The 111,599-nt window shown below is 54.2% G+C and carries 120 protein-coding genes, 1 tRNA gene, 1 pseudogene and 1 other annotated feature (2 of these 123 running past the window's edge); of the genes and pseudogenes, 75 read left to right on the forward strand and 47 right to left on the reverse strand.

Annotated features, from left to right (window positions below; all coding sequences use genetic code 11):
• The 4 genes from ykgO to EBC_RS06865 form a co-directional block, all read right to left on the reverse strand.
• Nucleotides 1–48, reverse strand: partial view of a type B 50S ribosomal protein L36 gene (gene ykgO, locus EBC_RS06850; protein WP_013201062.1) — the start only. The gene continues 93 nt to the left of window position 1, outside the view; only the first 48 of its 141 coding nucleotides appear in the window; its start codon is at nt 46–48; its stop codon lies off the left edge, out of view.
• 9 nt (nt 49–57) lie between these two features.
• Nucleotides 58–321, reverse strand: a complete 264-nt coding sequence (locus tag EBC_RS06855; RefSeq protein ID WP_013201063.1) for a type B 50S ribosomal protein L31 — start codon at nt 319–321, stop codon at nt 58–60.
• 148 nt (nt 322–469) lie between these two features.
• Complete coding sequence (locus EBC_RS06860; RefSeq protein ID WP_013201064.1) at nt 470–3,622, reverse strand: multidrug efflux RND transporter permease subunit AcrB; 3,153 nt, start codon at nt 3,620–3,622, stop codon at nt 470–472.
• A gap of 17 nt (nt 3,623–3,639) precedes the next feature.
• Nucleotides 3,640–4,824, reverse strand: a complete 1,185-nt coding sequence (locus EBC_RS06865) for an efflux RND transporter periplasmic adaptor subunit (RefSeq protein WP_013201065.1) — start codon at nt 4,822–4,824, stop codon at nt 3,640–3,642.
• Between the two features lie 140 nt (nt 4,825–4,964).
• Between EBC_RS06865 and acrR the strand changes: the two genes are divergently transcribed.
• Nucleotides 4,965–5,606: a multidrug efflux transporter transcriptional repressor AcrR gene (gene acrR, locus EBC_RS06870; RefSeq protein ID WP_013201066.1), complete on the forward strand. Its 642-nt coding sequence runs from the start codon at nt 4,965–4,967 to the stop codon at nt 5,604–5,606.
• On the opposite strand, the gene rsmS is transcribed toward acrR, so the two are convergent.
• The 3 genes from rsmS to priC are packed head-to-tail and all read right to left on the reverse strand — an operon-like array spanning nt 5,603 to nt 6,610.
• Nucleotides 5,603–5,767, reverse strand: a complete 165-nt coding sequence (gene rsmS, locus EBC_RS24795; RefSeq protein ID WP_013201067.1) for a pleiotropic regulatory protein RsmS — start codon at nt 5,765–5,767, stop codon at nt 5,603–5,605. The two genes, acrR and rsmS, sit on opposite strands and share 4 nt — an antisense overlap.
• Before the next feature lie 30 nt (nt 5,768–5,797).
• Nucleotides 5,798–6,043, reverse strand: coding sequence for a GlsB/YeaQ/YmgE family stress response membrane protein (locus tag EBC_RS06875; RefSeq protein ID WP_013201068.1), 246 nt, complete (start codon nt 6,041–6,043; stop codon nt 5,798–5,800).
• A 36-nt stretch (nt 6,044–6,079) separates the two neighbouring features.
• Complete coding sequence (gene priC / locus EBC_RS06880; protein ID WP_013201069.1) at nt 6,080–6,610, reverse strand: primosomal replication protein PriC; 531 nt, start codon at nt 6,608–6,610, stop codon at nt 6,080–6,082.
• A gap of 66 nt (nt 6,611–6,676) precedes the next feature.
• On the opposite strand from priC, the gene EBC_RS06885 reads away from it, so the two are divergent.
• The 6 genes from EBC_RS06885 to htpG all read left to right on the forward strand — a co-directional run bounded on the left by EBC_RS06885 (nt 6,677) and on the right by htpG (nt 12,737).
• On the forward strand, nt 6,677–7,054 hold the full coding sequence (locus EBC_RS06885) for a DUF454 family protein (protein WP_013201070.1): 378 nt from the start codon (nt 6,677–6,679) through the stop codon (nt 7,052–7,054).
• A 154-nt stretch (nt 7,055–7,208) separates the two neighbouring features.
• Complete coding sequence (apt, locus tag EBC_RS06890; protein ID WP_013201071.1) at nt 7,209–7,760, forward strand: adenine phosphoribosyltransferase; 552 nt, start codon at nt 7,209–7,211, stop codon at nt 7,758–7,760.
• An 81-nt stretch (nt 7,761–7,841) separates the two neighbouring features.
• The gene (dnaX, locus tag EBC_RS06895) at nt 7,842–9,776 is read left to right on the forward strand and encodes a DNA polymerase III subunit gamma/tau (protein ID WP_013201072.1); all 1,935 of its coding nucleotides are present in this window, start codon (nt 7,842–7,844) and stop codon (nt 9,774–9,776) included.
• Nucleotides 9,118–9,179, forward strand: a sequence feature (DnaX frameshifting element). Its footprint overlaps the gene before it by 62 nt.
• A 53-nt stretch (nt 9,777–9,829) precedes the next feature.
• Nucleotides 9,830–10,159, forward strand: coding sequence for a YbaB/EbfC family nucleoid-associated protein (locus EBC_RS06900; RefSeq protein WP_013201073.1), 330 nt, complete (start codon nt 9,830–9,832; stop codon nt 10,157–10,159).
• A complete protein-coding gene (recR, locus tag EBC_RS06905; RefSeq protein ID WP_013201074.1) occupies nt 10,159–10,764 on the forward strand; it encodes a recombination mediator RecR in 606 nt (201 codons plus the stop codon). Before EBC_RS06900 ends, recR begins: the two co-directional genes overlap by 1 nt.
• 98 nt (nt 10,765–10,862) lie before the next feature.
• The gene (gene htpG / locus EBC_RS06910; RefSeq protein ID WP_013201075.1) at nt 10,863–12,737 is read left to right on the forward strand and encodes a molecular chaperone HtpG; all 1,875 of its coding nucleotides are present in this window, start codon (nt 10,863–10,865) and stop codon (nt 12,735–12,737) included.
• A 66-nt stretch (nt 12,738–12,803) separates the two neighbouring features.
• Here htpG and EBC_RS06915 read toward each other — a convergent pair whose 3' ends face one another.
• On the reverse strand, nt 12,804–13,679 hold the full coding sequence (locus tag EBC_RS06915) for a LysR substrate-binding domain-containing protein (RefSeq protein ID WP_013201076.1): 876 nt from the start codon (nt 13,677–13,679) through the stop codon (nt 12,804–12,806).
• A 203-nt stretch (nt 13,680–13,882) separates the two neighbouring features.
• Here EBC_RS06915 and EBC_RS06920 point away from each other — a divergent pair, with 203 nt between their 5' ends.
• The 7 genes from EBC_RS06920 (at nt 13,883) to EBC_RS06950 (ending at nt 19,949) form a co-directional block, all read left to right on the forward strand.
• Nucleotides 13,883–14,593 carry a hypothetical protein gene (locus EBC_RS06920; protein WP_041691927.1) on the forward strand — a complete coding sequence of 237 codons (711 nt, stop codon included), beginning with the start codon at nt 13,883–13,885 and terminating at the stop codon, nt 14,591–14,593.
• A 55-nt stretch (nt 14,594–14,648) separates the two neighbouring features.
• On the forward strand, nt 14,649–15,047 hold the full coding sequence (locus EBC_RS06925) for an NUDIX hydrolase (protein WP_013201078.1): 399 nt from the start codon (nt 14,649–14,651) through the stop codon (nt 15,045–15,047).
• On the forward strand, nt 15,047–15,922 hold the full coding sequence (locus EBC_RS06930; protein ID WP_013201079.1) for a DUF6024 family protein: 876 nt from the start codon (nt 15,047–15,049) through the stop codon (nt 15,920–15,922). Before EBC_RS06925 ends, EBC_RS06930 begins: the two co-directional genes overlap by 1 nt.
• A complete protein-coding gene (locus EBC_RS06935; RefSeq protein ID WP_013201080.1) occupies nt 15,923–16,825 on the forward strand; it encodes a DMT family transporter in 903 nt (300 codons plus the stop codon).
• Nucleotides 16,826–16,918: 93 nt separating this feature from the next.
• Complete coding sequence (adk, locus tag EBC_RS06940; RefSeq protein WP_013201081.1) at nt 16,919–17,563, forward strand: adenylate kinase; 645 nt, start codon at nt 16,919–16,921, stop codon at nt 17,561–17,563.
• Nucleotides 17,564–17,680: 117 nt separating this feature from the next.
• Nucleotides 17,681–18,640, forward strand: a complete 960-nt coding sequence (gene hemH / locus EBC_RS06945) for a ferrochelatase (RefSeq protein ID WP_013201082.1) — start codon at nt 17,681–17,683, stop codon at nt 18,638–18,640.
• Nucleotides 18,641–18,644: 4 nt separating this feature from the next.
• Nucleotides 18,645–19,949, forward strand: coding sequence for an inosine/guanosine kinase (locus EBC_RS06950; protein WP_013201083.1), 1,305 nt, complete (start codon nt 18,645–18,647; stop codon nt 19,947–19,949).
• Nucleotides 19,950–19,990: 41 nt separating this feature from the next.
• On the opposite strand, the gene ybaL is transcribed toward EBC_RS06950, so the two are convergent.
• Nucleotides 19,991–21,673 (reverse strand): YbaL family putative K(+) efflux transporter, encoded by a 1,683-nt coding sequence (gene ybaL, locus EBC_RS06955; protein ID WP_013201084.1) that lies wholly within the window; start codon nt 21,671–21,673, stop codon nt 19,991–19,993.
• 214 nt (nt 21,674–21,887) lie between these two features.
• On the reverse strand, nt 21,888–23,090 hold the full coding sequence (locus EBC_RS06960; protein WP_013201085.1) for an MFS transporter: 1,203 nt from the start codon (nt 23,088–23,090) through the stop codon (nt 21,888–21,890).
• 223 nt (nt 23,091–23,313) lie between these two features.
• Between EBC_RS06960 and ushA the strand changes: the two genes are divergently transcribed.
• Nucleotides 23,314–25,017, forward strand: a complete 1,704-nt coding sequence (gene ushA / locus EBC_RS06965) for a bifunctional UDP-sugar hydrolase/5'-nucleotidase UshA (protein WP_013201086.1) — start codon at nt 23,314–23,316, stop codon at nt 25,015–25,017.
• Between the two features lie 51 nt (nt 25,018–25,068).
• Here the strand turns inward: ushA and EBC_RS06970 are convergent, their stop codons facing one another.
• Complete coding sequence (locus EBC_RS06970; protein ID WP_013201087.1) at nt 25,069–25,500, reverse strand: multidrug/biocide efflux PACE transporter; 432 nt, start codon at nt 25,498–25,500, stop codon at nt 25,069–25,071.
• An 88-nt stretch (nt 25,501–25,588) separates the two neighbouring features.
• Here EBC_RS06970 and EBC_RS06975 point away from each other — a divergent pair, with 88 nt between their 5' ends.
• Nucleotides 25,589–26,458, forward strand: coding sequence for a LysR family transcriptional regulator (locus EBC_RS06975; RefSeq protein WP_013201088.1), 870 nt, complete (start codon nt 25,589–25,591; stop codon nt 26,456–26,458).
• Between the two features lie 7 nt (nt 26,459–26,465).
• Here the strand turns inward: EBC_RS06975 and ybaK are convergent, their stop codons facing one another.
• The 3 genes from ybaK to copA form a co-directional block, all read right to left on the reverse strand.
• A complete protein-coding gene (gene ybaK / locus EBC_RS06980; RefSeq protein ID WP_013201089.1) occupies nt 26,466–26,945 on the reverse strand; it encodes a Cys-tRNA(Pro)/Cys-tRNA(Cys) deacylase YbaK in 480 nt (159 codons plus the stop codon).
• Between the two features lie 173 nt (nt 26,946–27,118).
• Nucleotides 27,119–27,919, reverse strand: a complete 801-nt coding sequence (locus EBC_RS06985) for a TraB/GumN family protein (RefSeq protein ID WP_013201090.1) — start codon at nt 27,917–27,919, stop codon at nt 27,119–27,121.
• 91 nt (nt 27,920–28,010) lie between these two features.
• The gene (copA, locus tag EBC_RS06990; protein ID WP_013201091.1) at nt 28,011–30,584 is read right to left on the reverse strand and encodes a copper-exporting P-type ATPase CopA; all 2,574 of its coding nucleotides are present in this window, start codon (nt 30,582–30,584) and stop codon (nt 28,011–28,013) included.
• 96 nt (nt 30,585–30,680) lie between these two features.
• On the opposite strand from copA, the gene cueR reads away from it, so the two are divergent.
• Nucleotides 30,681–31,091: a Cu(I)-responsive transcriptional regulator gene (gene cueR / locus EBC_RS06995; RefSeq protein ID WP_013201092.1), complete on the forward strand. Its 411-nt coding sequence runs from the start codon at nt 30,681–30,683 to the stop codon at nt 31,089–31,091.
• 15 nt (nt 31,092–31,106) lie between these two features.
• Here cueR and EBC_RS07000 read toward each other — a convergent pair whose 3' ends face one another.
• On the reverse strand, nt 31,107–32,114 hold the full coding sequence (locus EBC_RS07000) for a GntR family transcriptional regulator (protein WP_013201093.1): 1,008 nt from the start codon (nt 32,112–32,114) through the stop codon (nt 31,107–31,109).
• 381 nt (nt 32,115–32,495) lie between these two features.
• Here EBC_RS07000 and EBC_RS07005 point away from each other — a divergent pair, with 381 nt between their 5' ends.
• From EBC_RS07005 to EBC_RS07035, 7 genes are read left to right on the forward strand one after another with little or no spacing between them, the layout of a single operon-like run.
• Nucleotides 32,496–33,377: a polysaccharide deacetylase family protein gene (locus tag EBC_RS07005; protein ID WP_013201094.1), complete on the forward strand. Its 882-nt coding sequence runs from the start codon at nt 32,496–32,498 to the stop codon at nt 33,375–33,377.
• Between the two features lie 30 nt (nt 33,378–33,407).
• A complete protein-coding gene (locus EBC_RS07010; RefSeq protein WP_013201095.1) occupies nt 33,408–34,790 on the forward strand; it encodes an MFS transporter in 1,383 nt (460 codons plus the stop codon).
• Nucleotides 34,791–34,793: 3 nt separating this feature from the next.
• Nucleotides 34,794–35,567 (forward strand): SDR family NAD(P)-dependent oxidoreductase, encoded by a 774-nt coding sequence (locus tag EBC_RS07015; RefSeq protein ID WP_013201096.1) that lies wholly within the window; start codon nt 34,794–34,796, stop codon nt 35,565–35,567.
• 11 nt (nt 35,568–35,578) lie between these two features.
• Nucleotides 35,579–36,325 carry an SDR family NAD(P)-dependent oxidoreductase gene (locus EBC_RS07020; protein WP_013201097.1) on the forward strand — a complete coding sequence of 249 codons (747 nt, stop codon included), beginning with the start codon at nt 35,579–35,581 and terminating at the stop codon, nt 36,323–36,325.
• Between the two features lie 15 nt (nt 36,326–36,340).
• The gene (locus tag EBC_RS07025) at nt 36,341–36,637 is read left to right on the forward strand and encodes a hypothetical protein (RefSeq protein WP_013201098.1); all 297 of its coding nucleotides are present in this window, start codon (nt 36,341–36,343) and stop codon (nt 36,635–36,637) included.
• A gap of 3 nt (nt 36,638–36,640) precedes the next feature.
• Nucleotides 36,641–37,720, forward strand: a complete 1,080-nt coding sequence (locus tag EBC_RS07030) for a CobW family GTP-binding protein (RefSeq protein WP_013201099.1) — start codon at nt 36,641–36,643, stop codon at nt 37,718–37,720.
• The gene (locus EBC_RS07035; RefSeq protein ID WP_013201100.1) at nt 37,720–38,913 is read left to right on the forward strand and encodes an ABC transporter substrate-binding protein; all 1,194 of its coding nucleotides are present in this window, start codon (nt 37,720–37,722) and stop codon (nt 38,911–38,913) included. Before EBC_RS07030 ends, EBC_RS07035 begins: the two co-directional genes overlap by 1 nt.
• On the opposite strand, the gene EBC_RS07040 is transcribed toward EBC_RS07035, so the two are convergent.
• The 6 genes from EBC_RS07040 to EBC_RS07065 form a co-directional block, all read right to left on the reverse strand.
• Nucleotides 38,882–39,349 (reverse strand): NfeD family protein, encoded by a 468-nt coding sequence (locus EBC_RS07040; protein WP_013201101.1) that lies wholly within the window; start codon nt 39,347–39,349, stop codon nt 38,882–38,884. The genes EBC_RS07035 and EBC_RS07040 overlap by 32 nt on opposite strands.
• Nucleotides 39,346–40,263, reverse strand: a complete 918-nt coding sequence (locus EBC_RS07045; RefSeq protein ID WP_013201102.1) for an SPFH domain-containing protein — start codon at nt 40,261–40,263, stop codon at nt 39,346–39,348. Before EBC_RS07045 ends, EBC_RS07040 begins: the two co-directional genes overlap by 4 nt.
• Nucleotides 40,264–40,360: 97 nt before the next feature.
• The gene (locus EBC_RS07050) at nt 40,361–41,218 is read right to left on the reverse strand and encodes a co-chaperone YbbN (protein WP_013201103.1); all 858 of its coding nucleotides are present in this window, start codon (nt 41,216–41,218) and stop codon (nt 40,361–40,363) included.
• A gap of 77 nt (nt 41,219–41,295) precedes the next feature.
• Entirely contained in the window at nt 41,296–42,069 is a 774-nt protein-coding gene (locus EBC_RS07055; protein WP_013201104.1) for an SDR family oxidoreductase, read from the reverse strand.
• A gap of 115 nt (nt 42,070–42,184) precedes the next feature.
• On the reverse strand, nt 42,185–43,225 hold the full coding sequence (locus EBC_RS07060) for a phage integrase (protein WP_013201105.1): 1,041 nt from the start codon (nt 43,223–43,225) through the stop codon (nt 42,185–42,187).
• Nucleotides 43,226–43,233: 8 nt separating this feature from the next.
• A complete protein-coding gene (locus EBC_RS07065; RefSeq protein ID WP_013201106.1) occupies nt 43,234–43,830 on the reverse strand; it encodes a phage repressor protein CI in 597 nt (198 codons plus the stop codon).
• Between the two features lie 95 nt (nt 43,831–43,925).
• Between EBC_RS07065 and EBC_RS07070 the strand changes: the two genes are divergently transcribed.
• The 12 genes from EBC_RS07070 (at nt 43,926) to EBC_RS07120 (ending at nt 51,141) form a co-directional block, all read left to right on the forward strand.
• Nucleotides 43,926–44,180 (forward strand): MerR family transcriptional regulator, encoded by a 255-nt coding sequence (locus EBC_RS07070; protein ID WP_013201107.1) that lies wholly within the window; start codon nt 43,926–43,928, stop codon nt 44,178–44,180.
• Nucleotides 44,181–44,192: 12 nt separating this feature from the next.
• The gene (locus EBC_RS07075; RefSeq protein WP_013201108.1) at nt 44,193–44,702 is read left to right on the forward strand and encodes a phage regulatory CII family protein; all 510 of its coding nucleotides are present in this window, start codon (nt 44,193–44,195) and stop codon (nt 44,700–44,702) included.
• 7 nt (nt 44,703–44,709) lie between these two features.
• Nucleotides 44,710–44,901, forward strand: a complete 192-nt coding sequence (locus tag EBC_RS25015) for a phage filamentation protein Fil family protein (protein ID WP_071822100.1) — start codon at nt 44,710–44,712, stop codon at nt 44,899–44,901.
• On the forward strand, nt 44,865–45,206 hold the full coding sequence (locus EBC_RS07080) for a DUF5347 domain-containing protein (RefSeq protein WP_013201109.1): 342 nt from the start codon (nt 44,865–44,867) through the stop codon (nt 45,204–45,206). The genes EBC_RS25015 and EBC_RS07080 overlap by 37 nt, the downstream gene beginning before the upstream one ends.
• A gap of 67 nt (nt 45,207–45,273) precedes the next feature.
• A complete protein-coding gene (locus EBC_RS07085; RefSeq protein WP_013201110.1) occupies nt 45,274–45,501 on the forward strand; it encodes a DUF2732 family protein in 228 nt (75 codons plus the stop codon).
• Nucleotides 45,501–45,728, forward strand: a complete 228-nt coding sequence (locus EBC_RS07090; protein ID WP_013201111.1) for a TraR/DksA C4-type zinc finger protein — start codon at nt 45,501–45,503, stop codon at nt 45,726–45,728. Before EBC_RS07085 ends, EBC_RS07090 begins: the two co-directional genes overlap by 1 nt.
• A complete protein-coding gene (locus EBC_RS07095) occupies nt 45,725–46,579 on the forward strand; it encodes a DNA adenine methylase (protein WP_013201112.1) in 855 nt (284 codons plus the stop codon). The genes EBC_RS07090 and EBC_RS07095 overlap by 4 nt, the downstream gene beginning before the upstream one ends.
• Nucleotides 46,576–47,328, forward strand: coding sequence for a hypothetical protein (locus EBC_RS07100; protein WP_013201113.1), 753 nt, complete (start codon nt 46,576–46,578; stop codon nt 47,326–47,328). The genes EBC_RS07095 and EBC_RS07100 overlap by 4 nt, the downstream gene beginning before the upstream one ends.
• The gene (locus tag EBC_RS07105; RefSeq protein WP_013201114.1) at nt 47,325–49,586 is read left to right on the forward strand and encodes a replication endonuclease; all 2,262 of its coding nucleotides are present in this window, start codon (nt 47,325–47,327) and stop codon (nt 49,584–49,586) included. Before EBC_RS07100 ends, EBC_RS07105 begins: the two co-directional genes overlap by 4 nt.
• Before the next feature lie 104 nt (nt 49,587–49,690).
• Entirely contained in the window at nt 49,691–49,882 is a 192-nt protein-coding gene (locus EBC_RS07110; protein WP_013201115.1) for a hypothetical protein, read from the forward strand.
• A gap of 48 nt (nt 49,883–49,930) precedes the next feature.
• Complete coding sequence (locus EBC_RS07115; RefSeq protein WP_041691929.1) at nt 49,931–50,188, forward strand: hypothetical protein; 258 nt, start codon at nt 49,931–49,933, stop codon at nt 50,186–50,188.
• 221 nt (nt 50,189–50,409) lie between these two features.
• Nucleotides 50,410–51,141, forward strand: coding sequence for a hypothetical protein (locus tag EBC_RS07120; RefSeq protein WP_013201116.1), 732 nt, complete (start codon nt 50,410–50,412; stop codon nt 51,139–51,141).
• 42 nt (nt 51,142–51,183) lie between these two features.
• Here EBC_RS07120 and EBC_RS07125 read toward each other — a convergent pair whose 3' ends face one another.
• A complete protein-coding gene (locus EBC_RS07125; RefSeq protein WP_013201117.1) occupies nt 51,184–52,221 on the reverse strand; it encodes a phage portal protein in 1,038 nt (345 codons plus the stop codon).
• Nucleotides 52,221–53,987 carry a terminase ATPase subunit family protein gene (locus tag EBC_RS07130; RefSeq protein WP_013201118.1) on the reverse strand — a complete coding sequence of 589 codons (1,767 nt, stop codon included), beginning with the start codon at nt 53,985–53,987 and terminating at the stop codon, nt 52,221–52,223. The genes EBC_RS07125 and EBC_RS07130 overlap by 1 nt, the downstream gene beginning before the upstream one ends.
• A 143-nt stretch (nt 53,988–54,130) precedes the next feature.
• On the opposite strand from EBC_RS07130, the gene EBC_RS07135 reads away from it, so the two are divergent.
• The 11 genes from EBC_RS07135 (at nt 54,131) to EBC_RS07180 (ending at nt 59,606) form a co-directional block, all read left to right on the forward strand.
• Complete coding sequence (locus EBC_RS07135) at nt 54,131–54,985, forward strand: GPO family capsid scaffolding protein (RefSeq protein WP_013201119.1); 855 nt, start codon at nt 54,131–54,133, stop codon at nt 54,983–54,985.
• A gap of 16 nt (nt 54,986–55,001) precedes the next feature.
• Nucleotides 55,002–56,063, forward strand: a complete 1,062-nt coding sequence (locus EBC_RS07140; RefSeq protein ID WP_013201120.1) for a phage major capsid protein, P2 family — start codon at nt 55,002–55,004, stop codon at nt 56,061–56,063.
• Between the two features lie 3 nt (nt 56,064–56,066).
• Nucleotides 56,067–56,717: a phage terminase small subunit gene (gpM, locus tag EBC_RS07145; RefSeq protein WP_013201121.1), complete on the forward strand. Its 651-nt coding sequence runs from the start codon at nt 56,067–56,069 to the stop codon at nt 56,715–56,717.
• Nucleotides 56,718–56,823: 106 nt separating this feature from the next.
• Nucleotides 56,824–57,288, forward strand: coding sequence for a head completion/stabilization protein (locus EBC_RS07150; RefSeq protein WP_041692225.1), 465 nt, complete (start codon nt 56,824–56,826; stop codon nt 57,286–57,288).
• Complete coding sequence (locus EBC_RS07155; RefSeq protein ID WP_013201123.1) at nt 57,288–57,491, forward strand: tail protein X; 204 nt, start codon at nt 57,288–57,290, stop codon at nt 57,489–57,491. Before EBC_RS07150 ends, EBC_RS07155 begins: the two co-directional genes overlap by 1 nt.
• A 3-nt stretch (nt 57,492–57,494) precedes the next feature.
• Complete coding sequence (locus EBC_RS07160) at nt 57,495–57,707, forward strand: HP1 family phage holin (protein ID WP_081461027.1); 213 nt, start codon at nt 57,495–57,497, stop codon at nt 57,705–57,707.
• Nucleotides 57,688–58,203 (forward strand): lysozyme, encoded by a 516-nt coding sequence (locus tag EBC_RS07165; protein ID WP_041691931.1) that lies wholly within the window; start codon nt 57,688–57,690, stop codon nt 58,201–58,203. The genes EBC_RS07160 and EBC_RS07165 overlap by 20 nt, the downstream gene beginning before the upstream one ends.
• Nucleotides 58,200–58,628, forward strand: a complete 429-nt coding sequence (gene lysB, locus EBC_RS07170; RefSeq protein ID WP_157868008.1) for an Rz-like lysis system protein LysB — start codon at nt 58,200–58,202, stop codon at nt 58,626–58,628. Before EBC_RS07165 ends, lysB begins: the two co-directional genes overlap by 4 nt.
• Nucleotides 58,516–58,761, forward strand: a complete 246-nt coding sequence (gene lysC, locus EBC_RS26105) for an Rz1-like lysis system protein LysC (protein ID WP_231853679.1) — start codon at nt 58,516–58,518, stop codon at nt 58,759–58,761. Before lysB ends, lysC begins: the two co-directional genes overlap by 113 nt.
• Entirely contained in the window at nt 58,724–59,158 is a 435-nt protein-coding gene (locus EBC_RS07175) for a phage tail protein (RefSeq protein ID WP_013201127.1), read from the forward strand. Before lysC ends, EBC_RS07175 begins: the two co-directional genes overlap by 38 nt.
• A complete protein-coding gene (locus EBC_RS07180) occupies nt 59,151–59,606 on the forward strand; it encodes a phage virion morphogenesis protein (protein ID WP_013201128.1) in 456 nt (151 codons plus the stop codon). Before EBC_RS07175 ends, EBC_RS07180 begins: the two co-directional genes overlap by 8 nt.
• A gap of 357 nt (nt 59,607–59,963) precedes the next feature.
• On the opposite strand, the gene EBC_RS07185 is transcribed toward EBC_RS07180, so the two are convergent.
• On the reverse strand, nt 59,964–60,956 hold the full coding sequence (locus tag EBC_RS07185; RefSeq protein WP_013201129.1) for a DUF4435 domain-containing protein: 993 nt from the start codon (nt 60,954–60,956) through the stop codon (nt 59,964–59,966).
• Nucleotides 60,949–62,004 (reverse strand): AAA family ATPase, encoded by a 1,056-nt coding sequence (locus tag EBC_RS07190; RefSeq protein WP_013201130.1) that lies wholly within the window; start codon nt 62,002–62,004, stop codon nt 60,949–60,951. Before EBC_RS07190 ends, EBC_RS07185 begins: the two co-directional genes overlap by 8 nt.
• Nucleotides 62,005–62,410: 406 nt before the next feature.
• Here EBC_RS07190 and EBC_RS07195 point away from each other — a divergent pair, with 406 nt between their 5' ends.
• The 14 genes from EBC_RS07195 (at nt 62,411) to EBC_RS25030 (ending at nt 73,407) form a co-directional block, all read left to right on the forward strand.
• A complete protein-coding gene (locus EBC_RS07195) occupies nt 62,411–62,989 on the forward strand; it encodes a phage baseplate assembly protein V (protein WP_013201131.1) in 579 nt (192 codons plus the stop codon).
• Entirely contained in the window at nt 62,986–63,345 is a 360-nt protein-coding gene (locus EBC_RS07200) for a GPW/gp25 family protein (protein WP_041691933.1), read from the forward strand. The genes EBC_RS07195 and EBC_RS07200 overlap by 4 nt, the downstream gene beginning before the upstream one ends.
• A complete protein-coding gene (locus EBC_RS07205) occupies nt 63,332–64,246 on the forward strand; it encodes a baseplate J/gp47 family protein (protein WP_013201133.1) in 915 nt (304 codons plus the stop codon). Before EBC_RS07200 ends, EBC_RS07205 begins: the two co-directional genes overlap by 14 nt.
• Nucleotides 64,243–64,857, forward strand: a complete 615-nt coding sequence (locus tag EBC_RS07210; RefSeq protein ID WP_013201134.1) for a phage tail protein I — start codon at nt 64,243–64,245, stop codon at nt 64,855–64,857. The genes EBC_RS07205 and EBC_RS07210 overlap by 4 nt, the downstream gene beginning before the upstream one ends.
• Complete coding sequence (locus EBC_RS07215; protein WP_013201135.1) at nt 64,854–65,969, forward strand: phage tail protein; 1,116 nt, start codon at nt 64,854–64,856, stop codon at nt 65,967–65,969. Before EBC_RS07210 ends, EBC_RS07215 begins: the two co-directional genes overlap by 4 nt.
• Complete coding sequence (locus EBC_RS07220) at nt 65,969–66,559, forward strand: tail fiber assembly protein (RefSeq protein WP_013201136.1); 591 nt, start codon at nt 65,969–65,971, stop codon at nt 66,557–66,559. The genes EBC_RS07215 and EBC_RS07220 overlap by 1 nt, the downstream gene beginning before the upstream one ends.
• 119 nt (nt 66,560–66,678) lie before the next feature.
• Entirely contained in the window at nt 66,679–67,851 is a 1,173-nt protein-coding gene (locus tag EBC_RS07225; RefSeq protein ID WP_013201137.1) for a phage tail sheath protein, read from the forward strand.
• 12 nt (nt 67,852–67,863) lie between these two features.
• Complete coding sequence (locus tag EBC_RS07230) at nt 67,864–68,379, forward strand: phage major tail tube protein (RefSeq protein WP_013201138.1); 516 nt, start codon at nt 67,864–67,866, stop codon at nt 68,377–68,379.
• Nucleotides 68,380–68,437: 58 nt separating this feature from the next.
• The gene (locus EBC_RS07235) at nt 68,438–68,761 is read left to right on the forward strand and encodes a phage tail assembly protein (RefSeq protein WP_013201139.1); all 324 of its coding nucleotides are present in this window, start codon (nt 68,438–68,440) and stop codon (nt 68,759–68,761) included.
• Between the two features lie 14 nt (nt 68,762–68,775).
• Complete coding sequence (locus tag EBC_RS25025; protein ID WP_071822138.1) at nt 68,776–68,898, forward strand: GpE family phage tail protein; 123 nt, start codon at nt 68,776–68,778, stop codon at nt 68,896–68,898.
• The gene (locus tag EBC_RS07240) at nt 68,891–71,536 is read left to right on the forward strand and encodes a phage tail tape measure protein (RefSeq protein WP_013201140.1); all 2,646 of its coding nucleotides are present in this window, start codon (nt 68,891–68,893) and stop codon (nt 71,534–71,536) included. Before EBC_RS25025 ends, EBC_RS07240 begins: the two co-directional genes overlap by 8 nt.
• On the forward strand, nt 71,533–72,018 hold the full coding sequence (locus EBC_RS07245) for a phage tail protein (protein ID WP_013201141.1): 486 nt from the start codon (nt 71,533–71,535) through the stop codon (nt 72,016–72,018). Before EBC_RS07240 ends, EBC_RS07245 begins: the two co-directional genes overlap by 4 nt.
• Nucleotides 72,015–73,109, forward strand: a complete 1,095-nt coding sequence (locus tag EBC_RS07250) for a phage late control D family protein (RefSeq protein ID WP_013201142.1) — start codon at nt 72,015–72,017, stop codon at nt 73,107–73,109. The genes EBC_RS07245 and EBC_RS07250 overlap by 4 nt, the downstream gene beginning before the upstream one ends.
• 79 nt (nt 73,110–73,188) lie before the next feature.
• Nucleotides 73,189–73,407, forward strand: coding sequence for an ogr/Delta-like zinc finger family protein (locus EBC_RS25030; RefSeq protein ID WP_013201143.1), 219 nt, complete (start codon nt 73,189–73,191; stop codon nt 73,405–73,407).
• 265 nt (nt 73,408–73,672) lie between these two features.
• On the opposite strand, the gene tesA is transcribed toward EBC_RS25030, so the two are convergent.
• Complete coding sequence (tesA, locus tag EBC_RS07255) at nt 73,673–74,296, reverse strand: multifunctional acyl-CoA thioesterase I/protease I/lysophospholipase L1 (protein WP_013201144.1); 624 nt, start codon at nt 74,294–74,296, stop codon at nt 73,673–73,675.
• Here tesA and ybbA point away from each other — a divergent pair.
• The 3 genes from ybbA to EBC_RS07270 all read left to right on the forward strand — a co-directional run bounded on the left by ybbA (nt 74,267) and on the right by EBC_RS07270 (nt 78,177).
• On the forward strand, nt 74,267–74,953 hold the full coding sequence (ybbA, locus tag EBC_RS07260) for a putative ABC transporter ATP-binding protein YbbA (protein WP_013201145.1): 687 nt from the start codon (nt 74,267–74,269) through the stop codon (nt 74,951–74,953). The two genes, tesA and ybbA, sit on opposite strands and share 30 nt — an antisense overlap.
• The gene (gene ybbP / locus EBC_RS07265; RefSeq protein ID WP_013201146.1) at nt 74,950–77,367 is read left to right on the forward strand and encodes a putative ABC transporter permease subunit YbbP; all 2,418 of its coding nucleotides are present in this window, start codon (nt 74,950–74,952) and stop codon (nt 77,365–77,367) included. The genes ybbA and ybbP overlap by 4 nt, the downstream gene beginning before the upstream one ends.
• A 156-nt stretch (nt 77,368–77,523) precedes the next feature.
• Nucleotides 77,524–78,177: an acyl-homoserine-lactone synthase gene (locus EBC_RS07270; RefSeq protein WP_013201147.1), complete on the forward strand. Its 654-nt coding sequence runs from the start codon at nt 77,524–77,526 to the stop codon at nt 78,175–78,177.
• Here the strand turns inward: EBC_RS07270 and EBC_RS07275 are convergent.
• The 5 genes from EBC_RS07275 to ppiB form a co-directional block, all read right to left on the reverse strand.
• Nucleotides 78,145–78,888: a helix-turn-helix transcriptional regulator gene (locus tag EBC_RS07275; protein ID WP_013201148.1), complete on the reverse strand. Its 744-nt coding sequence runs from the start codon at nt 78,886–78,888 to the stop codon at nt 78,145–78,147. The genes EBC_RS07270 and EBC_RS07275 overlap by 33 nt on opposite strands.
• A gap of 453 nt (nt 78,889–79,341) precedes the next feature.
• Nucleotides 79,342–80,412: a 5-(carboxyamino)imidazole ribonucleotide synthase gene (gene purK / locus EBC_RS07280; RefSeq protein ID WP_013201149.1), complete on the reverse strand. Its 1,071-nt coding sequence runs from the start codon at nt 80,410–80,412 to the stop codon at nt 79,342–79,344.
• On the reverse strand, nt 80,409–80,918 hold the full coding sequence (purE, locus tag EBC_RS07285) for a 5-(carboxyamino)imidazole ribonucleotide mutase (protein WP_013201150.1): 510 nt from the start codon (nt 80,916–80,918) through the stop codon (nt 80,409–80,411). Before purE ends, purK begins: the two co-directional genes overlap by 4 nt.
• A 147-nt stretch (nt 80,919–81,065) precedes the next feature.
• Nucleotides 81,066–81,791: a UDP-2,3-diacylglucosamine diphosphatase gene (gene lpxH, locus EBC_RS07290; protein WP_013201151.1), complete on the reverse strand. Its 726-nt coding sequence runs from the start codon at nt 81,789–81,791 to the stop codon at nt 81,066–81,068.
• Nucleotides 81,791–82,285 (reverse strand): peptidylprolyl isomerase B, encoded by a 495-nt coding sequence (gene ppiB / locus EBC_RS07295; protein ID WP_013201152.1) that lies wholly within the window; start codon nt 82,283–82,285, stop codon nt 81,791–81,793. The genes lpxH and ppiB overlap by 1 nt, the downstream gene beginning before the upstream one ends.
• Before the next feature lie 233 nt (nt 82,286–82,518).
• On the opposite strand from ppiB, the gene cysS reads away from it, so the two are divergent.
• Entirely contained in the window at nt 82,519–83,907 is a 1,389-nt protein-coding gene (gene cysS, locus EBC_RS07300) for a cysteine--tRNA ligase (RefSeq protein WP_013201153.1), read from the forward strand.
• A gap of 67 nt (nt 83,908–83,974) precedes the next feature.
• The gene (locus tag EBC_RS07305; RefSeq protein ID WP_013201154.1) at nt 83,975–85,063 is read left to right on the forward strand and encodes an AAA family ATPase; all 1,089 of its coding nucleotides are present in this window, start codon (nt 83,975–83,977) and stop codon (nt 85,061–85,063) included.
• A 37-nt stretch (nt 85,064–85,100) separates the two neighbouring features.
• Here EBC_RS07305 and ybcJ read toward each other — a convergent pair whose 3' ends face one another.
• Both ybcJ and folD read right to left on the reverse strand, forming a co-directional pair.
• Nucleotides 85,101–85,313, reverse strand: coding sequence for a ribosome-associated protein YbcJ (gene ybcJ, locus EBC_RS07310; RefSeq protein ID WP_013201155.1), 213 nt, complete (start codon nt 85,311–85,313; stop codon nt 85,101–85,103).
• Complete coding sequence (folD, locus tag EBC_RS07315; RefSeq protein WP_013201156.1) at nt 85,313–86,179, reverse strand: bifunctional methylenetetrahydrofolate dehydrogenase/methenyltetrahydrofolate cyclohydrolase FolD; 867 nt, start codon at nt 86,177–86,179, stop codon at nt 85,313–85,315. The genes ybcJ and folD overlap by 1 nt, the downstream gene beginning before the upstream one ends.
• Nucleotides 86,180–86,362: 183 nt before the next feature.
• On the opposite strand from folD, the gene EBC_RS07320 reads away from it, so the two are divergent.
• A tRNA-Arg gene (locus EBC_RS07320) sits at nt 86,363–86,439 on the forward strand.
• Between the two features lie 24 nt (nt 86,440–86,463).
• On the opposite strand, the pseudogene EBC_RS07325 reads toward EBC_RS07320, so the two are convergent.
• Nucleotides 86,464–87,183, reverse strand: a pseudogene (locus EBC_RS07325) (site-specific integrase); the annotation flags it as partial.
• Nucleotides 87,184–87,588: 405 nt separating this feature from the next.
• A complete protein-coding gene (locus EBC_RS07330; RefSeq protein ID WP_013201158.1) occupies nt 87,589–87,996 on the reverse strand; it encodes a hypothetical protein in 408 nt (135 codons plus the stop codon).
• Nucleotides 87,997–91,054: 3,058 nt separating this feature from the next.
• On the opposite strand from EBC_RS07330, the gene EBC_RS07335 reads away from it, so the two are divergent.
• The 6 genes from EBC_RS07335 to EBC_RS07360 all read left to right on the forward strand — a co-directional run bounded on the left by EBC_RS07335 (nt 91,055) and on the right by EBC_RS07360 (nt 97,585).
• Nucleotides 91,055–91,651, forward strand: a complete 597-nt coding sequence (locus tag EBC_RS07335; RefSeq protein WP_013201159.1) for a fimbrial protein — start codon at nt 91,055–91,057, stop codon at nt 91,649–91,651.
• Nucleotides 91,652–91,868: 217 nt separating this feature from the next.
• Nucleotides 91,869–92,429, forward strand: coding sequence for a fimbria/pilus periplasmic chaperone (locus EBC_RS07340; RefSeq protein ID WP_013201160.1), 561 nt, complete (start codon nt 91,869–91,871; stop codon nt 92,427–92,429).
• 116 nt (nt 92,430–92,545) lie between these two features.
• Nucleotides 92,546–95,089: a fimbria/pilus outer membrane usher protein gene (locus EBC_RS07345; RefSeq protein WP_231853681.1), complete on the forward strand. Its 2,544-nt coding sequence runs from the start codon at nt 92,546–92,548 to the stop codon at nt 95,087–95,089.
• Nucleotides 95,090–95,157: 68 nt separating this feature from the next.
• Nucleotides 95,158–95,718 (forward strand): fimbrial protein, encoded by a 561-nt coding sequence (locus EBC_RS07350; RefSeq protein WP_013201162.1) that lies wholly within the window; start codon nt 95,158–95,160, stop codon nt 95,716–95,718.
• Nucleotides 95,719–95,835: 117 nt separating this feature from the next.
• The gene (locus tag EBC_RS07355) at nt 95,836–96,738 is read left to right on the forward strand and encodes a hypothetical protein (protein ID WP_013201163.1); all 903 of its coding nucleotides are present in this window, start codon (nt 95,836–95,838) and stop codon (nt 96,736–96,738) included.
• 241 nt (nt 96,739–96,979) lie between these two features.
• Complete coding sequence (locus EBC_RS07360; RefSeq protein WP_013201164.1) at nt 96,980–97,585, forward strand: cyclic nucleotide-binding domain-containing protein; 606 nt, start codon at nt 96,980–96,982, stop codon at nt 97,583–97,585.
• A 336-nt stretch (nt 97,586–97,921) separates the two neighbouring features.
• On the opposite strand, the gene EBC_RS07365 is transcribed toward EBC_RS07360, so the two are convergent.
• The 12 genes from EBC_RS07365 to EBC_RS07420 all read right to left on the reverse strand — a co-directional run bounded on the left by EBC_RS07365 (nt 97,922) and on the right by EBC_RS07420 (nt 110,371).
• Entirely contained in the window at nt 97,922–98,353 is a 432-nt protein-coding gene (locus tag EBC_RS07365) for a PTS sugar transporter subunit IIA (RefSeq protein WP_013201165.1), read from the reverse strand.
• Nucleotides 98,354–98,389: 36 nt separating this feature from the next.
• A complete protein-coding gene (locus tag EBC_RS07370; protein WP_013201166.1) occupies nt 98,390–99,787 on the reverse strand; it encodes a sugar porter family MFS transporter in 1,398 nt (465 codons plus the stop codon).
• Nucleotides 99,788–100,319: 532 nt separating this feature from the next.
• A complete protein-coding gene (locus EBC_RS07375) occupies nt 100,320–100,547 on the reverse strand; it encodes a hypothetical protein (protein WP_013201167.1) in 228 nt (75 codons plus the stop codon).
• Nucleotides 100,548–100,648: 101 nt separating this feature from the next.
• Nucleotides 100,649–102,850, reverse strand: a complete 2,202-nt coding sequence (gene fhuE / locus EBC_RS07380; protein ID WP_081461028.1) for a ferric-rhodotorulic acid/ferric-coprogen receptor FhuE — start codon at nt 102,848–102,850, stop codon at nt 100,649–100,651.
• A 159-nt stretch (nt 102,851–103,009) separates the two neighbouring features.
• Nucleotides 103,010–103,636, reverse strand: a complete 627-nt coding sequence (locus tag EBC_RS07385) for a DUF1109 domain-containing protein (RefSeq protein WP_041691935.1) — start codon at nt 103,634–103,636, stop codon at nt 103,010–103,012.
• Nucleotides 103,623–104,189: a sigma-70 family RNA polymerase sigma factor gene (locus EBC_RS07390; protein WP_013201170.1), complete on the reverse strand. Its 567-nt coding sequence runs from the start codon at nt 104,187–104,189 to the stop codon at nt 103,623–103,625. The genes EBC_RS07385 and EBC_RS07390 overlap by 14 nt, the downstream gene beginning before the upstream one ends.
• Nucleotides 104,190–104,219: 30 nt before the next feature.
• Complete coding sequence (locus EBC_RS07395) at nt 104,220–105,452, reverse strand: protein-disulfide reductase DsbD family protein (RefSeq protein WP_013201171.1); 1,233 nt, start codon at nt 105,450–105,452, stop codon at nt 104,220–104,222.
• Between the two features lie 42 nt (nt 105,453–105,494).
• Nucleotides 105,495–106,058 carry a peroxiredoxin gene (locus tag EBC_RS07400; RefSeq protein ID WP_013201172.1) on the reverse strand — a complete coding sequence of 188 codons (564 nt, stop codon included), beginning with the start codon at nt 106,056–106,058 and terminating at the stop codon, nt 105,495–105,497.
• 175 nt (nt 106,059–106,233) lie between these two features.
• Complete coding sequence (locus tag EBC_RS07405) at nt 106,234–107,553, reverse strand: MFS transporter (protein WP_013201173.1); 1,320 nt, start codon at nt 107,551–107,553, stop codon at nt 106,234–106,236.
• Nucleotides 107,550–108,197, reverse strand: coding sequence for a DUF4286 family protein (locus tag EBC_RS07410; protein WP_013201174.1), 648 nt, complete (start codon nt 108,195–108,197; stop codon nt 107,550–107,552). Before EBC_RS07410 ends, EBC_RS07405 begins: the two co-directional genes overlap by 4 nt.
• Before the next feature lie 59 nt (nt 108,198–108,256).
• Nucleotides 108,257–109,618 carry an amidase gene (locus tag EBC_RS07415; RefSeq protein WP_013201175.1) on the reverse strand — a complete coding sequence of 454 codons (1,362 nt, stop codon included), beginning with the start codon at nt 109,616–109,618 and terminating at the stop codon, nt 108,257–108,259.
• Nucleotides 109,619–109,660: 42 nt separating this feature from the next.
• Nucleotides 109,661–110,371 carry a DUF2848 domain-containing protein gene (locus tag EBC_RS07420; RefSeq protein ID WP_013201176.1) on the reverse strand — a complete coding sequence of 237 codons (711 nt, stop codon included), beginning with the start codon at nt 110,369–110,371 and terminating at the stop codon, nt 109,661–109,663.
• Nucleotides 110,372–110,503: 132 nt separating this feature from the next.
• On the opposite strand from EBC_RS07420, the gene EBC_RS07425 reads away from it, so the two are divergent.
• A complete protein-coding gene (locus EBC_RS07425; protein WP_013201177.1) occupies nt 110,504–111,181 on the forward strand; it encodes a GntR family transcriptional regulator in 678 nt (225 codons plus the stop codon).
• Nucleotides 111,182–111,325: 144 nt separating this feature from the next.
• Nucleotides 111,326–111,599, forward strand: partial view of an anti-adapter protein IraP gene (gene iraP, locus EBC_RS07430; RefSeq protein ID WP_013201178.1) — the 5' portion only. It continues 77 nt past the right edge of the window; only the first 274 of its 351 coding nucleotides appear in the window; its start codon is at nt 111,326–111,328; its stop codon lies beyond the right edge, outside the window.

Below are 111,599 nucleotides of genomic sequence, written 5' to 3' on the forward strand. Positions count from 1 at the left end.
GTCTTTATGGCGTTTCTTGGCCGACGCCAGCGAGCTTAATACCTGCATGATGACGCCTTATTTATCTAAAGATGAAGTAAAGAAGCGACCAAAGCGCTGATTAAAGCGATGCGCGCTGCCTTCTTTGGCAAAGTCTTTCTGCTTACCGGTGTAATAAGCATGAGACGCTGAAGAGACGTCCAGCGGGACGTAAGGCAGCACTTTGCCCTCCAGCTCGATAGTGCGATCGGTTTTGATGGTTGAACCGACCACGAAGTAGGTGTCTGCGCTGGTATCGTGGAACGCCACGGTGCGGTAAGCCGGATGAATACCTTGTTTCATAAATCCTCACTCAAATAAGTAATGTTATAACATAACAATAATTATGCGCGTGCGCTGAGCGAATTGCAACTGGAAAAGAGAGGCAGGGGAGAAGGGCAAAAAAAAGAGGCCGCATTAGCGGCCTCTCAGTACAGCAATCAAATGCTGATTAGTGCGGGTTGTGCTCTACAGGATGACCCTGTTCCAGCTCTTCTTTGTTCTTGCCGAAGCGGCGGCGAACCACCACAAAGAAGACCGGCACGAAGAAGATAGCGAACAGCGTTGCGGTCACCATGCCGCCCATTACCCCGGTACCCACCGCATTCTGCGCACCGGAACCTGCACCGGTACTGATCGTCAGTGGCAATACGCCGAGGATAAAGGCCAGCGAGGTCATCAGGATTGGACGCAGACGCATACGAACGGCTTCAAGCGTCGATTCGACCAGACCTTTGCCTTCCTTCTCCATAAGGTCCTTGGCGAATTCTACGATTAATATCGCATTCTTCGCCGACAGCCCAATGGTTGTCAGCAGGCCTACCACGAAGTAGACGTCATTACTGAGTCCGCGAACGGTGGTAAAGATCAGTGCCCCAATAACCCCAAGCGGGACCACCAGCATCACCGAGAATGGAATCGACCAGCTCTCGTACAAGGCCGCCAGACAGAGGAAGACCACAATTAACGAGATGGCGTACAGAGCCGGTGCCTGGTTACCAGACAAACGTTCCTGATACGACATTCCCGTCCAGTCATAGCCGATCCCTGAAGGGAGCTGAGAAGCGATTTGCTCCATCAGGCCCATCGCTTCACCCGAGCTCTTGCCCGGTGCCGGTTGCCCCAGGATCTCCATTGAAGGCAGACCGTTGTAGCGTTCCAGTCGTGGCGAACCATACTGCCATTTGGCAGATGCGAAGGCGGAGAACGGCACCATGGTTCCACTAGAGTTACGGACGAACCATTTGTTGATGTCGTCCGGTAACATACGGGAATCCGCTTCACCCATTACGTACACTTTCTTCACACGACCGCGGTCGATGAAGTCGTTGACGTAAGATCCACCCCACGATGCACCCAGCGTGGTGTTGATGTCAGAGATTGAGACGCCGAGGGCTTCTGCTTTCTCCTGATCAATCATCAGCTTGTACTGTGGTGTATCTTCCAGTCCGTTCGGGCGCACGCCAACCAACACATCAGGATGCTTGGCAACCATGCCCAACAGCTGATTACGGGCCTGAGTCAGCGCATCGTGACCCAGGTTACCCTGGTCAATCAGTTCAAAGTCGAAGCCGGTGGCGTTACCCAATTCGATAATCGCCGGCAGGTTAAACGGAATAACCATGGCATCTTTGATTTCGCTGAACGCCTTCATGGCACGTCCGGCAATCCCGTCAACTTTGTTCGCTGCACCTGAACGCTCGTCCCACGGTTTAAGGCTGACGAAGGCGATACCGGTGTTCTGACCACGTCCCGCAAAACCAAAGCCGTTAACGGTAAAGACGGATTTAACGTTGTCATTTTCCTTGGTCAGGAAGTAGTCAGTCACCTGGTCGAGAACTTTCTCAGTACGTTCCTGAGTCGCGCCCGCAGGTAACTGTGCCTGTGCCAACAGCAGGCCCTGGTCTTCTTCCGGCAGGAAGGAGGTCGGAAGCTGAATGAACAGGTACGCCATGCCCACCACGATCAGCAGGTAAATCACCAGATAGCGACCCGTGCTACGGATGATATGACCCACGCTGTTGGTATAGTGGTTGGTACTCTTATCGAACATACGGTTGAACCAGCCGAAGAACCCGGTGGTTTTACCGTGGTCGCCTTTCTTAACCGGCTTCAGCATCGTTGCGCACAGCGCTGGCGTCAGCACCAGGGCAACAATTACCGACAGCACCATTGCCGAGACGATAGTGATCGAGAACTGACGGTAGATAACCCCGGTCGAGCCGCCAAAGAAGGCCATCGGGATAAATACCGCAGACAGCACCAGCGCGATACCCACCAGGGCACCCTGGATCTGCTCCATTGACTTCTTGGTGGCTTCTTTCGGCGGTAGGCCCTCTTCAACCATCACGCGTTCGACGTTCTCGACCACGACGATGGCATCATCTACCAACAGGCCTATCGCCAACACCATCCCGAACATCGTTAGGGTGTTTATCGAATAACCGAAAGCACTAATAATGGCGAAAGTTCCCAACAGAACCACCGGAACGGCGATAGTCGGGATCAGCGTGGCACGGAAGTTCTGCAGGAACAGATACATCACGATAAACACCAGCACAATCGCCTCAATCAGGGTTTTCACCACTTCAATGATGGAGATTTTAACAAACGGCGTGGTGTCGTACGGATAGACGGTTTCCATCCCTGACGGGAAGAACGGTTCCAGCTTTTTCAGCTCATCCTTAACGGCTGCCGCGGTGTCCAGGGCGTTAGCGCCGGTCGCCAGTTTGATACCGATACCGGACGCAGGCTTGCCGTTATAGCGCGCAATGATCTCGTAGTTTTCACCGCCGAGCTCAATGCGTGCCACATCTTTCAGCAGAACACGCGAACCATCCGCATTCACTTTCAGCAGGATCTTGCCGAACTCATCGGTCGAGGTCAGACGGGTCTGAGCAATGATCGAGGCGTTCAGCTGCTGGCCTGGCACCGGTGGAGAGCCGCCGAGCTGACCTGCAGCGACCTGGGAGTTCTGTGAGTCAATGGCGCTAATCACATCTACCGGGGTCAGCTGATAGTTATTCAGCTTGTGCGGATCCATCCAGATACGCATCGCATACTGCGCACCGAAGATCTGCGTATCGCCGACACCCAGCGTACGACTGATTGGATCCTTAATGTTAGAGGCCACATAGTCAGAAATATCATTCTGATTCATGCTGCCATCTTTACTCACAAAACCGGCCACCATCAGGAAGCTGCTGGAGGATTTCTGAACCTGGATCCCCTGCTGCTGCACTTCTTGTGGCAGTAATGGTGTCGCCAGCTGCAGTTTGTTCTGCACCTGAACCTGCGCGATATCCGGGTCGGTCCCTGACTGGAAGGTCAGAGTCAACTGCAACGTACCGGAAGAATCACTGTTCGATGACATGTACATCAGGCCATCGATACCATTCATGTTTTGTTCAATAACCTGCGTGACGGAGTCCTGCAGTGTTTTCGCATCGGCACCAGGGTAAACAGCGCGAATCTGAACGGCCGGCGGAGCAACATTAGGATATTGCTCAATCGGCAGTTTTAGAATCGACAGCACGCCCATCAGCATGATGATGATGGCGATTACCCACGCAAAAATGGGGCGATCGATAAAGAACTTAGCCATGTATCAGCGGCTCCTGTTTAAGACTTAGGTTGTTCAGATCCAGCCTGTTTGGCTTCATCTGCAGTGACTTCCTGTGGAGTAACCTGAGCGCCAGGTTTGGCTCTCTGCAATCCAACGGTAATCACCTTATCGCCTTCTTTCAGACCACTGGTCACCAGCCATTTATCGCCGATAGCCTGCTCAGCCGTCAGAGTGCGGACTTCTACTTTATTATCTGCACCAATCACCATCGCCGATGCCTGGCCCGTTGGCGTACGAGTAACCGCCTGCTGAGGCACTAACAGCGCGCTTGGGTTGGTTCCCTCTTCCAGACGGGCACGAACAAACATTCCTGGCAGCAGTGAGTGGTCCGGGTTAGGGAACACGGCACGCAGCGTGATGGAGCCCGTCGTCTCATCAACGGTGACATCAGAGAATTCTAATGTTCCGCCCTGAGCGTATTCGCTACCATTTTGCAGAAGAAGTTTGACCTGAGCCTTGCCGTTAGCCTGCTGGAGCTTGCCGGAGTTCAGTTCATCACGCAGGCGCATAAAGTCTTCACTCGACTGTGTGACGTCCACATAGATAGGATCAAGCTGTTGCACGGTAGCCAGTGCGGTGGTTTGCGCGCTCTGAACCAGTGCACCTTCCGTGACGGAAGATTTACCAATGCGACCACTGATAGGGGAGGTCACTTTGGTGTAGGCCAGATTAATACGCGCGGTTTCAACGTTGGCTTTCGCAGCCTGAACGGCAGCTGCCGTCTGACTTTCGGTGGCTTTCGCCGTGTCATAATCCTGCTGACTGATGTACTTGGTACCCAGCAGCGGCTGATAACGTTTAACGGTCACCGCAGCAATTTGCGCGTTGGCCACAGCCTGCGCTAAATCACCTTTGGCACTGTCATACGCAGCCTGATAGGTTGCGGGATCGATCTGGTAAAGAGATTGTCCTGCCTTAATGTCGCTCCCTTCCACGAAATTACGTTTCAAAATAATGCCCGAAACCTGTGGGCGAACTTCTGCAATACGGAATGATGAGGTGCGACCTGGAAGGTCGGTGGTGATCTGCAATGGCGCGTTTTTAAGCGTTACAACACCCACTTCGGGTGGTTTTTGCTGTCCGGCCTGCTGCGCTTCTTTGTTATCACATCCTGTCAGCATAATGCTGCCTGAAAGCATCAGAACGGCCGCCAGAGGCGTTAACCCTCTGTTTTTGTTCATAAATAAACCTCGAGTATCCGATTTCGATTGTTCAATGGATCACAAACCCATAAACCCATTGCTGCGTTTAAATTATGGTCGTGGTATGTTACATACATTCGCAAATGTATGTAAGTGCACCCTTTTGTAAAAGTCACCCTATGGCACGAAAAACCAAACAACAGGCGTTAGAAACGCGAAATCACATCATTGATGCGGCAATTGGCAGATTTTCCGAGCATGGCGTATCCAAAACATCACTGGCCGATATCGCGACTGCGGCTGGCGTGACGCGTGGTGCAATTTACTGGCATTTCAAAAACAAAGCTGACTTGCTAAATGAAATCTGGGCACAGTCCGAATCAGGACTGGAAGACTTAGAGCTTGAGTATCAATTAAAATACCCTTCCGATCCACTCTCCGTTATGCGTGCAATGATTACCTATGTCCTTGAAGCCACGGCAAGGGACCAGCGCAGACGCTCACTTCTGGAAATTATTTTTCATAAATGTGAGTTTGTGGGTGAAATGACCACTTTACAGATGATGCAACAAACTCTGTATCTTGAGTGTTACGAGAAGATTGAAGAGGTCCTCCGTCAGTGCATTGAAGCTGGGCAACTTCCTGTTGAACTCGACACCCGACGCACCGCGGTCGTGATGCGAGCTTACATCACCGGGATTATGGAAAACTGGCTATTTATGCCGGAAAGCTTTGATTTAGCAGCCGATGCGCCACAGCTGGTGGAGGTATTGATCGACATGCTTCTGCACAGTCCAGCGCTGCGGACCCGGGCGCATTAACCTTTTTCAGCCGGCTGTTCAGTCGCTAATTTGGCTTCAAAATCTTTCTGCACCATCGCCAGCGCGGCCAATACCGTTTGCGGCGCGATAGCATTCTCTTCCAGCAGCATGATCAGATCCACCGCCAGCTTAACTTCTGCAGGCGCATTTTCCAGTGACATAGCAATTTCCTCTGATAGCCGAATAAGGCATTAAATACGCAGTTTTTTTACCAACAGAACCATCAACAGCGCGCCAGCGATGGCGATCAGCAGCGCGCGTGGCTCGATTTCTGACAGCGTGCCGTAGTTAAAGAACATCCCGACGTAGCCGCCGATCAGCGCACCAACCACCGCCAGCACCAGCGTTGGGATCAGCCCGCCTGGCCGGCCGGGGAAAAAGCGCCGGGTTAAAAAACCGACCAGCAAGCCGATGATAATCCACGAAAGAAGTCCCATCTTTTCTACCCAGAATGAAATTTTATCCAAGTATAGCTAGTGTTCACGCTTTTCAATGGCGCGCTCGATACGCTTAGTGGCTTGCAGGCAACGTTGCAGACGTCCTTCCTGCGCCGCAATTTCCCGCTGCAGGTTTTGCTGTTGGACCAGCGTTTCGCATTTCGCCAGCTGACTTTCGCGATCGGTAATCATATCCCGCAGCCGCCGTTCGTAATCCTGATGTTTCGCCAACTTTTCGTAGAGGTTCTCACTGACCGGTTCAGCAACGGCTTCGCCTTTACGCAAGGTCTGCGTGGCCAGCTCCCGTTGCAAGGCGCTGATTTGCAGCACCACGCGCTCGGCCAGCCAGGCCACACGCTCGGTGCGCTGGTCGGCAACGCTCTGGTTGAGCATTTTCAGGCTCTCCCTGATCTCCAGCAAATAATCTCCCAACCGGGTGCTGTGAGAATGAAATAACTGGGCATCAAAACGCGCTTTGGGCGTCCGTTTATTGCGGTGAGGCTCGACGGCTTCAGCCAGCTGCTCCAGCCGGGAGGCTAACTGCTCCAGCATAAGGGCACTTTTCATCTTCGATCTCCAGGCATTGCCCTGATTATGCTAGTCTCACCTCGTGTGAGGGAGGGATGTAGAGCAATGAAGCGGATCATTCTACTGATTATTGGCTGGTTAGCGATGGCGCTGGCGACACTTGGCGTAATTTTACCGTTATTACCGACTACGCCCTTTCTGTTACTGGCGGCCTGGTGCTTTGCCCGATCCTCTCCACGCTTCCACCACTGGTTGCTGCACCGTTCGCTGTTTGGCCCTTACTTACGCCACTGGCAGAAGCATCGGGCGCTGCCGCCCAAAGCGAAAGGGCGCATGGTGGTGTTTACCGTCATCACCTTTGCGGTTTCTCTGTGGCTGGTCAACATTCTCTGGGTGCGGCTATTGTTAGTCTGTCTGCTCTGCATCCTGATCCTCTTTATGCTCAGGCTCCCGGTTGTTGAGGATCCGCAAGAAAAGCCGTGATTTTGCGGTGTATGGTTGCAATTGCCCGACGGTTTGCATAGATTTGGTCGTTTTCGTGCGTAGCTTCCCCTGACGTTCTCTTTTTGCCCTGTGACAGAGTGTCAGTGCAGATGAAGCTGCGCGAGTCAGATTTGTATTTACCAGGCATAACACTATGACCGCGACTGCTCAGCAGCTTGAATTCCTTAAAAACAGTATCAAAAGCATCCCGGATTACCCTAAGCCGGGCATTCTGTTTCGTGACGTGACCAGCCTGCTGGAAGATCCCACCGCGTTTGCACTCAGTATTGAACTGTTGGTTGAACGCTATCGTGACAAGGGGATCACCAAAGTGGTCGGCACTGAAGCCCGTGGCTTCCTGTTCGGCGCGCCGGTGGCGTTAGGTCTGGGTGTGGGCTTTGTTCCCGTGCGTAAGCCGGGCAAACTGCCCCGTAAAACTTTCGCCGAAAGCTATGAGCTGGAATACGGCACCGACCAGCTGGAACTGCATTGCGATGCCATCGGCCCTGGCGATACCGTGCTGATGGTCGACGATTTGCTGGCGACCGGTGGCACCATCGAAGCAACGGTGAAACTGATCCGCCGTGCCGGTGGCGAAGTGAAAGATGCCGCTTTCATTATCAATCTGTTCGACCTGAGCGGTGAAGCCCGCCTGAAGGCGATGGGGATCGACTCCTTCAGCCTCGTTAACTTCCCCGGGCACTGATCCCGCAACCTTCAGCCTCGCCGTAAAGGTGGGGCTGTGTTAGCATTACCCTCCGGTTCACTCAACACATCCCGCGAATTAATGAGCTATCAGGTACTGGCCCGCAAGTGGCGTCCACAAGCGTTTACTGATGTCGTCGGTCAGGAGCATGTCCTGACAGCGCTGGCTAATGGCCTGTCGCTCGGCCGCATCCATCACGCTTATCTGTTTTCCGGCACCCGAGGTGTGGGAAAGACCACTATTGCCCGCCTGTTGGCGAAAGGACTGAATTGCGAAACCGGCATTACGGCGACCCCGTGTGGTCAGTGTGATAACTGTCGTGAAATCGAACAGGGGCGTTTCGTTGATCTGATTGAGATTGATGCCGCCTCACGTACCAAAGTTGAAGACACGCGAGACCTGCTGGATAACGTCCAGTACGCCCCTGCGCGTGGCCGCTTCAAAGTTTACCTGATTGATGAAGTGCACATGCTTTCCCGTCACAGCTTCAATGCGCTGTTAAAGACGCTGGAAGAGCCGCCTGAGCACGTCAAATTCCTGCTGGCGACCACCGATCCGCAAAAGCTGCCGGTGACGATTCTGTCGCGCTGCCTGCAGTTCCATCTGAAAGCACTGGATGTCGAACAGATCCGCGGTCAGCTTCAGCATGTGCTGCAGGAAGAAAAAATTGAGGCTGAGCCGCGTTCGCTCCAGCTATTAGCCCGTGCGGCTGATGGCAGCATGCGTGATGCGCTGAGCCTGGCCGATCAGGCGATTGCCATGGGGCAGGGACAGGTCACCACCGTGACGGTCAACGCCATGCTCGGCACGCTGGATGATGAACAGCCGCTGGCGCTGATCGAAGCGCTGGTCAATGCGGAAGGCGAGCAGGTGATGTCGCTGCTGAATCAGGCGGCTTCCCGTGGCGTGGAGTGGGAAGCGCTGCTGGTTGAAATGCTGACCTTGCTGCACCGCGTGGCGATGATCCAGCTGCTGCCTTCGGCGCTGGGTGATGATTACGCCGCCGTTGAACAGCGCCTGCGTGAACTGGCCCGCGTGCTGCCACCGCCCGATGTGCAGCTCTATTATCAGACGCTGCTGGTGGGCCGCAAAGAGCTGCCGCTGGCCCCGGATCGCCGCATGGGCGTGGAAATGACGCTGCTGCGTGCGCTGGCTTTTCACCCTAAACAGGTGATTGCGGAGCCGGTCGCGCGTCCGTCCATGATGCCGCAGGCCCAACCTGTGGCACCACAGGCGGCAACGCCAACGCCACCGGCGGCCACCACGCCTGCCCATACCGTGCAGGACGCGGAAGCGCCGGGGAACATGCCCGATACGACCAACCAGCTGCTGCTGGCGCGAACACAGTTGATGCGCCAACAGGGAGCGACCAAACCAAAAAAGGATGAGCCGGCAGCGCAACGTGCGCGGCCGGCAAGTTCGGCACTGGAGCGGTTGGCTTCAGTTACCGAGCGCGGCCAGAAGCGGCAGCTTGCCGCTGAACCCGCCGCGCCGGTAAAAGAAGAGGCGTATCGCTGGAAGGCGCAGACGCAGGAAGACGCGATCCCCGAGCCGGTTGCCACGCCAAAAGCGTTGCGCACCGCACTGGAGCATGAGAAAACCCCGGAGCTGATGGCCAAACTGGCCGCAGAATCGCTGTTGCGGGACGCCTGGGCGGCAGAGATTGCGCAGTTGACGTTACCGAAGCTGGTGCAGCAAATGGCGCTGAGCGCCTGGAAAGAGCAGACGGAGAGCGGCATTTGCCTGCACCTTCGCTCCAGCCAGCGCCACCTGAATTCCCCCTCAGCGCAGAAGGTGCTGACGGAAGCATTAAGTGCCGTCTCCGGTCAGCCGGTTGAACTGACACTGGTAGAAGATGATAATCCCGCGGTGTTAACGCCGCTGGAATGGCGTCAGGCGATTTACGAAGAGAAACTGGCGCAGGCGCGTCAGTCGATTATTGCGGATAATCATATTCAGACGCTGCGTCGGTTCTTCGATGCAGACGTGGATGAAGAGAGCATTCGCCCCCTTTGAAACGCTGCATTATCGCTTTGGCGGTATGCGGCCCGATCTGAGAGAGAAAAACTATGTTTGGAAAAGGCGGACTGGGTAACCTGATGAAACAGGCCCAGCAAATGCAAGACAAGATGGGCCAGGTTCAGGAAGAGATCGCGGCAATGGAAGTCACCGGTGAATCAGGCGCAGGCCTGGTGAAAGTCACCATCAACGGTGCACATAACTGCCGTCGTGTTGAAGTCGATCCAAGCCTGTTCGACGATGACAAAGACATGCTGGAAGATCTGGTTGCTGCAGCCTTCAACGATGCGGCACGTCGCATTGCGGAAGTGCAGAAAGAGAAAATGGCCGGTGTGTCTAACGGTATGCAGTTGCCACCTGGCTTCAAGATGCCGTTCTGATGCAGACCAGCCCGCTCCTTGAAAGTTTGATGGAGTCGCTGCGCTGCCTGCCAGGCGTTGGGCCGAAATCGGCCCAGCGTATGGCTTTTCAGCTTTTGCAGCGCGATCGCAGTGGCGGTATGCGTCTGGCTCAGGCGTTGACGCGTGCGATGTCTGAAATTGGTCATTGTTCCGACTGCCGGACCTTTACCGAGCAGGAAATCTGCACCATCTGCGCTAATCCACGTCGTCAGCAAAATGGTCTGATTTGCATCGTGGAAAGCCCGGCCGATATTCATGCCATTGAGCAGACCGGGCAATTTGCCGGCCGCTACTTTGTGCTGATGGGCCACCTTTCACCGCTCGATGGCATTGGTCCCAATGACATTGGTCTGGATCGGCTGGAGCAACGGCTGGAAAAAGAGTCTATTCAGGAAGTTATCCTCGCCACCAACCCCACGGTGGAAGGGGAGGCAACCGCCAACTACATCGCTGAAATGTGCGGGCAGTATGGCGTTGACGCCAGCCGCATCGCCCACGGCGTGCCGGTCGGTGGTGAGCTGGAAATGGTCGATGGCACCACGCTGTCGCACTCTCTGGCCGGACGCCACAAGATTAGATTCTAACCATTCAACGGCACGATCCGTCGTGCCTGCTTGAAATCCTGTTGTTTGCCCCCACTCTACTTCTCAACGTATATCCATCCGTATTAGTTGAGGTAGCAATGACCATGAAAGGACAAGAGACGCGTGGCTTCCAGTCAGAGGTAAAACAGCTTCTGCACCTGATGATCCATTCCCTCTATTCAAACAAAGAAATCTTCCTGCGCGAGCTGATCTCCAACGCATCTGATGCCGCTGACAAGCTGCGTTTCCGCGCGCTTTCCACGCCGGATCTCTATCAGGGCGATGGCGACTTGCGCGTACGGGTTTCCGTTGATAAGGACAACCGCACGCTGACGCTGAGCGATAACGGCATCGGTATGACGCGTGACGAAGTCATTGAAAACCTGGGCACCATTGCCAAATCAGGCACCAAATCTTTCCTTGAATCGATGGGTTCCGACCAGGCGAAAGACAGCCAGCTGATCGGTCAGTTCGGTGTCGGTTTCTACTCGGCATTTATCGTGGCGGACAAGGTCACCGTGCGCACGCGTGCGGCTGGCGCAACGGCTGACGAAGGCGTGTTCTGGGAATCGGCCGGTGAGGGCGAATACACCCTGGCCGACATCACTAAAGAAGACCGTGGCACGGAAATCACCCTGCATCTGCGTGAAGGTGAAGACGAGTTCCTTGATGCCTGGCGTGTGCGCAGCATCATCAGCAAATATTCTGACCACATCGCGTTGCCGGTAGAAATCGAAAGCCACAACGAAGAAGACGACACCACCAGCTGGGAAAAGATCAACAAAGCCCAGGCGCTGTGGACGCGTAACAAGTCGGAAGTCAGCGAAGACGAATACAAAGAGTTTTACAAGCACGTTTCTCATGACTACGCCGATCCCCTGACCTGGAGCCACAACCGCGTGGAAGGGAAGCAGGAATATACCAGCCTGCTGTATATCCCAACCCAGGCGCCGTTTGATATGTGGAATCGCGACCACAAGCACGGCCTGAAACTGTACGTGCAGCGCGTATTCATCATGGATGACGCCGAGCAGTTTATGCCGAACTATCTGCGCTTTGTGCGCGGCCTGATAGATTCCAGCGATCTGCCGCTGAACGTCTCCCGTGAGATCCTGCAGGACAGCCGCATTACCCAAAACCTGCGCAACGCGCTGAGCAAGCGTGCGCTGCAGATGCTGGAGAAAGTGGCGAAGGACGACGAAGAGAAATATCAGCAGTTCTGGCAGCAATTCGGTCTGGTGTTGAAAGAAGGCCCGGCTGAAGACAGCGCCAATGGCGAAACTATCGCTAAACTGCTGCGTTTCGCCAGCACCAGCAGCGAAGGTTCTGCGCAGAAGGTGTCGCTGGAAGATTACGTCAGCCGCATGGTCGAAGGTCAGGACAAGATTTACTACATCACGGCCGACAGCTATGCCGCCGCGAAGAGCAGCCCGCACCTGGAGCTGTTCCGCAAAAAAGGTATCGAAGTGCTGTTGCTCTCCGATCGTATCGATGAGTGGATGATGAGCTACCTCACCGAGTTCGGTGGCAAACAGTTCCAGTCCGTCAGCAAAGACGATCAGGATCTGAGCAAGCTGGCCGACGAAGAGAGCGAAGAGCAGAAAGAAGCCGAAAAGGCGCTTGAGCCGTTTGTTGAGCGCGTGAAAACGCTGCTGGGCGATCGCGTGAAGGAAGTGCGTCTGACGCACCGTCTGACCGACACGCCGGCTATCGTCACCACTGAAGCCAACGACATGAGCACCCAGATGGCGAAGCTGTTTGCCGCTGCGGGCCAGGCCGTGCCGGAAGTGAAGTATCTGTTTGAGCTGAACCCGGACCATGCGCTGGTGAAACGCACGGCGGAGACCCAGGACGATACGCACTTTGCGGAGTGGGTTGAGCTGCTGCTCGATCAGGCGATGCTGGCTGAACGCGGCACGCTGGAAGATCCCAACCAGTTTATCCGCCGCATGAACCAGCTGCTGCTGGCGTAAGGCATCCTACTGGCACTGTCATCACCAGGGGGCGAAGCGATTCGCCCCTTTTTCTTTTCTGCCGTTCTATCCCACCATGGCCGCTTCTTCTAACAGCCAGCGGCGAAACAGTTCGATCTCCCGCTCTTCCTTGCGTGACGCCTTAACCATCATCCAGGTTGCCCTGTCGACCTCGGCAAAGCCCAGCGGCGCGATCAGCGATCCCTCACGGATCTCTTTTTTCACCAGGATCTGCGGCGTCATAATAATCCCCAACCCATTGCGGGCTGCCTGGATCGCCAGCGTCAGATTATCAAAGTGCTTTCCTGCCCAGAAATCGCCCCGTGCGCCGGTTTTCTTCGCCCATTCAGCCCAGGCATGCAGCTTGGTATCCGCGTGCAGCAGCGGCAGGGTGGAGAAGTCCGTTTCATAGGTAAAGCGGTTGCTGAACGAGGGCGCGCAGACCGGGCCGATATAATCGACGGTGATAAGCGTGGCGGCAATATCGTCCTGCACCAGCTGTTCATGGCTGAGGATCAGCAGGTCGGACTGTTCGTTGCGCACCCGCTCAATATCCACATGGGTCTGGAACGTCAGCGCAATATCTTTGTGGCGCTCGGTAAACCGGCTGATCCTCGGGATCAGCCACTGCGCGAGAAAGCTGGGTGCGCAGGAGACGGTCAGGCTGTTCAGGTTTCTGGCGCGGATCTTCTCACAGGTGGTTTCGATCTCACGGAAGGTGTGCATACAGCAAACTTTCAGCCGCTCGCCGTCAGAGGTCAGCTGTACCCGACCATTCGCCCGCAAAAACAACGGCTTCCCTAACCACTCTTCCAGCAGTTTTATCTGATGGCTGACCGCACTGTGGGTCACGCTCAGCGACTGCGCCGCCAGACTGAAATTCTGATGCAGTGCGGCCTGATGAAAATAGCGCAGGGCGCGCAGTGAGGGGAGTCCTGACATAAGAGTGCTCTGTGAGAAAAACTAACAGCAAGTGTCTGTTTATATCATTTTAAAGTCCAGTCGGTTTTACCTAATCTGATTTCGCAGACAGGGAGGTCTGCCCGAAAACAAAGCTGCAGGCTCTTAACTGCAGCGCATGAGGCGGCCATCTCTCCCCGGATTAACCCACGATTACATACAACAGCGACGTGAAGGAAAGGAAAATGACAACACAGCATTCCGTAAAAACACAGCTTGTAATGTTTACCGGTGGACGTGATAGCACACTGGCAGCGTGTTATCTGATGTTACAGGGTATCCCTGTGCATCTTTGGTCAGGAAACAGTGGATGTTCACTGCATCGTGGCATTTTATCGCACCGGGTTGATGAGCTGAAAAACCGCTTTGGCGATTTGGTGGTTGACCATACGGTGGCGGATATCAGCGGGGCATTCCGCTCCATCGCCATTGAACACCTGGAAGACGATATCCTCAAATACCGGAAAAACCTGGTGTTATTGGGCGAGAAACTGGCAATCCATGCCCATCTGGTGGATTTCTGTCGACGTAACGACATCAACACCATTAACGATGGCATCACCCATTATCAGATGGAGTTCCCGGAGCAGCGGCAGGTGGCGAAATCGTTCCTGATGGAGATGATGGCGCAGTTTGATATCAACTATCAGTCGCCGATCTATGAATTCGCACAGTCAGCGGATGACGTGAAATATCGCCTGCTGCAGCTCGGGATTTCCACCAAATCGCTGGAAGGCATCAGCATCTTTGCTGACAGCTTCTCCACCCCAAGCGATGAAGTGATCCTCGCATATCTGAAAGACAAAACCCCGCTGGCACTCAACATTGTGCGTTTCCTGTCAGGCGAAACCCTGACCACCCAGCTGCTGGGTAAAACGACCAGTGCCGCTGCCTGATACGGTCTCTTTATGCGACGTAACCTTCGGGTTACGTCCTTTTTCGGAGCCTGATATGAAAATTATCGTGAAATGTGCGGCCATTATCATCTGGCAGCGTTCCTTGTTGCTGACCCGCAAGCGGGGGACCAGCACCTTTATCTCGCCTGGCGGCAAGCCGCTGGCTGGGGAAGATCATCTGGCCTGCCTGAAGCGCGAACTGCAGGAAGAGCTGGGTGTGCAGGTGAAAGCGTTCCGGCCTTTTGGCCTGTTTCACGGCCTGGCGGAGTTTGAGGCCACGGCCATTGAGAACCACGTTTATCACGTGGAGATCGCCGGCCAGCCGCGCGCCGGATCGGAAATTGAAGAAATTGCCTGGGTTAACTACCGCAGGCCACCTTGTGAAATCGCGGTGGGTTCGATCTTCCGCGATAACGTTATGCCACTGCTTTATCAGCAAGAGTTGATTAACTAATGGACGCATCCTCCTTATCACCCCATTTACAGACGGTTCACGGCGAGCAATTTTTTAAGCGAGCGCGTATGCAACGAGATGAATTAAGGGAAGAGCTTTCCCGCCTGTATAAGCTGCAGGAGTACGATATTTTCTTCGTCCAGTCCGTGCGGGTTGGGCTGGTGATCCTGTCGCACCTGTTCCATAAGCAGGAGACCACGCTGTGCCTGGCAAAGCATGCGCATTACCAGCCGGTGAGCGAACTGTTCCATCATCCGGCGTCGCAATTTACCGGGCCGGGCAACGTGCCGATTATCACGCACGTCAATCCTTACACCGGCGCGGTAAACAGCCTCGACGACAGTAAAGGCAAAGGCGTGGTGGATGCCTCCCACAGTTTCGCCACTAACCTGCACAGCGAGCTGATTGAAAAGAGTTCGATTTTTGTCGCGCCGATGCACAAGCATGCTTCGCTGACCGTTGGTTTGGCGATCATTGCCCTGCGCCCGGAGCATTTCAGTACGCTGATGCGCAGCGAACTGCGTCTGTTTGAAGAATCTACCGCCTCAGCAAAACCGCTGGAAGAAGCGATTGGCAATATTCGCAGCGCCAGCTGGCAGCCGTATAACGTGGCGAAAGTGATGAAGATAGCCCTGAAAGACATCGCCGGGATGGATTTCACTTCGATTAGCCATCCGGCGTTGCCGTTTGCCTGCTTTAACGTGCCGCCGTTAAGCGACGCGCTGCAAAAGCAGGTGAAAGCCGCCGGTGCCAGCTACTTTGCCCACTCGAAAACTCTTAGGCTTTCGTGCTGGGAAAGGGGAGACGGCAAAAAGGCCGTCGATATGAGCCGCCAGGTCGAACGGGATCTGACTCAGCTTTGGGAGCAACCCTGAATGAAACAGACTCTGCCGCTGAACGGCAATATGATCGGCATCCTGGGCGGGATTATCCTCAGCACCGACTCGGTGTTTATCCGCCTGATGAATATCGAAGACTCATGGACGATTGTCGCGCTGCGTGGCGTTTTTATGTGGGGGATCTGTCTGCTGGTGTGGGCGCTGTGGGGGAAAAGTCGCAGCACGCTCGGCCAGCCCTGGTTAACCAAAGATAACGTCTTATCAACGCTGTTTTTCTGTATCTCGTCAGCCTGCTTCGTTAATGCGCTGAACCGGGGAAATGTGGCGACGGTGCTGGTGATTATCTCCTCGACGCCGTTTATTTCCGCGTTGATCTGTCGGCTGTTCTTTAAGATCAAAAGCGATCGCAGCGTAATGATCGCCGCGCTGGCGGGCATTGTCGGGGTGATCATCGTGATGTCTGGCCGTGCGGCAGGCGATCACGCGATCGCCAACGTCTACGCGCTGGCTACGGCGGTGTCGATGGCGCTGGCCTTTATCTTCACGTCGCGGGTGAAAGGCGGCACGGTGGGACTGCCGTCTCTCGGTGGCTTACTGGCGTCATTGCTGATTGCACTTTGGATGGGCCCGGAACTGAGTGCTAGTCTGAAAACGCTGACTTTTGCGCAATATGGCTGGTCGCTGGCCGAAGGCGCGCTGATCATGCCGTTGGCTATGGGTTTGATCACCTTATCAACCCGTTACGTTTCCCCGGCAAATGCCGGTCTGTTCCTGCTGCTGGAAACGGCGCTGGCCCCGTTATGGATGGCAATATTCCTCGGAGAAATGCCGACAATTCAGGCAGTTGTTGGCGGTGCCGTGATCGTGACCGCGGTGATTTCGCAAACTATCTGGGCGCGTCGTCATGTTGCGGATGCCCGTTACGCGGACGCAGGTTAGACGCTGCGTTCCTTGTGGATAAAGGGCCATAATGGTATGGTTCCAGGCTTGGATAAATAGATCATTTAAGCGATTCGCAAGGGGATTTACGCAATGCGTATTATTCTGCTCGGTGCACCGGGTGCAGGTAAGGGGACTCAGGCTCAGTTCATTATGGAGAAATACGGTATTCCGCAAATCTCCACGGGTGACATGTTGCGTGCAGCAGTGAAAGCAGGCAGCGAACTGGGTAAACAAGCCAAAGAGATCATGGACGCCGGTAAACTGGTCACCGACGAACTGGTTATTGCGCTGGTCAAAGAGCGTATCGCTCAGGAAGACTGCCGCAACGGTTTCCTGTTAGACGGCTTCCCTCGCACCATTCCTCAGGCTGATGCCATGAAGGACGCGGGTATCAAAGTCGACAACGTGCTGGAATTTGCTGTACCAGACGAACTGATTGTTGAACGCATTGTGGGTCGTCGCGTTCATGCGCCTTCTGGCCGCGTTTATCACGTCAACTTCAATCCACCAAAAGTGGAAGGCAAAGATGACGTGACCGGCGAAGAGCTGACCACGCGTAAGGACGATCAGGAAGAGACCGTGCGTAAGCGTCTGGTCGAATACCATCAGATGACCGCGCCGCTGATTGCTTACTACAGCAAAGAAGCCGCAGAAGGCCACACCGCGTATCACAAAATCGACGGCACCCGTAAAGTGTCTGAAGTCAGCGCAGAGCTGGCTAAAATCCTCGGTTAATTTCTCAGGGGCCAGGCCTTGTCTGGCTCCTACTACAGCAATTGGTTTTCCCCCCGCCATTTTCCGCTAGAATAAGTCTCGTTTACATCACCCAAGATGCCCAGATAAGGAATAATAATGCGGCAAGATAAACCCGGCGTGCTGTTGGTGAACTTAGGCACACCTGATGCACCCACCACGCCTGCTGTAAAACGCTACCTGAAACAATTCCTCAGCGATCCGCGCGTGGTCGATACGCCGCGTTGGTTGTGGTGGCCGATCCTTAACGGTGCGATCCTGCCGATCCGCTCTCCGCGCGTCTCCAAACTGTATGCCTCGGTATGGATGGACGAAGGCTCCCCGCTGATGGTTTACAGCAAGCGGCAGCGTGCTGCGCTGGCAGCCCGACTGGATATGCCGGTTGAACTTGGCATGAGTTACGGCAACCCCAGCCTGAAAAGCGCGCTGGACAGCCTGATGGCGCAGGGCATTAACCGCCTGATCGTCCTGCCGCTCTATCCACAGTTCTCCTGTTCAACCGTTGCCGCGGTTTGGGATGGCATTACCAGCGTGTTCGCTGGTTATCGCAGCTTGCCATCCGTGGACTTTATTCGCGATTATGCCGAACATCCGGCCTATATTGCGGCGCTGAAAGCCTCCGTTGAGCGCTCTTTTGCCACCCACGGCAAACCCGATCTGCTGGTGATGTCTTTCCATGGTATTCCGCAGCGCTTTGCCGATGAAGGCGATGATTACCCTAAACGTTGCCATGACACCTATGATGCGCTGACCGCCTCGCTGGGTCTGACCGATCAGAATGCGATGCTCACCTTCCAGTCCCGCTTTGGTCGTGAACCCTGGCTGATGCCTTACACCGATGAGACGATGAAGTCGCTGCCGGCAAAAGGCATTAAGCATGTACAGATCATGAGCCCGGGCTTCTCTTCAGACTGCCTTGAGACGCTGGAAGAGATCAGTGAGGAGAACAAGGAGTTCTTTATCCACGCGGGCGGCACTAAATTTGAATACATTCCAGCCCTGAACGATGATGAATTGCATATCGATATGATGGTTGAGTTGGTCAACGGGCGGAGATAGCCGAATGAAATTTCCCGGCAAGCGTAAATCTAAACACTACTTCCCGGTCAGCGCGCGCGATCCTCTGCTGCAAATCGCGCAGCCTGAACAGGAGGTCTCCGGCAGCTGGATCGTCGGCATCGATCAGACGCTGGTGGACATTGAAGCCAACGTCGATGATGACTTTGTGGCGCGTTATGGCCTGAGCAGCGGTCACTCGCTGGTCATCGCCGATGACGTGGCGGAAGCGCTCTATGCAGAGTTAACCCGGGAAAACCTGATCACCCATCAGTTTGCGGGTGGCACCATCGGCAATACGCTGCACAACTATTCGGTGCTGGCGGATGACCGTTCGGTGCTGCTGGGCGTGATGTGCCGCAACGTGCAGATTGGCAGCTATGCCTATCGCTATCTGTGCAACACCTCCAGCCGCACTGACCTGAACTACCTGCAGGGCGTCGACGGGGCCATCGGTCGCTGCTTTACCCTGATTGGGGAAAATGGCGAACGTACCTTCGCCATCAGCCCCGGCCTGATGAATCAGCTGAAGAAAGAAAGCATCCCGGAAGAGGTGATTGCCGGTGCCTCTGCGCTGGTTTTAACCTCGTATCTGGTGCGCTGCGCGCCGGGCGAGCCGATGCCGGAAGCCACGATGGAAGCGATCGGCTTTGCCAAAAAGCATAACGTGCCGGTGGTGTTAACGCTGGGCACCAAATATGTCATTGGCGATAAGCCCGAGTTCTGGCAGGCGTTCCTGCGTGAACACGTTTCGATTCTGGCGATGAATGAAGAGGAAGCGGAAGCGCTGACCGGGCTCAGCGATCCGCTGATGGCGTCGAATATGGCGCTGGACTGGGTGGATTTGGTGTTGTGTACCGCCGGACCAAACGGCCTGTTTATGGCGGGATATACCGAAGAAGAGGGCAAACGCGTCACCCAGCATCCTTTGCTGCCTGGTGCGATCCCCGAATTCAACCAGTACGAATTCAGCCGCGCGATGCGCCATCAGGACTGTGAGCAGCCGTTGAAGATTTTCTCGCACATTGCGCCTTATATGGGCGGCCCGGAGAAAATCATGAACACCAACGGTGCGGGAGACGGTGCGCTGGCGGCGATGCTGCACGATATCACCGCCAATAATTATCACCGTCTGAATGTGCCCAACTCCAGCAAGCATGGCCGCAACTATCTGACCTATTCGTCACTGGCCCAGGTGTGTAAATACGCCAACCGCGTCAGCTATCAGGTGCTTAATCAGCATTCTCCCCGGCTTTCTCGTGGCTTGCCGGAGCGTGAGGACAGCCTGGAAGAGTCCTACTGGGAACGCTAACGATTTTCCCCGCTGGCTATCCGGCCGGCGGGGAAGGCCAGTCAGATCGGACACTCTCGTGGCAATTCACTCAGACTGGTGTGCATCAGCGTATGCATACTGCTGGCAATCTCGCGCTCTCCCATCACCACCTGATCGGCACCTCGTTCAATGATATAGCTCACTTCATCATCATGATGGGCGCGGGCAATAATCTCGATATTAGGCCGTTTCTCGCGTGCGGCGGTGACAATCTCGCCCGCTTCATAGCCATTGGGAATGGTCAGTAGCAGCCAGCGTGCGCAGTCCAGCCGCGCTAATTCCATGGTGTCGACGCGGGCCGCATTGCCCAACACCGCGCTGATCCCTTGTTCTCTCAAAGCCTCAACGCGCGGACGGCTGTTCTCGACCACCACGATCGGCACGCCTTCCTCGATCAGCTTTTTCCCCAACAGACTGCCGACGCGACCAAAACCCACCACAATGGCGTGATTACAGAGATCGACCGGGATCTGCTTCTCTTCCTCAATGGCTTCTTCGATCACCTGATCGTCCAGCGTCTCGGTTTTATTCAGGTAACTCTGCAACAGGGTAAACAGGATCGGGTTGAGCATAATCGACAGGATCGCCCCTGCCAGCACCAGATTGCGTCCTTCGCCGGTTAACAGGTTAAGGGAGATCCCGAGTCCGGCAAGGATAAAGGCGAACTCACCAATCTGCGCAAGGCTGACGGAAATGGTTAAGGCCGTGCGGCGTGAGTGGCCAAACATCCTGACCAGCACCAACGCCGCCAGCGATTTACCCAGCACGATAATCGCCAACACGCCAATCACCGCCAGCGGCTCTTTCAGCAGGATCATCGGGTCGAACAGCATGCCGACAGAGACAAAGAACAGCACCGCAAAGGCATCGCGTAATGGCAGGGTGTCATGGGCCGCACGGTGGCTGAGTTCCGACTCATTCAGCACCATGCCTGCGAAGAAGGCGCCAAGGGCAAAGGAGACATCGAAAAATTCCACCGCACCGAGAGCAATGCCCAGCGCCAGGGCGAGCACAGCGAGGGTAAACAGTTCGCGGGAACCGGTTGCCGCGCTGCGGGCGAGGATCCACGGCACCACGCGGCGACCCACCACCATCATCAGCACCATAAAGGCCACGACTTTGCCGATGGTGATCAGCAGGTCATACAACACCATGCTGATGCTGGCGTTGCCTTCTTCGAACATACCGGCAATGGCGGGCAGCAGCACCAGCGCCAGCACCATCACTAAATCTTCCACAATCAACCAGCCGATAGCAATTTGCCCCCGCTGGCTGTCAATTAACTGACGCTCTTCCAACGCACGCAGCAATACCACGGTACTGGCCGTTGAAAGACACAGACCGAACACCAGGCCGGTTAACCACGGCCAGCCCATCGCCCATGAAAGCCCCATTCCCAGCAGTGTCGCCACGGCAATCTGCGCGATTGCGCCGGGAATGGCGATGGCCTTTACCGCCATCAAATCCTTCATCGAGAAATGCAGGCCGACGCCGAACATCAGCAGGATCACACCCAGTTCCGCCAGTTCCGGTGCCAGGTTGGTATCGGCAACAAAGCCAGGGGTGAAAGGACCGGCCAGCACACCCGCTAACAGATAGCCAACCAGAGGAGAAATTCGCAGGCGATTTGCCAGCATACCAAAGAGGAAGGCGAGAACGAGGCCTCCCACAATGGTGGTGATAAGCGGTGTGGTGTGGTGCATGCCTCTCTCCTGTGTGAAAATGTGTCCGGTTGTAATATTAAGCGTATAACATAATTGATCACACTGCTTGATATAAAGGGTTATAACGGCAATAAACTGCAATTCCTTAGCCGGAATCGCACAGAAGTGTGATTTCTGTGAGTTATCGGGGTGGAAGCTTGATTTGTGGCAGAAATTAAGCGGCGCAGATCGCAATTATCTGCGCCGGGAAGGGTTATTTAGCCCGGTTATCAGGCAGGAATATGGTCAGAATACCGAGAAGTGGCAGGTAAGCACAGATTTGATAGACAGTATTAATGCTGCTGTGATCGGCAACCACGCCCAGCACCGCCGCGCCCAGGCCGCCCATGCCGAAAGCGAAGCCGAAGAACAGGCCGGAAACCATGCCAATCCGGCCCGGCATCAGTTCCTGGGCGTAGACCAGAATGGCCGAGAAGGCGGAGGCGAGCACAAAGCCGATAATGGCCGACAGCACACCGGTCCACCACAACGACACATGCGGCAGCAGCAGGGTAAACGGGGCCACGCCGAGGATCGATACCCAGATCACCCGCTTACGGCCCACCTTGTCACCGATGGGCCCGCCGATCACCGTCCCGGCGGCGACCGCGAATAAAAAGGCAAACAGGTGGAACTGGGCACTCTGAACCGTCAGGCCAAACTTCTGCATCAGGTAGAAGGTGTAATAGCTGCTGAGGCTGGTCAGATAGAAATATTTTGAGAAGATCAGCACCAGCAGTATTGAGATAGCGAAGGCCACTTTTTTGCGTGGTAAGGTTGTCACCTCTGTCGGCATCGCCTTGCTTTTTGCCACCCGATGCTGAGCCTGATACCAGCGGCTGATTTGCAGCAGCACGACGATCGCCAGCAGCGCGGCGAGGGTGAACCAGGCGACGTTACCGCGGCCGTAGGGTGCGATGATCAGCGCAGCCAGCAGCGGGCCGAGGGAACTGCCGAAGTTTCCGCCCACCTGGAACAGGGACTGTGCCAGGCCATGTCGCCCACCGGACGCCATTCGCGCCACGCGGGACGATTCGGGGTGAAACACCGAAGAGCCGGTACCGACCAGCGCCGCCGCCAGAAGAATGGTGGGGAAGTTCGTTGCCAGCGCCAGCAGGATCAGGCCGCCCAGCGTGAATCCCATGCCGATCGGCAGCGACCACGGCTGCGGATGTTTATCGGTGTAGTAACCGATCACCGGCTGCAGCAGCGAGGCGGTGACCTGGAAAGTCAGGGTTATAAGGCCCACCTGCACAAAGCTGAGGGTAAACTCCGTTTGCAGTAGCGGATAGATCGCCAGAATCAGTGACTGGATCATATCGTTCAGCAGATGGGCCACGCTGATGGCGCCAAGAATGCCAAATGACGTCCTGGCTGGGGCAGAAGAAGCAGAAGACAGTATTTGTTCGCTGGCCATGAGAAAACCTGTTCGTTCGAAGGGTTGGAGGAGCAGTAAGAAGGCTAATTATTATCCCGCTCAGTTATCCTGCGGCATAATCGATAAATAGTCACAAATAAATGACAAAACCGCCGTTAATTTTTGACATTCAGTTTACGCGATACCGCGCGACCCATTCATAACAAGGAGATTCGTTGTGCTTTCATTAAATAAAAGGCTGGTGCCAGCCCTGACCTTCCTGATGCTAAGCCTGCCGCTGGTGGCCCAGGCCTATGTGAAGGATCGGGTGTATAAATTCACCGTGCTGCACACCAACGACCACCATGGACACTTCTGGCAGAACGAGCACGATGAATATGGCCTGGCCGCGCAGAAAACCATGATGGATGAAATTCGTTATGACGTTCAGGCCCACGGCGGCCAGGTGCTGATCCTTTCTGGCGGCGATATCAATACCGGCGTGCCGGAATCCGACCTGCAGGATGCGGAGCCGGATTTCCGCGGCATGAATCTGGTGGGCTATGACGCGATGGCGATTGGCAACCATGAATTTGATAATCCCCTGTCGGTGCTGCGCCAGCAGCAGAAATGGGCCAAATTCCCGCTGCTCTCGGCCAATATCTATCAGAAAAGCACCGGCAAACGCCTGTTTCAGCCTTACGCGTTATTTAACCGTATGGGCCTGAAAATTGCGGTGATTGGTCTGACAACCGACGACACCGCAAAAATTGGCAACCCGGAATACTTCACCGACATGGAATTCCGCAAGCCCGCCACTGAAGCCAAAGAAGTGGTGGAAGCGCTGAGGAAGAAAGAGAAGCCGGATGTGATTATCGCCGCCACGCATATGGGCCATTACGACAACGGTAACCACGGTTCCAATGCGCCGGGCGATGTGGAAATGGCGCGTGAATTGCCGGCAGGCTATCTGAATATGATTGTCGGCGGCCACTCGCAGGATCCGGTCTGCATGGCGAAAGAGAACGTCAGCCAGAAGGATTATGTGCCGGGAACGCCGTGCACGCCGGACCAGCAAAACGGCACCTGGATTGTGCAGGCGCATGAGTGGGGCAAATACATTGGCCGTGCCGACTTCACTTTCCTCAATGGCAAATTAACGTTAGAACATTACGAACTGGTGCCAATCAACCTACGCCACAAGGTGACCAACGCCGACGGCAGCGTCAGCTGGATTAACTACACCCAGGAAATCGCGAAAAACCCGGCGATGATGAAGTTACTGACGCCGTTCCAGAAAAAAGGCGAAGCGCAGTTGGGGGTAAAAATCGGCAGCGTTAACGGCCATCTGGAAGGTGACCGCAGCAAGGTACGATTTGTGCAGACCAACCTTTCCCGCCTGATCCTGGCGTCTCAGATGGAACGCACCAAAGCCGACTTTGCGGTGATGAGCGGCGGTGGCGTGCGTGATTCAATCGAGTCCGGCACCATTACCTATAAAGACGTGCTGAAGGTGCAGCCATTTGGCAATACGCTGACCTATGTGGAGATGAAAGGCAGCGACGTCGAGAAATATCTGGCGGTGGTGGCCAATAAGCAGGTGGATTCCGGGGCCTACGCGCAGTTCGCCAACGTCAGCCTGGTGGCTTATGGCACCGGCGTCAGCGAGATTAAAATCAACGGTGAGCCGCTGCAGGCGGATAAAATGTACCGCATGGCCACGCTGAGTTTTAACGCCACCGGAGGCGATGGTTATCCGCCGGTCAATCAGCTGCCTGGCTATGTGAATACCGGATTTGTCGATGCCGAAGTGCTGAAGCAGTACATCCAGAATCACTCGCCGCTGAATGCGGAGGCGTTCGCGCCAAAAGGCGAAATCGTCTACCAGAAAGAGGCGCCGGTAGAGAAAAAAGATCCGGCGGAGCAGGACGAGCCGCTGCTGCCGAAGGTGTGGAAATTATTTAAAATCCAGACCGCCCAGCGTTAGACGAAAAAAAACGGCACCCCAACTGGCGGTGCCGTTTTTTCGCGTTGCCGGTTAAACCTGGCACTGTCTGCGCTGGATCAACCTGGCGCGCAGGCTGTCGTAAACCCAGTTATAGGCCACGGTGTACGGCAGGAAGAACAGGAAGAAGGAGACTTCCAGCAGAAACGCCTGCCAGAGACCAATCCCCAACATCCAGGCCGCAATCGGCAAACCAATACCGATAAAGCCACCCTCAAAGCCTAACGCATGAAGGACGCGCAGCAGCAGCCCGCGCTTCACCGTTGGCGGCACCAGTCGGTCAAAACCGGCGTTATAAATGATGTTCCAGCCCATCGCCACGGTGGACAGCATGATGGCTAACGCACCCATCTGAAACAGCGGCTTCTCCATGATCCAGGCGGCAAGAGGGGACACCAGCAGGATCGCCAGCACCTCGAAGCCTGCGGCATGATAAAAACGTTCTTTCAGTGTTCTGGTACGCATAAATGCTCCTTAGTTGTTACCGGACGCTATTTTCCCCGTTTTCTTTGCTAAGATAAAATGACTACCTATCTAGAAAATCGATACATCAATGCGTTATTCACCGGAATCGTTGCAAGCTTTTGTGCAGACCGTCGAAAGCGGTTCGTTTTCTGCCGCTGCAAGGGCGCTGCGCAAAAGCCAGTCCACCATCAGTACTGCCGTGGCTAATCTGGAAACCGATTTGGGATTTTCCCTGTTCAGCCGTGATGCCCGTTCGCCGGTGCTGACTGAAAACGGTCGACGCGCGCTGGCGCAGGTCAGGGAGATCCTTAACGCCAGCGCGCAGCTGGATGAGCTGGCGGTGAGGCTGGCAGGCGAGGTGGAACCGTGCCTCAGTCTTGCGATCTCGGACTTCTGGCAGGCGGATTATCACGAGTCGCTGCTGAAACGGCTGGATGCGCGTTATCCCGACATCGAATTTGAGTGCATGATTGCCGAAGATGCCGACGTGATCGATCTGCTGCAGGCCGGTCGGGCGCATATTGGCGTGATCCGCGTTCAGCCCGATTACCCGGAAGAGATCGCCACCTCGCGGCTGCAGGTTGAAGCGCAGATGGCGATCTATCTGCATCAGGATCATCCGTTGGCCAGTAAAGCGAAGGTCACCGAAGCCGAGCTGAAAACCCTGCGTCAACTCTGTCTGAATACCTGGGTGGAGAATGAACGTTATCAGGGCGGGAAGGGGATTTGGTCGGCACCGTCATACCTGTTGTTGCTGGAGATGGCTGAACAGGGATTTGGCTGGAGTATTTTGCCGCGCTGGCTGGTGGAGCAGTTTGGCCATCAGGTGTTAAGCGAGTTGCCGGTTACCGGCTGGCCGCAAAAAATTTCGGTGGATGTGGCCCGGTCGCGGCGTTCGCCGCCCGGACCGGCAGGCCAATGGATGATTGACCAGCTGCTGGCCCAGACGGCGGACTGACCGGCGATCAGTCGCGCCGGGCGATATCGGCGAAGGTGGCGCTCAGCAGCTGGGCTAAATCCTGCGGTGAGAGCTCAATTTCCAGCCCACGCTTGCCGCCGGAAACAAAAATGGTCGGGAACTGCTGCGCCAGGCTGTCGATCACCGTTGGCAGCCGCTTCTTTTGCCCCAGCGGGCTGATCCCGCCCAGCAGATAACCGGTGGTACGCTGCGCAATCTGTGGATCGGCCATCTCGACCTTTTTCGCACCCAGCGCTTTCGCCACGTTTTTCAAATCCAGCTGGCTGGCAACCGGCGTAACGGCCACCGCCAGCGTTTTGCCATCGCCGTTCAGCGACACCAGCAGGGTTTTATACACCTGTTCGGCATTTTGATTGAGTTTACGTACGGCCTCATCACCAAAATGGGTATCGTTGCTGTCATGTTCGTAGGCATGCAGCTGAAAGCTGACCTTTTGTTTTTCGAGAAGTTTTACTGCCGGTGTCATACTTCACGTCCTTCTGTAAGCGTCTGGCTGGACCCAATATCTACAATAATAGTGGCGAAATTTCAGGCTTTGAGCGACAATCGGCCCCCCGCTGGCAACCTGATTGCTACCGGATAACTAAAATCATAAAAAAATTCCTCTTTGACGGGCCGATAGCAATATTGGCCTTTTTTTTATCTGTTTTTCAGCAGATCGGGCAGATTGCCCTCGCCATAAAGGTGCAGTGCGCCCACCGCCACCACATACCTGCCTTGCGGCAAATCCCGTAACGTTTGTACCCAGCGCTGATTCCTTTGCAGCATCAGCACATCATTCAGCGCGCTGTTAAAGGTACTCGGCAGCGCGGTCTGTTTCTGGCCCGGCGGGCTTTCCAGCCACCAGCTAATCATGGTTTGCAGCAGGCGCGCGTTGGTATGCCAGTGGATCAGTGTGTCCTGCAGCAGCGTCAGGCCGTTATCCGGCAGGGCTCTGAGCAGCGCCAGCTGCGTTTCCGGGCCTTCCAGTTCAATCACCGGCTTTTGTAAGGCGCGGGCCGCTTTCAGCAGCTGGAAGTCGATACCGTAATCCGCCCGCAGTCCCAGACGCTGGGCCTGCTGCGCCTGAAGCATCAGCGCAACCTGCCAGGCGGGCAGCGTGTCGATCGCTTCGGGGCTGATCGCCACTTCGTCACACAGGCGATGCAGCCGGGTCAGTTCCTCTGACGTCAGGCGTTCTGCCAGCGGTGGGCAGGTTTCGCTTTCACTAAAGGGGGACGCGCTGCCGGTGATATCCGCCTCAACGATCAGCGCATCCGCCCGCTCAAGCTGTGCCTGCAGGGTCGCTGGCAGCGGCATCATATTCTGGGTGCCCATATGAATACTGCCGACCAGATGCAGCTGACTGTGATCTGTGGTGACATCCTGTGCCGGGTAGGCGTAGCGCACTGGCGACAGTAATCGCCAGAGAGATGCCGCCTTACGCAATAGTTTTCCCATACTTTCCGCCTTGTCAGTTAGCCAGCCATGCTAACGCTTTAACTGGCTGAGTAACAGGTAAAAACGGCGGATCCGGCGTGCGATAAATCCGTTATTCAGCCGGTGGCTGGTAGCGGATCAGTCGGTTGGCGTTGCTGACCACGGTAATGGAAGACAGCGCCATCGCGGCACCCGCAACCACCGGGCTGAGCAGGGTGCCGGTCAACGGATAAAGCACGCCGGCGGCAATCGGAATGCCGAGGGCGTTATAGACAAACGCGCCCAGTAAATTCTGCTTCATATTGCGCAAGGTGGCTTTGGCGATGGCCAGCGCATCGACTACCGCATTCAGATCGTGGCGCATCAGGGTGATGCCGGCCGTTTCAATCGCCACATCGCTGCCGCTGCCCATCGCAATGCCGACATCGGCCTGGGCCAGGGCGGGCGCATCGTTGATGCCATCCCCAACCATCGCCACAATCTGCCCCTGCTGTTGCAGCGCGCGAATCGCCTCAGCTTTGCCTTCCGGCAACACCCCGGCGATCACCCGGTCCATACCGGCTTCTCTGGCGATGGCCTGGGCAGTAATTTCGTTATCGCCGGTCAGCATCACCAGCTGATAACCACGTTCACGCAGGCGTTTCAGCGCCGATACGCTCTCTTTGCGCAGCGGATCGCGCACTGAGAATAACGCGACAATTTTGCCATCGGCGGCCAGCAGCACGGGCGTTATGCCTTTGGCGGCCTGCCGATCGATCCGAGCGTTCAGGCTTACGCTGTCGATCTGCTGCTGATCCATCAGCGCGCGGTTGCCCAGCCACAGTTCAACGCCGCTGACCTTACCGCTGACGCCTTTACCGGCAAGGGTGCGGAATTGCTCAACGGTCGGCAGCGTTTGCCCGCCGGCTTTTTCTTGCAACGCGCGGGCCAGCGGATGGGAAGAACCCTGTTCCAGCGCGGCGGCCCAGCCGATCGCCTGCTGCTCATTGGCACCATTAAACAGCATGATGTCGACCACGCGCGGTGTCCCTTCGGTCAGGGTGCCGGTTTTATCAAACACCAGAGTGGAAAGGGTGCTGGCGCGTTGCAGTGCATCGGCATCCCGCACCAGCACACCAAATTCGGCAGCACGCCCAACGCCGGCAATGATCGACATCGGCGTGGCCAGACCCAGCGCACAGGGGCAGGCGATAATCAGCACGGTGGTGGCAATCACCAGCGTGTACACCACCTGCGGGGCCGGGCCAACAACGTACCAGATGGCGGCGCTGATCAGGGCGATAGCCACCACCGCCGGGACAAAGACCGCCGAAATGCGGTCAGCCAGCTTACCGATCTCCGGCTTGCTGCTTTGTGCCTGGCGCACGCTGTGAATAATTCTTGCGAGGGTGGTGTTTTTGCCGACGGCGCTGGCGGTGAACAGCACGCTGCCATCCTGCATCAGCGTGCCCGCGTGGATCTCGTCGCCAGCCACCTTCTGCTGCGGCATCGCTTCGCCGGTCAGCATCGCTTCATCCAGCCAGGCTTCACCCTGGCTGAGCGTGCCGTCAACCGGGACGCGATCGCCGGTGGTCAGACGCAGCGTCATGCCTGGCTGAACGTCACTGAGTGGCAGCACGCGTTCACCGTCTGCCGTCACCACGCGCGCGGTGGGCGGCGTCAGATCGAGCAATTTCTCCAGCGCTTTTGAGGAGCGCTGCCGGGCGCGTTGCTCCAGCATATGGCCGAGGTTGATCAGGCCGATAATCATCGCGCTGGCTTCGTAATAAAGATGGCGCGCCTGAGGCGGGAAAAAGTCCGGCCACAGGTTCACAGAAATGGAGTAAAGCCAGGCGGCTGCGGTTCCCAACGCGACCAGCGTATCCATGGTCGCGGTGCCTTTTAGCAGGCTGCGCCAGGCGCTGCGATAGAAATGACCGCCGGCCAGCACCATTACCAGCAAGGTGGTGAGGCCAACGGCCAGCCAGCCATTGCGGTTGCTGTCGGTCAGCATCATATTGTCGCCGACCATTCCCCACAGCATCAGCGGAATGCCCAGCGTCAGGGCAAGTGCGGCCTGCCAGCGGAAACGGCGAACGGCCTGGCGGGCAGTCTGCTGCTGTTTTTCCCGCCGTTCGACGTCATCTTCAATAATTTCTGCCGTATAACCGGCATTTTTCACCGCATCGATCAGCGACTCAGCGGCGGCATCGCCCATCACCAGCGCACTGCGCTCGGCAAGGTTGACCCGCGCCTGGCTGACGCCGCTCACCTGTTGCAGCGCGTTCTGCACCCGACTGACGCAGCTGGCACAGCTCATGCCATCAATCAGCAGGTGAAAACTCGCTGCAGGTGCAGCTGATGCCGTCAGCGGCTCAGCGTGGGCGAGCGGGGCCGCTTCAGCTGAAGAGGCCTGTGGCGCCGGAAGCTGGTGGGAGTCCGCTGTCAGCGCTTCCGGCTGGGTGTCTGATGCTGTCAGCGGTTCAGCCTTTGGGAAGCTGTCGTCCTGCGCCAGGCTGGCGTGATACCCGGCCTGTTCAACGGTGGCGATCAGTTCGCTGGCGTCAGCGCTGCCGCTGATACGCGCTTCAGCGATCGACACGTCGGCCTGTTCAACGTCGGCACGTTGCTCCAGCGCCTCTTTGACTCGTTTTACGCAGTGGCCGCAGGTTAAGCCATCCAGCGCCAATAACGTGGTCTGTGACATGGTGTAAGCTCCTGGTTATCCGGTTTGACCCCAATGGGGTTTTACAGTAGTAATGAAGGTTAAACCTTCCATCAAGGGGAAGGTCAAGGAGAGAAGATGAATATCAGCGATGTGGCGAAAAAAACCGGGCTGACCAGCAAAGCGATTCGATTTTACGAAGAGAAAGGTCTGGTTACCGCGCCCTTGCGCAGCGAAAACGGCTACCGCAGCTACACGGCGAAGCACCTGGAAGAACTGACCCTACTGCGCCAGGCCCGGCAGGTGGGTTTCAATCTGGAAGAGTGCGGCGAGATGGTGACGCTGTTCAATAATCCGCAGCGGCATAGCGCGGATGTGAAGGCTAGAACGCTGGTCAAAGTGGCGGAAATTGAGTCGCATATTGAGGAACTGACCAGAATGCGTGAACGCTTGCTGGCGCTGGCGGCAAGCTGCCCTGGCGACGACAGTGCCGATTGCCCGATCATTAACGATCTTGCCGGCTGCTGCCACAGCAAAAAGGCCGGCTGATTGTCCGCCAGAATCTCAGCTTAAACGCAGCAGGTAGGGCGGCAGTTCAGGCACCGGTAACACAGAGAGCACCTTGAGCTTCTGTAATGTGCGGATCTGCGAACGTTCCAGATGCTCCCGCAGCCCCATCGCCGCCAAATCCCAGCTTCCCTTCAGCAGCATCTCATACACCAGACGGTGTTCTTTGACGATCGCGTCATCAATCGGGATCGCCAGCATCTCATAAAAAATCCGCGTGACGATCAACGGTGACTGGCTCTGCCGCAGGATCTCCATCATCGTGCGGTTGCCGGCAGGCTCCAGGCAAAACAGATGCAGATCGTCCTCGACCAGTTCCAGCTCGGCGGAGCTGACCCGTTTGCCTTCAACCTGATCCAGCCGTTGCAGATTGTCGAGGATCTGTTGCTGCGGCAGATGCGGTGCGGCTTTACGCAGCGCGGCAGATTCCAGGCTGGCGCGGATCTCATAATGATCGGTGATCTCTCTGGCGGTTAACGGGCCTGCCAGCCACTGGGAATAGGGCTCTTTTTCCACCAGCCCTTTGTCGCGCAGGCGCATCAGGCTTTCGCGGATGCTGTTGCGGCTGACGTTATAGAACTCGGCAGCCTGGGCTTCATTCAGCTGGTAGTGGCCGAAAACCATGCAGGTGGAGAGCGCTTCCTGCAAACTTTGCAGCAGTTTTTCGCCGGTGCTGCGGGTATCAACCAGTTCCCGCTGCTGATCCAGTCCCAGCACGCTGCGCGTCAGGGCGATACGCAGGGGTTCAACCTCTTCATTCTGCCGGGCAACGATAAAGCCACGGCCCTCAAAGCGGGTGATCAAGCCCTGATCGTGCAGCAAACTCAGTGCCTGGCGGACCGGCACGCGGCTGGTGCCAAACAGCTGGGCCAGCGGGCCTTCAACCAGTACCAGGCCATGGGGAACCTTGCGGGAAGCGATGGCATCTTCAAGTACCTGACGAATGGTTTCATAGCGCGCGGGCGCTCTGGCCTCCACCTTCAAACTGTCACTGTCGTTAACCATCCTTAATCCCACTCTCCCGCTGAACAGACCGCCATTATGCCATATCCCCTCAGTTTCAGGGGAGCGAAGCCGTGCGCATCGCCATGGTGCAGGCTGCACAATAATGGATCGTTTAGCACACCAGTCATTATTCACCGGCTGCCTCGCCGAGACGCCTTAACGGCTTACCGTGCGCCTGATACGCGATTAATCCAACTATTTTATAATATTAATCAATTGCTTAATTTTACCTTTCCGCGATTTTCGAGGCGCATCACCAAAACCTGGCATCCTCTTTGCTACTTTAAAAATGTACATTTGTTTTTAATATCCATTTTATAGGCGACAAAGTGAGCGGCTTCAGGCCTGGCTTGTGAGTCGACCCGATGAGGAGAGTGAAAGATGGCCAAAGAAATCCTGTGTGCGTTTGGTGTCGATGTGGATGCCGTTGCCGGCTGGTTGGGATCGTACGGCGGTGAAGATTCTCCCGACGATATCTCACGCGGCATGTTCGCCGGTGAAGTGGGCGCGCCGCGTCTGCTGAAGATGTTTGCCGAACATCAGTTAAAAACCACGTGGTTTATTCCCGGCCACTCAATCGAAACCTTCCCGGAGCAGATGCAGGCCGTGGCTGACGCGGGCCATGAAATTGGTATTCACGGCTACAGCCATGAAAACCCGATCGCCATGACCCCGGCGCAGGAAGAAGCCATTCTCGATCGCAGCATCGAGCTGGTCAGCAAACTGGCCGGCAAGCGCCCGACCGGCTATGTGGCGCCATGGTGGGAATTCAGCAACGTCACCAACGAGCTGCTGCTGAAGAAAGGCATCAAGTATGACCACAGCCTGATGCATAACGACTTCCATCCCTATTACGTTCGCGTCGGTGACAGCTGGACCAAGATTGATTACAGCAAACACCCTGACAGCTGGATGAAACCGCTGGAGCGCGGCGTGGAAACCGATTTGGTGGAGATCCCGGCCAACTGGTACCTCGACGATCTGCCGCCGATGATGTTTATCAAAAAATCCCCTAACAGCCATGGCTTCGTTAACCCGCGCCATCTGGAAGAGATGTGGCGTGACCAGTTTGACTGGGTCTATCGCGAAAACGACTTCGCGGTGTTCACCATGACCATTCACCCGGACGTGTCAGGTCGCCCACAGGTGCTGCTGATGCTTGAGCGCCTGATTAAATACATTCAAAGCCATGAAGGCGTGCGTTTTGTCACCTTCGACGAAATCGCTGATGACCACCTGAAGCGCAATCCGCGCAAGGGTTAAGCCCATTACCTTTTAATGAGTGAGCGCACTATGAGCCTGTTTAAACGTCCCTCTGTTAACGGCTGGCTTCCACAGCAGCTGAGCATCAAAGATGTGAAGTTTGCTACCTGGATTGCCTTTTTTGCCTGGGTGTTCGCGGTCTATGACTTCATTTTATTCGGCACCTTGCTGCCGGCGATTGGCGGCCACTTCGGCTGGAGTGAAGTGGAGCAGGCTGAAATTGCCACCTGGGTGGCGGTGGGCGGCGCAGTGATTGCGCTGGCGATTGGTCCGCTGGTGGATCGACTGGGACGTCGAATGGGCATCGTGATTACCGTCGGTGGCGCCGCGCTCTGTTCGCTGCTGACCGCCATCGGCGGGGCGTGGGGCAAAGGTGCGCTCACCGCCATTCGTTCAGTGGCTGGCCTTGGTTATGCCGAGCAGACGGTTAACGCCACCTATTTGTCCGAGCTGTATGCGGCGATTGACGATCCGAAACTGAACAAGCGTAAAGGCTTTATCTACAGCCTGGTGCAGGGCGGCTGGCCGGTCGGCGCGCTGGTGGCGTCGGCGCTCACCGCGATTTTGATGCCGATTATCGGCTGGCAGGGCAGCTTTATCTTTGCGGCCATCCCGTCTCTGGTGATTGCGGTGATGGCGTTAAAACTGAAAGAGACGCCGCAGTTCCAGGTTCATCAGCATATCAAACAGCTGCGGGCCGCCGGCAATGAAACCGATGCGCGTCAGGTTGCGCAGGACTATGACATGCCGTACGAAGAGCAGCAGAAGTCCGGCCTCGCGGCGGCGTTTCGCGGCACGTCCTTGCGGGCAACGCTGGTGTTAGGCGGCGCGGTGTTGCTGAACTGGTTCGCGATACAGATCTTCAGCGTGCTCGGCACCACGGTGATCACCAAAACGCATGCCGTGTCCTTCGATAACTCGCTGCTGATCCTGATTATGTCCAACCTGGTGGGTTACTGCGGCTATCTGGCGCACGGCTGGTTAGGCGATAGGTTTGGTCGTCGCAACACCATCGCCGTAGGCTGGATGTTGGGCGGCGTGGCCTTCGCCGGCATGCTGTTCTGCCCGGATAACTTTGCCATCATCGTGGCGCTGTACAGCGTTGGCCTGTTCTTCCTGATTGGCCCTTACGCTGCCGCGCTGTTCTTTATCAGTGAAAGCTTCCCCACCGCTATTCGCGCCACCGCAGGTGCGCTGATTGGTGCGATGGGGCCGGTTGGCGCCATTATCGCTGGCGTCGGCACCACCTCAATCCTCAGCAACGGCGGCCACTGGCAAGAAGCGGCCTTATGGTTTGGCGCGCTGCCGTGCTTTATCTCAGGAATGATCATTTTACTGGCACGCCACGTTCCGGAAAAAGCGGCTGCAGCGCAGAACGCATCGCATAACGGCACTATTCAGATTCAGGAGTGAACTGTGACTACAACGCAAACAACCCCGGTAGCGCTGATCAGCGGCGCAGCGAGTGGCATCGGGCTGGCACTGGCAAAAAACTATGCCCAGCGTGGCGTGAAGGTGGTGGGCGGGTTTTATCCCGCCGATCCACACGACCCGAAACGCGCCGCCGCAGAAGTGGAGGCGCTGGGAGGCGACGCGCTTTGGCTGCCGCTGGATGTGGCGGAAACGGAATCGGTTAATGCGTTTGTCGCCGCAGCCATCGCCCATTTTGGCCGCATTGATTATGTCGTTGCCAACGCGGGCGTGCTGCGCCGCGCGCCGATTGCAGAGATGAGCGACGATCGCTGGAATGAGATGCTGAATGTCGATTTGACCGGCGTGATGCGTTGCTTCCGCGCGACGGCGCCGCACCTTGGTGAGGGTGCCAGTCTGGTGGCGGTGTCCTCCATCGCCGGCGGCGTCTATGGCTGGCAGGATCATGCCCATTACGCGGCGGCTAAAGCCGGCATTCCCGGCATTTGTCGCTCGATGGCAGTGGAACTTGCGCCAAAAGGCGTGCGCTGTAACGCGGTGATCCCAGGACTTATTGAAACACCGCAGTCGCTGGATAAAGAGAACTCGCTGGGGCCAGAAGGGCTGGCAAAAGCCTCACGGGTGATCCCGTTAGGGCGTCCCGGCCGCGCTGATGAGGTGGCTAACCTGATCAGTTTTCTGACCAGCGATGCCAGTAGCTATCTCACCGGACAAAGCCTGATTATTGACGGCGGTCTGACGGTTCGCTGGCCAGAATGAAGGAGGCAATGATGCAACTGGAACAGAAAAGAGCGGTCATCACCGGTGCTGCCAGCGGAATTGGCCTGGCCATCGCCAGCCTGTTCGCCCGCGAGGGCGCCCGACTGGTGCTGGCCGATCGTCATGCGGATAACCTGCAAAACGCGGTTGCGGCCTGCCGTGAACGGGGAGCTGACTGCATCGGCGTGGTGGCGGACGTCGGCCAGGTGGCGGGCGCGCAGTCGGGGGTTGATGCCTGTGTCGAACAGTTCGGCGGCATCGATATTTTGGTCAACAACGCCGGGATGCTCAGCCAGGCGCGCTGCACTGATATCAGCCTCGCGATGTGGGACGAGATGATGGCGGTCGATCTTCGCAGCGTATTTCTCGCTTCACAACGCGCGCTGCCATGGATGCTGGCGCAGAAATGGGGTCGCATTATCAACGTGGCGTCACAGCTCGGCATCAAGGGTGGAGCAGAGCTTTGCCACTATGCTGCCGCCAAAGCGGGTGTGATTGGCTTTACCAAATCGCTGGCGCTGGAAGTTTCCGCGCAGAATGTGCTGGTGAATGCCATTGCGCCAGGCCCGATCGAAACGCCGCTGATTGAGGGTCTGAACAGCGAGTGGAAGAAAGCCAAAGCCGCCGAACTGCCTTTAGGCCGTTTTGGCCGGGCAGAGGAGATTGCACCGGTGGCGCTGCTGCTGGCAAGTGAACCCGGCGGCAACCTGTTTGTCGGGCAGACCCTTGGGCCGAACTCCGGCGACGTGATGCCCTGAAACAAGGAGCGCAACATGTGTGGCGTATGTGGTTTATTGGATAGCGGTCCGCAGTGGAGCGATCCGCTGCAAAATACCTTGCCCCGCCGACAGCTGCGGCTGCAGCAAATGGCGATGTTAAACCATGCGCTGGCCCCTTTCCGCCTGAAGCTGACGGATTTTCACACTAGCTGGGTGCTGGCCAGCCCGACCGGGCAGCAGGTGATAGTTAACAGCCTGGAGCAAATCTGGCAGGAAGCGGAAGCGCTGTTAAAGCGTCCGCTGGATCCGCTGGATGATGACTGGCTGGATGCACTGGAACAGACGAGGTAGCAGATGCAGGATGGGCAGAAGATCCCGGTTCACGTGCTGAGTGGCTTCCTGGGCAGCGGTAAAACCACGCTGCTCAAAAGCTGGCTGGGCGGACAGGCGCTGGCAGACGTTGCGCTGCTGGTTAACGAGTTTGGTGAGGTGGGCATCGATCATCTGCTGTTGGGCGAAGTTGCGCCGGATACGGTGTTACTGCCCAGCGGATGCGTCTGCTGCCAGGTGCGGGGAGAACTGAAGCAGGCGCTGCTGGATCTGAGCGAACGGCGTGAGCGCGGACAGCTGCCGCCGTTTAAAAAGGTGATCCTTGAAACCACCGGTCTGGCCGATCCCTCGCCAATCCTCTCTACCTTGCTGCACGATCGTCAGCTGCAGTATCACTTTGCGCAGGGCGTGCTGGTGACGCTGGTCGATGCTGAGCACGGCTGGCAGCAGGCACAAAACCAGCCGGAATGGCTGGCGCAGGTTACGGCGGCAGATAAGCTGGCGGTGAGTAAAGGCGATCGGGTAAGCACGGCGCAGCGGCATCAGCTGGAAGCGTATCTTCAGCAGCTCAACCCGCTGGCCGAAATTGCTGAAACCACCACCTTTCTGCATCAGGCTGATACTTTGTTCGAAGCCGCTATCAGTGAAGGCAGCGCTCAGCAGCGTTTTCGCTGGCTGGGCAATCTGGCGGCGGAAAAGATCGGCGTTATCAGCAGCGATCCGGCCCCGGCAACGGCCGCTCTCAAGGCCGACGGTACCGCTGTCGCCCACCTCGGTAGCCATTATCCGCAAACGGAAACCTGTGTGATTACCCTGACGGAGAAGTTTAACTGGGCGGCCTTTGCGGTCTGGCTGTCGATGCTATTACACTGTCATGGCAGTGCGATACTGCGGATGAAAGGCATCTTACGGGTTCAGGAGAGCGACACGCCGGTGGTGATCCACGGCGTTCAGCACAGCCTGCATCCGCCGGTTCATCTGACAGACTGGCCGGGCGAGCTGGAAAGCTCCCAGCTGGTATTTATTCTTCGGGGCCTTAGCGCTTCGCGGTTGCAGAGCGCCTTCCTGCGTTTTCAGCAGCCCTTTTTAATCGGTGATAAGTAATGAACTCCGCAGCCGTGGCGACCAATCAAATCACTCTGCGCGTACTGGGGACGTCGGTAACGCTGCTGGAGCGCCTTCGCCTGCGTGCCGAACAGGATTTAGGCATCAAAATTGTCTACCTGTTACGCAGCGTGGAAGATGCTCAGCGCATCGCGGTAATGGAGCCTGAAAGCTACGATCTTTACGATCAGTGGTTCCACAATATCGATTTTGTCTGGCCAGCCCGCGCCATTCAGCCGCTGGAAATCAGCCGACTGAAATACTGGGATGAGATCAACGCGCTGCCGAAGCAGGGCACCTTGATCCCCGGCGGCAAGCTGGGCGACGGCAGCGTCCCGGTCAACCGTCTGTACGTGCAGCACGATGGCAGCCTTGGCGGCCAGCCGACTGAGCTGATCAGCATGCTGCCGTTGACGCACAATGCCGACAGTTTTGCGTACCATGCCGACCGCCTACCCGCCGCGTTAAGCCGCGAAGAGGAGAGCTGGGGCTGGTTACTCCATCCGGCGTTTTCGGGCCAGGCCGCATTGCAGGATGATGCGGCCATGGGCGCGCTGGATGCGGTGCTGGCCGTGCAGGGCGCCGGGCTGGGCGAATTCAGCAACGTCGGCAATCTGACGCTGGAAGAGATTGATAGCCTGACCGGCGTGCTGGCGGGATTGCAGCGCCAGGGACATTTCGCCGCCTTCTGGTCTACTCAGGATGAGGCCTGTGCGCTGATTGAGAATCAGCAGGTCGGCGTGCAAAGCCTGTGGGCTCCGACCTATTTCCGGCACCATTTCCGTCAGAGCGGCTATAAACTGGCGACGCCAAAAGAAGGTTACCGCGCCTGGTACGGCGGCATGTCTCTGTCGCGTTGCGCGACGGGGAAAATCAAGGATGCGGCCTACGCCTACCTTAACTGGTGGCAGTCGGGCTGGCCTGGCGCCATTATGGCCCGTCAGGGCTATTACATCTCCAATCCGCAACGTACGCGCGAGCATTTGTCGGAAGCGGAATGGGATTTCTGGTATGGCGGAAAACCGGCCAGTGACGTGTTGCCTGATGCCTCAGGCCAACCGCTGATCGCCAAAGGCGAAGTTCGCGATGGCGGCAGCTACGAACAGCGGATGAGCCATATTGGCGTCTGGAACTCAGTGATGGATGAACATAACTATCTGGTCAGACGCTGGCAGGACTTCCTGCGCGCCTGATGATTTTCAGCGTGACCCCTTCCACGGCAACCACCGTGACCGGGGTGCCCGCCGGGAAGTTTTCAGCCGCCTGCACACGCCAGCCGCTATCGCCAATGCGCACATGGCCAAAGCCATCGACCAGCGTTTCGTCCAGCGTCAGTTCGCGGCCAATCAGCTGAATGCCGCGCTGATTAAGCGAAGAGGGCGGCTGCTGGCGATCTTTGCCTTTCAGCCAGCGATACCACCACAGCGCCGAAAGCACCGTTAACAGCGCAAAGCTGACGCCCTGCCATTCCCATGGCAGCGGCACCAGCCACATCAGCAGGCTGACCAGCAGGGCTGCGACACCGCTCCACAGCAGGTAGCCGCTGGCACCGAGCATTTCCGCCGCCAGCAGCACGCCACCGACCGACAGCCACAGCCACCAGGGGTTCGCTAACAGCTCGGTGATCATTTCACACCCCGTTCCTTTTTGCTCTCGCCCATCAACTCGGCAATCCCCGCAATGGAACCCATCAGGCTGCTGGCTTCCAGCGGCATCATCACGATTTTGCTGCTGTTGGACGAACCAATTTTTTGCAACGCATCGGTGTACTTCTGCGCAACGAAGTAGTTGATGGCCTGAATGTCGCCGGCGGCAATCGCTTCAGAAACCATTTTGGTGGCAATCGCTTCCGCTTCCGCGCTACGTTCGCGGGCTTCAGCCTGCAGGAAGGCCGACTGGCGTTCACCTTCGGCTTTCAGAATTTGTGATTGCTTCTCACCTTCAGCCCGCAGGATCGCGGCCTGACGCACCCCTTCGGCTTCAAGAATACCTGCGCGCTTGGTACGTTCGGCTTTCATCTGCGCATTCATTGAGGCGATCAGTTCAACCGGCGGCCGCACGTCACGGATTTCAATACGGGTGATTTTCACGCCCCACGGATTGGTCGCTTCATCGACAATGCGCAGCAGGCGGGTATTAATGTTATCGCGCTGCGACAGCATCTCATCCAGATCCATTGACCCCAGTACCGTACGCATATTGGTCATGGTCAGATTGACGATCGCCAGTTCAAGATTACGCACTTCATAGGCAGCACGCGGCGCATCCACCACCTGGGTAAAACAGACCGCATCAATGGTGACGCTGGCGTTATCTTTAGAGATGATTTCCTGCGAGGGGATATCCAGCACCTGTTCCATCATGCTGATCTTGCGACCGACACGATCCATAAACGGCACCAGAAGATTCAGGCCAGGCTGCAGGGTTTTGGTATAGCGGCCAAAGCGCTCCACCGTCCACTGATAGCCCTGCGGGACAATTTTAATGCCTGACCAGACAATAATGAGGGCCAGAACAATAATGACAGGAATGACTGTAAGCATATAACCTCCGGATTGTTGTTACCTGGGCCGACTCATTCGGCCCAACCCCGTCATCATTCAGCCTGCCTGTGCCGCAGGCTGAACGGTTCCGGGAGGATCAGTACAGCAAAGAGTAGAGCTGTCTGCGGTATTTCGCCGCCAGTGCATCGCCCGTTCCCAGCGCGGCCAGGATCTCTTGCAGCATTTTGCGCGCCTGACCATTGGCCGCGCCCAAATCTTTCTTCAGGTGGGTAAACAGCAGCTCAAGCGCTTCTTCATTTCGTCCCACCTGATGCAGTTGCAGCCCCAGTTTGGTCGCCAGCTCAGCATTTTCAGGTTCCGCTTCCAGCTGTTGTTGCAGCTGTTGGATCTCCGGCGTATCGGCCGCCTGCTTCAGCAGGTCGATCTGCGCCATCAATCCCTGATAACGGGTATCTTTGTCCTGCAACGGCACGACGCTCAGCACCTGCTCAGCTTCTTCGCTGCGGTTTAAGGCAATCAGCGCTTCTGCCAGTAGGAAGCCCATTTCACTGTTCTGGTTACTCAGCTGCCAGGCGTCTTTCAGCAGCGGCAGGGCATCCAGCACTTTGCCTTCATCCATTAACTGCATGCCTTCCTGCGCCTTCAGTTCTTCCGGCTTTGGCAGCACTTTATCCAACAGCGCGCGGATCGCTTCTTCCGGCTGCGGTCCCTGGAAGCCATCAACCGGCTGGCCATTCTGGAACAGATAAACGGTCGGAATAGAGCGCAGACCAAACTGTTGCGCGACTGCCGGTTCGGCGTCGCAATCCAGCTCGGCGAGGATGAACTGACCGGCATACTCCTGCGCAAGGCGCTCCAGCACCGGTGACAGTTCCTGGCAATGCTGGCTGCGGGCAGACCAGAAGTAAAACAGTACCGGCACCTGCATCGACTGCTCTAGCGTCTGTTGCAGGTTGGTTTCGTTAATCGTAACAATTGCAGCTTGTGGTGACATGAATTTGTCTCTTTATCCGGGTTTCTTACTTTATTGGGGCGCAGCGCGGTGCTTCAAGGCTTATCGTCGCGATCCGGCTATTTCCCGCGCAAAATGCGATCCAGCATCCAGCCGGGCAGTAAACGGCGCAACAGGCTCATGCCATGGGCAACAACCGTCACCGGGTAGCGCAGGCGCGGATGCTTACTCTCTAAAGCATGGCGCAACTTCGGCAAAATTGCTTCGGGTGGCAGTGTGAAACGGGCAGCAATCCCAGGGTTCCTCACCGGTTTGTCTGACTGCCCCTGGCTGACATTATCGGTAAAGCGGGTTTTAATCGGACCCGGTTCAATCAGACTGACGCGAATGCCGCTGCCGTGCAGCTCCATCCGCAGCGCATCGGACCAGGCTTCCAGCGCATATTTACTGGCGGCATAGGTGCCGCGACCGGGTGTGGAAATCAGCCCTAAAACCGAACTGGTATTCACAATCCGGGCCTGGCCACTGGCGCGCAATGCCGGCAAAAGTAGGGTGGTCAGCTGGTGGGTGCCAAACAGATTGGTGGCGAACTGCTGTTCCATCTGCTGACGGGAAATCGACTCCAGCGGGCCATACACGCCGTAGCCGCCGTTATTAAACAGGCCGAACACGCGCCCTTCGCTGAGGGTGAGGATTTCTGCGGCGGCGCGCTCAACGCTCTCGCTGTCGTTCAGATCGAGTTGAATGCCGGTAAACCCCAGTTCATTCATCCGCGCCACGTCTGCCGGCTTACGACAGGCCGCATAAATGTGATAGCCACGACGCAGTAAATCGTTGGCGGCGACCATGCCAATTCCGCTGGAACAGCCGGTTATTACTATGATTTTTTGCATAACTTAATACATCCTTGATTAATATGAAAAATTATTACTAATTAATGATTTAACCAATTTATGTATGCCTTCAGTATCTATGAGTTGACACTCTCTGTCGCCATTTTGTCGCCATTTAATCCGCAGTCATATCAATCATGGCCAGCGGATTTTTCGTCGTTGCGTCTTCTAAATGATCGGGCGAAAAGTGAGCGTAAATCATCGTCATTTTGATGTCTGTGTGGCCAAGAATTTGTCTCAGCACCAGAATATTTCCGCTGTTCATCATGAAGTGGCTAGCAAACGTATGACGCAAAACATGCGTTTTCTGACCATGAGGCAGTTCAATATTAGCCATCTTTAGGACGGTATTGAACCGCTTGGTCACATCTTTAAAAAGCGCTCCCTGCTTTTTGTTGATCTCGTCAAACAGCTCTTTGGTGATTGGTACGGATCGATTCTTACCGCTTTTCGTATAAGCGAAATTGATTTTGTATGGGATGACCTGAGAACCTCTTAGATTCAAAGCCTCACCCCACCTGCAGCCAGTGCTCAGGCAAATCTTCACGATAGTGGTCAAATCGGCATTGTCATATGCCTCACAAGCCTTGAGTAGTGCGTTCACCTCGGCAATATTCAGGAATGATAGCTCTTTTTCTTTAATCCTGAATGGCGGAACGTTCTCGATAGGATTGGGATATTTAATATGGCCAAGTTTTTTTAACGTGTTGTATACGGAAGTGAGGTAAGTGCATTCGATATTTATTGTAGATAGCGCGGCCGGTAATCTAAACCGGTTCCGTTTTTTGCTAAAGACTTCACCGCTAATTCTCTTTCTTCGATATTCTGATATGTCGAAAGGGGTAAGGTCAGCAGCGATGGGATCGCCAAGAGCTTCACAAGTTCTGTTTAAATTTTGAAAGCGTAATTTCTTGTTTTTGCCGTCAGCTAGTGTGACGCCATGCAGTTCCCACCACAGTTGGATCAGTTCACTTAAGAGGCGTGTATCATCTTTCTCGCCAAGCCAGGGCTTAGCGTCAGTCTCAGACATGGTGTGCTTTTCGAACGCAACAGCCTCGCCTTTCGTTGAGAACTGCTTTCTAACCCTGCGTCCAGAACGTCCGGCAGGGTAGCATTCACACAGCCACTTACCGCTATCAAACTTTCTAACAGACACTTGATAACCTAAGAATAAAGGGTAGTCATGATAACCTTACCAATCGGTTTGATATCATCGATGTTGCACTCAAAGGAAATTTCATCGTCACTAACTCTTAATTTTTTATTAGGCAAGCGTGAGAGTTTTCTCAGGCTGTTTGTACCTTCGATTTCAACCAGCCAAAGGCCATCAGTAATATCGTTGAATTTACTCTCTAAAATGTATCTTGCCTGATGTTCGATAAGTTGAACCGGTTCTTTGATATCACTTCTTAAGAATGACGTATCGAACAATGAAAATTTTGCATCTTCAATAAGCCCATTTACTATTTTAATATTATTGACACTAATTAGATCTGATTCTTGAGGGGTGAACATCGGTCCTTTACCAGTCATTAACCAGGATAAGGAGGCTTTAGTTTCAGCGGCGCACACGATAATCCAGTCGTATGGAAATGTATCCCTCATCCAACGATTTCCCATGCCTCCCTTTGAAACCCCCATGTGATCGGCTAGCTGTTGTCTTTTACCGAACCCATAAGCCTCGCAAATCCTCTCAATTGCCTCTTTACCACCTTCTGTTGGCGTTAGCTGTATCCCATCTGCGAACGTTTTTATTGACATTTGATTTGTGTGATCCTATTGTCTTTCGTATCCCAGGTGCGAACTGGGTGATACGCGATGTTAACTACATGCGACCTAACAGGAGAATATGCCCGATGGCGACCTTGATTTCAATTTATATCCCAAAAGCGAAACTTACCACCAAAGAGTTCGCAGAACTGCACGGTATGAAGCCTCGTACCGTACGCTCTTGGTGTGAGAAGGGGATCCTTTCTCAGGACAAGAAGTCCCATAAGAACAGCAGAAACACTATCCATTACCTCAAATACATTGAGCGCCAAACCCGTCAGGCACTGGGACATAATCGTTTCCAGATCATCGTGGGCCGTGAACCATCCTGTACCCAATAGGGAACTTTTGAAATGTTTGATTTTCAGGTTTCCAAACACCCGCATTTTGACGATGCGTGCCGGGCGTTCGCGCAGCGTCATAATCTGGCAGATGTAGCGGTTGAAGCCACCATGAACGTGCAGATGTTGCGTAACAAACTCAACCCCGATCAAAAGCACCAACTGACCTGTGCGGATCTTATGCGGCTGACAGATGTTACTGAGGATGCAAGCCTACTTGATGCGCTATTGGCTCAGATGCACTGTCTGCCATCTGTCCCGGTTAATGAAATGACGGCAGACAAGCTGGATATCTACGCACTGAAAGCCACGGCTGAGGTTGGCCAGCTAGCAGCATATGCAGTGTCAGGTGGTCGAATGACAGCTGGAGGTAGAAGTGCCCTTGTGACCAGCATTAATGCCGGCGTCCGTTATCTGTCATTGGCAGCTCTTGCAGTGCAATCGCGTATTCACAGTAACCCCACGTTGTCATCCACCGTAGACGCGGTAAGTGGTATCACTGCTTCTATCGGTCTGAGTTGAGGGAACTATGGCTTTTTCTGTAGCACCTCTTTTGAAGCGTCAGAATCCCTCTCCATCTTTCGGTAATGGCTGGATCATGGGTGAGAAGGGCAGGCGCTGGCATCCGTCAATTTCACAGGCGGAATTACTGGCAGGTTTAACTACCACAGGGAGTAAGAGCAAATGGCTATCAATGCTGAACAAGCTATTGTCCCAATGACGGCCGGGGAACGCGTCAAAGGCCTGAGCCACATTGCAAATCTTCGTACAAAAGTTTTCGGTGAAAGCTGCGGTGACGAGCTTAAGCGGTTCATGTTTGATATGCGCGATAAGCGCGATGTGTATTTTGAAAAGAATAAGCGTGCGCTGTCCGCAATATTCTTTCTGGCAAACCTTAAGTCAGAGCGTCATGAATGTGACTTTGATGAGCTGACGAGTGATGAAAAGTATGCGCTGATAGGTGCTATGAACCATTTTCGTGCAGTCGTGAGTTTATTTCCCAAGAAGCTTTCACTACCTAATTAAGTAACCAACCGAAATTAAAGGCGTAAACCCGCCGGGCATTCTTTTGCCTTAAATCTGGAGAGAGTTAATGAGAAACATTGAAACGAAAGTAATGAAAACTACCCCTGAAGCGATCGAGTCATTGCTGAATGCTGCACGTATGGATGAGCGCCGTAATCGTGCAGCTGTCTTTTCATCCCGCCTTAATTTACTTGCGGAAAAAATTGCCAGTGGTGCGGCGAATTCTATTGAAGCCGCTGAACTGATTCGCGAAGAAGCTGAAGAGATTCAGAAACAGGCGCAGGAGCTGCACTAATGGCTGATTCAATGGATTTAGCGCAGCAGCGCGAGGCTGAGAATCTGGCCCGCAGCCTGGCAAATGTGATCAATCGCCCTGTGAAGATTAGCGCGTTCTTCTGTGAAAAATGCGAAGCACCGATCCTCGAAGAACGCCGCAAGGCACTCATTGGCGTGACACTGTGTGTGACCTGTAAACAAGTTGAGGAGCTGCACGCATCTCATTTCAGAGGGGCATCAGTATGAACACCGTTTTGAAGTGGGCTGGCAGTAAGTCACGCATCATGGCTGAGATTAATAAACACTTGCCGGCGGGTGATCGCCTCGTTGAGCCTTTCGCGGGTTCATGTGCAGTGATGATGAACACTGATTATTCGGCGTATTTGGTGGCGGACGTTAATCCAGACCTGATTAACCTTTATCGTCAGATTAAAGATAACTCTCAGCAGTTCATTATTTTGGCATTCCGGGCATTTGCGGAAAATCGCACGCAGGAAAGTTATTACTCAATCCGCGAAGCATTTAATCATCATCTTGGGTTGCCATTGCTGGAACGCGCGGCCTATTTCCTTTATCTGAACCGCAATGGCTATCGCGGCATGTGTCGCTATAACCAGAAGGGCAATTTCAATATCCCCTTTGGTAATTACACAGAGCCGTATTTTCCGCTGGAAGAAATCAAAGCCTTTGCAGAAAAAGCAAAACGGGCAACGTTCGTTTGTGCTGATTTTACTGAAACGCTGAACATGCTTAAAACCGGCGATGTGGTTTATTGCGATCCTCCATACGATGACACCTTTGCGGATTATCACAGTGGAGGCTTTGGAAAAGATAGACAGTATGAGCTGGCATCTGTCCTAAGTGATGTGGCTACCCGCCATCCGGTCATCGCTTCCAACAGCCACACCCGCCTGGTCAAAAGCCTCTATCGCCAGTTTGACCTTCATCAGATTACCGCCCCGCGCAGCATTGGTGTAGCCGCTGGAAGGGGCAAAAACGCGGAAGAGATTATTGCCGTCAGCCGGCCGATTGGCACGGCGGTGAAGCATGCTAACCCGCAAATTTATCCTGGGCTATTAAGCGAGATTGCATTGTGATCCATTATCACGGGGGACCAATCACGCCAGATACCTGCGCGCTGAAAGCTTGGAAAGGTAGGCATGCGTTTATCAGTTTTGCAAATGCATCCCAGTTGCCCCTTGCAAGTGAAATTTGCCAGAGCTTCGCGCTGGATAATGGCGCGTTCAGCTTTTGGACAAAAAAGCGCGTTGTGAGTTGGAGCGTTTATTACAAGTTCGTGGCGCGCTGGGCTAACCATCCCCGCTTTTCATTTGCCATCATCCCGGATGTAATTGGCGGCAGCAGTGAAGAAAATGATGCGCTTATTGCTGAGTGGCCGCACGGTAAAGTCATTGGAGTACCTGTGTGGCATATGAATGAGCCAGATGAACGGTTCATTCGTCTGTGCCATGAATTCCCTCGAGTTGCGGTAGGTTCGATGGGGGAATACGACGCAAGAAGGCCCAAAGATTGCGCCGCACGCCTTCGCGATCTAATTCGTCATGTTGTAGATGAAAACGGCTATCCAATCGCTAAACTGCACGGATTGCGAATGCTGAATAAAAGCTTATTCACTCAAATACCTTTGTCCTCTGCAGACAGTACGAACGTAGCGAGAAACATAGGTATTGATAAAGCTTGGAACAAAAGTGCTTATGCGCCAGCAAGTAAAGAAACCAGGGCTTCTGTGCTTGTTGAGCGTATTGAGTCAATGAACAGCGCCAGTTCTCTTAATTACGATGCCGTAAAAGATATATTTACTCCCCAACTGGCATTTGAAATATGAACCGCCCAACTACTTCACAAGAATGGGCTTATGCCTGGAACGCACCACGGCAGGCCATCGCCAGCCCATACCTCACCTATGAAGAAATCTTCCGCCGCGATCAACTGATTGCGGCTGTCTCGCATGCGCGGGAATTACTGGAAGCGCAACCCACCCTTGTCCGCATTGATGTTAATCGCCGGCTGGCTGAGCTGGAGAAAGAGCATGGTGTTCAGCGGGCCAATGCCTACTTAACGAAAACCTTCGTTGAGCGGACATTGCCACGCCTTGAGCTGGTGAATGCGCAGTATCGTCTGGGGGAAATGAACCAGGGTACGTTTATGACGCTCACCGAGAACGCTGGCGATAACAACCGGGCAGCAACCGCCGCCGGCACTCTCTGGGAGTTGATGAGAAGATTCAACCGTCTTCCTGAAATGGCCCGTGCGGATGTTGATCTGCTGGCCGGTGATGTTGCCAGCTTCATTCTGGCTGAAATAGCTCAGGCACACGGCCTGGGGGGGGATGAATCAGATTACAAATACACTCACCGGATCTTCATGATGGCAGCAATCATCACCAGAGAGTTTAAGCAGACGCCTCCACTTTGGGAGAAAGTTACGTCTCGCCTCTTTGACCCTGAAGAGGTTACCCCCGCCATAATGCGTATGCAGATGGAAAAATGGTGGAAAGGCCGGCTGCGCCGTATCGCGGCATCGTGGCGGGAACATCTCCAGATTGCCCTGGCTAACGTCAGCAAAAAACACACCCCTTACGCCAGCAGCATGACAATCATCGAATGGCGTGAACAGAAACGCCGCACCCGTGAATTTCTTAAAGGGATGGAGCTGGAAGACGAGGAAGGAAACCGCATCAGCCTGATTGAGAAATATGATGGCAGCGTTGCTAACCCTGCGATCCGCCGTTGTGAGCTGATGACCCGAATTCGTGGCTTTGAGGATATCTGTAACGAGATGGGTTTTGTGGGGGAGTTTTATACCATCACTGCACCATCGCGGTATCACGCCACTATCAAAACCGGCTATCGCAACCGTAAATGGAATGGTGCCAGCCCGGCAGAGACCCAGCGTTATCTTTGCAACGTCTGGCAGAAAGTCCGTGCAAAACTGCATCGTGAAGATATTCGCATCTTCGGCATTCGTGTAGCTGAGCCGCATCATGACGCTACGCCTCACTGGCACATGCTGATGTTTATGCTTCCAGAAAACGTGGACCGCGTACGTCAAATCCTGCGTGATTACGCCTATCAGGAAGAGAGTGATGAACTGACTACGGATAAAGCCCGCAAGGCCCGCTTTCACGCTGAAGCCATCGATCCCGATAAAGGCAGTGCGACGGGCTATGTGGCTAAATATATTTCCAAAAACATCGACGGATACGCCCTTGATGGTGAGCTGGATGATGAGAGTGGCAAAGAGCTGAAAGAGACTGCGCCAGCCGTTTCAGCCTGGGCGGCACGGTGGCACATTCGCCAGTTTCAGTTTGTTGGCGGTGCGCCGGTCACGGTTTACCGCGAATTACGCCGTATGAAAGACAGCGAAACCGCTCACGGCCTCAGTGTCGAATTTGCTGCCGCTCATGATGCTGCCGATGATGGTGACTGGGCCGAATACGTTAATGCTCAGGGCGGGCCATTTGTTCGTCATGACGATCTGGCTGTGCGCACATGGTATCAGGCATCTCAAGACCGCAACGAATACGGCGAGGAAACTCTGCGTATCAAAGGCGTGTATGCAACATCCGTCGGGGAGGACACACCAATTTTAACTCGTCTCGTGCAATGGAAGATTGTCGCGAAGCGGGCCGTTGAATTGGCGGTTGACCTTAAGGGTGCGAACGCGCCCTCTCGGAGTTCTGTCAATAACTGTACGGGGAGATCGGGATCCGAGGATCTGATGAAACCGGAAGGTATGCCTGATCTTGACTTTGGAAGTATGAGCAGGAAGGAACGGCGCAAGCAGTTGACCAGAATACGTTCCGAACAGCCTCAAAAGTCAGCCAAAGTGTTCAAGCGTTCGGATAAGAAAGAGGCCGCATGCATTCGTGTGATTGAACAGGTGCGTGATCTTAGTGGCGAAGTTATCAGCCGTGGACTGGCCTCACGTTTGGTTGATGGAACTGAAACGCGTATTGGTGGGATGTGGTTCAGCAGTACTGCACAAGGTGAGCTGTTACGGCCCCGCAAGAGAATTAGGGCAAAAGAGTTACTTACCAGATTTCATCTACTTGCAGAGAAGCAGAGAGGTAAACCTATGTAATCTAAAAAGCTAAGGTTAATCCTGGTAAAGGGTAAAAATCGTTTCACATTTGATGAGACTTTATATACTGTACATGCATACAGTGTTTGCTTTGGGGAGGGAGAATGAAAGATTTTTACATGGAGTCTATTCGACTGCAGCGCATTGATTTGATTACACGTTCATTGGTCAACGATCTCTACAATGATGACGACAAAGAAATTGCCATGGTCTGGGTAGCTGAGATGTTCACGGGGATTGTGGATGAGATTCGGGATCAGAAGATTGGCGGAAGGAAGAAGTTAGGTGAGGGCTAAAATTCAGATGGTAAACAGTAACTGCAGCTTTGGAAAAGATGGTGACGTATGGCCAAGCGTGACGACAATTACCAGATAATCTATCGCGGTGACTCACTCACAAAATACGTTCCTGGCGGATGGGTTTTCTTCCAGCGCCCAAAGAAGAACGGGGGAGGTTACTGGTTAGGCAGGACTATCGATGGCGCATTCATGTTTGAGTTTTCAGAACCTGTTTCACTCTCACAAGGTCTTTTATATCTTCAACAGCTATCTTCAGACGTGACAGAAAATCTGCCAGCTGACGATGACTTTTCCTTGTTATAGCTGATGCATGGGCAGTGCATGCCTATGCTGCATGAGTTCGCATGATCCCGCGATGATCGTTTTACCTGAAGCCCGCCAGCAATGGCGGGCTTTTGCGTAGGTCATGCAGTGCATGAAAACCACTTCATAAAGCGGGCAGGCGTGGCGGGGGTACGAGCGCGCGCTGCAGCTTTTAAGGTATAATCCGACAATCAGGCTCAATCCTATAAAAAGGGAATATAATGTCACTTTACACTTTTATCGGAACCATACATCCCAATAGAGCAATAATCGACAAACATTACTTCAAAACTAAATCTTCATTTCAAACAGCTGGAAATGTAAATGAGGTTTTCAAAGTGGATGTCCGGATTCTTATGAATCAACTTTTGGTTTATGTGGAGGGTGAGGATGTTTTTGATATGTTTACTATGAGAAATTTTGTTCAAGGAATTGTAGAGCAAGATTTGGCGAAAGTTGCGTTTATAACAGGGCATAGTTATAGAGCTGAAGTTATGCGAGTTATTAACGATTCATTAGCGTGGGATGAAGTCTATGGAATCAATAACACTCTTATAACACAACACTTCCCAATAAATGATTATGATGCATCCTTAGCTAGGATTAGAAAATATTCAATTGGTGAGAGTGGGATGTATATCAGTCAAGCTTTATCAAGTATGAGTGATGCACTCAAAGATGTAAGTGACACATCATTCTGTTGTTACCGTGCATTAGAGTGGTTGAAGAATCATAATGCCTTACGATTAGGCAAACCCAAGCAGAAAAGTTGGGATTTATTCAAGGAAACTCTTGGCCTAGAAGCGGATTTTATTAGGGAAAAAGTTGGTAAACTCCAACTGGATGCAAGGCATGGTCGTCCAGAGATCCTTTCGGAACAGCAATATAAGGATTGTATCAAGGCAACTTGGGATATATTTCATAAGTACTTGGACGTGATTGAGACAAAATGATAAATTCTGAGCCTTCCATTATTCTTAATGAAAGGCCCGTTTTTAAAAATTATAATCATTAAATTTTATGACTTCTTCCTCAAGCCAGTTATTTAATTCTCCGAGCCTTTTTTGAAGTGGTGTTAATTCATTGCGAACAAATACCCGGCTCGCTTTTTCAACATCTCCGAAGCCACCAACATTATTAGGGATGATTCCCATCATCTGCGGCGGTACGCGGTGCGCGGCCATCATGTCATCGCGGCTCACGTTCTTGATGCTAAGAAATTCATCCTTCGCCGCCACCTCTGACAGCGGGATGATCTGAATGCCGTCTTTCTTGCCGTTCGGCGAATACATAAACAGGTTACGGAAGTTGCCCGGACCTTTGGCTCCTTTCATCGCGGCACGGATGTTGTTAACGTCCTCCTGGCTTTGCGCCGGGTCAGTCATGTACATGATAAAGCCCGCGTGGCTGCCGTTCATGTAGTATTTGCGCCGGAACAGGGTGGCCGACTCATTCAGCAGCGTGGACGGAATGGCAGAAAGATATTCGGGCAGGCCGTAAACCTCCTGATTCAGATCCGGTTCCATCAGGTGGAAGATGCTGCCTTTGGTGAATTCATACGGCTGCGATGTCAGGCCGTACTGCACAAACCAGTAGGTGTCTAAATCGGTGCCGCGCCGGGTAAATTTTGCCAGTGCCGGCTCCAGCGACAGCACGCCGCCCAACCGATTAGTGCGCTTTTCCAGATAGGCATTACCAAACACCAGATAGTCCTGAACGAAGCGGCTGAATGCCTGCTGGCTCAGGAGCGGGTGCGGGATAAACGTGCTGGTCAGGATGTTGCGCTTAACGGCAATCGGCGAGCTGTGATGTACGGCGGCGCGAAACGTGCGCGCCAGCCCGTCAAAACTCACCGGCGGCTCATACCACTTATCCATCACCACGCATTCGACGTAATCCAGCAGTTCGCGGCGATCCAGCACCGGCACCGGGTCGCCAAAGGTGAAGGCCTCTGCGTGCGGCTGTTGCGGTGCGCTGGCCTGAACGGTACGGGTGGTGGCCTGCTGGCCGCTGCGGTTCCTGCGTTTGCTCATTAAAAAATCTCCACGATGTTGCTGGTGTGTGCGGCTTCACCCTGAAGCGGCTCATTGGAAAGGGCATGCATGGTTGCCCAGGCTAAATCGGCGTGGCTGGCTTCTTCGCTGCGGCTGGCTTCATAGGTCGGACGGTTGCCGCTGGCGGTTGTTGCCCGGCGGATAGCCATGAATGACTGCGCGATGTCGGTGTGGCCCGCGTCGAACTCCAGGCGGCGGTGGCTGATGATGTCGTATGCCTTAAGCACCAGGGCGTTTTTCACGTTTGGGTTATAGACAAACTCTTTTACCGCCGGGAAAAACATCTTCACGTTCTCATAGACGCCATGGCCCACGCCGGTGGAGTCAATGCCGATGTAGGTCACGTTGTACTGGCGGGTCAGCTCCTTGATGGCATCGGCCTGCGCGCGGAAGTCCATGCCGCGCCACTGGTGGCGCTCCAGAATGCGGAACTTGCCGCCGGGAACGGAAGGGGGTGCAATCACCACGCACCCGGCGCTGTCGCCGTGCTGCGTGCCTTTGGCCGGGTCGTATCCGATCCAGACTTCACGCCAGCCGAACGGACGCAGCGCCAGCGCCTCAAAGTCCTGCCAGACTTCCCAGCTGTCCACCATGCACGCCTGAAGATCGGCAAGCGGAAACACGGACGCGAGGTCGTCGATAAACTCGCACATCAGCAGGTTCTGATATTCCGGCGGGCTGTACTCCAGGCGCAACTGGTCGATATCAAACAGGTTGCAGCCGCCGCGCACCGCATCCTCAACGGTGACAATCTGGCGGTACTGGCCGTCATCGCAGAACTTACCCGGCGACAGGAAACCGTGCGTCAGGTCGATGTCCACGCGATCCGTTTTGGCGCGGCCACGGTTGAACAGGGCGCCGGACCAGAACGGGTAAGCGCTGTGCGTCAGGCTGGACGGAGTGGAGAAATACGTCTGCCGCCACTTTTTGTGTAGCGCCATACCGGATGCAACCTTGCGCAGCTCCTGGAATCTCGGGATCCAGAAGTATTCATCCAGATAGAGGTTTCCGTGGTAACTCTGCGCGGTACGGGCGTTGGTGCCAAGAAAGTACAGGCACGCGCCGTTACTGAGCGTCATCGGATCGCCCTTCAGATCCACGTCCACCTCACGGGCAAACTCAATGATGTACTGCTTAAAGACGTGCGCCTGCGCCTTACTGGCTGACAGGAAAATCTGGTTGCGGCCGGTGGTCAGCGCATCAATCAGCGCTTCGCGGGCAAAGTAGAAGGTTGCGCCAATCTGGCGGGACTTCAGAACGTTGCGGATACGGTGCCTGTTGCCCGCTTCCCACCAGTTGCGCTGATAACCGAACATCGAACCGTGGAAAACCTCCTGCAGCTTTTCAATCTGTTCGTCGCTGAAGACGTTTTTCTCAGGCGGCTTACGCGGGCCGCTGTTACGGTTGGCCACCTTCGGGTTCAGGTCCGACTCATTCCCGCCGTTGCTGAACTTATCGATGCGGGCGTGGCGCTCGGACTGGCGCGCGAGCAGGTCAATCTCCTTGAAATCCTTCCCTTCTTTCTGCTCCTTCATAATCAGCTGGCAGTAACGCGCGGTGGTGGTCAGCTGCATCTGATCAAGCGGGCCGTAGTCGCCCCACTTGTCGCGCTTCTTCCAGCTGTGAACGGTTGCGGGTTTCTCTCCCAGCATTTCAGCAATGCGGGCGATGCGGTATCCCTGAAAGTACAGGATAAGAGCCTGTCTGCGGGGATCGAGGTCTGCGGGCGTCAGTATTGTATTCATTGCCCCAAAATACGGCCCCGACGCCGCCTTTTCTGCCGCATCTGATTGTGTGGTTCCCCCCACAATGCCAGCCCGTTGTTTCAGCCCCCCCATCACCGCAAACATAAGGCCTCACAGAGTTATTTCTCAACGGAGCCTGGCTCATGACGGTAAAAGCAAAACGTTTTCGTATCGGGGTGGAAGGTGCCACCACGGACGGACGCGAAATCACGCGCGAATGGCTGGTACAGATGGCCGCCGCCTATAACCCGGAGTTGTACACGGCCACGATCAACCTTGAACACATCAAGTCTTACTCCCCGGACAGCACGTTTAACCGCTACGGCAAAGTGACGGCGCTGGCGGCAGAGGAAATCAAGGATGGCCCGCTGGTCGGAAAGATGGCGCTGTATGCGGATATCGAACCGACGGACGGTCTGGTGGCGCTGGTTAAGCTGGGCCAGAAGCTGTTCACCTCAATGGAAATCAGCCCGAAATTTGCCGACACCGGCAAGGCGTATCTGATTGGCCTGGCTGCCACTGACGATCCGGCCAGCCTCGGGACAGAAATCCTGACGTTCAGCGCAACGGCCACGCGTAACCCGCTGGCAAACCGCAAGCAGTCACCTGAAAACCTGTTTTCCGCCGCTGAAGAAACGGTTATCGAACTGACGGAAGCCCAGGACGACAAGCTGTCCCTGTTCACCCGCGTTACCGCGCTGTTCAGCAAAAAAGAGCAGTCCGACGATGCGCGCTTTTCTGACGTGCATAAGGCGGTGGAGCTGGTTGCCACCGAGCAGCAGAGCTTGAGCACCCGCACGGATTCCGCGCTGAGCGGGCAGGCCGAACGGCTGAGCCAGATGGAGACGGAGCTGAAAACGCAGCAAACCGCTTTCTCTGAGCAGGTGGCCGCATTTAACGAACTTCAGGCGCAGCTGAGCCGTCAGGACAGCCGCACCGATTATCGCCAGCGCGCACCGGGCGGTGACGTACCGGCTGGCGGCCTGACCAATTGCTGATGGAGCAACAAACCCGATGAAACAGAAAACCCGCTTTGCCTTTAACGCCTACCTGATGCAGCTGGCCCGCCTGAACGGCGTGGAGGTCATTGACCTGTCGAGCAAATTCAACGTGGAGGCGTCCGTGGCGCAGACGCTGGAAGACCAGATCCAGCAGTCGGCCGCATTTCTCACCAACATCAACGTGATCGGCGTGGCTGAACAGTCCGGCGAGCTGCTGGGGCTTGGCGTGGGCAGCACCATTGCTGGTACCACCGACACCACCGCGAAAGACCGTGAGCCAACCGATCCAACGGTAATGGCGGGCGTCGAGTACAAGTGTGAGCAGACCAACTTCGATACGGCGCTGACCTACGCGAAGCTGGACATGTGGGCCAAGTTCCAGGACTTCCAGGTGCGTATCCGGGACGCGATCATCAAGCGTCAGTCGCTGGACCGCATCATGATCGGCTTTAACGGCGTGAAGCGCGTCAAAACTTCCAACCGCGCAGAGAATCAGCTGCTGCAGGACGTGAACAAGGGCTGGCTGCAGAAGGTGCGTGAGGATGCGCCGGATAACGTGCTGGGCAGCAAAACGGCAGAAGATGGCACCACCACAGCCGCACCGGTGAAGGTGGGCAAAGGTGGCGCTTACGCCAACCTGGACGCGCTGGTGATGGATGCGGTCAATGAGCTTATCGATCCAATTTTCCAGGACGATGACGAGCTGGTTGTTATCTGCGGCCGTGAGCTGTTGTCTGACAAGTATTTCCCGCTGGTCAACAGCGATCAGGCCAATACGGAAAAGCTGGCTGCTGACCTGATTATCAGCCAGAAACGCATGGGTGGCCTGCAGGCAGTCCGTGCGCCGTACTTCCCGGCCAATGCGGTGCTGATCACCCGCCTGGATAACCTGTCCATCTACTGGCAGGAAGACACCCGCCGCCGTTCGGTTATCGACAATCCGAAGCGTGACCGCATCGAAAACTTTGAATCGGTAAACGAAGCCTACGTTGTTGAGGATTACCGCTGCGCCGCGCTGGTAGAAAACATCACCATCGGCGACTTCTCAACCGTGGCAGCGGAAGCAGGGGAGTAACCCATGAGCCTGAGTCCCGCACGGCAACACCGCCAGCGCATTCAGGCCGAACAGGCCGCCCGTCAGGGCGGCAGCGTTCGCCATGAAAAAGGCTATGACCTGATGCTGATGCAGCTGGGTGAAGACCGCCGCCGCCTCAAGGGCATTCAGTCCACGGTTAAGAAAGCTGAAATCAAGCTGGAAGTACTCCCAAAATATGCCGCCTGGACGGAGGGCGTGCTGGCCGCTGACGGTGCGCGTCAGGATGACGTGCTGATGTACGTGATGCTGTGGCGTATCGATGCCGGGGAATATGCCGGTGCGCTTGCGATTGGCCGACACGCACTGAAACACGGCTGGGTTATGCCTACCGGCTTTAACCGGAACGTGCAGACGCTGCTGACGGAAGAAATGGCCGATGCCGCCAAAGCTGCCCTTCTGGCCGAAACCCCGTTTGATGCTGAGCTGCTGATGCAGACGCTGGACATGATCGATGGTCTGGATATGCCTGACCAGTCACGCGCCCGCCTGCACAAGTCGCTTGGCTACGTGCTGCGCGAAAGCCAGCCCGTTTCGGCCCTGAATCACCTGAAGCGCGCCATGCAGCTTGACGACAAATGCGGCGTGAAAAAAGACACAGAGCAGCTGGAGCGGAAACTCCGTAACGCCAGCTGATAACCGGACGTGCCAACGCGCGGGGCGGCACGGGGTGGCGACAGGCATTGCCGCATCAAAACCCCGTCCACCGCCCGACTAATTCAGGAGTACCACGGCAATGACAATGCAGTTTGTTGCGCCAGAAAAGGCGTCGGATACGCCGGAAATTATCCTCAACAACTCTTTCTGGCCGGATATCGATCTGGCGGGCTTTCGCGCGGCGATGCGCGTTGACGGCACCGTAACCCCGGCCCGCCTGCGTCAGGTCGTTCTGACTGCGATGTCAGAGGTGAATGCGGAGCTTTATGGCTACCGCGAACGGCAGGAAATCAGGGGCTTCAACAGCCTTGCGGACGTGCCGTCAGAAAAGCTGGCAGGCGAAAGCCAGCGCCTGCATCACTACCGCAATGCGGTCTGGTGCTGGGCGCGGGCGGTGCTGAACGAGCGTTATCAGGACTTTGACGCCACGGCAGCCGCCGCAAAACGGGGTGAGGTGCTGGACGATGCCAGTGGTGACCTGTGGCGCGATGCGCGGTGGGCGATCAGCCGTGTGCAGGATATGCCGCACAACATTGTGGAACTGATCTGATGAAAGTGCGTGCGCTGCAGTATGACACGGTGGACGCACTCTGCTGGCGTCACTACGGGCGCACGCAGAGCGTGACGGAGCAGGTGCTGCAGGCGAATCCGGGACTGGCCGAACATGGCCCGATTTTACCTCACGGCCTTGAGGTTGAGCTGCCGGACTCTGCGCCTGCTGCCACCTCTCAGACCGTTCAGCTTTGGGACTGAATCATGATGGAGAAAATCAGCACCGTTATCACCTGGTGCATTGCAATTCTGATGGCGTGGCTGGGCGATCTGTCGCTCAAGGATATTTCAACGGTGGCCGGATTGCTGGTTGGGATCCTGATGGCGTTCATCAGCTGGTATTACAAGCGCAAGACCTACCAGCTGCTGGCCAGCGGGCGTATCAGTCGGGAGGACTATGAATCTGCAACTCGTTAAGCGTTGCGCCGTGGGTGTCGTGCTGGCAATTACCGCCACGCTGCCCGGCTTCCAGCAGCTGCACACCTCCGTTGAGGGGATGCGGCTGATTGCGGACTATGAAGGCTGCCGCCTCAGTCCCTATCAGTGCAGTGCGGGCGTCTGGACAGACGGGATCGGAAACACCCACGGCGTGGTGTTGGGAAGGACAATCACGGAACGGCAGGCGGCGGGGAATTTCATTACCAACGTGTTGCGGGTTGAAACCGCGCTGGCGCGCTGTGTCGGGGTGGTTATGCCGCAAAAGGTGTATGACGCGGTGGTGTCTTTTGCGTTCAACGTCGGCACCGGCAACGCCTGCACTTCCACGATGGTGAAGCTGTTGAAAGCTGAGCGCTGGCGTGATGCCTGCAATCAGCTGCCGCGCTGGGTGTACGTCAAAGGCGTGTTCAATCAGGGGCTGGATAACCGCCGTGGGCGGGAACTGGCCTGGTGCTTAAAGGGTGCCGGTACATGATGCGCCCGATCGTCCTGATTATGTCTTTGCTGTTTGCGGCGCTGGGCTGGCAGTCGTGGCGGCTGAATAACGCCAGCTACACGATTGAAAGCCAGGGCAAAGAACTGAACAGCAAAAAGCAGGCGCTGACGCAGAAGAACAGCCAGCTTATTGCCCTGAATATCCTGACGCAAACCAGCAGCCAGGCGCAGACGCAGCTTTATGCCGCGGCTGAAAAAAATAATACCCTGCTGCGTGACAGGCAGCGGCGCATTGAGGAACTGAAGCGTGAAAATGATGAATTGCGCATATGGGCTGATTCCCTTCTGCCTGATGCTGTTGTCCGGCTGCGCGCAAGACCGGCCATCGCCGGAGGTGAATCTTACCGCGAGTGGCTGTCCCAAAATCACCCGGTGCCACCTGGGGCCGTCATCACCCCGAAGTAATGGCGAGCTGCTGGCCGCGCTGGATGACGCTGAAGCCGCCTGGGCGAACTGCGCCGATAAGGTGGACACCATAGTGACCTGTCAGGAAAAAGACGATGAACAAGCCGCAATCCTTACGAAAAGCCCTGAATGATGCCGTGCCATACGTACGCGAAAATCCTGACCGGCTGCATCTGTTTGTGGATAACGGTTCGCTGGTTGCCACATCCGCCAACTCCGTTTCGTGGGAGTACCGTTACACGCTGAATATCGTGATAACGGACTTCACTGGCGATCAGAATCTGCTGATGGCACCCGTCCAGTTCTGGCTTCGCGATAACCAGCCTGACGCGCTGCAGAATACGGAAGAGCGCGAAAAGCTTTTTACGTTTGAAGTGGATATTCTTGGTAATGACCGCTGTGATCTTAGCCTGAATCTCAAGCTAACCGAACGGGTGATCGCCCGCGAGGTGGATGGCGTGATGCGGGTAGAGGCCGTGCCGGAGCCTGAGCAGCCGGACGAATTCTGGGCATCGCATCAACATGGATAATCTGCAGCAGGTTGATGCCTGGCTGGCTGCGCTGCTTAATCAGCTGGAGCCTGCCCAACGCTCAAGGATGCTGCGTAAGGTGGCGCGGGACGTGCGCAAAATTCAGCAGACGAACATCACCGCACAGCGCGCGCCGGACGGTACGGCATGGGAACCTAAGCGCATAACGGCCAGAACGAAGAAAGGCCGTATTCGGCGCAAAATGTTTACGAAGCTTAAAACGGCGAAGTACCTCAAGGCGTATGCAAATGCGAATCAGGCTGAAGTATCTTTCACCGGGCAGGTGCTGCGACTGGCCCGCGTGCATCACTACGGGCTGAGGGATAAGGTGAACCGGAAGGGGACTGAAATTAAATATGCACAGCGCCCACTGCTCGGAGTTAATGTTGGAGTGACTATATCGATAAATGAAATTTTGTTACAATGGCTTTCCGAAGAACGTCATTAATACATGCTGGTCATTAATTTTTTACTAATATGGATTAACATTGATTTAAGAGTTCGCTATGAGTGAAAGTTTATGCTTACCCATCTACAAGTAAAGTAACTATTAGCGCCGTGGCTATTAGGGGCCGATAGAATTCTTTTCTTAAAATAGTATCCTTTCCGATGCGACATGGTCCTAATGCTTAATAATCTGAACTTGGAGTTAACAAGCCCCAAGGCAATAAATTATCTACTTATCGAAATGCAATAAATTAAGCTATTATTCGCTTGAAAGTAAAACTCCTTTCTTAGTTGGCCAGAATAGGAGTTTTCAAAGTTATAATGGATTGGCTGTAAATGTCTATAAGAATAAATTAGCTTACGGCATGCCGATAATTATTCGCATTTTTTCAGCTATTCGTTGCCAGAAAAAACCTGAATGGTAAGCTGTGCACTGGAAAACTAAAGTGCTTGTATTGCAATTCTCTTTGTAATGATTAACTACCTGCCGTTTTCGTTGTCCGATGGCCTCACCTTCATAGTTTTGTTCAACCCAGGCTTTATCTTGGTTTTGGCCTGCCATGACAACCATTTTTAAAATTGGGAGTAATATACCCTCTAAAAGGTAATGGCCATTAATAAATAAATGAGCATTGTGTTTATTTATTCCACGCTGCAATAGTAGTTCAAGGTGCGAATTATAATTCTCATTGTCATTTATTTGTTTGTTGTAGGTGTGAATATATTCATCTACCTTTTTTTTAACTTCAATTATAGTATTTTCATTCACAGTAAGGTCTGCATTGAGAAGTCTGTGACCATCAGGTAAATGGGTAACTATATTGAATAAATTTTCTGGGTGTGCCTGCGGTTCATTATTATGTAGCCATGAAAAAAGCGAAAGCGCAGGGTAAATGGTATCTGCATATTTTTCTAAGGAAAGTTGTAACTGATTCTCAGGGTATGTATGTAAGTGAAAGCACTCAAGAATGTGATTAATGGCTTCCGATGAGTTGATGTGACTTTCGCGAGAGTAATAAAATGTATGAAGTACATATTTAGTAGTACTTAACTTTTCTGCGAATTCATTTCTATTGCTGCATAAATAATCATAGTCACTATCGACCCCAACTATAAAATCCTGATGAAGGTTAACATACTCGCGTTCAAGGCTTCTTTTCGCTTCCGCTCCCCCCTGTGAATAGGGCATGACTCTATATCTCCCAGGACATACAGACTTAACAAGTCCTTCCCAAAATAGACGGTCGGATGCATCTTCAACATAAAGAAAGCCTGCTGGTTCAGATGTGGTAAATACATTGTATGTATTTAAAAAATTACGACTTGATCTAATTGTATCAAAATCATCCATGATTGTTCTCCGTGATGATATTTTTAATATCTACATAAGAGTCCATGTATCCATTCATGATAATTGCCGGGCTATGCGTTACGATGATGACTTGCATGTTATTATTTATTTTACGTAATGCATCGAGTATTTTTTCTTGCCAACTTAAATGTAACGATATTTCCGGCTCGTCCATTAGGAAAATTGCTGGCGAACCACCAATATTTGCAGCAGTAACTAAGATGTAAATAAGTTGCCTTTCCCCAGATGACAACTGGCTTAAAGTGAGTTTTTTTCTTGTGTTTTCATCAAAAACCCAATACTCATTACTTGTGGTGAAGAACTTCTTGTTAGTATCGCTAAGCATTACATTAACTTGTTCTAAAAAAGCATTTATATATAACTCGTTATCGCTTTTTAATAAATCCCTCATTTCTTTATCAGTTGCAAGATCAAGTAGGTTTGTAGAGATACTATTACCAATGTCAACATTATTATCAGCATTAAAGGAGATGTTTACAGTGGATATGTATCTTATTTTTAATTCATTTCTGATGTATTCTTCAGTTTTTTCTTTGTAGAAAATAGCATCTTTATTTATTTTTAATGTGTCGTTTATTTTTTTACTTATACTTTCATCATTAAAAACCATGTCAGTTATTATTTTTGTGATTTCTTCTGTATTTGTTATTGATTTACCTTTGGTTTTTTTTAACTCATCAATTCGGTTATTGACAGTCATCATTAACAATTCTTTTTTAAACTCATCAGTAATCCCGCCGAAACATATAGATTCATTATCCGTGAAGGACAGTTCTGCAAAATCACATATTGATACTAAATACTCATCTCTTTTATTGATAAGTAAAGAGTGAATTAATTTCAGTAAAGTGGTCTTACCCATGCCGTTTTTACCGATGATCACAGTTACATCTTTGAACTCTAGGAAAATATCTTTATAGCCATAAAGGCCCTTGACTCTAAGATTTTTTATTTTTGGGAATTTTGGGAGGCTATTCATTTTTTTCTCTTCAATTTTTTTCACTAGTGTAAGGGATTTTTCGGTCATACGCACCCTAGTAAGTGTTTCCGCTTTTTGTATTCTGAAGTGGTTTCGCCCGTCTGGGGCAGTTTTTTCACAGAACACTTCATATGGCGGTAAATCAGAATGTTAACTTCATCACCCAGGGTATTGCGATCCTTTTTCGTTTCTGATGGCATCGCAATGACTGATTAATTGTGTTCCTTTTATGAGCCGTATCTATAAACTTAAAATCATGCACACAGTGTTCTACGTTTGATCCATAGTTACAGGGCAGCGGTACTAACCTGTTTCAATTAATGTTATCAGCGTTCGCTTATGGCATAAAGCAAACTGTCTGAGCAGTTTAGATGAGAGCAGGCTTTCCGTTGTATCACCTATCTCACAATGCCCATCACTCCCAGTCAAGTTTTGATCATGGCACCCTCCTTCTATGAACACACAACTGACCGAAATCATGCGCCTTATCACCAACCTTGTCCGCACCGGAACCGTCTCGGAAGTGGATAAAGATAACTGGCTGTGCCGGGTGAAAACGGGCGACCTTGAAACTAACTGGATTAACTGGCTGACATTACGCGCAGGAAGTTCCCGCACCTGGTGGAAACCATCAGTGGGTGAGCAGGTTGTGCTCCTGAGTCTGGGCGGCAATCTTGAAACCGCCTTTGCACTGCCCGCCGTGTATTCCGAGGCTTTCCCGCCACCTTCAGATTCTGAAGATGGCAGCGTGACGGAGTACCCGGACGGCGGCTGGTTTGAATATGAACCCGCCACCGGGCGCTGGCTGATAAAAGGCATAAAGAGCGTGCTGATTGAGGCCTCGGACAGCATAGAGCTGAAAACAGGCGCGTTCATTGTCACCGCAGACCAGACGCAAATTAACAGCGAAGTTGTCATTAACGGCGGCGTGACGCAGGGCGGCGGGGCGATGACATCTAACGGCGTGGTGGCGGACGGTCACACGCATGATGGCGTGGCAAAAGGCGGTGCAAGTACCGGAGGGCCACACTGATGATGTATCTGGGAATGAACCGGGATACCGGCGAAGCCATTACCGATATTGAACATATCCGCCAGTCGGTGCGTGACATTCTGATTACGCCGGAGGGTAGCAGGGTGGCACGACGCGAATACGGTTCACTTTTATCGGTGCTGATTGACCAGCCGCAAAATGATGTGGTGCGCCTGCAGGTCATGGCGGCCACCTATTCGGCCCTCAGTCGATGGGAGCCACGTATCCGGCTTGATACGGTGAACCTGACGACTGATTTTGATGGCTCGATGCAGGTTGATATTGCCGGGCAGCGCGATGACGGCTCACCGGTTTCTATGTCGGTATCAACGGGGGTGAACAGTGGCAGTAATTGATTTATCACAACTACCCGCGCCGCAGGTTGTCCTGGTGCCGGATTTTGAGGTGCTGCTGGCTGAGCGTAAAGAGGCGCTGATCGCACTTTATCCGGTGGATAAACAGGAGGCGGTGCGCCGGGTGCTGGCGCTGGAATCCGATCCGCAGGTCAAAACCCTGCAGGAAAACGTTTATCGAGAAATCCTGCTGCTTCAGCGGATTAATGAGGCGGCACAGGCGGTGATGGTTGCCTACGCCCTGAGCAGCGATCTGGACCAGCTGGCAGCCAACTACAACGTATCCCGCCTGACCATCACGCCTGCTGATACCGATGCCGTGCCGCCGGTGGATGCCGTAATGGAGTCGGACGACGATCTGCGCCTCAGAGTGCCAAATGCTTTTGAAGGTTTATCCGTAGCTGGTCCAACGGCGGCATACGAGTTTTACGCCAAGAGCGCGGACGGGCGCGTGGCGGATGTGTCTGCCACCAGTCCGTTACCGGCAGAGGTACTGATCACCGTGCTGAGCCGCGAGGGTGACGGCACGGCATCCGCTGATCTGCTGACCATTGTCGATAAGGCGCTGAATGCCGAAACCGTCAGGCCGGTGGCGGACAGAGTCACGACTCAGGGGGCGGAGATTTTCAGTTACAGCGTGGATGCCCGGCTGCATCTGTTTGACGGCGTGACGGCGGGGCCGTGTCTGGCCGCAGCGAAAACTGCGCTGGCTGCCTATCTGACTGAGCAGGGCAGGCTGGGGCGCAGCGTGCGGAGGGAGTCTTACGGCGCGGTGCTGCGCGTGGCCGGCGTTGACTGGGTGGAAGTAATCGAACCTGCAGCGGACATCATTATGGACCGCACGCAGACCGGTTACTGCACAGGAACGGCTGTAGCCATTGCGGATCAGGATGATGCGGAATGAGCCTGAATAACAGCCTGATGCCGCCGGGATCATCCACGCTTGAGCGACGAATGGCGGAGGTGTGCAGCGGGATTACAGGTCTTGAGGTGCCATTGCGTGACCTGTGGGATCCGGCCACCTGCCCGGTACTGTTCCTGCCGTATCTTGCCTGGGCGTTTTCGGTAGACCGCTGGGACGAAGCCTGGGCGGAAAGCGTCAAGCGCCGGGTGGTGATGGATGCGTTTTATATCCATCAGCATAAAGGCACAACCAGCGCCATTCGCCGCGTGGTGGAGCCGTTTGGCTTTCTCATTCGCATTATCGAGTGGTGGCAGACCGGTGAGGCACCCGGCACGTTCCGCCTGGATATCGGCGTGCAGGACCAGGGCATTACCGAAGAAACCTATCAGGAGCTGGAGCGGCTGATCGGCGATGCGAAGCCATGTAGCCGCCATATGCTGGGGATGTCCATCAATCTGCAGGTTGACGGCCAGATGCGAGTGGCGGCCGCCAGCTATGACGGTGATGACATGACCGTTTATCCCTACACCCCGGAAATTATCTCCGTCAGCGGCACCGTTTACGGCGGCGCGGCGGTTCACGTTATCGATCTGCTGGAAGTGGGACCATGACACAAAAATATTATGCCATCGTGACTAACCTCGGCGCGGCGAAGATTGCGAATGCCGCCGCGCTGGGCACCAAACTGAACATTACCCAGATGGCCGTGGGTGACGGGAACGGCTCGCTGCCAACGCCCAGCGCAACACAAACGGCGCTGGTGAATGAGAACCGGCGGGCAGCAATCAATGCGCTGAGCGTCGATCCGGCGAACGCCAGCCAGATTGTCGCCGAGCAGATTATTCCCGAAACGGATGGGGGATTCTGGATCCGTGAGATGGGGCTGTTTTCCGAGGACGGTACGCTGATTGCGGTGTGCAATACGCCGGAAACCTACAAGCCAGCGCTGCAGGAGGGAAGCGGGCGCACGCAGACCGTCCGCATGATCCTGATTGTAAACAGCACGGATGCCATCACCCTCAAAATTGACCCGTCAGTGGTTCTGGCAACCCGTAAATATGTGGATGAAGCCATCCTGACGGTCAGGCAGTACGCTGAAGAGCTGATGACCGAGCACAACGGAGCCGCCAATCCCCATAAGCAATATCTTCAGATTGCAAATGCCCTGAAGGAGATTAAGGACGCCGGTAAAATAGCTGACGTTCTGACAAATCTTGGTCTGGGTGCTGGCTCTGCGCTACCGGTTGGCGTGCCATTGCCCTGGTCGCTTGCCTCTGTCCCCGAAGGATGGCTGAAATGTAATGGTGCCTCGTTCAGCGCCACAACGTATCCGGTGCTGGCAAAAGCGTACCCCTCACTGAAATTGCCTGATTTGAGAGGTGAGTTTATTCGTGGATGGGATGACGGGCGGGCTGCAGACAATGCCCGTGCACTGCTTTCGGCGCAGGCGGCCACATCAATCAGAACGGCAGCGCTTGATTATTATGGCGCTGATGCAACGACAACCAACGGCACCATTGGTACCTCTTTCAGTCAGGCAGACAGCGTAACAAGTTCACAGCCTGGCGATGCTAAATCTCCTGCAAACGGCGCGCTTGGCGCAATTCTTAACGACAACAGTATGTATGCCGAGCAAAAACAGGGTGGGGTTATCACCAGCAGTCAGTGGATTTCTGTACGCCCACGTAACGTGGCATTTAACTACATTGTGAGGGCTGCATAATGGCTAAGGTGATATTAGATAATGACGGGCTGGCAAAGTCTGCAGGCACGCTGAAGGTCTATAACTTCGACGCTGTCAGCGGGGAATATACCGGAACAACGGATGAATATCTGTTGCCCGGTGTGGGCATCCCGGCCAATGCCAGCACGTCAGTGCCGCCATCAGTGGCCGCCGGGCAGGTGGCAATTTTCCGTAATGGTGGTTGGGTGGCCGAACCAGACCACCGTGGCGAAACGGTTTATTCAGTGGCTGATGGTTCTGAAGTCATGGTTACAGAAACGGGGGAATATCGCTCTGGTACCACGGCACTTAAACCGTCCTCGGTCTTTGACGTATGGGACGGCAAAAAGTGGGTAACGGACACGGATGCCCGGCGTGCCGCGAATGTTGCTGAGGCCACCCGCCACAAGGCGGAATTGATCAGCCAGGCGAACAGCACGACGCAGGCATGGCAGACGCAGCTTTCACTGGGCATTATCACAGACGCGGACAAGGCTTCGCTGACGGTCTGGATGCAGTATATCCAGATGGTCCAGGCGGTTGATGTTTCTACAGCCCCCGATATCAACTGGCCGCAGATGCCAGCATAACCACCCGGCCCGCCAGCGGGCCTGTTTTATTTGTACCAATCCCCACACAACGGCAACCGAGTGCAGTAACCCGCCTGACCTCTCACCATAGCGAAACCCCTTAACAGGAGATTCGTTACATGGCGCAAGACTATCACCACGGCGTGCGCGTTGAGGAAATCAACGAAGGCACCCGAACCATTACCACCGTCAGCACGGCAATCGTGGGCATGGTCTGCACCGGCGATGATGCCGATGCGGCGATGTTTCCGCTCAATAAGCCCGTGCTGGTTACTGACGTACTGACCGCCAGCGGTAAGGCCGGGGAATCCGGCACGCTGGCCCGTTCACTGGATGCGATTGCCGACCAGGCGAAACCCGTTACCGTGATTGTGCGCGTGGCGCAGGGCGAAACCGAAGCGGAAACCACAACCAATATCATCGGCGGCGTGACGACGGACGGCAAACGCACCGGCATGAAAGCGCTGCTGGCCGCGCAGGCGCAGCTGGGCGTTAAGCCGCGCATTCTTGGCGTGCCGGGGCATGACACGCAGGCGGTGGCTACCGAGCTGCTGTCCGTGGCGCAGAGCCTGCGCGGCTTTGCCTATCTGGCGGCGTATGGCTGTAAAACCGTTGAAGAGGCGATTGCCTATCGCGACAACTTCAGCCAGCGCGAAGGGATGCTTATCTGGCCGGACTTCATCAACTTTGACACCGTGACCAGTGCGGACGCGACGGCCTATGCCACCGCCCGCGCGCTGGGCCTGCGCGCCAAAATTGACGAGCAGACCGGCTGGCATAAAACCCTGTCGAACGTGGGCGTGAACGGCGTCACCGGCATTTCCGCCGATGTGTTCTGGGACCTGCAGGATCCGGCAACGGATGCGGGCCTGCTAAACAAGAACGACATCACCACGCTTATCCGCAAGGACGGCTTTCGCTTCTGGGGTTCCCGTTGCCTGAGTGACGATCCGCTGTTTGCCTTTGAAAACTACACGCGCACCGCGCAGGTTCTGGCCGACACGATGGCGGAAGCACACATGTGGTCTGTGGATGGCCCGCTTAACCCGTCACTGGCCCGCGACATCATTGAAGGTATCCGCGCCAAAATGCGCCAGCTGGTTAACCAGGGTTATCTCATTGGCGGTGACTGCTGGCTGGACGAAAGCGTGAATACCAAAGACACGCTGAAAGCCGGGCAGCTGCTGATTGATTACGACTACACGCCGGTGCCACCGCTGGAAAACCTGCTGCTGCGCCAGCGTATTACTGACCAGTATCTGGTGAACTTTGCCAGCCGCGTCAGCGCATAAGGAGACGGAAACATGGCCTTACCCCGCAAGCTTAAACACCTCAACATGTTCAATGCCGGAAACAACTGGATGGGCATCGTGGAGTCCGTGACGCTGCCTAAATTCACCCGCAAGTTTGAAAAATACCGTGGCGGCGGTATGCCCGGCGCGGTGGATATCGATATGGGGCTGGATGACGGTGCGCTGGATACCGAATTCAGCATTGGCGGCACCGAACTGCTGCTGTTTAAGCAACTGGGAGCCACCACCGTTGACGGCATCCAGCTGCGTTTTACCGGATCTATTCAGCGCGATGACACCGCTGAAGTGCAGGCCGTTGAGCTGGTCGTTCGTGGCCGCCACAAGGAAGTGGACTCCGGCGAATGGAAATCGGGCGAATCCAGCACCACCAAAGTGTCCGGCACCAACAGCTATGCCAGGCTGACCATTAACGGCGAGGTGCTTTACGAGGTTGACCTGGTGAACATGGTCGAAGTCGTGGGCGGCGTGGACATGCTGGAAGCACACCGCAACGCGCTGGGCCTCTGATTACTCCGGCAGGTGAAACCCTGCCGCTTATTCCTACTGAATTCAGGAACTGAACAACATGGCTAAAGAAGCTGAACAGGCGGTAATCCTGCCGCTGCAAAAAATCGTTGTGCTGGATACGCCTATCCAGCGCGGCAAAGAAACCATCACCCAGGTCACCCTGCGTAAGCCCCAGTCCGGTTCGCTGCGCGGCACCCGCCTGCAGGCGCTGATGGACATGGACGTCAATGCGATGATGGTTGTGCTCCCGCGCATTTCGGTGCCTGCGCTTCAGCCGCACGAAATCAACGAAATGGACCCTGCCGATCTGCTGCTGCTGTCGGTTGAGGTGGTGACTTTTTTGTTGCCGAAGTCGGTGACGTCGGATTTCCAGACGGCCTGACGGTAGACGATTTGGTGGCGGACATTGCCACCGTATTTCACTGGCCGCCCTCTGCAACGGAGAACATGCCACTGACAGAGGTTCTGGAGTGGCGGCACAGGGCAGTTTTACGCAGCGGAGCCGGTGACGATGAGTGATACAAACCTGCGTCTGCAGGTGGTTCTCAACGCGGTGGATAAAATCACCCGTCCTTTCAAAAATGCGCAGGCTGGCTCTAAGGAGCTGGCCGCCGCACTCAGGGCCAGCAAAGACGGCCTGAAATCCCTGAACGAACAGGCCGGGCGCATTGACGGCTTTCGCAAGACGCGCTCCCAGCTTGCAATCACGGAAAAAAATCTGGCAACCGCCCGGCATGAGGCCGCGCAGCTGGCGACCCAGTTTGCGGCAACCAACAGGCCCACGGCGCAGCAGGCAAAGCTGTTGTCACAGGCAAAAGGGCGCGCCAGCGAACTGCAGCAGGCTTATAACGGTCTGCGCCTGTCGGTTCAGCGCCAGCGCGAGGCGCTTACCACTGCCGGTATTGATACCAAACAGCTGAGCGCGGCGCAGCGCCGACTCAGAACGGATGCTGACGGTGCCAGCGCGGCGATTGAGCGCCAGCAGGCGCAGCTGCGAAAGCTGGGCGAACGGCAGCAGAAGCTGAGCGCCATCCGGGCGCGACATGACAAATCGATGGAGCTGCGCAATAACCTCGCCGGGAACGGGGCGGGCATGGTTGCCACCGGCGTGACCACCGGGATGACGATGATGGCCCCGGTCAGGGCTTACGCTGAATCAGAGGATGCCTCCACGCAGCTGGCCGCGTCCATGATGGGGCCAGGAGCAAAAGTGCTGCCGGAATTTGAGAAAATCAACAAGCTGGCGGTGGGCCTGGGCGACAAGCTGCCCGGCACCACGGCTGATTTTCAGAACATGATGACCATGCTGCGGCGTCAGGGTATGAGCGCGCAGTCAATTCTGGGCGGGCTGGGTGAGGCAACGGCGTACCTGGGCGTTCAGCTGAAGATGGCGCCCACTGACGCGGCGGAATTTGCCGCCAAGCTGCAGGACGCCACGCAGACCAGCGAAAAGGACATGATGGCCCTGACCGACATCATCCAGAAGGGATTTTATGCCGGTGTCGATCCGGGAAACATGCTGCAGGGGTATGCAAAAATCGGCAGCGCGATGGACATCATCAAGCAGAAAGGGCTGGAGGCTTCAAAAACCTTTGCGCCGCTGCTGGTCATGGCCGATCAGTCCAGCATGGCGGGCGAGTCTGCCGGTAACGCCTACCGCAAGGTGTTTCAGGGGATGATGGACGCCGACAAAATGAAGGGCGTAAACAGCGACCTGAAAGGCACCGGCGTGAAGTTTGACTTCACGAACGGCAAGGGCGAGTTCGGCGGCATCGATAAGATGTATCAGCAGCTGGCGCAGCTTAAGAGCCTGAGCACCCAGAAGCGACTCACCACCCTGAAGGATATGTTTGGCGATGACGCGGAGACGCTGCAGGTGCTGAACATCATGATTTCCAAAGGCGTTGAGGGCTACCGGGAAACGGCGGCCAAGCTTGAAAATCAGGCGTCCCTGCGTGAGCGCGTCAATGCGTCACTGAACACCCTGGGCAACAAATGGGAGGCGGCCACCGGTTCGTTTACCAACGCAATGGCCGCCATTGGTGAAACCGTCGCGCCGGACCTCAAGCGACTGTCTGACTGGCTGGGTGACCTCGCCACCTCGCTGGGTAATTTTGTGAAGCAGCACCCGCAGCTGACCGCCGGGCTGTTTAAGCTTGGCGCGGGATTTGCCATTGCGGCCAGTGCCGTGGGGGTTCTGTCGCTGGCCGCTGCCGCCATTCTTGGCCCGCTGGCCCTGTTGCGCCTGAGTTGCGGCGTGCTGGGCATCAAAACCGTCAGCGCGTTCACGCTTATCCGTGGGGCGATTGGCCTGATGGGCAACGGCATCTTATGGCTGGGCCGCCTGATGCTGGCGAACCCGATTCTGGCGGTTATTGGTCTGATTGCCGCCGGGGCGCTGCTTATCTGGCAGAACTGGGACACGCTGGGGCCGAAGCTTGCCGCCTTATGGGATGGCATCAGCACCAAGGTCAGCGCCGTATGGGACGCCATCAGGACGTACATCAGTTCAAAGTGGAGTGAAATTGTTGCGGACGTGCAGGCGCTGCCGGCCCGTTTCCAGGAGGCCGGTTCGCAGATGATTGACGGGCTGATGGCGGGGATAAGCGCGAAGTGGGAGGGGCTGAAAAGCAAGCTTTCATCACTGACCAGTTACCTGCCTGACTGGATGAAACCGGGTGACGCCTCGCCGGTGATGCCGGGCCTGCCGGGTAAGAGTCCGGGATCGGCAACGGGGTTTGCCGGGTTGTACGACAGCGGCGGCTTTATTCCCGCCGGGAAGTTTGGGATTGCAGGAGAGAACGGGCCGGAGCTTGTGAACGGTCCGGCCAGTATCACCAGCCGCAGGCGCACCGCATCACTGGCCGCGTCCGCCGCGCTGGCGATGGGGCTTGCAGGTACACCGGCCGCAGCACGGCCACTGCATCCCATGAGCCTGCCCGCCAAAGCACAACCGGCGGGTGCTACCGGCGGCGTAATGTCTGCCGGAGCGGCTGCCCCGGTGCATAACAGCTATGCATTCACCATCGTGCAGCAGCCGGGCGAAAGCCATCAGAGTGTGGTGGATGAGGTGATGCGCCGGATTGAAGAAAAAGAGCGGCAGGCTAAGGCCCGCGCGCGCAGTTCCTACAGTGACCGTGGAGGGTTTGAATCATGATGATGACGCTGGGGCTGTTTGTTTTCATGCTGAAAACTGCCCCCTATCAGCAGCTGCAACACCAGCGCAGCTGGCGGTTTCCGACAAACAGCCGGGTGGGTGTCCGCCCGTCAATGCAGTTTCTGGGACCGGATAACGACACCATCACGCTGACGGGCGTTTTGTTGCCTGAAATGACCGGTGGCCGCCTGACGCTGTTCGCGCTGGAGCAGATTGCGGAGCTTGGTCGCGCGTGGCCGCTGATCGAGGGCAGCGGGGCAATTTACGGAATGTTTGTTATCGAGAGCGTGAACAAGACCAGTACGGAGTTTTTCAGTAACGGCGCGTGCAGGCGCATCGAGTTTACCCTCACACTCCGGCGAACGGATGAATCGCTTCGCGAGATGTTTGGCAGCCTGAGCGACCAGTTAACGGCGATGCAAAGTGCGGCAACCGGCGCGGCGGGCAGGCTTAACTCTGCGGTGGGAGGGCTACTTCAGTGAACAGTTCCGCCTGGGCTAACGGGGCCATCAGCGCGCCGCAGTTCCGTCTTACGATGGAAGGGGCCGACATCACGCAGAAGATTGAAAAACGGCTTATCAGCCTGACGCTCACGGACAACCGCGGATTTGAGGCTGACCAGCTGGATATTCAGCTGGACGATGCGGACGGCCTGCTGCAGCTTCCCCGCCGGGGCGTTGCGCTGACGCTGGCGCTGGGGTGGGAGGGGCAGCTGCTTATTCCCAAAGGCACCTATACGGTTGATGAAATTGAACACTCGGGATCGCCTGACCGGCTGACGCTTCGCGCGCGCAGTGCTGATTTTCGCGAGACGCTCAACACCAAGCGCGAAAAGTCATGGCATAAGGTCACGGTGGGTGACATCACGCGCGATATCGCGGCCAGGCATAAGCTGAAGCTGGCGCTGGGTGATGACGTGGCAAAGCTTGCCATTGACCATATGGACCAGACGAACGAGTCAGACGCCAGCTTTCTGATGCGCCTTGCGCGCCAGTCCGGGGCGCTTGCCTGCGTGAAAAATGGCAGCCTGCTGTTTATCCGTCAGGGGCAGGGGAAAACGGCCAGCGGAAAGGCGTTGCCGGTTATCACCCTTCAGCGAAGGGACGGCGACAGCCACCGGTTCAGCCTGGCAGATCGTGATTCTTACACGGGCGTGATAGCCAGCTGGCTGCATACGCGGGAGCCGGTGAAGAAGGAAGTCACGAAGGTGAAGCGCAGGCGCAAAACCACGGCAAAGAAAAAAGAGCCGGAGGCTAAGCAGGGTGATTATCTGGTCGGCACGGATGAAAACGTGCTGGTGCTGAGCCGGACATATGCCAGCCGCGCTAATGCAGAGCGGGCAGCCAAAATGCAGTGGGAACGACTGCAGCGGGGCGTGGCCACGTTTTCCATTGAGCTGGCGCGCGGCAGGGCTGAGCTTTACACGGAGATGCCGGTAAAGGTGAGCGGGTTCAAGCAGCAGATTGATGCGGCTGAATGGATCATCACCACGCTGACCCATAACCTGGGCGACAGCGGGTTTACGACAAGTCTGGAACTTGAAGTGAAAATTGATGAGTTAGAAATGGAATAAAGTGATTCCTATTGGGGCCAATTTATCTATATACTCGCCACAAGTTCCCACCTGTGTACAAATAACGGAGTATTTAACTATGATGAACTGTCCATTATGTGGGGGCGCAGCGCATACCCGCAGTAGTTTTCAAGTCTCGAAAGATACCAAAGAAAGATACAACCAGTGTCAGAACATCAACTGCAGTTGCACGTTCAAGTCCTTAGAAACCGTAGCCAAGATCATCATGCAACCCGGAACGGTCAAACCAGTTCCGCCTCACCCGGATAGATCACTGCAAGGCGCGCTTTGGCTCTAACTGCAATCAAAATAAAACCCGCACGAAGCGGGTTTTTTTACGTCTGTCATTTGGTGATGAGTAAGGAATGGTCAATACATTGGATTGATAACGCTCATCTTTGCTATGTTTGATAACTCAGTTAATGGCATTGGCGCTAAATGGCTGTCGCCATTTTGTCGCCAATTAAAGCTTTTAGTGATGTAACTAATTGATTTTATAATGCATTAATAGTAGTAACTTGTTATTTTGCATAACTTTACCTGTGAGCCGTCTGCAAACCCCGTTACTCATGCTTAACTAGTGGAGCCAGTTCTTTGGCCATCAGCCCGGCAATAAACGGCTGAGCATCGGGATTGGGGTGGATCCCATCCTGTTGCATCCATTCTGGTTTCAGGTACACCTGTTCCATAAAGAAAGGCACCAGCGGGATGGCATTTTCTTTTGCCAGCTTCGGGTAAATGTCACTGAACGACGCGGTGTAGCGGCGGCCGTAATTGGCCGGCAGACGGATTTGCATCAGCAACGGCTGTGCGTTTGCCGCTTTTACCTGAGCAATAATTTTACTCAAGTCCTGCTCAATGTTTTGCGGTGGGAAGCCCCGTAAACCGTCGTTTCCTCCCAGTTCTATCAGCACCCAACGCGGTTGATGCTGCTTCAGCAGTGAGGGCAGGCGCGCAAGCCCCTGGGTGGCAGTGTCGCCGCTTATGCTACCGTTAATGATAGTGGGCGATTTCTGCCATTTATCATTGAGTAACGCGGGCCATGCCGTGGTGGCGGACATCCGGTAACCGGCGCTTAAACTATCGCCCAGCACTAACAGCGTATCTGCCGCCGTCGCGCGCAGCGACATCAGGGCCAATAATAACAGGAAAGGGTAATGCCAGCGGAAAACATTCTTGAAGTTCATCGTCTTAGTAAGTCCGTCGGTCAGGGTGAGCATCAGCTTTCCATCCTTACCGGAGTTGAGCTGGTTGTCAAACCGGCTGAGACCATCGCGTTGATTGGCGAGTCGGGTTCCGGTAAGTCGACTCTGCTGGGTATTCTGGCTGGTCTGGATGACGGTTCCGAAGGTGAAGTCTTTCTGCTGGGCTCGCCGCTGCACAAAATGGATGAGGAGCAACGCGCTGAACTGCGGGCCAAAAGCGTCGGTTTTGTTTTCCAGTCGTTCATGTTGGTGCCGACGCTAAATGCGTTAGAAAACGTGCAGCTACCGGCGTTGCTGCGCGGCGAGAGCGATCGTCACAGTCGCGAACAGGCGCAGGCGTTACTGGCTCAGCTTGGGCTGGCAGAGCGCCTGACGCATCTGCCTTCGCAGCTGTCCGGTGGCGAGCAGCAACGCGTGGCGCTGGCACGTGCCTTCAACGGCAAACCGGCGCTGCTGTTTGCCGATGAGCCCACCGGCAACCTGGATCGTAAAACCGGCGATCGCATTGCCGACCTGCTGTTTTCGCTTAACCGCGACCTTGCCACCACGCTGATTCTGGTCACCCACGATGAACAGCTCGCCGCCCGCTGCGACCGGCGCTTACGGGTGCGCGACGGTAAGCTGTGGGAGGAAGCATGATCTGGCGGTGGTTCTGGCGTGAATGGAAATCGCCATCGTTGCTGATTGTCTGGCTGGCCCTGACGCTGGCCGTGGCCTGCGTGCTGGCGCTGGGGTCACTCAGCGATCGCATGGAAAAAGGCCTGACCCAGCAAAGCCGCGATTTTATGGCCGGCGACCGGACGCTGCAAAGCTCGCGGGAAGTGCCGCAAGCCTGGCTGGATGAAGCGAAGAAAGAGGGATTACAGGTCGGACGCCAGCTGACGTTCATGACCATGACCTTTGCCGCTGATACGCCGCAGCTGGCGTCGGTTAAAGCGGTCGACGATCTCTATCCGATGTTTGGCACGCTGGCCACGGAACCTGCGGGGCTGAAGCCTGCGGCCGGCACCGTGCTTGCCGCGCCGCGTCTGCTGGCGTTGCTCAACCTGAAATCTGGCGCAAATCTTGATGTCGGCGATACCACGTTACGCGTGGCGGGTGAAGTGGTGCAGGAGCCGGATGCGGGCTTTAACCCGTTCCAGACTGCGCCACGGCTACTGATGAATCTGGCCGACGTCGGCAAAACCGGGGCGATCCAGCCGGGAAGCCGCGTCACCTGGCGTTATAAGTTTGCAGGCAACCCTCAGCAGCTCAGCCGTTACGACAGCTATGTCAGCGCGCAGATCAAACCCGATCAGCGTTGGATCAGCGTGGAAAATTCGGAAGATGCGCTGGGCAAGTCGATGGTGCGTGCCCAGCAGTTCCTGTTGCTGTCGGCATTGTTGACGCTGATGCTGGCGATTGCCGCCGTGGCCGTGGCCATGAGTCATTACTGTAAGAGCCGTTACGATCTGGTTGCGGTGCTGAAGACTTTGGGCGCCAATCGTGCCGCGTTAAGAAAGCTGATTGTCGGCCAATGGCTGGCGGTGCTGCTGCTGGCCGCGGTGTGCGGTGGGGCGATCGGCATGGGCTTTGAAGTACTGCTGCTGCGGATGTTGAAGCCGGTGCTGCCGGGTGAACTGCCTGCCGCCAGCGTCTGGCCGTGGCTGTGGGCCATCGGCTCGCTGTTTATCATCTCGCTGCTGGTGGGCCTTCGTCCTTATCGCCTGCTGCTGGCGACTCAGCCGTTGCGCGTACTGCGCCGTGATGTCGTGGCCGATGTCTGGCCGCTGAAGTTCTATTTGCCGGCCATGGCGTTGGTGGTGATTGCGCTGCTGGCGTTGCTGGTGGGCGGCAGCAAATTACTGTGGGCGCTGGTCGGCGGGATTATCCTGTTGTCTGCACTGCTGGGGGCGATTGGCTGGGGCGGATTAATGCTGCTCCGCCGTCTTAGCGTACGTAATCTGGCGTTCAGGCTGGCAATCAACCGGCTGTTACGTCAGCCCTGGACCACGCTCAGCCAGCTGGCGGCTTTCTCGCTGTCCTTTATGCTGCTGGCTTTGCTGCTGGTGATGCGCGGGGATTTGCTGGACCGCTGGCAGCAACAGCTTCCGCCGGGCAGCCCAAACTATTTCCTGCTTAATCTCACCCAGGATCAGGTGCCTCAGGTGAAAACCTTCCTGGAGAAGAATCACGTTGAGCCGCAAACCTTCTATCCGGTTGCCCGCGTCCGGCTGACTGGCATCAACCAGAAGCCCGCCGATCCAGCGTTGGATAATGCCTTAAACCGCGAGCTGAATCTGACCTGGCAGGAACAGCTGCCGGATCATAATCCGCTGACGGCAGGAAGCTGGCCGCCGAAAAAAGGCGAGGTGTCGATGGAAGAGGCGCTGGCCGGACGACTGGGCGTGAAGCTCGGCGATACGCTGACCTTTACCGGCGATACGCAGGAGTTCTCGGCCAAAATCACCAGCCTGCGCAAAGTTGACTGGGAGAGCCTGAAGCCAAACTTCTTCTTTATCTTCCCGCCTGGCGCACTGGACGATCAGCCGCAAACCTGGCTGACCAGCTTCCGTCTGGAAGGCAACAATGCCTTGCTGGCTCAGCTCAACCGGGAATTCCCCACCCTGAGCCTGCTGGATATCGGCAGCATCCTGCGCCAGATTAGCCAGGTTCTGGCACAGGTCAGCCAGGCGCTGGAAATCATGGTGATTCTGGTAACCGCCTGCGGCATATTACTGCTGCTGGCGCAGGTTCAGGTTGGCATGCGCCAGCGTAGACAGGAGTTAGTGGTCTACCGCACGTTGGGTGCCAGTAAGAAACTGCTGCGCGGGACGCTGTGGAGTGAGTTTGCGTTGTTAGGTGGCGTTTCCGGTCTGGCTGCCGCCATGGGTGCCGAGGCCGCCTTATGGGGACTGCAGCGCAAGGTGTTCGACTTCCCGTGGGAGCCAGACTTTGTGCTGTGGATCGCGCTGCCGCTGACCGGCGCGGTGTTGCTGTCGGTGTGCGGCGGCTGGCTTGGCGTGCGGTTGCTGAAAGGCAAAGCGCTGTTCAGAAGCTATAACGCAGACTAAAAAAACAGGCCGGATCGCTCCGGCCTGCTTCATTTCTTCCCCCGCCATCCTCATCCTTTTTCGCCTCGCGACTCACATCCTCCTCGGATAGTGCTTTGTGACAGGTTAATATTGCAGGTATTATTAGCGCAAAATTTAGCTAAGGATGGAGTAAGTATGCTGCACCTGCTTGATGTGAAATATAATTTCCTGTCTGAATTAAAATCTCAGGAGCTGTTTTCTCTTCGTAAAAAAGTCTTCAAAGATCGTCTTAACTGGATGGTCAATACTGAAAATAATATGGAGTCGGATCAATACGACAATCCGCGCACCACCTATATTTTCGGCATTTATAAAGAGTCCTGTATTTGCAGCCTGCGCTTTATCGAAATTAAATACCCGAATATGATTACCGGCACCTTTAAATCCTGGTTTAAAAATATTGATCTGCCGAAGGGTAATTATGTCGAAGCCAGCCGGTTATTTATCGATAAGGATCAGGTTCAGGCGAAAGAGCTTAAGCAGCAGCCGGTCAGCGCGTTACTTTTTCTCTCGATGATCAATTATGCCCGACATTATGGTTACGAAGGGATTTACGCCATTGTCAGCCATCCGATGTACCTGATATTTAAAAAGTCAGGCTGGAAGGTGTCGGTGGTGGAACAGGCAATGTCAGAGAAGCAGGAGAATATCTATCTGATTTTTATGCCTGTCGATGCCGGGAACCAGTCAACGCTGATGGCGCTGGTGAAAGCGAAGGTTCCCGCATTACGCTGCGAACTGGATAGCTGGCCGCTGTCATTCCCCGTCAGGAAGCACCGGACGGATTAGGTTCAGCTCTATCCCCAGACGGATGGCGTGTTTAGCATTGGTTACGCCCAGCTTCTTCACCGCATTGCCGATATGGTATTTCACCGTGGTGAGTTTGATCCCAAGGATCAGGGCGATTTCCTGGTAGGATTTGCCGACGCTGGCCCAGTAAATGATCTCGTTTTCGCGGCTGGTGAACAGTTCGCGGGTGTTCATCTCTTCGAAATCGGCTTTTCTGGACTGCTCCTGATAGAGCTGTGTCAGCTTTTCATGCGTGGTGATCAATAACATCTGCAATTTATCTTTGTTAAGCTGGATCAGCTCTTCAATATTATCGTCGCAGTGTTTATCCAGCATAATCGACAGCACCACCAGATTATTATTATGGTCATGCAGCACAAAGGTATAACCGTTAATAATGTCGTGGTTTCTTGCCATATCAAACAGCTTGGGTACCTTGACGCCTTTATTCAGCATCAGGTTTTCATCCCAGGAGAAAGGCGTCATACGGTAAAGAGCGGTAATCAACACCGGATCGATAAACTGGAAATTGTTCTCGATATAAACCTTAAACCACTCCTGCCGGTTAGAGATAATGGAGAAATCCGCCGGATTCCTTTTACTCATAATGGCATAGGCGTATTTAATGTTATTGAACTGGACCAGCTTCCTTTCCAGATACTCTTTGACTGACGTATTAATAGCCTGATTATCAAAAAATAATTTAGCCATGTCATTATCTCCCTGGGCAAATATTTCTTCCATAGTTAATACAGAATTTTATCATAACTCCAAACATTCGCCTAACCCCGGCGCGCAAAGGATCGCGGGAAAAGCACCGCTTGATAAAGTCGGAGAAGTCGGCGGAAAAATCAGGCGTTTTTGATGTCAGACTGGCAGAGAAGGGCGGGGCGGTAAGGGTGAACCAGATCGCATCAGGGGTATCGTAAAGGTGAATATTATTTACCTTTTTATACACAACGAATTTGGTACTGGTTCCCTTGGTGTTGGCAAATTAAATCTAATGTACTAATAATAAAGAATATTTATATTTTTGTTCGCCAATACAATACGTTTTTTGCCAGGCAATTGATAGCCATACTTAAGTACAGTTAAGGACTGTCCTTTTGCAGCTCGGGCAGGAAAATCGTCCGTTTGTCCGACGTTCCTGCCAGATTTTTCCCATCAGCCCTGCAATTTCTCAACCGCCCAGGCGATGCCGCTGGCATATTCAGCGGGTAACTGCGGCACCAGCGCCTCAATAGCGGCCTGCAACGCCGGTTTGCTCACGTCCGACAGGTTCAGATGGCCCACCTTGCGGCCGGGACGAACCTCTTTTTCGTACCAGTGCAGGTGCACCAGCGGCTGATTCAGCCAGTCCAGATTCACGGCGGTGCCAATCAGGTTAACCATCACTGACGGCGTGCTGACCACCGGCTTCGGCAAAGGCAGATCGAGGATCGCCCGCAGATGCAGTTCAAACTGGCTGATGGACGCGCCGTTTTGCGTCCAGTGCCCGCTGTTATGAACGCGTGGCGCCAGTTCATTAATCAGCAGGCCTTCCGGCACCACAAAGCACTCCATCGCCATCACGCCGACGTACTTCAGCTCATGCATAATGGCTGACAGCATGGTTTCGGCCTGCTTCTGCAGGGCTGCGTCAGGATCCGGGAAGGCGACGCTGGTGCGCAGAATGCCGTCCTCATGCAGGTTATGGGTCAACGGATAGAAAACGGTGCTGCCATCATGGCCGCGTGCGCCCACCAGCGACACTTCGCCAGAGAAGTTGATGCCCTGCTCAACGATGCATTCACCGTAGCAATCGGCTGGCAATGAATCCGTATCCGTCGCGCGCAGGCGCCACTGGCCACGACCGTCATAACCGCCGGTGCGGCGCTTAACGATGGCCAGTTCACCGAGGGTGTTGAACACCTGCGGCCACTCTGCGGCATCCGCTAGCAGCTGCCAGGGCGCGGTGGCCAGACCCAGCTTGTCCAGTAACTGCTTCTGTGTCAGGCGATCGGCCAGACGCGGGAAAATATCGCGGTTCACGAAGGCGTTATGTTTCGCCAGTTCGCGCGTCAGGGCGGTTTCCGGCCAGCGTTCGATTTCCGCAGTGATCACGCTTTGTTGGATCGGCAGCGCTTCCGGCTCGGCATCTAATCCTACCGGATAGACGGCGATGCCCAGCGGCTCGCCAGCCTGACGTAACATGCGGCCCAGCTGACCATTTCCTAATACGCAGACCGGCTTCATGCTTCCTCCCGCGGATCCGGGTTATTCAGCACTTCATCGGTCTGTGCCTGACGCCATGCTACCAGCCGTGAACGCAGTTCCACATCGTGGGTGGCCAGAATCTGCGCCGCCAGCAGCGCCGCATTGGCCGCACCGGCTTTACCAATCGCCAGGGTGCCAACCGGAATACCGCGTGGCATCTGCACGATGGAGTAAAGGCTGTCGACGCCGCTCAGCGCTGCGCTCTGCACCGGCACGCCCAGCACCGGCACCAGCGTTTTCGCCGCAATCATTCCCGGAAGATGCGCCGCGCCGCCAGCGCCAGCAATGATCACCTGAATGCCATTATCCGCAGCCTGCTCAGCGAAGCTGAACAGCTTGTCCGGGGTGCGGTGCGCCGAAACGACTTCACACTGGAAGGGCACAGCCAGAGTAGTGAGGATCTCGGCGGCAAATTGCATGGTTGCCCAGTCACTTTTGGAACCCATAACAATAGCGATGCGGGCCTGCGCGGCGTTGGATGACATGCGGGTCTGACTCCTGTGATTGTACATACGTCACCTGAAAGCCGTTTAGGCGGTCAGATGGGAAGGGCAAAGAGGATAGCATGACTCGGCATCAAGGAAAACGTTTGCCCAGGCATGAAACGGGCATTTGCGGGATTTTTTTAGGGCTCAGAATGGGAAGGAAATGAGGGTGGTTTCGTCTTCGCTAACGCGGATCATTGAACCTTCGTGATGCCAGGCACCCAGTACCAGTCTTTCGGCAGGCTGGTCATTCACCTCAAGCGGATGAATTGCCGGGCGATGCGTATGGCCGTGGATCAGATACTGCACCTGATGGCGGGTCATCGCGGCTTTTACGGCCTCATCATTCACGTCCATGATGGTCACGTCTTTGCTGCTGTTCGCCTGTTTACTGCCTGCGCGCATCTTCAGCGCAATCCGCTGGCGGACAAATAAAGGAAGGGCAAGGAACAGCCATTGCAGCCAGGGCTGATGCACTTTTTTGCGGAAGCGTTGATAGCCCTGATCGTCGGTGCAGAGCGTGTCGCCATGCATGATCAACATGCGCTTACCGTAAAGTTCCGGCACCTGTTCTTCCGGCAATAATGTCATGCCGCTGGCGCGGGCAAAGCGTTTGCCAACCAGGAAGTCGCGGTTACCATGAATAAAATAGCAGGGGATCCCCTGTTGCTTCAGGGTCATCAGTGCGGCCGCGATCTCAGCATGAAGCGGGTCAGGATCGTCATCGCCAATCCAGGCTTCAAACAGGTCGCCGAGAATATACAGTGCATCGGCATGTAACGCATCACGGCGTAAAAAAGCAAGAAAACCGGCAGTAATTGCCGGTTCTTCTGCGCACAGATGTAAATCTGCGATAAACAGCGTGTGAGGCATTATTCGCTGACGGTGACTTTCTGGATCACAACGTCTTCTTTAGGAACGTCCTGGTGCATACCGCTACGGCCAGTGGCGACCGCTTTGATTTTCTCAACCACGTCCATGCCTTCAACGACTTCAGCAAACACACAGTAACCCCAGCCCTGCAGGCTTTCGTCACGGAAGTTCAGGAAGTCGTTGTCTGCCACGTTAATGAAGAACTGCGCAGTTGCCGAGTGAGGCGCCTGAGTACGGGCCATTGCCAGCGTACCCTTGGTGTTTTTCAGGCCGTTGCTGGCTTCGTTCTGGATTTCTTCTTTGGTGTCTTTCTGCTTCATGCCCGGCTCGAAGCCGCCGCCCTGAACCATAAAGCCATTGATGACACGGTGGAAAATCGTGTTGTCGTAGAAACCTTCACGGCAATAATCCAGGAAGTTAGCTACGGTAGCTGGCGCTTTGTCATCGAAGGTTTTGATAACGATATCGCCATGATTTGTCTGGAAAGTGACCATGTTCTCATCCTGTAAAGGTTGGAAGTGTGAATGGTAGAGCAGCACCGGCAGCACGAGGGCGCCAGTACGCAATTAATAGACGGCTTTTATATCACAAAATGTGATGACGAGTCAGCACCAGTGCATAAACGGCACGGGGCATAACCTTGCTTTGCGTGGCGCTTCCGTTAACAATACGTCAGAATAAGCCTTTTACTGGTTTTAACCCGCACACGTCAAAACGGAATGTCTCAATGCTAAAGATTTTTAATACCCTGAGTCGTCAAAAAGAGGAATTCAAACCTATTCATGCAGGTAAGATCGGCATGTACGTGTGCGGCATTACCGTTTACGACCTGTGTCATATTGGCCACGGCAGAACGTTTGTGGCGTTTGACGTGGTAGCACGTTATCTGCGTTATCTCGGCTATTCACTCAATTATGTCCGCAATATCACCGATATTGACGACAAGATTATCAAGCGCGCCAATGAAAATGGCGAAACCGTTGAGGTGCTGACTAACCGGATGATCGGCGAAATGCACAAGGATTTTGCCGCGCTGAATATTCTGCCGCCGGATCAGGAACCGCGTGCCACGCGCCATATCAGCGAGATCATTGAGATCGTCAGTAAGCTGATCGATCGCGAGCATGCGTACGTGGCCAGCAACGGCGATGTGATGTTCTCGGTGCCAAGCGATCCGCAGTACGGCCAGTTATCCCGTCAGGATCTTGAGCAGCTGCAGGCAGGCGCGCGCGTGGAAGTTGAGCAGGACGTGAAGCGCAATCCGATGGACTTCGTGCTGTGGAAAATGTCGAAAGCCAACGAGCCAAGCTGGTCCTCTCCATGGGGCGAAGGCCGTCCTGGCTGGCACATCGAGTGTTCCGCGATGAACTGCAAACAGCTGGGCGAGCATTTTGATATCCACGGTGGCGGATCGGATCTGATGTTCCCGCACCATGAGAACGAGATTGCGCAATCCACCTGTGCTCACGAAGGTCCTTACGTCAACTACTGGATGCACTCCGGCATGGTGATGATCGACCGCGAGAAGATGTCCAAGTCATTGAATAACTTCTTTACCGTGCGTGATGTGTTGCAGCACTTCGATGCAGAAACCGTGCGTTGCTTCCTGATGTCAGGCCACTATCGTAGCCAGCTGAACTACGGCGAAGATAACCTGAAACAGGCGCGTTCGGCGCTGGAGCGCCTCTATACCGCTATTCGCAACACCGACAGCAGCGCTGAGCCTGCCGGTGGCGAGGTGTTTGAAACGCGCTTCCGCGAAGCGATGGATGACGATTTCAACACCCCGGAAGCCTATTCCGCGCTGTTTGATATGGCGCGTGAAGTGAACCGCCTGAAAGCGGAAGATATGTCGGCGGCTAACGGCCTGGCGGCTAAACTTCGCCAGTTGGCTGGCGTGCTGGGCCTGCTGGAGCAGGATCCGGAGCTGTTTCTGCAAAACGGCGCGCAGAGCAACGACGATGAAGTGGCAGAAATCGAAGCGTTGATCAGACAGCGTCTGGATGCGCGCCGCGAGAAGAACTGGGCGCAGGCGGACATGGCGCGCGACAAACTGGTGGCGATGGGCATCGTGCTGGAAGACGGCCCGCAGGGTACCAGCTGGCGTCGCAAGTAATCGGGTGATGCGGCAGTCAACACCATAAGGGGCGAAAGCCCCTTTTTGCTATCTGCAGGAGGCGTTTATGACCATTAAGCAACTCTCACTGGCGGGATTCCGCTCCATTCGCGATGTCGAACTGCCGCTCTCGCAGTTGAATGTGATCAGCGGACCGAACGGCTGTGGCAAATCGAACCTGTATAAAGCCGTGCGGCTGCTGCACGAAGCGGCGAGCGGGCGATTATCGGCCGCGCTGGCGGACGAGGGCGGTATCCAGAAAACGATGTGGGCAGGCGCGCCGAAGCGAGGCGAAAACAAGCATAACGGCAAACGGATGGTGCTGGGTGTGGAAATGGAAGATTACGCCTATCAGCTGGAAATTGGTTTTCCCGAGCCGTTGATCAGCCTGTTTAACCTCGATCCCTTGGTCAAGGCCGAGCACATCTGGTTATCCGGCCAACGCCGTCGACCGTCCTCGCTGTTATTAGAACGCAAAAACCAGGCGGCCTTCCTGAATAATATTCAGGGCGAGCGGATAGCCTATCCTTCCTCATTACATGAAGAAGAGTCGGTTTTTTCGCAACTGTCCGATCCCCATCTTTATCCGGAAGTCTCGCAGGTGCGCGAAAATATGCGCAAGTGGCGTTTCTATCATGAATTTGCCGTCTGGCCGGGATCGCCGATTCGCGCGCCGCAGGTCGGTATCCGCGCACCGGTGCTGGCACATGACGGCCATAATCTGGCCGCGGCGTTTGAAACGCTGCGCGAGCGTGGACATACCGAGTTGCTGTATTCGGTGCTGGCGGAAGCCTTTCCAGGCAGTGAATTCTTTGTGGAAGAGCAGGGTGGCCGCTTTCAGATACTGATGCAGCGTGAAGGCATTCTGCGTCCGCTTGATGCGGCAGAACTGTCCGATGGCACGCTGCGTTTTCTGTGCCTGGTGGTCGCGCTGCTCAGCCCAAGGCCGCCGACGTTTATGGCAATTAATGAACCGGAGAACAGTCTGCATCCGGATTTATTGCCCGCGCTGGCGTTGTTAATTGCTGAAGCAAGCCGTTACAGCCAGATTTGGGTCACCAGCCACTCGTCCCACCTGGCGGAGCAAATTGGCAGGCATTGTGAGCTTCGCCATTATCAGCTGGCGCAAAGGGAAGGGGAAACGGTGGTGCTGTAGGATCAACAGCCCCACCAGCGCGGTGGGGCAGCAGGCATTATTCGACGACTGAGATGCTGTTACCTTCAAACACCACGGTCTGACCGCTGACAATCTTGCAGCGTTTACGGGTTTCCACCACGCCATCAACGGTGACATTGCCCTCGGCGATCAGCGCTTTGGCGCGCGCGCCGCTTTCAACTAAACCTTCCAGCTTCAGCAGATCGCACAGGTCGACGTGCGGATGTTTACCTAAAGAGAAAGTGGCCATTATTCTACTGCTCCATCATCAAAAGTTTCGCAGGCGTACAGCGTATTCTGAATCAGCGTTGCCACGGTCATCGGGCCTACGCCGCCTGGTACTGGGGTAATATAAGAAGCGCGCTCAGAGGCGGCGTCGAAGTCGACATCTCCCACCACTTTGCCGCTTTCGAGGCGGTTAATCCCCACATCAATCACTACCGCGCCTGGTTTGATCCAGTCACCCGGAATAAAGCCCGGTTTGCCCACCGCAACCACCAGCAGATCGGCATGTTCCACATGGTGGCGCAGATCTTTGGTGAAGCGGTGCGTAACGGTGGTGGTGCAGCCGGCCAGCAGCAGTTCCATGCTCATCGGACGTCCAACAATATTGGACGCACCCACCACCACGGCATTCATACCGAAGGTATCGATGTTGTAGCGTTCGAGCAGGGTAACGATGCCGCGAGGCGTACAAGGGCGCAGCTTAGGCGCACGCTGACACAGGCGGCCAACGTTATACGGGTGGAAGCCATCCACGTCTTTCGACGGCGAAATGCTTTCCAGCACCTTCACGTTATCAATGCCGGCCGGCAAAGGCAGCTGAACCAGGATCCCGTCGATTTCGCCATCGTGATTCAGCGTGTCGATCAGTTCAAGCAGCTCGGCTTCGCTGGTGGAGGCGGGCAGATCGTAGGAGCGGGAGAGGAACCCCACTTCTTCACAGGCACGGCGTTTGCTGCCGACATAAATCTGCGAGGCCGGGTTCTCACCGACCAGAACGACTGCCAGGCCTGGGACGCGTTTTCCAGCGGCCAGACGCTGCTGTACTTTTACCGCAACCTCTTGTCGCACCTGCTGCGCAATCGTTTTACCGTCAATAATCTTTGCTACCATCAGAGAGGGGATCCATCTGTGTTGAGTTAATACGGGGATTGGTGCCTATTTTGTCAGAAGCGGACGCTGCTGTCAGGCACAGTTTCAAGGCACACTGTTCAATAGTGCAGCAACAGAGCGCGTCAGCCCGATAAATCGTTGACTCAGCAGGTGCGCACCGTATAATTCGACGCAGTTCCCAATGCGCCCTTAGCTCAGTTGGATAGAGCACCGGCCTTCTAAGCCGTAGGTCACAGGTTCGAATCCTGTAGGGCGTACCATTATATTTCAATGAGTTGCAAGACTCACCCTGACTTCAAATTTTCCTTGTGGGACAGATTTGGGACAGAGGCACTATAAATCGCATCAATATGACGTGCATGCTCGGTCAAATGGTTCGGTGCCAGATGAGCATAACGCTGTACCATCTCGATACTTTCCCAACCTCCCATTTCCTGCAATGCTGACAGTGGCACTCCTGCCTGAATAAGCCAGCTCGCCCACGTATGTCGCAAGTCGTGAAAACGGAAGTCCTCTATACCCGCCCGAACAAGTGCGGCTCTCCATGCAGTATTTGAATCAACCCGCATTTTCCTTTCCTGAGGAACCTTAATTACCGGCCCTTTTTCGATCCACTTCCAGTCACGCTCCGCCGCCCGCATCAATGCTTTCATTAAAGCCAGGTGCTTCGCCTTCGTTGAAGTTGAAACCGGCTCCGGTTTATAAACCCCCATATCGATTCCCTTCTTCTGCATCCCTGCAGCCCGCTGTTTCCAGCGCTCCTCAGACTTCCTGTTATTCATCCTGCTTACAGCGGTGTAAATCTTCGCTTCGGTAATGTCCTTCAACAGAACACCCTCAAAGTGAATCAGCCAGAATCCCATCCGGCCTTTATCGGCATCCAGTGACTTTTTGTGTGCTTTCTCTTCAAGCCAGCGCATGCAGGCTTCGTCAAAAGTCACGCAGGGAAAATCACCGAGTTTCTCTATCCGCGACAGCTCAGCTTTTCTTTGGTCGTGCAATTCCATCCACACCTCACGGGCCAGAGTGCAGCGCGGTATGGTCCAGATTAAGCGGCGCTTTCCGGTCTGGCCTGCCCACTGGATAATCTCATCCATGTAGTGCTCAAAGGTTTTCTCTGCTTCAGTCATGTCACCCTACGTTGTTTGCCTGCCCACTGATTAAGCTCATCATCTTTCCTGCACTCCGGGCAGCAGTAGCTCGCGCCCGGCTGAGATGGCTCCCCACAATTGCCATTGCGGCAAATGGGTGACGGCGGTTCCGCCTACTGCCTGTTAGCCAAAGCGATAGTCCTTTCCAGTTCTTCAAGCTCAGCGGGCTGGTCTGTTATGTCTGCATGCATGAGGTGGCTCCTGAATTTAGAAAACAAAAAACCGCCCGAAGGCGGTCACATTAATCAAAAATATGTATTACGGATTACGATATTGTTCATAGGTGCGTGGTTTGGGATCGGTGGCAGTACGATACTGTTCAATGCTTTCTTTGCGTTGCTTAAGGTACATCAATGTCTCATTGAGCTGATTTTGCTCATCAATAGGCATAGTGAAAACACCAGAATCATTCTTTGATTTAATCTTATCCATGATTTCAATGGCTAAACCAATCATCTCGCTATCGGTCAAAATCTCGTTTCGATACACTTCACAGCGGTTTTCGAGATCGTCAACTTTGCTTTCTAATTCCCCGACCTGATTGAAATAGCCTTCAATCTGTGACTGCGCATCGCTCAGCGCTACGTCCGCATTAATAGCGAGCTCTTTCAATTCGTTGACTTTTTCAATTGCTTGACTAGCAAGTTGTTCAGCTGTATCAGACATGATTAATTCCTTTTCAGTTTAGTAGTTTATCGTATTGACTCAGGAAAAATAGTAACCGAAAACTAATCATTTTCAAAGCAAAATACTGTATATAAATACAGTGTTTGTGTCATAAACTTGGCTAGGATTTTGCTAGCAGACCCACACCGCGAGCAGTTAAGAAGCGGATGCCCATCCGTTTAGCCATCTGACGAATTGATTCACATGAGCGGTTTATTTTTCGGGCGATTATTTTAGGAGGTAGAGAAGAGGCCATTCTCTCTCCGGCTCTAATCCAATGTCAGGGGATATGCTCTGTTTCGAGCTTTAAGGCGAAAGGGCGGCAGGCAAGATAATAGGGCAGTTAAGGGAAGGGCATTCAGTTCCGACTCTTGCCATCACATAGTTAATGTGATGAGTAAAGATACCTTATATTAAACCCGCCACCAGGCGGGTTTTTGCTTTCTGGGAGCAAGCTTTAGGTAAGCTAGGCCACTTCCTGAAAGCAAAGAAGTAGAGCGAGATGTAGTGGATCACTGGAATTGAAAGAACCAGAGCCATTGGCCATCCTAAGTCTGCTTTCCTAACCATTCTCTGGCATGGGAAGAAGGAGATTATTCACATGATGATGAACAGGTTGTTGTGTGTTTCCCCCATATTATCTCTCCTTAGATTGTTGTTACGAGCCCTCTCTGGTGGGCCTTTTTTAATCTATGGGCATCCTTGCCCAACCAGTCTTTAATCAAAAGAACAATAGCCACCTTTATGATGTGAGCCAGTTCCACCATGTGGATGCTGTCCTTTTGGGCATGCTAAAGCTGACGCAGACATGATGCCGAGGATTGATACCAGAAGGATTGCTGTAACTTTTTTCATTGTGTTCCTGTTAGTAATTTTGCCAGTTGGGAAAACCCCACAGTTAATATACTCTTAAGTTTAACAATAGGAATCCTGATAAAAGATCAGCCTTTATGCGTTTTTTTGCAGCATGGTCATATTAGGATTTCTCCTCCTACAACACGGGGGAATGCAATGAAGTGGATTTCTGTAGGAGATGCAATGCCAGAAACCAGATCCCAGTTTCAGACGGTGATTGTGGCAACTGAGAAGGGAGTAGGCGCGGCAAATTACAACTTAATCAATGGCTTCTATTCATATGAATAGAAGTCCTCTTCATCCTGATATGCGGAACGACGTGCCAGCTCATAGAATGGCCTGACCTTCCACGAAGACAATCGGCCAATAATATAACGGCTAAAAAATTACAAAAAAAAGCCCGCATGGCGGCGGGCTCAACTTATTTTAGCACAGGGGTGGATCTAATAAGTTCAACGATGAATATCGTTGATATAACCATAGTAGTGCCATGCTAAACTGTAAATCACAGGCGAAAAAAAACCGACACTATGGTCGGCTCCTGAAGTTCAGAATCACAAAGAAATTCGCGTACAAATAATCACGGATGCGAAAGATATCAGCTAAAAATCTTTAGAAAGCTAGCAGTTTTTATCGTGACGATAAGTATCATTTCAACATGCCCTTGCTCAAATTTGAGCCATAAAAAACCCGGCCGTGGAGCCGGGAATTGGAACAGTTTTACTCTTGCACTACACAAGCAGTAATCCGCATGTGTAGAATTTTTAGCCTACTATGCATGAACAGGAATGACTCCAGGCATGTTCCTATGTCATCCAAGTTCGGAGTTTTCTGGTGTAGGTATGGTTTAGGAATTGATTATTGACTGGATCTAAATGGCATAGAGGGAATAATGCTGGATGAGCTAAATGTGATCGGCAAAGTAACCTTTCACACCCGACGCGTTTACGAGGGGCGCCGGCCGACAATCTGATGGGACCAGATTGGGTTTGTACCCTTTACCAAGCCTTTGCATACTTTGGCATCATGAAGCGCGTACCATACTCTCTTCTGTTTCTTCTTTTAGTATCTCCCTGTCGGTTTACTTTCAGAATATCCCTGCTTTAAGATCTAATGCCAACCAGTCCACCTCACCGTACATGTCCATATTAAACCTTATTATTTCAGTACGCGCGGGCATATCTTGCAGTGCTAACGTTTTATTCAATGTTAAGCCGTCCCTTACTGGTCCGTTATCAGCTTAATAACCAAGGCTTTTCATGGTTTATTCCCCTGTCTCCGATGGCGCAGGTAAAAATACCTGGTGCCCCAGCTGCTGATGCCATTAGTTTGCGTAAATCGCGTTACTTAATGTTTACCTGGTTAAAGTAGTAAGCCAAACCAATAAGACGCATCCTTTGTTATATTCACAACCAGAGATACTTAGACACGGAAGAAATTTTATTCACATTGCCAATGGTAATGGTAATGGTAATGGTAATGGTAATGGTATCGGGTTCACTTTTTGCCGCTGATACACAGGAAGGATATTACGGTTGCGTGAAATAATTGCTGGGCAAGCAGCACGCTGACGATATGGACAATGGCAGTCGACCAGGTGTGGGAGATGTTGTTAGCGGCACGGAGAATGCGCATCCTGGCGATGCATCGCTTGCTGCAGGTTATCATTAAAAACATTCAAATTTAATCAACTCAATGCAAAAGTAACCAAAAATAAATATTGCCTAAAGTGCTGCGCATAGCATCTCGCTTACAGGCTATTAACAAAAGCATCCATCTCATCCCCATCTGAGAATCGATATTTTCATCCGCTTAAGATAAAAACGCGCTTTTTATTTATCGAACGCCTTAGCTATCGTCATTTAACGGATTTTATGGTGGGTATGTATTCCCTGAGGAAACATTGCTTTACACATTTCTTTACATCGGGCTTAAGGGCCATTCCTTGTGCTTTTTTGATTAATAATACCCTTTAATCGCCAGGTTGACGATGAATGCAGTTTTAGACGAGAATTACTCTCGTCAAATAAGTTCTCAAATTCATCCTCTGGAAATAATCACTCTCCAAATAGGGGACGAAGTAAAAGATGAACTAATTGTTTATTTTGCCTTTGTCGTTAATTTAAATGTTGAGTTCTAAAAACATCACTTATCTTGGTTAAGTATTTTCATTCCTTTATTAAATCATTAAGGACTTGTAAGTATGAAAAAACATATTATTGCATCATTGATTCCTGCACTCGCAATTTTTTCCTTCTCAACGTTGGCCGCAGTAGATCCGGTAACCGTTGATGGCGGCAAGATCAACTTTACCGGTTCTGTGGTTGCTGCACCTTGTGCAGTGGACAACGTCACAGACGGTCAGACGGTGAAACTTGGACAGGTTCCTACCAACCGTCTTGCGTCAAAAGGAGACTCGAGCTCCGCTGTTCCTTTCACCATTAAACTTACCGGCTGTGACCTGAGCGGTATCGAAAAGAGCGATCCGAAAACGACAGCCAGTTATACCAGCGCGTCCATCATCTTTAACGGTGCGACCACTGGGGAAGCTACCACACTGGCTATCCAGCCTGCTTCCAACGGCGCGGGCGATACCACGACCGCGGCACAAAACGTCGGTATCCAGATATTACAGAATAACAAAGCGGTGAATGTGAACGGCAGTACTGCCACAGATGTCCAGCGCATTCTGGCTGGCACCAACGAAATTCCATTCAGTGCGGTTTACGTTGCTACCGCTGATGGTGTTGTTGCAGGCTCCGCTAACTCCACGGTTAATTTCCAGGTTAGCTACGAGTAATTAATTTTATGCCGCCTGCGTAGTTTTTTAACTACTGCGCGGGCATTTTTTCAATGACTTTTTTACAGGGCATCCCATGTTTAATTATCATTTAAGAAATATTTTGTGTGCTGTTGTTATGTCTACCTCTTGCTTGATTCCTTCTCTTGCCAGTGCGGGCGGAATTACGCTGGGCGGCACGAGGGTCATTTATCCGGCGGGTCAGAAATAAGTCACTATGTCGGTACGTAATACCGCCGATCGGGCCAGCTTTATGGTGCAGTCATGGGTTGAACAACCGGACGGGCAGAAGAGCCAGGATTTTGTCGTTACCCCGCCAATTTACGTCAGCGGTCCGGGTAATGAGAACACCTTGCGTCTGATGTATGTCGGCAAACCAATCCGTCAGGATCAAGAAAGTCTTTATTACTTCAATACCAAATCTATCCCCTCTATGGATAAAAAAGAGATTGAGAATAAAAACATCCTGATGCTCGCCGCCATCACGCGCATCAAGCTTTTTGTTCGTCCGGCAGGCCTGAAGCCAGATGTGGCCAAGGCGCCTGAATCATTGACCTTTTCACGCATAAATGGACAGCTGCGCATTGATAATCCCACGCCGTATCACATCACGCTGGCCAAAATGAAAGTCGGCAATCAGACACTGCCCGATTCGATGGTCAGTCCTAAAGGCACTCTCTCTCTGCCACTCGTGGCCAGTGCTGGGAAAAGTATTACGTTCAGAACCATCAATGATTTCGGTGCCGCCACACCAGAAATGCGTGCAGAAATAAAATAGCGCTCTTTTTCCGACAGGCGTTTACAGGCAGAAATACAGGTATTCAGATGCAAATATCACATAATAAAAAAACAGTCAGCACCCTGAATTCTCCAGTTCGTCTTCCGATGTCCATCATGACATTACTGATGGGAGCCGCTTTGTTTCCATCATCAGGGCATGCTGAGCTCTATTTTGCCCCTGAACTGATCTCTTCCGATCCGGCGATGGTGGCCGATCTGACGCGTTTGCAAAATGCAGGTAATCAGCTTCCGGGCGCCTATGAAGTGGATATTTACCTTAACGGTACCCGCGTTAACGAGCGCAGCCTGATGTTTATTGATGCGCCAGACGCCAGGAACAAAAGAGAAGTGCGTGATAGCACCGGGCTAATGGCTTGTCTGAATCGCAGTGAACTGGAAGAGCTTGGCGTAGACGTTCGGCAAATTCCGGCCGACGTTGGCGACACCTGTATTTCTCCGGGAGAATTTATACCCGGCGCCTTTACCTCTTTCGATTTTCAGCGCCAGCGACTGGAGATCAGCGTACCGCAAGCCGCGTTGCGTACCCGCGCCCAAGGATATATTTCGCCGGAACGCTGGGACGAAGGTATTAATGCGGCAATGATGAATTACAGCTTCAGCGGCAGTAACAACCGCGGGCGCTATGGTGACAGCCGCAACACCTATCTGAATCTTAAGGGCGGCATCAACGTGGGGCCATGGCGTTTGCGCGACTACCGCACGTGGAATGAGTACAGCAGTGACCGCTATAACTACCGCAAGTGGCAGCACGTCTATACCTATGCCCAACGTGCCATCATTCCCTTGCGCAGCAACCTGATGCTGGGGGACGGCACGTCGGATGGCGATATCTTTGATTCTCTCGCCTTCAGAGGTGTGCAAATTGCCACGGATGACAGCATGTATCCGGATAGTATGCGGGGATTCGCGCCGGTTATCAGAGGGATGGCCAATACTAACGCCCGCGTTAATATCCGGCAGAACGGCTATACGGTGTATCAGACGTTTGTTGCGCCTGGTGCATTTGCCATTGACGACCTTTTCCCGGTCTATTCCAGCGGCGATCTTGAAGTCACCGTGACTGAGGCCGATGGCAGCGTTCGGGTATTTACCGTGCCGTATTCGTCGGTACCCGTTTTGCAGCGCGAAGGGCGGATGAAATACAGCCTGACGGCGGGTCAGTACCGTTCATCAAGCGACAGTTATAACAGCCCAGTGTTTGTGCAGGCCACGCTTATCAGCGGCTTACCGCATAACATGACTGGCTACGGCGGTATGCAGTACGCCGAAAATTATCTGTCGGGCTTATTAGGTCTGGGATTCAACCTCGGTTATCTGGGGGCGATCTCGGCGGATATTACCCAGGCCAACAGCACGCTGGCCGATGGTAATCAATATCAGGGACGTTCGTTACGCTTTCTCTATGCGCGCTCCCTTAATACTTTGGGAACCAGTTTCCAGCTAACCGGCTATCGCTATTCGACCGAAGGTTTCCATACGCTGGATGAAACGGCGCTAAAGGGCATGAAAGGCTGGCGATATGAGGCTGACACCGTCGCGGCCGACGGCAGCTTGGTGAAGCAGCCTTACACCGATTATTACAATCTCTATAACAACAAGCGGGCAAAAATCCAGGCCAGCGTATCCCAGCGAGCGGGCGATCATGGCTCTTTATTCCTGTCTGGCGTAAGGCAGACATACTGGAACACTGACGGCCATTACGACTCTCTACAGATGGGGTTTAACGGGGCGATGGGGCAGGTGAACTACGGTGTGACCTATAGCTACAGCCGACAGACAGGTCAGGCCGATGCGGATAATTCACTATTTTTCTCGATGTCATTGCCGATTAGCACCTTGTTTGGTGGCAAAAGTGCCCCGCACTCAGCTTATGCCACCTACAGCGCCGGCAGAAACCAGCAGGGAGATATCTCCCATCAGGCCGGCCTGAGCGGCACGGCACTGAAAGATAACAACCTGAACTGGAGTCTCAGCCAGGGGATGACGCGCAATGAAGGCAATAGCGGCAGCCTGAGCACCTCCTATCGTGGCGGGTATGGCAGCACCAATCTTGGCTATAGCTACAGTGACAGTTATAAGCAGACCAGCTATGGCGTCAGCGGAGGGGTGCTTTTACACAATGAAGGCGTGACGCTGGGGCAATCACTTGGTGAAACCAGCGTGCTGGTTGCCATGCCAGGGGTAGCCAATGCCAAAGTGGAAAATGAAACCGGCGTCAAAACCGACTGGCGGGGTTATGCCCTGCGGCCTTACGCCTCCGCTTATCGTGAGAATCGTATCGCCATCGATACCGGCTCACTGGATGATCAAACCGATATGGATTCTACGGTAACCCGCGTGGTGCCTACCCGTGGTGCCGTGGTGAAGGCCGGATTTAAAGGCCATTCAGGTAGCCGGGTTCTGATGACCCTGACCAGCGCAGGCAAACCGCTTCCGTTCGGCACTATCGTCAAGGCTGGCGAGCGTGGCGGGATAGTTGGGGATGGTGGGCAGGTTTATCTGTCAGGCATGCCGGATAAGGGAACAGTCATCGCACAGTGGGGAGTCGATAAACAGTGCGTTGGCGATTATCGTCTGCCGTCAGCAACAAAGGAACAGCGCGATCCGGTGATCAGAATTAACAGTAACTGCAAATGACAAATCAGGACAGTAGCCAAGCCATCGCGCAAAAAGCGCAATCAATAATCCAGATAAGAGGATAAAACATGAAAACTCGCGGAAAGGGTGTCCTTACTCAACTTTCTCACTCGGCATTACTTCTGATTGCGGTTGGAATGGGAAATGCTTATGCGGCAACAGATACGGCGATTATCACTATTACCGGGAAAGTGGTTGCGAACACTTGCACTATGAGCAGTGGCTCTGCAACACAGACAGTCACGCTTAATGATATTGCTGACCGGGACATTCGCGGTAAAGGGGTCACCGGCGGTGATAAAAATATCAGTATCGTGCTGAAAGATTGCGGCACCGCCGCATCTGCCGTGAAGGTGAGCGCCTGGGGGAGTGCTGACAGCGAGGATAACCAGGCTTTCGGCAACGCTATTGCTAAAAGTGACGGCGGTGCTGATGGCGTCGCACTCTATTTTTATCAGACCAATGGAACGACTAAATACAACCCCGATGGCAGTGTGACAGAAACCAGCAACCTGACACCCTCCGCGGACAATACCCTGAATTACAAAGCATCTTATGTAGGTACAAAAGATACCGTGGCTGCGGGGAGTTTCATGACCGTGGTGAACATGAATTTTGAGTATTTGTAGAAATAAATAACCCATCGGGAGTCTGTAGAAGCAATAACAAGTGGCTCCCAGGAATTAATAGTGTAGAAAATACAGAGGATGGGATACCTCCGTACTACAAAAGAGTAAGAAGAATAAATGATGAATTTCAGAAATCACAGTGAGGCCAGGCAGTGCTCAAAACGCCTGTCAGGGCTGTTGTACGTCGTTGCGTTTAGTGCAGTTATACCTTGTGAAGCAATGACTATACAGGCATCAAGTATTGTTGAGATCCCAATAACTGGCTTAAAACTTGATAACAAGGGGGAGCACCCAGTTATTGACAAAAAGGTGGGCTTCACGCGTCTGATACTAATACCTAATGGACGTAACCCAGGGATAATTGGTTACGGTGATGTCGTGATCACAACCACTCAAGGCTCTTTCAGTGCAAAACTACCGTTATGCCAGGATGCCGATCAGTGGCAGTGCTGGGATAACTCCGCCTATTGGGTGAATGTACCCACCTTTGATGGGCAGGCAGTGGAAGGTGGAACCAATCCGGTGATTACGGGATTATCACTTACAGGAAGATTACAAAATATATCTCAAAAAGATACGTCGATAAATATTAAAATAGTCGCTTCGGATGAGAATAATTGGGGGAATTCGCAGTTGGGATTTAGCAGTATTGGCGGCGCGACCTTACCCGCTGCTTCAGTTTGTGCCCTGGATGTAAATACGACGGCCGATCTCGGCAATCTTACAACGGGCCAAGCGAAAAAACACATACTGGTCAGCTCAAATGCATCTGGAAATGGCAAGGTGACATTTAGGCCAGGCGAACATGATAGCAACAGTGGCTTGATTAAAAACACTGGCGGGGGAACGCTAAAGTATTCCGTTATGGATACCTCCTCATCTAATCTGTGGAATGCGGCTGATGGGCAGTGGCAAGGTGAACTCATTAACGATTATTATCTGCAGTTGGAGAGTGTCCCTGATACCACATACCCTGGCCTTTATGAAGGCATCATGACCACAACGCTTTCATGTGAGTAAAGACTCAAGTGGAGCGGCAGGTTTTTGATTTCATACTAAGCCACAGCAGCCCGCCGTATTCGCAGGCGATACTAATTTATAAATTATGCATGATTGGCGATACAAAATCCTGAGTATGTATTTATTTCTGCATTATATTCTATCTTTGAAGGTTTCGAGATATTTTGGTTAGCGAAATAACTTCTGGTTAGCCGCAGGGGTATTTCGATTTTCATTTATCCGAAATTAATGAAGGTGAAGTATGTCTCAGTGCTTGCTCAGGAACCACAACCGGATCATTACTGCTTTATCATGCTACAGCACCGTTGCAGCGCCTGATGAAGTGGTCAGAGGAAAACGGCACTATTTTTTGAATAAAGAGAATTGCCAGAGAGTATTTTTTATCACTGAAGGCGATTTCCTTTTACGTACGATTAATGAGAATAAAATTCTCAGCATTGTGTCTGCTCCCTATGTCATTGGCGCAACGCCGGCCTTGGAACCCACACCACTTTTTCTTGAGCGTATTGATTACGGCATAATAAAAACAATTGATTACGATCAGTTCTGGCGGGTGATCAATTATAATAATTCGCATGCGGATGTGATGAATATCATCGCAGGACATTATACCGATCTAATGAACTATCTTATGGTGAGCAGAGCTGACGCCCGTGAACAGGTCATCGCGCTTTTGAATATGTGGAAAAACCTCCCAATGCGTTTGAAGAATAGATACTCCGTCTTATATCTGCTATCAAACAGCTCACATTTATCAAAAAGCACGATATGCCGTATATTGAAGGATCTGAAAGAAGAAGGGGAGATAGAGCTTGAAAATGGGCGATTTGTCGCAGAGATGGTGTAACGATTAGTGTTGAGTTGATTTTTTTCAGTTTAATCTGTTTATTTATAAATAGCCTTCTTCAGTGTTATAACACGGCAGGGATCCGAGAGAATCACAAATTTTCCGATGTTAATTATTTTGATGTGATTGGGCGTCGCTATGGGAAGTTGTTTAATTTAGGGTAATGCCAGATTGAAATCGCATCATACACTCTTCCCCTTTAACAATAGCAATGAACTCACCGAAATGGTGACGGATTATATTGTGCTCTATATGCACCATGACGATAAAGTCAGCGTGTTGGTTATCTGTGACGAATAAACCTAGCCCCGCAACACAACACTGCGGGGCTACGCGCTATTTGCGATTAAGAATGCGCAGGAAGTCGTTTTTGTTGGAAATCAGCGACAGCGCATTGGAAATGATTTCATCACTGAAAATCGATGCGACGTCTTTCAACACATCAATGTGTTCTTTCTCTTTAGCAATCACGCCGATGGCGATAAACATCACGTTGCTTCTGTCCCAGATCACCCCGTCGGGGAACTGAAAGATTTCCACGCCGGTTTTCAGGATGATACCCGTTTGCGATTTCGGTAAGTGGGGCAGGGTAATTCCGTTGCCAAGAAAGGTAGAGACCTGATGCTCCCTTTCATTCAGGAAAGCGATGCAGTCCTGGCTGACATAACCCTTGGCCTTAAACTCTTTCCCCACCATCGCTAAAACATCGGCCTTATTTTTTGCCTGACATCCCAGATGAAGATTCTCTACGGTAATCGTATCTATCATTGCCCGTCTCCTTTCATTTTCCAAAGCGTGAAGGTATCAATTACCCGCAGACAGCTCTTCTTCAAGTTGTTCCAACGATTTATTGGATGTTTCTGGCAAAGCGATTATCACAAAGGCGATGGCCAGATAGTTGATGACGGCAAAAATCAGGAACACCGGTCCAAGGCCAAGTTTAGCCTCCAGCACCGGGAACAGGTAGCTGACGATGGCATTCATCACCCACATAAAGAACACCGAAATACCCATCGACAGGCCGCGGATTTTCAGCGGGAAGAGTTCAGCCAGCACCACCCAGGTCAGGAAGCCCATCGTACCTTGCATCACGCCCACAAAGAGTGCGCCCAGCAGCCAGATAGTGGTGGCCTTCATATCGCCCGTCAGATAATAGTCCGCCGCAGCGATTAACAGGTGCAGCGTTGCCATCAGGGCGAAACCCGACACGATCAGCGTTTTGCGTTTAAAGCGATCTACCAGATACAGTACGCCAAACAGCATACCGCCAACAGAGAATACCCCGTTCAGCACGTTACAGATTAACGATGTTCTTTCCGAGAAGCCGGCCGTTTTAAGAATTTCCGTGCCGTAATACATTATGACGTTAACGCCGGTGGTTTGCTGAATCGCAGCCCAGGCAATGCCCACCAGCAGCAGTTTCAGGATCCATGGCGTCTTAAAGATAATCTCCATGGCACCACGGGTATGCAGCTTCTTTTCTTTTTCAATCTCCATCAGCGTGATGATGTCTTCGTACTCTTTTACCGCACGCGCTTCGGGACGGATCTGTTTCAGGATCACCAGCGCTTCTTCGCGACGACCTTTACTGATCAGCCAACGCGGGCTTTCAGGTGAACGCCACATCCCCACCAGCAGTAATACTGACGGTATCGCCTGCACCATTAGCATATAGCGCCAGACTTCCGGCAGGTGTCCCCACATGAAACCAATGGCCGCATTGATGGCAAAGGCGGCCAGCTGTCCAATCACGATCGCCACCTCATTCAGCCCGGTCAGCTTGCCGCGCATTTCCGTCGGGGCCACTTCGGAAATAAAGGTGGGGGCAGTGACCGAGGCGCCGCCTACCGCATAACCGAGGATGAATCTTGCCAGCAGAAGGGTGGTGACGTTAGGAGCCATGGCGGAGCAGATCGCCCCGATAAAGAAGATAAAGGAGAGCCAGAGTAAATATTTTCGGCGACCAAAGAAGTCAGCGAGCTTTCCCCCACAGACGCTGCCGATGGCGGCACCGATCAGCAGCACGCTCATTACCAGGCCTTCGGTGGTCGGCGTCAGGGCCATATTCTCTTTCAGTGAAGAGAACGCCCCGTTAATGACGCCGGTGTCATAACCAAACAGCAAACCGCCAAACGTAGCAACCAGCGCAATCTGATGTAATCGTTTTCTCTGATGTTGATTAAGGTGCATCGCCAAAGACATATTTCTACCTTTTATTTGATTATCCGTTTAAAGCCGGAACGGTTAAAAACCCATGATGGCTTCATCCCTGTTCTCATCTGATGACAACAAAGGGTGCCAATGGCTGACTGGGGACCCGTTTCTGGCTATCCAACGGTGAGGTACTCACCGAGCGATATCGTCAAAGAAGATAGCATTATGTTTGAAATAAAAATTCTACTTACGTCACACTGCGATTGATTGATTTCGTTACTGGCGGTTTTTGGTATTTCTGTTCGATTTGTCTATTTCAGATCAAATACGCAACTTTATGATTTTTATTGAATTTATGTTTGATGATAATGACGTCTGCAAATTTCCCTCAAACCCGCTCAACTCTGGAACGCATGATTAGTACATTTCTTAAGCAATTTATGTTCATTTTGTGATTGCTTTGGAAGAAAAATTCCATTGAAAAAGTAGGTGTTTTCTTAACGGGTTAATGAAGCGGAGACCTGAAATTTTGGCGAAAAAAAACCACCCGCTGGATGGCTTATCGTTGCTGGTACCGGGATTAAACCGGTCTTGGTGAGAACTGACCAATCACCTCTTCGGCAACGTCATGCTCAATAGGCTGATTATGCGCGATCAGGTAGCGCTTTTCCCCCTGGCTGAACAACGTTAAGTCATAAGGCTCATCGTCGAAGGTCAGGGTTGCCGGGAAGCCTGGGCCGCCCTCATATTGCTGGAAGCTGACTAAGTCACCCCCGGTACCGGTCAAAATTAAGATGTCATACGTCATGGCTTGGATCCCTGCAATGCGGTGTAAAGTCGGCATCAGTATACCGCGGCAGGCATAAAAGGGGAGAGCCTGCCCCATTGCTGAGGCAGGCAGAAAGCAGATTAGAAGCTGTAGTTGGCGGTAACCGAGACGTTACGTGGCTCGCCGTAAACGGTGTTTCTGCCGACGTCGATGTTATAGCTCTTGTCGAACAGGTTGTTGAGGTTCGCCTGCACCGACAGTTGCCTGGTCACGCGGTAGCGGCTGAACAGATCCACCAGCGCATAGCTGCCTTGCTCGGCGTAAATCGTGCTGGCACCGTCTGGACCGTCAACATGATCCCAGGTGTGAGTCTGCCAGTTGATGCCGCCACCTACCGTCAGATCCTGCAGCATCGGCAGGCGATAGCTGGTAAACAGTTTCAGCGAGGTGCGCGGTTGGGTCGGATTCAATGCCTGATCCTCGCCATCTTTCGCCACATAACGGGTAGCACCGAAGGTCATTTGCAGATTGTCGGTCACCGCACCGTTGATTTCGAACTCGACGCCTTTACTGACCGTGCCATCCTGCTCGTAGTAAGCGTAATCGCTGGTGCCCGGAATAATCGCGTAATCCGTTGTGCCAAGGTGATCCTGCTCGATACGGAAGACCGCCAGCGACGCCGTTACGCGGCTGTTCATCCAGTCGCCTTTAATCCCGGTCTCGTAGCTTTTCCCGGTCACCGGCGCAAGGTAAGCGCCACTGGCGTTGCGGTAGGTCTGCGGCTTAAAGATCGAGGTATAGCTGGCGTAAGCAGACCAGGTATCGTTGATGTCATACACCAGGCCGGCATACGGCGTGATGTTGTTCTTCTCGGTATTCTCGGTCAGCGTGTCTGCGCTGTATTTGGTGTAGCGCGCGCCGAGGATCAGGTGCAGCGGATCGGCCAGCGAAATGCGTGTTGCCATATAGGCTGACTTCTGATGAATGGTGTTGTCTTCCGACAGGGCCTGATCGTCCCAGTCCGGTTCCGGATAATTGCCCCAGTTATTGAAGTCGCCGACATCGGCTGACGTCAGGTTGGTGAAGGCGCTGAAATAACGATCGTTCTGGCGGATATAACTCACGCCGGCCATCAGCTCATGTTGACGACCCAGCAGCTCGTAAGGTCCGCTGACATAGGCATCAAGCGCATTTTCTTTCCGTTTGGCGCTGTTATAACCGGTGCCGCCTAACAGGTCGTAACCCGCATAAGGACCAACGCCGATACCGGTATTTTTATCAAAGTAGCCGTCGATATACAGCGCTTTACTGTCCATCGTCGCTTCGGTGTGGCTGCCGCTCAGGTTAAATTCCCAACCGTTATTGAAGCTCTGCTTCAGGCTGGCGAAGACCTTTTTCGAGTCGCTGTCGTTATACGCCCAGTCTGGCGCGGTATTGGTGCTGCGATCGTAATGGGTTCTGCTGCCATCCAGATAGTAAGTTGGCAAACCGCCCCAGGTGTTGCCCGAGATATGGTTTTCCTGGTAGTCATACCCGACGGAAAGGGTGGTGGAGTCGGTCAGATCCGCATCCACTATGCCGTAGAGGAATTTCTTCTGGCTGTGATAGCGATCCAGCCAGCTGTCACCGTCCTGGTAGCCGGCCACAATGCGGCCGCGGACGTTACCTGACTCGGTCAGCGGCGCAGATAAATCGGCGACATAGCGTTGATTGTCCCAGGTGCCGTAGCTGGCCGAGACGTTGCCGACAAATTCTTTGCTGTCCGCATGCTTGTGCACCATGTTGACCGAGGCCGCCGGGCTGCCGGCACCGGTCATCAGACCGGTTGCGCCGCGAACCACTTCGACCCGATCATAAATCGCGGTATCAGAGAGGGTATCACCGATATTCCAGCGCGGATCGACCAGCACCGGAACGCCATCAACCTGATAGTTATCGATCATAAATCCGCGCGAATAGAAATTGCTGCGGTTCGCGCCGGAGTTAAATTCAGAGATGCCGGTGGTGTTTTTCAGCACATCGTTCAGCGTTTCCAGCTTTTGATCTTCCATACGCTGTTTGGTGATCACGCTTATCGACTGCGGCGTATCACGGGCGGTCAGGGCCAGTTTCGTGGCCGCGCGGGTGACGGGGACGTTGTAGTCGGTGTCTGCGGTGTTGCTGCTGTCATCCGTGGCGGCATTGACCACCAGGTTTTGTTCTTTCTGCGCCGTTTCTGCGGCGGAAACCGGCAACGCAGAGGCAATCAGCACGGCAAGCAGTGATAAAGACGGCGTGGAAACGGGGGTGAATCTGGATCCGCTGGCGCGAGTTCCCTGGGAAGAGCAAGGAGCAAAGGACATTATTTACCCTCAAAATGATTTTATTATTTTTACTTCGCACAATGCAGAGCAAGAAAATTCCTGAACGCACCAAAAAACGAATGAGAAGTATAATCATTTTGATTGGCAATGCAAAAGAATGTGTTGAACCATTTCGAAGTGTTGCGGTCGCGGATTTTCTTACAGAACGACCAGCCTGCGACCGACAACAATCGTGGTCAGTACAATGGTCGCGAAGGCCAGCAGATGCAGGATCAAATCCGGCATAACCAGATGAACTGGATGGCACAGTGTCAGCATCACTAACGCCATGCACGCCGTACCGGCGCCGGCCGCAGCCAGACTTTTTACCGGATAAATTGCCCGCGTCTGACGCAGATAGCCAATCATAATTGCCGCCATCGGCACGCTGACTACCAGCATAAACAGGTAGCAATTGGTGCCTTCACCCTGACCATGAATCGGGGAAACGCTGCGCATATTGAACAGAATACTGCCGAGCCACAACACCGCCAGCGGCACAAACCATTTCCAGCTCAACGGTCGGCGACCGGCAATGCTGGTCAGAAAGGCATTACGGATCGCCAGGGTTCCGGCGATAAACGCCAGCACCAGCTGAAAAATCGCCCAGCCCATCCCAGGCTGAGACCAGTCGGTCAGGCTGCGGTGCACCAGCAAACTGGCCGCTGCGCCGCAGGGCAGGGCCATCACTATCGCGGCGACCACGCGCCACCCGGTGGGTGCCGTCCTTTTTACCGGCGCCGCGCTGCGGCTGAGTTTTTCAATTAAGGCATTATGATCGGTCATGCTTTGCTCCAAAACGGCGAAGATTGGTCAATGCGCGATGCAAAAGTGACTTTACGGCCGGAACCGTCAAATTATTCTGCGTGGCGGCTTCCGCCAGGGTCATCTCCCGCAGATGTACATGCTCAACGATTTGCCGCTGTCGGGATGAGAGTTGATTCAGATACAGGCTCAGCTCTTCCCGCGCTTCCGGCCGCTCAGGCTCGACAAAAGATGTCGACGGGTAGGTGGCGGCGGTGTCTTCTTCCTCCACTTCCCAGTGACGCTGGCGGCCGCGTCGGCGAAGCGCATCCACCGATCGCGCCTGGGTAATGGCCATCAGCCACGGCAAAAACGGGCAGGCGGGATCGTAGGTATGGCGGACGCGGTGAATGGCCAGCAGAACATCCTGAATAACGTCTTCAACCAGCACCGCATCGTCAATGTGCTTATGCACCAGGGTGCGGATCACCGGCACCAGCTCGGTCAGCAGGCGAGTGTAGGCCTGCTGTTTTCCAGCCTGAGCTTCCGCCATCAAATCTGGCCATTCATCACGTTGCGTACCGGATTTAGCCATCCACCGCCTTTCTTTCACGTCCTGCTTTGATCACGCTTTTTTGCCGCTCGCCTGATTAAGGGCATTCACCACGATCGACGGGGTCAATACCTGCGGCAACACCTTCGGTGCACTGCCATCAGCCGGATACACCACGTACAGCGGCAGACCGCCCTGGCCGAATTCGTTCATCGCATCATCAATGTCGGGGTTAAATTTCGTCGAGTCGGCAACCATATATACCGTGCCGGTGCGCAGCAACGCCTCTTTCACCGCCGTGGTGGAGAGCGTGGTGCGCTGGTTTACCTGACAAGTAATACACCAGGATGCGGTGAAGTCCACCATGATCGCTTTACCGTGCCCGCGCGTCTCGGCAACGGTTTGTGGCGACCATTTCACCTGGGTAACGGCTGCGGCGGTTTGTCCGTCAGGCAGCGGGGCGCCAGGCTGGATAATGCCGGTCACCGGCGCTATCACAGCCACCAGCAATGCGGCGGTAACGGCATACAGCAGCTTGTGCGATTTTTCACGAAAACGTCGTTTCTGCGCGATGCCGTAAAGCCAGCCGGCAAAACCGAGCAGCACCGAGCAGGCGAGGATCGTCGCCAGTGCGCCGGTACCGGCCTGTTGCGCCAGCACCCACACCAGCCAGGCGTAAGCACCGAACATCGGGAAGGCGAGGCCGTGTTTAAGCACATCCATCCACGCGCCAGGGCGAGGCAGGCGTTTTGCCAGCTGCGGGAACAGTGACACCAGCGTAAAGGGTGCGGCGAACCCCAACGCCAGCGAGAAAAATATCGCCAACGAGACGGCCGGCGGCTGCACCAGCGCATAGCCAATCGCACTGGCCATAAACGGCGCGGAGCATGGCGTGGCGACCACGATCGACAGCGCACCGGTCAGCGCCGAACGCACTAACGCACTGCGACCGACTTCGATTTCGCCCGCGCGCTGCAACGAAAGCCCGACTTCAAAGACGCCAAGAAGATTCAGCGCCGCACCCAAAATAATTAGCGCCAGGATGGCAATGACCAGCGGCGACTGGAGTTGAAAACCCCAGCCCACCGCATCACCGGTGGCCCGCGCCGCCAGCAGGATGCCCGCCAGCGCCATCATGGTGACGACCACGCCCGCCAGGAAGGCCAGTCCCTCGGCGCGTGCCGCCGACGAACTGCCCTGATGACGCAGCAAACCCAGCGCTTTCAGGGAGATCACCGGAAACACGCACGGCATAAAGTTGAGGATAATGCCGCCTAAAAAGGCGGACAAAATAGCAGTTAACATAACGGGCCTCAGCAGGCTAAAGGGTGACCGGCAAACTCAGGATCAGGAATGCGAAGCAGAGTATTGTTTCACCGCGTCCATGGCTTTCTGAATATGGGTATCCGGGTTGCGGTCGGTGAAGCTCAGCAGGATCTTGCCGTCTGGCGCGATGACATATGAGGTACGGTCAGAGACGGTTTTGCCTTTGATCTGCATGGTGGTCTGGTATTCGCTGGCCACTTTCGCGCCAGGGTCGGCAGCTACGGTGAATTTATCGCGGCATTCCAGTTTAGAGAATTCGCCAATCTGCTCGGTATTGCCGGCGGTCACGCCAACCACGCTGGCACCGAGCTTTTTAAAGCCATCGGTCGCTTCGGCAAAGTCATGAGCTTCAATGGTACAGCCTTTGCTGAAGGCCACCGGGAAGAAGTAAAGCACGACCGGGCCTTTTGCCAGCGCCTGCTGCAGCGAGAAGGTCAGCGGCTTGCCCGCCAGTGCGCCCTGAAGCTTAAAGTCCGGGGCCTGCGCGCCGACCGGCAGTGCGGCGTAAGCGTTGAGGGTAGGCATCGCGAGGCTCATAACAGCAGCGGCGGTCACAGAACAGAGAAGTTTTTTTGTACGGTTCATGTCGGGCTCCAACAGGTTTACAGGAAGTGCGTTAATAAACAGTTCGCTGTCACGCTGCGGAAAGTTTCGCGGAGGGAAAAATAAATCGCGGTTTTATGTATAAAAACAGGCGGAGGGGAACCTGCGCCGACGCAAGCCTGGCGCAAGTTCCGTTTTCAAGGGGCAGAACGCGGGGTTACAGCGGTTTTTTGGCCGTCTCTTTCGCCGCCAACACCGCCAGTAAGGTGACAATCAGCGCCACCGAGACATAACAGGATACCGCTAACGTGGTGCTGAACTCGGTAAACAGCGTGGTAATGATCAGCGGCGCGAAGCCGCCGCCAACAATTCCCGACAGCGTATAGGCTAACGAAGAGCCTGCGTAGCGCACGCGGGTCGGGAATTGCTCGGTAACAAACGCCGCCTGCGGGCCATACATGATGGCGTGAACCTGCAGGCCACCGATCACCGCCAGGCAGATCAATACCGGATGGGCGCTGTCGAGCAGCATAAAGAACACGAAGGACCAGACGATCGCCAGCACCGCGCCCATGATGTACACCGGGCGACGTCCCCACCGATCGGACAGCGCGCCAAACATCGGTACGGTGATGGCGTTGCCCAGCGCCCCAAGCATGGTCGCCATCAGCGCCACCGGACGCGGCAGGTGCAGCACGGTCGTGACGTAGGTCAGCGTAAACACCACCACCAGCGCATACAGCACATCTGAGCCGATGCGGGCGCCGCCCGCCACCAGCAGCGGACGCAGATGGTGAGTAAACACCTCTTTGACCGGCGTGTGGGTGGTATTTTTCGCTTTTTCTAACGCCAGGAAAGCGGGCGTTTCACCAACGCCACGGCGCAGCCATAAACCAAAAATCACCAGCAGCAGGCTGAGTACGAACGGAATACGCCAACCCCATTGCTGGAAGTCTTCTGGCGACAGGAACACCGTCACCAGCGTGATCAATCCGGTGCCAATCAGCGTGCCACAGGACGGTCCAACCTGAGCGAATGACGCGTTGCGGCCACGCTGTTCCGGTTTGCCATGCTCCATCGACAGCAACACCGCACCCGCCCATTCGCCGCCCAGTGCGATGCCCTGAATAAAGCGCAGGCTGACCAGCAGCAGCGGACTCCAGATCCCCCAACTAGCGTAGCCCGGCAGCAGGCCCATCAGCGCGGTGGTGACGCCCATGATCACCAGCGTGGTCACCAGCACGAACTTACGCCCCAGCACATCGCCCAAATGACCGAAGATCATGCCGCCAACCGGGCGCGAGACATAGCCGACCGCATAGGTTGAGAAGGCCAGAATGGTGCCCACCAGCGGGTCAAACGACGGGAAAAAGACGTGGTTGAAAATCAGCGCGGCCATGATGTTGTAGACGGTAAAGTCATACCATTCCAGCGCGGTGCCGATTGAACTGGCCGCCGCCAGACGACCGGTTTTGGGCGGCGTCTGTTCAGCGCTGGCAGTTTTTGGCCGCAGGGTATCAGTAGATGACACACTCATGATTTCACCTCCTGCGCGGTCAACTGCCAGCCGAGCGCGTAATGCATGACGTCATTGTGGCGAAGTGCCAGCGCATCACAGGCCTGGGACGCCAGCCTTTGCGAGGCTTCAGCGCTGCTGGATTCAATCAGCATCATCGGCAGAAGCTGCCGGTTGTCAGGGGATTCTTTCGGCAGCGGTGTGCTGAGCGTCGCGTCCGGCGTTAACAGGCTGGAATGAATGAAGCCAGGCTGCGCGAACAGCGTTTCACCCAGTTGGGCAATGTTGCTTTCCGCGATGCCCGCGGCCAGGGTCAAAATGGCGAGATGGCTGCCAGAGCCCAGGCCAACCTGGGCGCTGATGGTGCACACCCGGCGCATCGGCGACTGCATTTTTTGCAGACAGGCCTGCGACCAGGCCGTTTGTTGCGTGAAGGCCGCGTGATACGCCGGGGAGGTGAAGCTTTCCAGCGAGTCGGTTTTATACAGGCCAAGATATTTGCGTCCGCCTTGCAGCGACTGATAGCGCGTACCAGAGCGAAAACCTTCAATTCTTACGCGTTCTTCAACGTGTTCGCGATCGTACCAGTGGTTAAAATCCGCTTCATCCTGTGCGGCGACGTCGGTGGCGACAAAAAGCATGCCCTGATTTTTTGGAGAAGTCATCATTAGTCCTGCCGTTTTCAGTGTCATGGTGAGAAGAGGTGTTTGCGGTTATCTGTCTGTTATTGGTGTGCTTTAAGCACGGTCTCAATCGCCAGCGCCCAGCTCATCAGCGCGTCGTCCTGCATGGGTAACGCCGCGACCATTAAGCCGACCGGTGCCTGACCCTTTGCCGAACAAGGCAAAGAGACGGCGCAGCCATCAAGGAAGTTGATCACCGACGGATTGCGCAGTGCCGCGCCGTTGATGCGGAAATAGGCGTCCTCATCGGCTTCCAGATCGGCAATGCGCGGGGCAATAAACGGCACGGTGGGCATTAACAGCGCGTCGTACTGCTGAACGATGTGGCTGACGCGCGTTTGCCAGTCGGCGCGTTGTTCCACCAACCGCTGGCGATCGGCTTCCCCCAGGGCTTCACCGCGACGAATGCGCGAGACCACGCGCGGGTCATAACCTTCAGCGCGTTGCGCTATCAGCGGCTGGTGCCATTGCCAGGACTCCAGCGCGGTAAATCCCCCGCTGGCATTAATGGCGGAAAGCTCGGCGATTTCCGTCAGCGGAATGGCAGATACCTGTGCGCCCGCCTGCTTAATCGTCAGCACCGCCCGCTCAAACGCTGCGGCAACCTGGGTATCCAGGCCCTCCAGCACCCCCGTCTGAGGCACTGCAAAATGGGCGTCGGCAAGGTTTTTTACCGTCAGCGATAACGGCCGGTCAGCTATCACCGCATCGAGTGCGACGCAGCTTAAGACGTCGTGAGCCAGGGTGCCGACAGAGTCGAGTGACGCCGAAAGCGGCAGTACGCCGGCCATTGAAATTCGGCGTGCGGTGGGTTTGTAGCCGGTCAGACCGCAGAACGCTGCCGGAATACGCACCGATCCGCCGGTATCGCTGCCGATTGCCCCGAGAGACATGCCATCGCTGATCGACACGGCGGCACCGGAAGACGAGCCGCCAGGAATACGGCGTGCAGCGCGATCCCAGGGATTTGCCGGCGTACCGTAGTGCGGATTAATCCCGAGACCGGAATAGGCAAATTCGGTCATATTGGTTTTACCGACGATCACCGCACCGGCTTGCAGCAGCTTGTCGACAATCGTCGCATGGGATTCGGCGACGGGCGCATCCGCCAGCACGGTCGAGCCGCCGGTGGTGGCTTCACCCTGCAGGTCAAACAGGTCCTTGATCGACACCGGCACGCCATCCAGCGGCGAAAGCGCGTTGCCGGCGGCCCGGCGCAGAGCCGAGGCTTCAGCCTGCTCGCGTGCCCACTGCGCATATACCTGGATAAAGGCCCGCGAACCTTCACCTTCGCGAGCAGTCATCGCCGCCAGTGCCTGTTCAGTCAGCTGGACGCAGGTCACCGTACCAAGCTCCAGTTGTTCGATGGCCTGTTGCAGGCTTAAAGAGGGGTAAGAATTCATGGCGATACTCCCAGTTTTAAAGGGTGACGATCGGGGTCAGGCTCAGGCGATAACCGGTAATTCAAGGCTGTGATAGTCGTGGCAAATGCGGCGGCCCAACTGCTCATCAACCAGCTCCATACGGAATTCCGTTGCAGGACGAATGCCACCTATTGCCGCGACGGTGCCGCAGGTCATCCCCAGTCCTTCAGCCGGCACCTCACCATCAGGCAGATAGCGGCTTAGCAGGTCATCAGGTTTGCGCAGGCTGGCAAGCGTGCCTTCCTGATACAGGCGGAATTCGCCGTCTTCTTTTATCCAGGCGCGCAGGATCAGCTGGTCCCAGTGCCCGGCGACTTCAGTCATTCTCCAGGCCTGCGTCGCCACGGGCTTCACACACAGTTGTTTGGAGAGCGCCACGCTGTGCGATTCCAGCTCACGATCGGTATGATCGGAGGCCAGTGAGACAAACACCTCGCCGTGATGGGTGAAGATAAACACTTCCGCTTCGCCAGAGCTGGCGGCGCCAATCACTTCTACCGAATGACTTTGTGTCAGCTGGTTAGCGGCAACCCGATAGAAGAGGGGAACTGCACTCGGACGGGGCACGCCCAGCGCTTCCAGTTCACTAATATGGTGCGCGATAGCGTCAGGATCGCGTCCTGCCCATCCGGCGATCACCAACTTGTTGATGTCGACCGTCAGGCTTTCGGTGCGGTTTTTTGTATGATTATCAACACCATGAGCTGATGGCAGTGTGAAGGTAAGTTGCATCGGGAAACGCCTCTTTTGCTGATTGAATAGAAAACACAGTGAAATTTCACTATAACTTCATTTATCAAATAAGCGATTTCCGTGCCATGTTTTGTGTAGAATGTCTAAAAATCTTCTCAGCAGGCGCTGGATATGAAGACTGATGTCACAGAAACGGAGGAACGACCGGTGAGCGAACAGTCAGGGCTATCGTTAAACGAACAGGCGTATAGCCGTTTCAGGCAGGCGTTGGTCACCCTGGGTTACAAGCCAGGGGAATATCTGAATACCGCGCAGGTGATGAGCGACCTGGCGATGGGCAGGACGCCGGTGAATCAGGCCATCCACCGTTTGGCCAACGAAGGGCTGTTGCAGATTATTCCGCGCAAAGGGGTGATGGTTTCACCGCTGTCCGTGGATGACGCGTTAGAACTGATTGACGTCCGGCTGGCGAATGAAATGCTGTGTATGCGGCTGGCCAGTTCGCGTATTTCGGCTCAGGAACTGTCAGAACTCGACGCCATTAATCAGCAGATTGAAGCGGCCAGCGAGTGCCGCGATCGTGACGAGATGATGCTGCTGGATAACCAGTTTCACCAGCTGTTGGCCAGAATTTCCGGCAATAAGATGTTGATGGATATTCTTAGCGTGCTGCATGCGCAATCGCAGCGCTTCTGGGCCAGCTCGTTGTCGAAAGAAGGGCATATGCAGGAAGTGATTGAGGAACATCGGGCGATTATCAGCGCGCTGGCCGCACGGGACGGGCAGGCCGCCGCCGACGCGGCGGAAGTGCATATTTTGTCATTCCGCCATGCGCTGTTGCGCCGCTAACCGACTCACAATACCGCACCTGTTATCGATTGAAGCGGGCGCTCACCCGCTGCTTGCTTTATTCGCGGTATTAAATCTTCTCGCCCATCTTGAGTAAAGTTTCTACAGCGGTAAGATATCCTTCGTTTCCAGGGGGAACCTTCAATGAAAAACGTTATCTTTAGCATGCTCGCTAAAATTTCAAAAATGGATGCGGAATCCAAGCAGTTAACCGCACAGGTGGAAGCGCAGTCCTTACTGATCGGTGCATTGACGCTGACGGTGGGTAAAAACGGCGGTATGACCCGAATGGTGGAGAGCGTTAACAAAGCCATCAATTCGGTACTTGATTCGCAAGATGATGTGCTGAGATCCGATGCGGATATTTTGCTGAACGAATTCCGTAACCTGCTGGAAGTGACGCGTCTTATCGAACAGG

The organism is Erwinia billingiae Eb661, assembly GCF_000196615.1.
GTDB lineage: Bacteria > Pseudomonadota > Gammaproteobacteria > Enterobacterales > Enterobacteriaceae > Erwinia > Erwinia billingiae.

Coding starts and splice junctions, on each gene's coding strand:
- EBC_RS06855 (WP_013201063.1), bottom strand. CDS start 321: ATGAAACAAGGTATTCATCCGGCTTACCGCACCGTGGCGTTCCACGAT.
- EBC_RS06860 (WP_013201064.1), bottom strand. CDS start 3,622: ATGGCTAAGTTCTTTATCGATCGCCCCATTTTTGCGTGGGTAATCGCC.
- EBC_RS06865 (WP_013201065.1), bottom strand. CDS start 4,824: ATGAACAAAAACAGAGGGTTAACGCCTCTGGCGGCCGTTCTGATGCTT.
- acrR (WP_013201066.1), top strand. CDS start 4,965: ATGGCACGAAAAACCAAACAACAGGCGTTAGAAACGCGAAATCACATC.
- rsmS (WP_013201067.1), bottom strand. CDS start 5,767: ATGTCACTGGAAAATGCGCCTGCAGAAGTTAAGCTGGCGGTGGATCTG.
- EBC_RS06875 (WP_013201068.1), bottom strand. CDS start 6,043: ATGGGACTTCTTTCGTGGATTATCATCGGCTTGCTGGTCGGTTTTTTA.
- priC (WP_013201069.1), bottom strand. CDS start 6,610: ATGAAAAGTGCCCTTATGCTGGAGCAGTTAGCCTCCCGGCTGGAGCAG.
- EBC_RS06885 (WP_013201070.1), top strand. CDS start 6,677: ATGAAGCGGATCATTCTACTGATTATTGGCTGGTTAGCGATGGCGCTG.
- apt (WP_013201071.1), top strand. CDS start 7,209: ATGACCGCGACTGCTCAGCAGCTTGAATTCCTTAAAAACAGTATCAAA.
- dnaX (WP_013201072.1), top strand. CDS start 7,842: ATGAGCTATCAGGTACTGGCCCGCAAGTGGCGTCCACAAGCGTTTACT.
- EBC_RS06900 (WP_013201073.1), top strand. CDS start 9,830: ATGTTTGGAAAAGGCGGACTGGGTAACCTGATGAAACAGGCCCAGCAA.
- recR (WP_013201074.1), top strand. CDS start 10,159: ATGCAGACCAGCCCGCTCCTTGAAAGTTTGATGGAGTCGCTGCGCTGC.
- htpG (WP_013201075.1), top strand. CDS start 10,863: ATGACCATGAAAGGACAAGAGACGCGTGGCTTCCAGTCAGAGGTAAAA.
- EBC_RS06915 (WP_013201076.1), bottom strand. CDS start 13,679: ATGTCAGGACTCCCCTCACTGCGCGCCCTGCGCTATTTTCATCAGGCC.
- EBC_RS06920 (WP_041691927.1), top strand. CDS start 13,883: ATGACAACACAGCATTCCGTAAAAACACAGCTTGTAATGTTTACCGGT.
- EBC_RS06925 (WP_013201078.1), top strand. CDS start 14,649: ATGAAAATTATCGTGAAATGTGCGGCCATTATCATCTGGCAGCGTTCC.
- EBC_RS06930 (WP_013201079.1), top strand. CDS start 15,047: ATGGACGCATCCTCCTTATCACCCCATTTACAGACGGTTCACGGCGAG.
- EBC_RS06935 (WP_013201080.1), top strand. CDS start 15,923: ATGAAACAGACTCTGCCGCTGAACGGCAATATGATCGGCATCCTGGGC.
- adk (WP_013201081.1), top strand. CDS start 16,919: ATGCGTATTATTCTGCTCGGTGCACCGGGTGCAGGTAAGGGGACTCAG.
- hemH (WP_013201082.1), top strand. CDS start 17,681: ATGCGGCAAGATAAACCCGGCGTGCTGTTGGTGAACTTAGGCACACCT.
- EBC_RS06950 (WP_013201083.1), top strand. CDS start 18,645: ATGAAATTTCCCGGCAAGCGTAAATCTAAACACTACTTCCCGGTCAGC.
- ybaL (WP_013201084.1), bottom strand. CDS start 21,673: ATGCACCACACCACACCGCTTATCACCACCATTGTGGGAGGCCTCGTT.
- EBC_RS06960 (WP_013201085.1), bottom strand. CDS start 23,090: ATGGCCAGCGAACAAATACTGTCTTCTGCTTCTTCTGCCCCAGCCAGG.
- ushA (WP_013201086.1), top strand. CDS start 23,314: ATGCTAAGCCTGCCGCTGGTGGCCCAGGCCTATGTGAAGGATCGGGTG.
- EBC_RS06970 (WP_013201087.1), bottom strand. CDS start 25,500: ATGCGTACCAGAACACTGAAAGAACGTTTTTATCATGCCGCAGGCTTC.
- EBC_RS06975 (WP_013201088.1), top strand. CDS start 25,589: ATGCGTTATTCACCGGAATCGTTGCAAGCTTTTGTGCAGACCGTCGAA.
- ybaK (WP_013201089.1), bottom strand. CDS start 26,945: ATGACACCGGCAGTAAAACTTCTCGAAAAACAAAAGGTCAGCTTTCAG.
- EBC_RS06985 (WP_013201090.1), bottom strand. CDS start 27,919: ATGGGAAAACTATTGCGTAAGGCGGCATCTCTCTGGCGATTACTGTCG.
- copA (WP_013201091.1), bottom strand. CDS start 30,584: ATGTCACAGACCACGTTATTGGCGCTGGATGGCTTAACCTGCGGCCAC.
- cueR (WP_013201092.1), top strand. CDS start 30,681: ATGAATATCAGCGATGTGGCGAAAAAAACCGGGCTGACCAGCAAAGCG.
- EBC_RS07000 (WP_013201093.1), bottom strand. CDS start 32,114: ATGGTTAACGACAGTGACAGTTTGAAGGTGGAGGCCAGAGCGCCCGCG.
- EBC_RS07005 (WP_013201094.1), top strand. CDS start 32,496: ATGGCCAAAGAAATCCTGTGTGCGTTTGGTGTCGATGTGGATGCCGTT.
- EBC_RS07010 (WP_013201095.1), top strand. CDS start 33,408: ATGAGCCTGTTTAAACGTCCCTCTGTTAACGGCTGGCTTCCACAGCAG.
- EBC_RS07020 (WP_013201097.1), top strand. CDS start 35,579: ATGCAACTGGAACAGAAAAGAGCGGTCATCACCGGTGCTGCCAGCGGA.
- EBC_RS07025 (WP_013201098.1), top strand. CDS start 36,341: ATGTGTGGCGTATGTGGTTTATTGGATAGCGGTCCGCAGTGGAGCGAT.
- EBC_RS07030 (WP_013201099.1), top strand. CDS start 36,641: ATGCAGGATGGGCAGAAGATCCCGGTTCACGTGCTGAGTGGCTTCCTG.
- EBC_RS07035 (WP_013201100.1), top strand. CDS start 37,720: ATGAACTCCGCAGCCGTGGCGACCAATCAAATCACTCTGCGCGTACTG.
- EBC_RS07040 (WP_013201101.1), bottom strand. CDS start 39,349: ATGATCACCGAGCTGTTAGCGAACCCCTGGTGGCTGTGGCTGTCGGTC.
- EBC_RS07045 (WP_013201102.1), bottom strand. CDS start 40,263: ATGCTTACAGTCATTCCTGTCATTATTGTTCTGGCCCTCATTATTGTC.
- EBC_RS07050 (WP_013201103.1), bottom strand. CDS start 41,218: ATGTCACCACAAGCTGCAATTGTTACGATTAACGAAACCAACCTGCAA.
- EBC_RS07055 (WP_013201104.1), bottom strand. CDS start 42,069: ATGCAAAAAATCATAGTAATAACCGGCTGTTCCAGCGGAATTGGCATG.
- EBC_RS07065 (WP_013201106.1), bottom strand. CDS start 43,830: ATGTCAATAAAAACGTTCGCAGATGGGATACAGCTAACGCCAACAGAA.
- EBC_RS07070 (WP_013201107.1), top strand. CDS start 43,926: ATGGCGACCTTGATTTCAATTTATATCCCAAAAGCGAAACTTACCACC.
- EBC_RS07075 (WP_013201108.1), top strand. CDS start 44,193: ATGTTTGATTTTCAGGTTTCCAAACACCCGCATTTTGACGATGCGTGC.
- EBC_RS25015 (WP_071822100.1), top strand. CDS start 44,710: ATGGCTTTTTCTGTAGCACCTCTTTTGAAGCGTCAGAATCCCTCTCCA.
- EBC_RS07080 (WP_013201109.1), top strand. CDS start 44,865: ATGGCTATCAATGCTGAACAAGCTATTGTCCCAATGACGGCCGGGGAA.
- EBC_RS07085 (WP_013201110.1), top strand. CDS start 45,274: ATGAGAAACATTGAAACGAAAGTAATGAAAACTACCCCTGAAGCGATC.
- EBC_RS07090 (WP_013201111.1), top strand. CDS start 45,501: ATGGCTGATTCAATGGATTTAGCGCAGCAGCGCGAGGCTGAGAATCTG.
- EBC_RS07095 (WP_013201112.1), top strand. CDS start 45,725: ATGAACACCGTTTTGAAGTGGGCTGGCAGTAAGTCACGCATCATGGCT.
- EBC_RS07105 (WP_013201114.1), top strand. CDS start 47,325: ATGAACCGCCCAACTACTTCACAAGAATGGGCTTATGCCTGGAACGCA.
- EBC_RS07110 (WP_013201115.1), top strand. CDS start 49,691: ATGAAAGATTTTTACATGGAGTCTATTCGACTGCAGCGCATTGATTTG.
- EBC_RS07115 (WP_041691929.1), top strand. CDS start 49,931: ATGGCCAAGCGTGACGACAATTACCAGATAATCTATCGCGGTGACTCA.
- EBC_RS07120 (WP_013201116.1), top strand. CDS start 50,410: ATGTCACTTTACACTTTTATCGGAACCATACATCCCAATAGAGCAATA.
- EBC_RS07125 (WP_013201117.1), bottom strand. CDS start 52,221: ATGAGCAAACGCAGGAACCGCAGCGGCCAGCAGGCCACCACCCGTACC.
- EBC_RS07130 (WP_013201118.1), bottom strand. CDS start 53,987: ATGAATACAATACTGACGCCCGCAGACCTCGATCCCCGCAGACAGGCT.
- EBC_RS07135 (WP_013201119.1), top strand. CDS start 54,131: ATGACGGTAAAAGCAAAACGTTTTCGTATCGGGGTGGAAGGTGCCACC.
- EBC_RS07140 (WP_013201120.1), top strand. CDS start 55,002: ATGAAACAGAAAACCCGCTTTGCCTTTAACGCCTACCTGATGCAGCTG.
- gpM (WP_013201121.1), top strand. CDS start 56,067: ATGAGCCTGAGTCCCGCACGGCAACACCGCCAGCGCATTCAGGCCGAA.
- EBC_RS07150 (WP_041692225.1), top strand. CDS start 56,824: ATGCAGTTTGTTGCGCCAGAAAAGGCGTCGGATACGCCGGAAATTATC.
- EBC_RS07155 (WP_013201123.1), top strand. CDS start 57,288: ATGAAAGTGCGTGCGCTGCAGTATGACACGGTGGACGCACTCTGCTGG.
- EBC_RS07160 (WP_081461027.1), top strand. CDS start 57,495: ATGATGGAGAAAATCAGCACCGTTATCACCTGGTGCATTGCAATTCTG.
- EBC_RS07165 (WP_041691931.1), top strand. CDS start 57,688: ATGAATCTGCAACTCGTTAAGCGTTGCGCCGTGGGTGTCGTGCTGGCA.
- lysB (WP_157868008.1), top strand. CDS start 58,200: ATGATGCGCCCGATCGTCCTGATTATGTCTTTGCTGTTTGCGGCGCTG.
- lysC (WP_231853679.1), top strand. CDS start 58,516: ATGCTGTTGTCCGGCTGCGCGCAAGACCGGCCATCGCCGGAGGTGAAT.
- EBC_RS07175 (WP_013201127.1), top strand. CDS start 58,724: ATGAACAAGCCGCAATCCTTACGAAAAGCCCTGAATGATGCCGTGCCA.
- EBC_RS07180 (WP_013201128.1), top strand. CDS start 59,151: ATGGATAATCTGCAGCAGGTTGATGCCTGGCTGGCTGCGCTGCTTAAT.
- EBC_RS07185 (WP_013201129.1), bottom strand. CDS start 60,956: ATGGATGATTTTGATACAATTAGATCAAGTCGTAATTTTTTAAATACA.
- EBC_RS07190 (WP_013201130.1), bottom strand. CDS start 62,004: ATGACCGAAAAATCCCTTACACTAGTGAAAAAAATTGAAGAGAAAAAA.
- EBC_RS07195 (WP_013201131.1), top strand. CDS start 62,411: ATGAACACACAACTGACCGAAATCATGCGCCTTATCACCAACCTTGTC.
- EBC_RS07210 (WP_013201134.1), top strand. CDS start 64,243: ATGAGCCTGAATAACAGCCTGATGCCGCCGGGATCATCCACGCTTGAG.
- EBC_RS07215 (WP_013201135.1), top strand. CDS start 64,854: ATGACACAAAAATATTATGCCATCGTGACTAACCTCGGCGCGGCGAAG.
- EBC_RS07220 (WP_013201136.1), top strand. CDS start 65,969: ATGGCTAAGGTGATATTAGATAATGACGGGCTGGCAAAGTCTGCAGGC.
- EBC_RS07225 (WP_013201137.1), top strand. CDS start 66,679: ATGGCGCAAGACTATCACCACGGCGTGCGCGTTGAGGAAATCAACGAA.
- EBC_RS07230 (WP_013201138.1), top strand. CDS start 67,864: ATGGCCTTACCCCGCAAGCTTAAACACCTCAACATGTTCAATGCCGGA.
- EBC_RS07235 (WP_013201139.1), top strand. CDS start 68,438: ATGGCTAAAGAAGCTGAACAGGCGGTAATCCTGCCGCTGCAAAAAATC.
- EBC_RS07240 (WP_013201140.1), top strand. CDS start 68,891: ATGAGTGATACAAACCTGCGTCTGCAGGTGGTTCTCAACGCGGTGGAT.
- EBC_RS07245 (WP_013201141.1), top strand. CDS start 71,533: ATGATGATGACGCTGGGGCTGTTTGTTTTCATGCTGAAAACTGCCCCC.
- EBC_RS25030 (WP_013201143.1), top strand. CDS start 73,189: ATGATGAACTGTCCATTATGTGGGGGCGCAGCGCATACCCGCAGTAGT.
- ybbA (WP_013201145.1), top strand. CDS start 74,267: ATGCCAGCGGAAAACATTCTTGAAGTTCATCGTCTTAGTAAGTCCGTC.
- tesA (WP_013201144.1), bottom strand. CDS start 74,296: ATGAACTTCAAGAATGTTTTCCGCTGGCATTACCCTTTCCTGTTATTA.
- ybbP (WP_013201146.1), top strand. CDS start 74,950: ATGATCTGGCGGTGGTTCTGGCGTGAATGGAAATCGCCATCGTTGCTG.
- EBC_RS07270 (WP_013201147.1), top strand. CDS start 77,524: ATGCTGCACCTGCTTGATGTGAAATATAATTTCCTGTCTGAATTAAAA.
- EBC_RS07275 (WP_013201148.1), bottom strand. CDS start 78,888: ATGGCTAAATTATTTTTTGATAATCAGGCTATTAATACGTCAGTCAAA.
- purK (WP_013201149.1), bottom strand. CDS start 80,412: ATGAAGCCGGTCTGCGTATTAGGAAATGGTCAGCTGGGCCGCATGTTA.
- purE (WP_013201150.1), bottom strand. CDS start 80,918: ATGTCATCCAACGCCGCGCAGGCCCGCATCGCTATTGTTATGGGTTCC.
- lpxH (WP_013201151.1), bottom strand. CDS start 81,791: ATGCCTCACACGCTGTTTATCGCAGATTTACATCTGTGCGCAGAAGAA.
- ppiB (WP_013201152.1), bottom strand. CDS start 82,285: ATGGTCACTTTCCAGACAAATCATGGCGATATCGTTATCAAAACCTTC.
- cysS (WP_013201153.1), top strand. CDS start 82,519: ATGCTAAAGATTTTTAATACCCTGAGTCGTCAAAAAGAGGAATTCAAA.
- EBC_RS07305 (WP_013201154.1), top strand. CDS start 83,975: ATGACCATTAAGCAACTCTCACTGGCGGGATTCCGCTCCATTCGCGAT.
- ybcJ (WP_013201155.1), bottom strand. CDS start 85,313: ATGGCCACTTTCTCTTTAGGTAAACATCCGCACGTCGACCTGTGCGAT.
- folD (WP_013201156.1), bottom strand. CDS start 86,179: ATGGTAGCAAAGATTATTGACGGTAAAACGATTGCGCAGCAGGTGCGA.
- EBC_RS07330 (WP_013201158.1), bottom strand. CDS start 87,996: ATGTCTGATACAGCTGAACAACTTGCTAGTCAAGCAATTGAAAAAGTC.
- EBC_RS07335 (WP_013201159.1), top strand. CDS start 91,055: ATGAAAAAACATATTATTGCATCATTGATTCCTGCACTCGCAATTTTT.
- EBC_RS07340 (WP_013201160.1), top strand. CDS start 91,869: ATGTCGGTACGTAATACCGCCGATCGGGCCAGCTTTATGGTGCAGTCA.
- EBC_RS07345 (WP_231853681.1), top strand. CDS start 92,546: ATGACATTACTGATGGGAGCCGCTTTGTTTCCATCATCAGGGCATGCT.
- EBC_RS07350 (WP_013201162.1), top strand. CDS start 95,158: ATGAAAACTCGCGGAAAGGGTGTCCTTACTCAACTTTCTCACTCGGCA.
- EBC_RS07355 (WP_013201163.1), top strand. CDS start 95,836: ATGATGAATTTCAGAAATCACAGTGAGGCCAGGCAGTGCTCAAAACGC.
- EBC_RS07360 (WP_013201164.1), top strand. CDS start 96,980: ATGTCTCAGTGCTTGCTCAGGAACCACAACCGGATCATTACTGCTTTA.
- EBC_RS07365 (WP_013201165.1), bottom strand. CDS start 98,353: ATGATAGATACGATTACCGTAGAGAATCTTCATCTGGGATGTCAGGCA.
- EBC_RS07370 (WP_013201166.1), bottom strand. CDS start 99,787: ATGTCTTTGGCGATGCACCTTAATCAACATCAGAGAAAACGATTACAT.
- EBC_RS07375 (WP_013201167.1), bottom strand. CDS start 100,547: ATGACGTATGACATCTTAATTTTGACCGGTACCGGGGGTGACTTAGTC.
- fhuE (WP_081461028.1), bottom strand. CDS start 102,850: ATGTCCTTTGCTCCTTGCTCTTCCCAGGGAACTCGCGCCAGCGGATCC.
- EBC_RS07385 (WP_041691935.1), bottom strand. CDS start 103,636: ATGACCGATCATAATGCCTTAATTGAAAAACTCAGCCGCAGCGCGGCG.
- EBC_RS07390 (WP_013201170.1), bottom strand. CDS start 104,189: ATGGCTAAATCCGGTACGCAACGTGATGAATGGCCAGATTTGATGGCG.
- EBC_RS07395 (WP_013201171.1), bottom strand. CDS start 105,452: ATGTTAACTGCTATTTTGTCCGCCTTTTTAGGCGGCATTATCCTCAAC.
- EBC_RS07400 (WP_013201172.1), bottom strand. CDS start 106,058: ATGAACCGTACAAAAAAACTTCTCTGTTCTGTGACCGCCGCTGCTGTT.
- EBC_RS07405 (WP_013201173.1), bottom strand. CDS start 107,553: ATGAGTGTGTCATCTACTGATACCCTGCGGCCAAAAACTGCCAGCGCT.
- EBC_RS07410 (WP_013201174.1), bottom strand. CDS start 108,197: ATGACTTCTCCAAAAAATCAGGGCATGCTTTTTGTCGCCACCGACGTC.
- EBC_RS07415 (WP_013201175.1), bottom strand. CDS start 109,618: ATGAATTCTTACCCCTCTTTAAGCCTGCAACAGGCCATCGAACAACTG.
- EBC_RS07420 (WP_013201176.1), bottom strand. CDS start 110,371: ATGCAACTTACCTTCACACTGCCATCAGCTCATGGTGTTGATAATCAT.
- EBC_RS07425 (WP_013201177.1), top strand. CDS start 110,504: ATGAAGACTGATGTCACAGAAACGGAGGAACGACCGGTGAGCGAACAG.